The organism is Arthrobacter agilis (genome assembly GCF_030816075.1).
In the GTDB taxonomy this organism is placed as follows: Bacteria; Actinomycetota; Actinomycetes; order Actinomycetales; family Micrococcaceae; genus Arthrobacter_D; species Arthrobacter_D agilis_E.
The window spans coordinates 226,645-341,987 of record NZ_JAUSXO010000001.1 but is presented as its reverse complement, the minus strand read 5'-3'; the positions used below and the strand labels follow the sequence as shown (position 1 = coordinate 341,987).

95 protein-coding genes and 2 pseudogenes (2 of these 97 only partly in view) are annotated in these 115,343 nt (G+C 67.0%); 51 read left to right on the top strand and 46 right to left on the bottom strand.

Annotation, left to right across the window (positions count from 1 at the left end; genetic code table 11):
* Positions 1 to 600, bottom strand: the 5' end (the start) of a protein-coding gene (locus QFZ50_RS01555; RefSeq protein WP_307081241.1) for an ABC transporter substrate-binding protein. The gene continues 717 nt to the left of window position 1, outside the view; 600 of the gene's 1,317 nt are visible here — the first part of the coding sequence; it begins with the start codon at positions 598 to 600; its stop codon lies beyond the left edge, outside the window.
* A gap of 272 nt (positions 601 to 872) precedes the next feature.
* Between QFZ50_RS01555 and QFZ50_RS01550 the strand changes: the two genes are divergently transcribed.
* The 3 genes from QFZ50_RS01550 to QFZ50_RS01540 all read left to right on the top strand — a co-directional run bounded on the left by QFZ50_RS01550 (position 873) and on the right by QFZ50_RS01540 (position 3,980).
* Positions 873 to 1,868, top strand: a complete 996-nt coding sequence (locus QFZ50_RS01550) for an SIS domain-containing protein (RefSeq protein WP_307081239.1) — start codon at positions 873 to 875, stop codon at positions 1,866 to 1,868.
* Positions 1,869 to 1,949: 81 nt separating this feature from the next.
* Complete coding sequence (locus QFZ50_RS01545) at positions 1,950 to 2,879, top strand: PfkB family carbohydrate kinase (protein WP_307081237.1); 930 nt, start codon at positions 1,950 to 1,952, stop codon at positions 2,877 to 2,879.
* Positions 2,880 to 2,882: 3 nt separating this feature from the next.
* Positions 2,883 to 3,980: a LacI family DNA-binding transcriptional regulator gene (locus QFZ50_RS01540; RefSeq protein ID WP_307081235.1), complete on the top strand. Its 1,098-nt coding sequence runs from the start codon at positions 2,883 to 2,885 to the stop codon at positions 3,978 to 3,980.
* Between the two features lie 120 nt (positions 3,981 to 4,100).
* Here QFZ50_RS01540 and QFZ50_RS01535 read toward each other — a convergent pair whose 3' ends face one another.
* Positions 4,101 to 5,222 (bottom strand): NAD(P)/FAD-dependent oxidoreductase, encoded by a 1,122-nt coding sequence (locus QFZ50_RS01535; protein ID WP_307081234.1) that lies wholly within the window; start codon positions 5,220 to 5,222, stop codon positions 4,101 to 4,103.
* A gap of 149 nt (positions 5,223 to 5,371) precedes the next feature.
* Between QFZ50_RS01535 and QFZ50_RS01530 the strand changes: the two genes are divergently transcribed.
* From QFZ50_RS01530 to QFZ50_RS01490, 9 genes are all read left to right on the top strand, one after another.
* The gene (locus tag QFZ50_RS01530; RefSeq protein ID WP_307081232.1) at positions 5,372 to 6,217 is read left to right on the top strand and encodes an NAD(P)-dependent oxidoreductase; all 846 of its coding nucleotides are present in this window, start codon (positions 5,372 to 5,374) and stop codon (positions 6,215 to 6,217) included.
* A 64-nt stretch (positions 6,218 to 6,281) separates the two neighbouring features.
* Positions 6,282 to 6,731 carry a hypothetical protein gene (locus QFZ50_RS01525; RefSeq protein ID WP_307081229.1) on the top strand — a complete coding sequence of 150 codons (450 nt, stop codon included), beginning with the start codon at positions 6,282 to 6,284 and terminating at the stop codon, positions 6,729 to 6,731.
* Positions 6,732 to 6,897: 166 nt separating this feature from the next.
* Entirely contained in the window at positions 6,898 to 7,470 is a 573-nt protein-coding gene (locus tag QFZ50_RS01520) for a TetR/AcrR family transcriptional regulator (protein ID WP_307081227.1), read from the top strand.
* The gene (locus tag QFZ50_RS01515) at positions 7,467 to 8,759 is read left to right on the top strand and encodes an MFS transporter (protein ID WP_307081225.1); all 1,293 of its coding nucleotides are present in this window, start codon (positions 7,467 to 7,469) and stop codon (positions 8,757 to 8,759) included. Before QFZ50_RS01520 ends, QFZ50_RS01515 begins: the two co-directional genes overlap by 4 nt.
* Positions 8,760 to 8,839: 80 nt before the next feature.
* Entirely contained in the window at positions 8,840 to 9,838 is a 999-nt protein-coding gene (locus tag QFZ50_RS01510) for an acyl-CoA dehydrogenase family protein (RefSeq protein ID WP_307081222.1), read from the top strand.
* Positions 9,835 to 11,202, top strand: a complete 1,368-nt coding sequence (locus QFZ50_RS01505) for a bifunctional PIG-L family deacetylase/class I SAM-dependent methyltransferase (RefSeq protein WP_307081220.1) — start codon at positions 9,835 to 9,837, stop codon at positions 11,200 to 11,202. Before QFZ50_RS01510 ends, QFZ50_RS01505 begins: the two co-directional genes overlap by 4 nt.
* Complete coding sequence (locus QFZ50_RS01500) at positions 11,199 to 11,792, top strand: glycosyltransferase (RefSeq protein ID WP_307081218.1); 594 nt, start codon at positions 11,199 to 11,201, stop codon at positions 11,790 to 11,792. Before QFZ50_RS01505 ends, QFZ50_RS01500 begins: the two co-directional genes overlap by 4 nt.
* 182 nt (positions 11,793 to 11,974) lie before the next feature.
* Positions 11,975 to 13,231: a helix-turn-helix domain-containing protein gene (locus tag QFZ50_RS01495; protein ID WP_307081216.1), complete on the top strand. Its 1,257-nt coding sequence runs from the start codon at positions 11,975 to 11,977 to the stop codon at positions 13,229 to 13,231.
* 195 nt (positions 13,232 to 13,426) lie between these two features.
* Positions 13,427 to 14,590, top strand: coding sequence for a ScyD/ScyE family protein (locus tag QFZ50_RS01490; protein ID WP_307081214.1), 1,164 nt, complete (start codon positions 13,427 to 13,429; stop codon positions 14,588 to 14,590).
* An 85-nt stretch (positions 14,591 to 14,675) separates the two neighbouring features.
* Here the strand turns inward: QFZ50_RS01490 and QFZ50_RS01485 are convergent, their stop codons facing one another.
* The gene (locus tag QFZ50_RS01485; RefSeq protein ID WP_307081212.1) at positions 14,676 to 15,083 is read right to left on the bottom strand and encodes a four-helix bundle copper-binding protein; all 408 of its coding nucleotides are present in this window, start codon (positions 15,081 to 15,083) and stop codon (positions 14,676 to 14,678) included.
* A gap of 46 nt (positions 15,084 to 15,129) precedes the next feature.
* A complete protein-coding gene (locus QFZ50_RS01480) occupies positions 15,130 to 15,618 on the bottom strand; it encodes a PGPGW domain-containing protein (RefSeq protein WP_307081210.1) in 489 nt (162 codons plus the stop codon).
* A gap of 148 nt (positions 15,619 to 15,766) precedes the next feature.
* Here QFZ50_RS01480 and QFZ50_RS01475 point away from each other — a divergent pair, with 148 nt between their 5' ends.
* The 4 genes from QFZ50_RS01475 to QFZ50_RS01460 all read left to right on the top strand — a co-directional run bounded on the left by QFZ50_RS01475 (position 15,767) and on the right by QFZ50_RS01460 (position 19,232).
* Positions 15,767 to 16,027: a GlsB/YeaQ/YmgE family stress response membrane protein gene (locus tag QFZ50_RS01475; protein WP_307081208.1), complete on the top strand. Its 261-nt coding sequence runs from the start codon at positions 15,767 to 15,769 to the stop codon at positions 16,025 to 16,027.
* A 179-nt stretch (positions 16,028 to 16,206) separates the two neighbouring features.
* Entirely contained in the window at positions 16,207 to 17,415 is a 1,209-nt protein-coding gene (locus QFZ50_RS01470) for a LolA family protein (RefSeq protein ID WP_307081205.1), read from the top strand.
* 46 nt (positions 17,416 to 17,461) lie between these two features.
* Complete coding sequence (locus tag QFZ50_RS01465) at positions 17,462 to 18,409, top strand: ABC transporter ATP-binding protein (RefSeq protein ID WP_307081202.1); 948 nt, start codon at positions 17,462 to 17,464, stop codon at positions 18,407 to 18,409.
* Positions 18,396 to 19,232, top strand: coding sequence for an ABC transporter permease (locus QFZ50_RS01460; protein ID WP_307081200.1), 837 nt, complete (start codon positions 18,396 to 18,398; stop codon positions 19,230 to 19,232). The genes QFZ50_RS01465 and QFZ50_RS01460 overlap by 14 nt, the downstream gene beginning before the upstream one ends.
* A gap of 10 nt (positions 19,233 to 19,242) precedes the next feature.
* Here the strand turns inward: QFZ50_RS01460 and dgoD are convergent, their stop codons facing one another.
* The 5 genes from dgoD to QFZ50_RS01435 form a co-directional block, all read right to left on the bottom strand.
* The gene (gene dgoD / locus QFZ50_RS01455) at positions 19,243 to 20,388 is read right to left on the bottom strand and encodes a galactonate dehydratase (protein ID WP_307081198.1); all 1,146 of its coding nucleotides are present in this window, start codon (positions 20,386 to 20,388) and stop codon (positions 19,243 to 19,245) included.
* A complete protein-coding gene (locus QFZ50_RS01450) occupies positions 20,369 to 20,902 on the bottom strand; it encodes a gluconokinase (RefSeq protein ID WP_307081196.1) in 534 nt (177 codons plus the stop codon). The genes dgoD and QFZ50_RS01450 overlap by 20 nt, the downstream gene beginning before the upstream one ends.
* A 2-nt stretch (positions 20,903 to 20,904) precedes the next feature.
* The gene (locus QFZ50_RS01445; protein ID WP_307081194.1) at positions 20,905 to 21,801 is read right to left on the bottom strand and encodes a carbohydrate ABC transporter permease; all 897 of its coding nucleotides are present in this window, start codon (positions 21,799 to 21,801) and stop codon (positions 20,905 to 20,907) included.
* Complete coding sequence (locus tag QFZ50_RS01440) at positions 21,798 to 22,739, bottom strand: carbohydrate ABC transporter permease (RefSeq protein WP_307081192.1); 942 nt, start codon at positions 22,737 to 22,739, stop codon at positions 21,798 to 21,800. Before QFZ50_RS01440 ends, QFZ50_RS01445 begins: the two co-directional genes overlap by 4 nt.
* 103 nt (positions 22,740 to 22,842) lie before the next feature.
* Positions 22,843 to 24,150 carry an ABC transporter substrate-binding protein gene (locus QFZ50_RS01435; protein ID WP_307081190.1) on the bottom strand — a complete coding sequence of 436 codons (1,308 nt, stop codon included), beginning with the start codon at positions 24,148 to 24,150 and terminating at the stop codon, positions 22,843 to 22,845.
* 155 nt (positions 24,151 to 24,305) lie between these two features.
* Here QFZ50_RS01435 and QFZ50_RS01430 point away from each other — a divergent pair, with 155 nt between their 5' ends.
* A complete protein-coding gene (locus QFZ50_RS01430; protein WP_307081188.1) occupies positions 24,306 to 25,085 on the top strand; it encodes a FadR/GntR family transcriptional regulator in 780 nt (259 codons plus the stop codon).
* Here the strand turns inward: QFZ50_RS01430 and QFZ50_RS01425 are convergent.
* The 6 genes from QFZ50_RS01425 to QFZ50_RS01400 all read right to left on the bottom strand — a co-directional run bounded on the left by QFZ50_RS01425 (position 25,058) and on the right by QFZ50_RS01400 (position 30,983).
* Positions 25,058 to 25,666 (bottom strand): 3'-5' exonuclease, encoded by a 609-nt coding sequence (locus QFZ50_RS01425; protein WP_307081185.1) that lies wholly within the window; start codon positions 25,664 to 25,666, stop codon positions 25,058 to 25,060. The two genes, QFZ50_RS01430 and QFZ50_RS01425, sit on opposite strands and share 28 nt — an antisense overlap.
* A 93-nt stretch (positions 25,667 to 25,759) precedes the next feature.
* The gene (locus tag QFZ50_RS01420; RefSeq protein ID WP_307081182.1) at positions 25,760 to 26,953 is read right to left on the bottom strand and encodes a M20 family metallopeptidase; all 1,194 of its coding nucleotides are present in this window, start codon (positions 26,951 to 26,953) and stop codon (positions 25,760 to 25,762) included.
* 2 nt (positions 26,954 to 26,955) lie between these two features.
* Positions 26,956 to 27,972 carry a ketopantoate reductase family protein gene (locus QFZ50_RS01415; RefSeq protein WP_307081180.1) on the bottom strand — a complete coding sequence of 339 codons (1,017 nt, stop codon included), beginning with the start codon at positions 27,970 to 27,972 and terminating at the stop codon, positions 26,956 to 26,958.
* On the bottom strand, positions 27,965 to 28,759 hold the full coding sequence (locus tag QFZ50_RS01410; RefSeq protein ID WP_307081178.1) for an SDR family NAD(P)-dependent oxidoreductase: 795 nt from the start codon (positions 28,757 to 28,759) through the stop codon (positions 27,965 to 27,967). Before QFZ50_RS01410 ends, QFZ50_RS01415 begins: the two co-directional genes overlap by 8 nt.
* Positions 28,756 to 30,069 carry an MFS transporter gene (locus tag QFZ50_RS01405; protein ID WP_307081176.1) on the bottom strand — a complete coding sequence of 438 codons (1,314 nt, stop codon included), beginning with the start codon at positions 30,067 to 30,069 and terminating at the stop codon, positions 28,756 to 28,758. The genes QFZ50_RS01410 and QFZ50_RS01405 overlap by 4 nt, the downstream gene beginning before the upstream one ends.
* Positions 30,066 to 30,983 carry a polysaccharide deacetylase family protein gene (locus QFZ50_RS01400; protein WP_307081174.1) on the bottom strand — a complete coding sequence of 306 codons (918 nt, stop codon included), beginning with the start codon at positions 30,981 to 30,983 and terminating at the stop codon, positions 30,066 to 30,068. Before QFZ50_RS01400 ends, QFZ50_RS01405 begins: the two co-directional genes overlap by 4 nt.
* A 194-nt stretch (positions 30,984 to 31,177) precedes the next feature.
* Between QFZ50_RS01400 and QFZ50_RS01395 the strand changes: the two genes are divergently transcribed.
* On the top strand, positions 31,178 to 32,227 hold the full coding sequence (locus QFZ50_RS01395) for an Lrp/AsnC family transcriptional regulator (protein ID WP_307081172.1): 1,050 nt from the start codon (positions 31,178 to 31,180) through the stop codon (positions 32,225 to 32,227).
* An 8-nt stretch (positions 32,228 to 32,235) separates the two neighbouring features.
* Here QFZ50_RS01395 and QFZ50_RS01390 read toward each other — a convergent pair whose 3' ends face one another.
* From QFZ50_RS01390 to QFZ50_RS01370, 5 genes are read right to left on the bottom strand one after another with little or no spacing between them, the layout of a single operon-like run.
* Positions 32,236 to 33,645, bottom strand: a complete 1,410-nt coding sequence (locus QFZ50_RS01390) for an amidase (protein WP_307081170.1) — start codon at positions 33,643 to 33,645, stop codon at positions 32,236 to 32,238.
* Positions 33,642 to 34,877 (bottom strand): amidohydrolase, encoded by a 1,236-nt coding sequence (locus tag QFZ50_RS01385; protein ID WP_307081168.1) that lies wholly within the window; start codon positions 34,875 to 34,877, stop codon positions 33,642 to 33,644. Before QFZ50_RS01385 ends, QFZ50_RS01390 begins: the two co-directional genes overlap by 4 nt.
* Positions 34,878 to 34,908: 31 nt before the next feature.
* Positions 34,909 to 35,637 carry a hypothetical protein gene (locus QFZ50_RS01380; protein WP_307081166.1) on the bottom strand — a complete coding sequence of 243 codons (729 nt, stop codon included), beginning with the start codon at positions 35,635 to 35,637 and terminating at the stop codon, positions 34,909 to 34,911.
* 27 nt (positions 35,638 to 35,664) lie between these two features.
* Complete coding sequence (locus QFZ50_RS01375; RefSeq protein ID WP_307081164.1) at positions 35,665 to 36,420, bottom strand: DUF5058 family protein; 756 nt, start codon at positions 36,418 to 36,420, stop codon at positions 35,665 to 35,667.
* A 58-nt stretch (positions 36,421 to 36,478) separates the two neighbouring features.
* The gene (locus QFZ50_RS01370) at positions 36,479 to 37,777 is read right to left on the bottom strand and encodes a M20 family metallo-hydrolase (RefSeq protein ID WP_307081162.1); all 1,299 of its coding nucleotides are present in this window, start codon (positions 37,775 to 37,777) and stop codon (positions 36,479 to 36,481) included.
* 185 nt (positions 37,778 to 37,962) lie between these two features.
* Here QFZ50_RS01370 and QFZ50_RS01365 point away from each other — a divergent pair, with 185 nt between their 5' ends.
* Positions 37,963 to 38,997 carry a LacI family DNA-binding transcriptional regulator gene (locus QFZ50_RS01365; RefSeq protein ID WP_307081160.1) on the top strand — a complete coding sequence of 345 codons (1,035 nt, stop codon included), beginning with the start codon at positions 37,963 to 37,965 and terminating at the stop codon, positions 38,995 to 38,997.
* 52 nt (positions 38,998 to 39,049) lie between these two features.
* Here QFZ50_RS01365 and QFZ50_RS01360 read toward each other — a convergent pair whose 3' ends face one another.
* A complete protein-coding gene (locus QFZ50_RS01360; protein ID WP_307081158.1) occupies positions 39,050 to 40,252 on the bottom strand; it encodes a PucR family transcriptional regulator in 1,203 nt (400 codons plus the stop codon).
* Between the two features lie 113 nt (positions 40,253 to 40,365).
* On the opposite strand from QFZ50_RS01360, the gene QFZ50_RS01355 reads away from it, so the two are divergent.
* Genes QFZ50_RS01355 through QFZ50_RS01345 form a run of 3 tightly spaced genes read left to right on the top strand, consistent with a single transcriptional unit; the run spans position 40,366 to position 44,661 of the window.
* Positions 40,366 to 42,048, top strand: coding sequence for an amidohydrolase (locus QFZ50_RS01355; RefSeq protein ID WP_307081156.1), 1,683 nt, complete (start codon positions 40,366 to 40,368; stop codon positions 42,046 to 42,048).
* Between the two features lie 2 nt (positions 42,049 to 42,050).
* The gene (locus QFZ50_RS01350) at positions 42,051 to 43,376 is read left to right on the top strand and encodes an MFS transporter (protein ID WP_307081154.1); all 1,326 of its coding nucleotides are present in this window, start codon (positions 42,051 to 42,053) and stop codon (positions 43,374 to 43,376) included.
* A complete protein-coding gene (locus tag QFZ50_RS01345; protein ID WP_307081152.1) occupies positions 43,366 to 44,661 on the top strand; it encodes an ArgE/DapE family deacylase in 1,296 nt (431 codons plus the stop codon). Before QFZ50_RS01350 ends, QFZ50_RS01345 begins: the two co-directional genes overlap by 11 nt.
* 55 nt (positions 44,662 to 44,716) lie before the next feature.
* Here QFZ50_RS01345 and QFZ50_RS01340 read toward each other — a convergent pair whose 3' ends face one another.
* The 3 genes from QFZ50_RS01340 to QFZ50_RS01330 form a co-directional block, all read right to left on the bottom strand.
* The gene (locus tag QFZ50_RS01340; RefSeq protein WP_307081150.1) at positions 44,717 to 46,006 is read right to left on the bottom strand and encodes a M20 family metallo-hydrolase; all 1,290 of its coding nucleotides are present in this window, start codon (positions 46,004 to 46,006) and stop codon (positions 44,717 to 44,719) included.
* Positions 46,007 to 46,139: 133 nt separating this feature from the next.
* Positions 46,140 to 47,642, bottom strand: coding sequence for an amidohydrolase (locus tag QFZ50_RS01335; RefSeq protein ID WP_307081148.1), 1,503 nt, complete (start codon positions 47,640 to 47,642; stop codon positions 46,140 to 46,142).
* A gap of 8 nt (positions 47,643 to 47,650) precedes the next feature.
* The gene (locus tag QFZ50_RS01330; RefSeq protein ID WP_307081146.1) at positions 47,651 to 48,268 is read right to left on the bottom strand and encodes an FMN-binding negative transcriptional regulator; all 618 of its coding nucleotides are present in this window, start codon (positions 48,266 to 48,268) and stop codon (positions 47,651 to 47,653) included.
* A 79-nt stretch (positions 48,269 to 48,347) separates the two neighbouring features.
* Between QFZ50_RS01330 and QFZ50_RS01325 the strand changes: the two genes are divergently transcribed.
* The gene (locus QFZ50_RS01325) at positions 48,348 to 49,250 is read left to right on the top strand and encodes an aldo/keto reductase (protein WP_307081144.1); all 903 of its coding nucleotides are present in this window, start codon (positions 48,348 to 48,350) and stop codon (positions 49,248 to 49,250) included.
* Between the two features lie 77 nt (positions 49,251 to 49,327).
* Here the strand turns inward: QFZ50_RS01325 and QFZ50_RS01320 are convergent, their stop codons facing one another.
* On the bottom strand, positions 49,328 to 50,215 hold the full coding sequence (locus QFZ50_RS01320) for a GmrSD restriction endonuclease domain-containing protein (protein WP_307081141.1): 888 nt from the start codon (positions 50,213 to 50,215) through the stop codon (positions 49,328 to 49,330).
* 706 nt (positions 50,216 to 50,921) lie between these two features.
* On the opposite strand from QFZ50_RS01320, the gene QFZ50_RS01315 reads away from it, so the two are divergent.
* Positions 50,922 to 51,950: a thermonuclease family protein gene (locus tag QFZ50_RS01315; protein WP_307081139.1), complete on the top strand. Its 1,029-nt coding sequence runs from the start codon at positions 50,922 to 50,924 to the stop codon at positions 51,948 to 51,950.
* Positions 51,951 to 52,213: 263 nt separating this feature from the next.
* Positions 52,214 to 52,981, top strand: coding sequence for a hypothetical protein (locus tag QFZ50_RS01310; RefSeq protein ID WP_307081138.1), 768 nt, complete (start codon positions 52,214 to 52,216; stop codon positions 52,979 to 52,981).
* Between the two features lie 95 nt (positions 52,982 to 53,076).
* On the opposite strand, the gene QFZ50_RS01305 is transcribed toward QFZ50_RS01310, so the two are convergent.
* Positions 53,077 to 53,817 (bottom strand): hypothetical protein, encoded by a 741-nt coding sequence (locus QFZ50_RS01305; protein WP_307081136.1) that lies wholly within the window; start codon positions 53,815 to 53,817, stop codon positions 53,077 to 53,079.
* A gap of 211 nt (positions 53,818 to 54,028) precedes the next feature.
* Here QFZ50_RS01305 and QFZ50_RS01300 point away from each other — a divergent pair, with 211 nt between their 5' ends.
* Positions 54,029 to 54,754: a hemerythrin domain-containing protein gene (locus QFZ50_RS01300; protein WP_307081135.1), complete on the top strand. Its 726-nt coding sequence runs from the start codon at positions 54,029 to 54,031 to the stop codon at positions 54,752 to 54,754.
* 98 nt (positions 54,755 to 54,852) lie between these two features.
* Here the strand turns inward: QFZ50_RS01300 and dhaK are convergent, their stop codons facing one another.
* From dhaK to QFZ50_RS01280, 4 genes are read right to left on the bottom strand one after another with little or no spacing between them, the layout of a single operon-like run.
* Positions 54,853 to 55,848, bottom strand: a complete 996-nt coding sequence (gene dhaK / locus QFZ50_RS01295; RefSeq protein ID WP_307081133.1) for a dihydroxyacetone kinase subunit DhaK — start codon at positions 55,846 to 55,848, stop codon at positions 54,853 to 54,855.
* 44 nt (positions 55,849 to 55,892) lie between these two features.
* Positions 55,893 to 56,525, bottom strand: a complete 633-nt coding sequence (gene dhaL / locus QFZ50_RS01290; RefSeq protein WP_307081131.1) for a dihydroxyacetone kinase subunit DhaL — start codon at positions 56,523 to 56,525, stop codon at positions 55,893 to 55,895.
* Positions 56,522 to 57,340: an HAD-IA family hydrolase gene (locus QFZ50_RS01285; RefSeq protein WP_307081130.1), complete on the bottom strand. Its 819-nt coding sequence runs from the start codon at positions 57,338 to 57,340 to the stop codon at positions 56,522 to 56,524. Before QFZ50_RS01285 ends, dhaL begins: the two co-directional genes overlap by 4 nt.
* Positions 57,341 to 57,342: 2 nt before the next feature.
* Complete coding sequence (locus QFZ50_RS01280) at positions 57,343 to 58,206, bottom strand: class II fructose-bisphosphate aldolase (protein WP_307081128.1); 864 nt, start codon at positions 58,204 to 58,206, stop codon at positions 57,343 to 57,345.
* 172 nt (positions 58,207 to 58,378) lie between these two features.
* On the opposite strand from QFZ50_RS01280, the gene QFZ50_RS01275 reads away from it, so the two are divergent.
* Positions 58,379 to 58,816 carry a GlcG/HbpS family heme-binding protein gene (locus tag QFZ50_RS01275; RefSeq protein WP_307081126.1) on the top strand — a complete coding sequence of 146 codons (438 nt, stop codon included), beginning with the start codon at positions 58,379 to 58,381 and terminating at the stop codon, positions 58,814 to 58,816.
* Positions 58,817 to 58,839: 23 nt separating this feature from the next.
* Here QFZ50_RS01275 and QFZ50_RS01270 read toward each other — a convergent pair whose 3' ends face one another.
* Positions 58,840 to 59,340, bottom strand: coding sequence for an SRPBCC family protein (locus tag QFZ50_RS01270; protein WP_307081124.1), 501 nt, complete (start codon positions 59,338 to 59,340; stop codon positions 58,840 to 58,842).
* A 101-nt stretch (positions 59,341 to 59,441) separates the two neighbouring features.
* On the opposite strand from QFZ50_RS01270, the gene QFZ50_RS01265 reads away from it, so the two are divergent.
* Both QFZ50_RS01265 and QFZ50_RS01260 read left to right on the top strand, forming a co-directional pair.
* Positions 59,442 to 60,233: an alpha/beta fold hydrolase gene (locus QFZ50_RS01265; RefSeq protein ID WP_307081122.1), complete on the top strand. Its 792-nt coding sequence runs from the start codon at positions 59,442 to 59,444 to the stop codon at positions 60,231 to 60,233.
* A 1,081-nt stretch (positions 60,234 to 61,314) separates the two neighbouring features.
* A complete protein-coding gene (locus QFZ50_RS01260) occupies positions 61,315 to 63,129 on the top strand; it encodes a serine/threonine-protein kinase (RefSeq protein WP_307081120.1) in 1,815 nt (604 codons plus the stop codon).
* Between the two features lie 356 nt (positions 63,130 to 63,485).
* Here the strand turns inward: QFZ50_RS01260 and QFZ50_RS01255 are convergent, their stop codons facing one another.
* The 4 genes from QFZ50_RS01255 to QFZ50_RS01240 form a co-directional block, all read right to left on the bottom strand.
* Positions 63,486 to 65,318 carry a hybrid sensor histidine kinase/response regulator gene (locus QFZ50_RS01255; RefSeq protein WP_307081119.1) on the bottom strand — a complete coding sequence of 611 codons (1,833 nt, stop codon included), beginning with the start codon at positions 65,316 to 65,318 and terminating at the stop codon, positions 63,486 to 63,488.
* 161 nt (positions 65,319 to 65,479) lie between these two features.
* A complete protein-coding gene (locus tag QFZ50_RS01250; RefSeq protein WP_307081117.1) occupies positions 65,480 to 68,011 on the bottom strand; it encodes a DUF4268 domain-containing protein in 2,532 nt (843 codons plus the stop codon).
* A gap of 846 nt (positions 68,012 to 68,857) precedes the next feature.
* Positions 68,858 to 71,818, bottom strand: a complete 2,961-nt coding sequence (locus QFZ50_RS01245; protein WP_307086576.1) for a DUF3427 domain-containing protein — start codon at positions 71,816 to 71,818, stop codon at positions 68,858 to 68,860.
* 982 nt (positions 71,819 to 72,800) lie between these two features.
* Positions 72,801 to 73,901 (bottom strand): hypothetical protein, encoded by a 1,101-nt coding sequence (locus QFZ50_RS01240; protein WP_307081115.1) that lies wholly within the window; start codon positions 73,899 to 73,901, stop codon positions 72,801 to 72,803.
* Positions 73,902 to 75,122: 1,221 nt separating this feature from the next.
* On the opposite strand from QFZ50_RS01240, the gene QFZ50_RS01235 reads away from it, so the two are divergent.
* From QFZ50_RS01235 to QFZ50_RS01210, 6 genes and pseudogenes are all read left to right on the top strand, one after another.
* Positions 75,123 to 76,712, top strand: a complete 1,590-nt coding sequence (locus QFZ50_RS01235) for a hypothetical protein (protein ID WP_307081113.1) — start codon at positions 75,123 to 75,125, stop codon at positions 76,710 to 76,712.
* Positions 76,713 to 76,884: 172 nt separating this feature from the next.
* Positions 76,885 to 78,138: pseudogene (locus tag QFZ50_RS01230) on the top strand (ISL3 family transposase).
* Positions 78,139 to 78,536: 398 nt separating this feature from the next.
* Positions 78,537 to 80,117, top strand: coding sequence for a type I restriction-modification system subunit M (locus QFZ50_RS01225; RefSeq protein WP_307081111.1), 1,581 nt, complete (start codon positions 78,537 to 78,539; stop codon positions 80,115 to 80,117).
* Positions 80,104 to 80,919, top strand: a complete 816-nt coding sequence (locus QFZ50_RS01220; RefSeq protein WP_307081109.1) for a hypothetical protein — start codon at positions 80,104 to 80,106, stop codon at positions 80,917 to 80,919. The genes QFZ50_RS01225 and QFZ50_RS01220 overlap by 14 nt, the downstream gene beginning before the upstream one ends.
* Positions 80,916 to 82,145 (top strand): restriction endonuclease subunit S, encoded by a 1,230-nt coding sequence (locus QFZ50_RS01215; RefSeq protein ID WP_307081107.1) that lies wholly within the window; start codon positions 80,916 to 80,918, stop codon positions 82,143 to 82,145. Before QFZ50_RS01220 ends, QFZ50_RS01215 begins: the two co-directional genes overlap by 4 nt.
* Positions 82,142 to 85,240: a type I restriction endonuclease subunit R gene (locus QFZ50_RS01210; protein ID WP_307081105.1), complete on the top strand. Its 3,099-nt coding sequence runs from the start codon at positions 82,142 to 82,144 to the stop codon at positions 85,238 to 85,240. The genes QFZ50_RS01215 and QFZ50_RS01210 overlap by 4 nt, the downstream gene beginning before the upstream one ends.
* A gap of 231 nt (positions 85,241 to 85,471) precedes the next feature.
* On the opposite strand, the gene QFZ50_RS01205 is transcribed toward QFZ50_RS01210, so the two are convergent.
* Together QFZ50_RS01205 and QFZ50_RS01200 are read right to left on the bottom strand one after the other, a co-directional pair.
* The gene (locus QFZ50_RS01205; RefSeq protein WP_307081103.1) at positions 85,472 to 86,302 is read right to left on the bottom strand and encodes a glycosyltransferase family 8 protein; all 831 of its coding nucleotides are present in this window, start codon (positions 86,300 to 86,302) and stop codon (positions 85,472 to 85,474) included.
* A gap of 45 nt (positions 86,303 to 86,347) precedes the next feature.
* Positions 86,348 to 87,730, bottom strand: coding sequence for a D-arabinono-1,4-lactone oxidase (locus QFZ50_RS01200; protein ID WP_307081100.1), 1,383 nt, complete (start codon positions 87,728 to 87,730; stop codon positions 86,348 to 86,350).
* A 169-nt stretch (positions 87,731 to 87,899) separates the two neighbouring features.
* On the opposite strand from QFZ50_RS01200, the gene QFZ50_RS01195 reads away from it, so the two are divergent.
* Complete coding sequence (locus tag QFZ50_RS01195) at positions 87,900 to 88,814, top strand: 2-hydroxyacid dehydrogenase (RefSeq protein WP_307081098.1); 915 nt, start codon at positions 87,900 to 87,902, stop codon at positions 88,812 to 88,814.
* A gap of 4 nt (positions 88,815 to 88,818) precedes the next feature.
* Here QFZ50_RS01195 and QFZ50_RS01190 read toward each other — a convergent pair whose 3' ends face one another.
* Together QFZ50_RS01190 and QFZ50_RS01185 are read right to left on the bottom strand one after the other, a co-directional pair.
* Positions 88,819 to 89,844 (bottom strand): glycosyltransferase, encoded by a 1,026-nt coding sequence (locus QFZ50_RS01190; RefSeq protein ID WP_307081095.1) that lies wholly within the window; start codon positions 89,842 to 89,844, stop codon positions 88,819 to 88,821.
* Positions 89,838 to 90,650 (bottom strand): glycosyltransferase, encoded by an 813-nt coding sequence (locus QFZ50_RS01185; protein WP_307081093.1) that lies wholly within the window; start codon positions 90,648 to 90,650, stop codon positions 89,838 to 89,840. Before QFZ50_RS01185 ends, QFZ50_RS01190 begins: the two co-directional genes overlap by 7 nt.
* 260 nt (positions 90,651 to 90,910) lie before the next feature.
* Here QFZ50_RS01185 and QFZ50_RS01180 point away from each other — a divergent pair, with 260 nt between their 5' ends.
* The 6 genes from QFZ50_RS01180 to QFZ50_RS01155 all read left to right on the top strand — a co-directional run bounded on the left by QFZ50_RS01180 (position 90,911) and on the right by QFZ50_RS01155 (position 97,429).
* Entirely contained in the window at positions 90,911 to 91,996 is a 1,086-nt protein-coding gene (locus tag QFZ50_RS01180) for a 2-keto-3-deoxygluconate permease (protein ID WP_307081091.1), read from the top strand.
* Positions 91,993 to 93,288: a four-carbon acid sugar kinase family protein gene (locus QFZ50_RS01175; RefSeq protein ID WP_307081088.1), complete on the top strand. Its 1,296-nt coding sequence runs from the start codon at positions 91,993 to 91,995 to the stop codon at positions 93,286 to 93,288. Before QFZ50_RS01180 ends, QFZ50_RS01175 begins: the two co-directional genes overlap by 4 nt.
* Positions 93,285 to 94,310 carry a 4-hydroxythreonine-4-phosphate dehydrogenase PdxA gene (gene pdxA / locus QFZ50_RS01170; RefSeq protein WP_307081086.1) on the top strand — a complete coding sequence of 342 codons (1,026 nt, stop codon included), beginning with the start codon at positions 93,285 to 93,287 and terminating at the stop codon, positions 94,308 to 94,310. The genes QFZ50_RS01175 and pdxA overlap by 4 nt, the downstream gene beginning before the upstream one ends.
* A 26-nt stretch (positions 94,311 to 94,336) precedes the next feature.
* Positions 94,337 to 94,474: a hypothetical protein gene (locus QFZ50_RS01165; protein ID WP_307081084.1), complete on the top strand. Its 138-nt coding sequence runs from the start codon at positions 94,337 to 94,339 to the stop codon at positions 94,472 to 94,474.
* A 36-nt stretch (positions 94,475 to 94,510) separates the two neighbouring features.
* The gene (locus QFZ50_RS01160) at positions 94,511 to 95,401 is read left to right on the top strand and encodes a GntR family transcriptional regulator (protein ID WP_307081081.1); all 891 of its coding nucleotides are present in this window, start codon (positions 94,511 to 94,513) and stop codon (positions 95,399 to 95,401) included.
* Between the two features lie 318 nt (positions 95,402 to 95,719).
* On the top strand, positions 95,720 to 97,429 hold the full coding sequence (locus QFZ50_RS01155; protein WP_307081079.1) for an HNH endonuclease signature motif containing protein: 1,710 nt from the start codon (positions 95,720 to 95,722) through the stop codon (positions 97,427 to 97,429).
* Between the two features lie 400 nt (positions 97,430 to 97,829).
* Here QFZ50_RS01155 and QFZ50_RS01150 read toward each other — a convergent pair whose 3' ends face one another.
* The 3 genes and pseudogenes from QFZ50_RS01150 to QFZ50_RS18180 all read right to left on the bottom strand — a co-directional run.
* Positions 97,830 to 98,609, bottom strand: a complete 780-nt coding sequence (locus QFZ50_RS01150; protein ID WP_307081077.1) for an inositol monophosphatase family protein — start codon at positions 98,607 to 98,609, stop codon at positions 97,830 to 97,832.
* Positions 98,606 to 99,544 (bottom strand): amidase family protein, encoded by a 939-nt coding sequence (locus tag QFZ50_RS01145; protein ID WP_307081076.1) that lies wholly within the window; start codon positions 99,542 to 99,544, stop codon positions 98,606 to 98,608. Before QFZ50_RS01145 ends, QFZ50_RS01150 begins: the two co-directional genes overlap by 4 nt.
* Before the next feature lie 4 nt (positions 99,545 to 99,548).
* Positions 99,549 to 99,902: pseudogene (locus tag QFZ50_RS18180) on the bottom strand (amidase family protein); the annotation flags it as partial.
* 258 nt (positions 99,903 to 100,160) lie between these two features.
* On the opposite strand from QFZ50_RS18180, the gene QFZ50_RS01135 reads away from it, so the two are divergent.
* From QFZ50_RS01135 to QFZ50_RS01120, 4 genes are all read left to right on the top strand, one after another.
* Complete coding sequence (locus QFZ50_RS01135; protein WP_307081072.1) at positions 100,161 to 100,967, top strand: GntR family transcriptional regulator; 807 nt, start codon at positions 100,161 to 100,163, stop codon at positions 100,965 to 100,967.
* Between the two features lie 144 nt (positions 100,968 to 101,111).
* Positions 101,112 to 102,053 (top strand): hypothetical protein, encoded by a 942-nt coding sequence (locus QFZ50_RS01130; protein WP_307081070.1) that lies wholly within the window; start codon positions 101,112 to 101,114, stop codon positions 102,051 to 102,053.
* A complete protein-coding gene (locus QFZ50_RS01125; RefSeq protein ID WP_307081067.1) occupies positions 102,053 to 102,976 on the top strand; it encodes a choline/ethanolamine kinase family protein in 924 nt (307 codons plus the stop codon). Before QFZ50_RS01130 ends, QFZ50_RS01125 begins: the two co-directional genes overlap by 1 nt.
* Entirely contained in the window at positions 102,976 to 104,250 is a 1,275-nt protein-coding gene (locus tag QFZ50_RS01120) for a Zn-dependent hydrolase (RefSeq protein WP_307081066.1), read from the top strand. The genes QFZ50_RS01125 and QFZ50_RS01120 overlap by 1 nt, the downstream gene beginning before the upstream one ends.
* A 41-nt stretch (positions 104,251 to 104,291) precedes the next feature.
* Here the strand turns inward: QFZ50_RS01120 and QFZ50_RS01115 are convergent, their stop codons facing one another.
* Genes QFZ50_RS01115 through QFZ50_RS01100 form a run of 4 tightly spaced genes read right to left on the bottom strand, consistent with a single transcriptional unit; the run spans position 104,292 to position 107,686 of the window.
* A complete protein-coding gene (locus QFZ50_RS01115) occupies positions 104,292 to 104,912 on the bottom strand; it encodes a TetR/AcrR family transcriptional regulator (RefSeq protein ID WP_307081064.1) in 621 nt (206 codons plus the stop codon).
* A 52-nt stretch (positions 104,913 to 104,964) separates the two neighbouring features.
* The gene (locus tag QFZ50_RS01110; protein ID WP_307081061.1) at positions 104,965 to 106,062 is read right to left on the bottom strand and encodes a Zn-dependent alcohol dehydrogenase; all 1,098 of its coding nucleotides are present in this window, start codon (positions 106,060 to 106,062) and stop codon (positions 104,965 to 104,967) included.
* The gene (locus tag QFZ50_RS01105; protein WP_307081059.1) at positions 106,059 to 107,516 is read right to left on the bottom strand and encodes a purine-cytosine permease family protein; all 1,458 of its coding nucleotides are present in this window, start codon (positions 107,514 to 107,516) and stop codon (positions 106,059 to 106,061) included. The genes QFZ50_RS01110 and QFZ50_RS01105 overlap by 4 nt, the downstream gene beginning before the upstream one ends.
* A complete protein-coding gene (locus QFZ50_RS01100; protein ID WP_307081057.1) occupies positions 107,513 to 107,686 on the bottom strand; it encodes a hypothetical protein in 174 nt (57 codons plus the stop codon). The genes QFZ50_RS01105 and QFZ50_RS01100 overlap by 4 nt, the downstream gene beginning before the upstream one ends.
* A gap of 137 nt (positions 107,687 to 107,823) precedes the next feature.
* On the opposite strand from QFZ50_RS01100, the gene QFZ50_RS01095 reads away from it, so the two are divergent.
* From QFZ50_RS01095 to QFZ50_RS01075, 5 genes are all read left to right on the top strand, one after another.
* The gene (locus QFZ50_RS01095) at positions 107,824 to 108,621 is read left to right on the top strand and encodes a nitrilase-related carbon-nitrogen hydrolase (protein ID WP_307081055.1); all 798 of its coding nucleotides are present in this window, start codon (positions 107,824 to 107,826) and stop codon (positions 108,619 to 108,621) included.
* Positions 108,622 to 108,715: 94 nt separating this feature from the next.
* Positions 108,716 to 112,321 (top strand): TM0106 family RecB-like putative nuclease, encoded by a 3,606-nt coding sequence (locus QFZ50_RS01090; RefSeq protein ID WP_307081052.1) that lies wholly within the window; start codon positions 108,716 to 108,718, stop codon positions 112,319 to 112,321.
* 62 nt (positions 112,322 to 112,383) lie between these two features.
* Positions 112,384 to 112,707, top strand: a complete 324-nt coding sequence (locus QFZ50_RS01085) for an NIPSNAP family protein (protein ID WP_307081049.1) — start codon at positions 112,384 to 112,386, stop codon at positions 112,705 to 112,707.
* A 152-nt stretch (positions 112,708 to 112,859) separates the two neighbouring features.
* Complete coding sequence (locus QFZ50_RS01080) at positions 112,860 to 114,638, top strand: AfsR/SARP family transcriptional regulator (protein ID WP_307081047.1); 1,779 nt, start codon at positions 112,860 to 112,862, stop codon at positions 114,636 to 114,638.
* 117 nt (positions 114,639 to 114,755) lie between these two features.
* A protein-coding gene (locus QFZ50_RS01075) for a class I SAM-dependent methyltransferase (RefSeq protein WP_307081045.1) crosses the window boundary here: on the top strand, positions 114,756 to 115,343 show its 5' portion. Its footprint extends 249 nt past the window's final position; only the first 588 of its 837 coding nucleotides appear in the window; it begins with the start codon at positions 114,756 to 114,758; its stop codon lies beyond the right edge, outside the window.

Genomic DNA, 115,343 nt, shown 5'->3' with positions numbered 1-115,343 from the left:
CCCGAAGGCCAGCGGCTCCACGCCCTGCGCCTCGAGCTTCGGGCAGGCGGCGAGAAGCTCCTCGAACGTGGTGGGCACGGCCACGCCGGCCGCGTCGAAGACGGCCTTGTTGTAGCCCATGAACTTGCCGTTGTTGTAGAGGGGGACGGCGTAGTACTTGCCGTCCTTCGCGAACGCATCGAGCGACGCCGCGCCGAACGTGCCGCCCCACTCGGAGTCGGGGGCCAGCACGGAGGTGAGGTCCGTGGCCAGGCCGCCCTCGATGAACTTGTCCGCGTAGTCGCCGGTCCACGAGAAGTAGATGTCCGGCAGCGCCGACGAGGCGACGAGCGTCTTCGTCTTGTCCTTGATGCTCTGGTCGGTCTCCTGGATGATTTCGAAGTCGACGTCCGGGTGCAGGGACGTGTACTCGGCGGCCAGGTCCTCGAAATAGGGCGAGAGCGGCTCGCCGCCGAACTTCGTGAGGATCGAGAGGGTGCCCTCGTACTCGGGCTCGGCCGTGAGGTCGGCCGCCTCGACGTCGGTCCCACCTCCACAGGCCGTGAGGCCGATCAATACCGCGGCGGACACCGCACACACTCTCAGTCGGACGTTGTTCATGGCCGAGCCTCCTTCATGGACCGGGACTTCCCCGGAAGCTTCCCTGCGGATGGTCGGCGGGTGCCCGATGGGCCCGCTCTTTCCACGTGGTGCGGATCACAGTAGCGCAACTTTGATACCGGTACCAGAGGGGCTCGCAGAAAGTTTGCCGGGAGTCCACCCGGAACCGGTAGACGACTGCGAATGGTTGACGCTCGCGAATTTCCCGTGCAACGATGTGCCGGTGATACCGGTATCAACTGGTCACTATCGCCTCTTTCGAAGGGATCACCATGCTGAAGTTCGATGAGGACCAGTTCCTCACACGCGCCCAGAGTTTCCTCGCCCTCCAGCCGCAGATCGAAGACGTCGTGGCCGGCCTCGCCGGCGTCGAAGCGGTCTTCCTCGTCGGGTCGGGGGGAACCTACGCCGCCATGTGGCCCTACGAGCACCTGATGCGCCGCAGCACCACGGTCCCCGTCCGGTCCGCCATCGCCGCGGAACTGGTCCTCTCCGGCGACGCCCTCCTCAACGAGCGCGCGGTCGCCGTCTTCACCTCCGCGTCCGGCACCACCGAGGACGTCATCCGGTGCATCGAGTACTGCCGGGAGCGCGGGGTCCGCACCATCGGCTTCACCGGGATCGCGGACAGCCCGATCGCCCAGGGCGTGGACCACGCCTTCATCACCGAGCCGGATGCCTGGCCGTTCGATCTCGGTCTGCTGCTCCTCACCACGCGCTTCCTGTCGGAGCGCGGCGAGTTCGCCGGCTACGACAAGCTGGTCGACCAGCTGCAGGCCGTCCCCAAGGCACTCGTGGGCGTGGCCCGCCAGGCGGAACCGATGGCGGAAGCCTTCGCGGCACGGCACAAGGACACCGACTTCCACTTCGTGGTGGGCAGCGGGAACCTCTGGGGCCACGCCTACCTGTACTCCATGTGCATCCTCGAGGAGATGCAGTGGCTGCACACCACCCGGGTGCACGGCGCCGAGTTCTTCCACGGCTCCCTGGAACTGATCGAGGAGGACACCAGTGTCCTGCTCTTCGTGGGCGAGGACGAGACGCGCCCCCTCATGGAGCGCGTCGTCGCGTTCTCCGAGAAGTACTCGAAGGCCACCACGGTCCTCGACACGGCGGACTACCCGCTGGACGGCGTGGACGACGAGTTCCGGGGACTGCTCGGCCCGCTCGTCATGGACACGATCACGAGCCGCATCAGCAAGCACCTCGAGAAGCAGCGCGACCACTCGCTCGACCTGCGCCGCTACTACCGGGTGGTGGAGTACTGAGCCGACCCCCGGCATGATCCCGCCACCGGCCGGGTGCCTGGCACCCGGCCGGTGGTCCCTCCTTCGAGCAGCAAGGCACCCATGCGCGTTCTCGGCTTTGGCGACAATATCGTCGACCGCTTCATCGACCGCCGCACGTCCTATCCCGGCGGCAACAGCGTCAACTTCTCCGTCTTCGCACGCCGCCTCGGGGCCGGGTCCGCGTACCTCGGCGTCTTCGGCGCCGACCGGTTCGGCGATCTCCTGAAGGAGTCCCTGCTGGCCGAGTCCGTGGACATCTCGCACGCCGTCACCCGCGACGGGCCGAGCGGCTGGACCAACATCCGGCTCGAAGCGGGCGAGCGCCGCTTCCTGGACTGGAACGGTGGAGGGATCACCCTCGAGGAGCCCTTCCGGCCGTCCCGGGACCACCTGGACTACATGGGCGGGTTCGACGTCGTGCACTCGAGTGTCTACTCCGGCATCGAGGAGCACCTCCCGGCCGTACGGGCCGCCGTCCCCCGCGTGACCTTCGACTTCTCCGCCGACGACGACCGACGCTCCGACGCCTACCTCGCCGCCGTGTGCCCGTCCGTGGACCTCGGGCAGTTCTCCTGCGCCGACCTCAGCGACCGTGAGTCGCGGGACCTGCTCCGGGCAGCGGTGCGGCACGGTGCCGGCTCCGCACTCGCGACGCGGGGCACCGAGGGGGCCCTCTTCCTCGAGGGCGGCACCTTCCACGAGGGCGGCGCGGAGTACGTCCCGCCGTCGTCCATCGTCGACACCATGGGCTGCGGGGACGCCTATCTCACGGCCTTCGTCCTGGCGCTGGTGCGGGCGGGATGGGCGCGGGACCGGCGTGTGGACGCCGGGGGCGTCGCGGCCTCGATGCGGGCTGCCGCGCTCTACTCCGCGCAGCAGTGCACGGTGGAAGGGGCCTTCGGGCGCGGCTGGCCGTTCTCGGACGCGGACCCCGACGCCGCGCGCGCCGCGCTGACCGGTCCCGGCGCCCCGCTGCCTCGTTACCATTAGCCCATGGCGTCCGAGCATCTTCCCAGCAGCGCGCCCACCATCTCCGACGTCGCGGCGGAAGCGGGTGTCGGCCGGGCGACGGCTGCACGCACCCTGGGCGGCTACGGGTCGGTCAGCGCCGTCGCCCGCGAGCGTGTCCTCGCCGCGGCCGAGCGGCTCGGCTACCGGTCCAATATCCTCGCGCGGAGCATGACCACCGGCGTCACGAACTCCCTGGGGATCGTCGTCGCGGACATCGGCAACACCTTCTTCTCCGGCCTGATCCGCGGGGCCTCCGATGCGGCGAGCGCACGGAACCTCGACGTGATCGTCATCAGCACCTACGAGGACCTGGCCGCCGAGCGGCACGCCGTGGGTGTCCTCCTCGACAAGCAGGTGGACGGCATCGTGGTGTCCTCCGCGGCGGTCGGCGCCCCCGAGGCGGAGCACCTCACCGAGGCGACCCGGCGCGGCACGCCGGTGGTGCTGATCGACCGGCTGATCCCGGGGCTGCACCTCGACGCCGTCGTCGTCGACAACCGGGCGGAGGCCCGGCGGGTGACCCGCGCGCTCATCGAGGCCGGCCACCGCCGCATCGGTTTCCTGTGGGGTCCGACCACCGACGCCGGCATCGACACCCTGGACGAGCTCCTGACCGTGAACACGCGCAGCCTGTGGAGCGACGCCGAGCGGCTGCGCGGGTACCTGGACGCCCTCCAGGACGCGGGGATCCCCTATTCGCCGGCCCTGGTCACCACGGGGGCGAAGACGGAGGAATCGGCGGCGAAGGCCGCCCACGCGATGCTCCAGTCCGAGGACCCTCCCACCGCCGTCTTCGCGTCGGAGGCGGAGGCGCTCATCGGAGCCCTCCACGCCGTGCAGGGACTCGGCCTCTCCTACCCCGGGGACATCTCCCTCGTGGGCTTCGACGACACCAGCTGGGCGACGGTCATGCAGCCGCCGCTCACCATGGTCGCCCAGCCCGTGGACGAGATGGGACGGCTGGCGGTTGACCAGGTGGTGTCGCGCATCGGCTCCTCCGAGTACGAGCCGCGCCTGCACATGCTCCCGGCAGAACTCCGGACACGTTCGTCGATCGGTCCGCCTCCGCGCCTGCCGTGATCCCGGGCCGGGCCGGCGCAGACCGGAGGAGTCCTCCCCGCGGCGCCCGGGTCAGGCGATCCGAGTCAGACGAAGCGGGTCAGGCGCCCGGGTCAGGCGATCCGAGTCAGACGAAGCGGGTCAGGCGAAGCGGCCCGGCCGGAACGTCTCCAGCATCGGGTGCCTGCGGCCCGTCATGATCTCGCCCGCGAGCAGCTCGCCCACGATCAGCCCGAGTGTCGCACCGGAGTGCGTGAAGGCGACGAAGCAGCCGGGGACGGGTTCGAGCTCGCCGAGCACGGGCTCGCCGTCGCCGGGGATGGGCTTGCGCCCGATCTTCCAGGATGCCGCGATGAGCTGCGGGCGACCCTCCAGCAGGGCGGCCGCCTCGGCGGCCAGTTCGTGCACGACCTCCTCGGGGATCGAGTACGTGCCGTCGGCGTCCTGCGTGATGCTCTCCTCGTACCAGTCGTGGTCGAGCGCGAACGTGGCGCCGGGGTTCGGCCGGACGGCCGCCCGCGGCGTGTTCAGGACCGCCCGGGCGGGATGCTCCACGGGGGCGGTCGTCACGAGCATGGACACCGGCGAGGCGTCGGGGATGTCCACCCCGAGCCCGGCGACGACGGCGGGCGTCTGCGGTCCGCAGGCCACCACGACGGCGTCCGCCGGGAGAGTCCTGCCGTCGGGGGTGCCGATGCCGGTGGCACGCCCGTCCTCGACCAGGACGCGGGAGGTGCCGGCGTGCGTCACGAGGTCACCGCCCCGGGCGGTGAACTCCTCCAGCAGGAATCCGATGAGGTGCGGCAGGCTCACCCAGCCCTCGCCGGGGTTGAGGATCGCGGCCGCCCCGACGGCCTCCGCGCTGATGCCCGACGTGTGCTCGCCCACGGTCTCCGGCGACACGAGGACCGAATCGTAGGCGTGCGCGCGCTCGTGCTCGTGGCGCGCGATCGTGTCCTGCTCCGAGCCGGTGCCCGCCCAGTGCAGTCCGCCGTCGAAGCGGAGCCAGTCGCGGGTCGGGTCCGCGGCGAACAGCGTCCGGTACCGGTCGATCCCCGCGAGGCGCAGCTGGTGGTACGGCGTGGCCCGCTCGCCGGCGCTGTTGAGCCAGGACAGCGACCTGCCCGAGGCTCCGCTGGCGGGCTCCGCCTCCGTGACCAGGACGACGGACGCACCCTCGCGCAGGAGGTGCACCGCCGTCGAGACGCCGAGGATGCCGCCGCCGAGGACCGCGACGCGTCGTGTGTTCCCTGCCGTGCTCATGGGTCGATTCCTTCTGCCTTGGGTTCGCCCCTCGCTGGCGAGAGAGAGTGAGACCGGTCTCACAGGGCGATGATGAAAATCTATCGCGCGCTCCGATCCGGGACAATGGCGGGAAGGACAGCAACCAGCAACCAGCAACCGGAGGATTCATGAAGATCGCACTGCTCGGCGTCGGACGCATGGGATACGAACTCGGGGTGCACCTCCTCGGGGCCGGCCACGAGGTGACCGCCTGGAACCGGACACCCGCCGCCGTCGGGCCGCTGCGTGATGCCGGCGCCACGCAGGCGGACTCGGCCGAGGACGCCGTCCGGGACGCCGACGTGGTGATGACAGTCCTCTTCGGACCGGACACCGTGCGGGCCGTCGTGCTCTCCGGGCTGGAGATCCCTGCCGAGGCCGTCTGGCTGGACGTCACCACGGTCTCCCCCGAGGACGCCCGCGAGTTCGCGGACTACGCCGCCGCTGCCGGGGTCCGCTACGTGCACGGGCCCGTCATCGGCAGCCTCGCCCCGGCACGGGCCGGCCGGCTCGGCGTGCTGCTCGGCGGTGCGCCGGAGGACGTCGACGTCGTCGAACCGCTCGCCGCCCTGTGGGCCGACGCCCAGCGGCTCCGCCGCGTCGCCACGCCGTCGGACGCCGCCACCGGCAAGCTGCTCGCCAACCTCGCGCTCGGCGTCACCCTGCAGGGGCTCGTGGAGGCGCTGCGCCTCGGCCGCGCGAACGGCCTCGACGCCGCCGGCGTGCTGGACCTGCTGGAGGGCACCGGCCTCGGCGTCATCGCCGGCATGAAGGGGCCCGTCATCACCGGCGGCACGTTCGGCGACACGCAGTTCTCCGCCGATCTCCTCGCCAAGGACGCACGCCTCATGCTGCGCTCCACCCCCGATCCCCTGCCCGCGGTGACCGCGCTCCTGCAGTCCCTCACCGACGCGCAGCGTGCGGGCGCGGGCGACGACGACATCGCCGTGATCGCGAAGCCCGAGCTCGGGTAGCCCCTGGTTCCGGGAAGGAAAAGAACCTGTCTGACGGCAGGACGGTCCGGGTACGGTACGAAGTATGGCTACCCCTGACACACCCGGTCCCGACGCAACCCACCAGCGCCCCGAGGGCGTCACCGACACCACGGTCGAGGCCCTCGGCAAGCTCTCCGAGGCCCTCGAGGTCCTGGAGCACGCCCGCGGCTACCTCTACGGCTTCCACCGGCTCACCGGCAAGGCCGACCTCAACCTCTCCGAGGCCGAAGAACTGTTCCGCACGGCGGGACATCCGGAGATCGCCGACAGGCTCTCGAGCGAGATCATCGGCCGCAACGTGATCGAGGGGCGGTGGACGTTCCAGATCGTGGAGGACTACGACGACCACTACTACGCCGAGTTCAAGGCCTTCGAGAAGGAGGCCCGCGATGCGCTCGTCGGCGGCAAGCGCCATCTCTTCGAGGCGGAGATGAAGGAGGACCGCCGGACCAAGGGCAAGGAGCACCACGAGGCCCTGCCGCCCGAGGCCTGAGCCGCGCCCCTCGTCCCGGGGGACGCTCCGCCACATGTGTACAGGCGTACATATTATGCGTACGCTTGTACATGAACAGTGGCGGACGCGGGGAGTGGGCAGTGCACGGCGATGAACTGCAGGACGACGGATGGGGCATGCGGCAGCGCATGCCCCACGGTGCGCCGTGACAGCCCCGGGAACCCGGGATCCGGAGGCCCGGTCGCGCCGCCATGATCCCGGCCGACGCGACCGACTGGTCGACGTCGCCATCGGGGTGCTCGCGGAGCACGGGGTCGCCGGCACCACGCACCGCCGCATCGCGGCTGCCGCGAACGTGCCCCTCGGGTCCATGACGTACCACTTCGACAGCATGGACGACCTCCTGCACGCCGCCTTCACCCGGCTCGCGGAGCGCACGGCGGACGTGTTCGACCAGGCCCTGACGCAGGCCGGCACCACCGAGGAGGCGGCCGATGCCGTCGTCGGCCTGATCTCCGGGCCGACACTCAACGGCGCCGAGACCCTGCTCGCCAGCCTCGAGCTCTACGCCCTGGCGGCACGGCGGCCGGAGTTCCGGGCGATCACCGACGCCTGGATGGCGCGCAGCCGGAAGGCCCTCCACGCGCACTTCGATCCCGAGACGGCCTTCATGCTCGACGCGCTCATCGAGGGCACCACCCTGCACCGCGCGCTGTCACTCGACCCCATGCCCGTCCGCACGGTCCGCGCGGCCGTCGAGAGGATCGTCCGACCATGAGCCTTCCGGCGACCACGCAGCCCGCGGAGTACACCGCCCGGCGTCTCGGCCGTGCACGCTTCGCGGTCAGTGCGCTGTTCCTGACCAACGGGGCGATGTTCGCGAACATCCTCCCCCACTACCCCGCCATCAAGGACGGGCTGGAGCTGAGCAACGCGGCGTTCGGCATCTCGGTCGCGGCCTTCCCCCTCGGCGCGATCACCGCCGGGCTCGCCGCGGGCTCCCTCGTGCGCCGCTTCCGATCCTCCCGTGTGGCGACGGCGGGGACGTGGCTCATCGGCCTGTCGATCCTGCTGGCCGGCGTGGCCCCGTCGTGGGCGGTCCTGACGGCCACCCTCTTCCTCGCCGGCGCCATGGACGCGATCACGGACGTGGCACAGAACTCGCACGGCCTGCGGGTGCAGAAGCTCTACCGCCGCTCCATCCTCAACTCGTTCCACGCCGTGTGGAGCATCGGTGCGGTGCTGGGCGGGCTCATGGGCGCGGCAGCGGCCGGGCTCGAGATCCCGCGCGGGCTGCACCTGTCGGTGTCCTTCGTCCTCTTCAGCGCCCTCACCCTCGTGTGCTACCGGTTCCTCCTGCCCGGACCCGAGCCGACAGGGAACGAGCCGACAGGGAACGAACCGACAGGGAACGAGCAGACAGGGAACGAGCAGACAGGGGCCGACGGGCCGGCCGATGGCGCATCCCCGGCGTCGTCCGGCGGTACGTCGGGTCCGAGACGGCTCGTCACGGTCGGGATCCTCGGGGCCCTCGTGGTGATCGGCATCGCCGGAGCGCTCGTCGAGGACGCCGGCAGCACCTGGGCGGCGGTCTACCTCACGGGCCTCGACGCCACACCCACCATCGCGGGCCTCGGCTTCGTCGCCCTCGTCGGCTTCCAGTTCGTGGGCCGCCTCTTCGGGGACCGCCTCGTGGACCGCTTCGGCCAGCGCGCCGTGGCACAGGCGGGCGGCACCCTCGCGGCGATCGGCATGGGCGTGGCCCTGCTGTTCCCCTCGATCCCGCTGACCGTCCTCGGCTTCGGGCTGGCAGGCCTCGGGGTCGCCACCCTCGTGCCGGCGGCCATGCACTCCGCGGACGAGCTGCCCGGGCTCCGCGCCGGGACCGGGCTCACCGTGATCAGCTGGCTGCTGCGCCTCGGGTTCCTGGCCTCCCCGCCCGTCGTCGGCGCCATCGCCGACGCCTCCTCGCTGCGGATCGGGCTGATCGTGGTGCCCCTCGCCGGCCTCCTGACCCTGCTGGCCTCCCCGGTGCTCCCGAAACGGCTTCCCATGCGTCACCTCTGACGCGCAAGCACCATCGCGGATCGACAGTAGACTGCGGATATGTTGCACTCTCCGCGCCCGTCCCGCATCATCAGCCGGGCGTGACCCTCACGAGCGGGAGGGCCGCGGCCGGCCCGGTGCCCCGCGCGCTCGCCCTGGCCGCGGAACTCGGCGCCGAGGTGCCGTTGCCGGGCTCGGGCAGGACCGCGGAGACCTGGCAGCTCCTCACCGATCTCGCGGCCGCCGATCTCACAGTGGCGCGCGTCGTCGAGCCGCACCTCGACGCCCTGGCCATCCTCGACCAGGCCGGCCTGCACCGGGCGGCACCGGGAACCGGGACGTGGGGGGTCTTCGCCGCGGAGGCCCCGGGCATGCGCCTCGACGCCATGCCCGGTCCGGACGGCACCTGGACCCTCAGCGGAACCAAGCCGTGGTGCTCCCTGGCCGACTCCCTCGACCGGGCTCTCGTCACGGCCCGGGTGGGCGACGGCGGACGCCGCACCTTCGCCGTCGACCTGCGGGCAGCCGGTGTCACGGCCGACCCGGCGGACGCCTGGGTGAGCCGTGGCCTCCCCGCGGTCACCAGCTGCCCGGTCCGCTTCGACGCCGTCGACGCCACGCCGGTCGGAGCCACCGACTGGTACCTCACGCGTGACGGCTTCGCGTGGGGCGGCATCGGCGTCGCGGCCTGCTGGTTGGGCGGCGCACTCGGCGTCGCCCGGACCCTGCTCGCCGCCCTCGGACGACGGACCCCCGACCAGATCGCCCTGATGCACCTGGGCCGCGTCGATGCCGCTCTCCACGAGACCCGGACGCTCCTCGCGGACGCCGCCGACGCCGTCGACTCCGGCCGGGCCGGCGGGCAGGAGGGTGCCCTCCTCGCAGCCCGCGTGCGGGCCACGGCCTTCCGCTGCGCGGAACTGGTGCTCGAGGCGGCCGCGCACGGGCTCGGCCCCGCACCGCTGTCCTTCGACGAGGACCACGCCGCGCGCGTCGCCGACCTGCACCTCTACCTCCGGCAGCATCATGCGGAGCGCGACGACGCCTCGCTCGGCCGCCGTATTCTCGACCTCTCCGAACAGGCCGCGGCGGCGTGGTGAGCTTCACGCACGACGGCGAAGGCACACCGGAGGCGCACTGGCGCCTGTGGGAACAGGAGCGCCGCCCCGGGGACGATCTCCAGGTCGAGTCCCTCTTCGACGGGCGGCTGCCCACCCGCTTCCTCCTGCTCGCGGCCCACCCCGACGACGAGACGCTCGGGGCGGGCGCGCTGCTGGCACGCCTGACGCGCGACGGCGTCCGGTGCGACGTCGTCGTCCTCACCGACGGCGAGGCGTCCCACCCGTCCTCACCGACCCACTCGCCCGGCCGGCTCGCCGAGCTGCGGCGGCGCGAGGTGGCGGACGCGGTGCAGCTGCTCGCCCCGGCCGCGCGCCTGAGCTTCGAGGGCCTGCCCGACGGCCGGCTCCGCCCGGAGGATGTCGCCGCAGTGCTCCTGCGCGAGCTCGGCGACGGCGACGACACCCTCACCCTCGTGGCAGCGCCGTGGCGCCGGGACGGCCACGCCGATCATGACGCCGTTGGCCGGGCTGCGGCGGACGTCTGCGGCGGGCGGGACATCGCCCTGCTCGAATACCCCATCTGGCTCTGGCACTGGGGCACCGCGGAGGACCAGGCGGCGGACCTCGACGCCCTGTCCCTGCACCGGCTCGCGGCCGAGGACCAGGAGCGCAAGGCGGCGGCCCTCGCCACGCACGTCTCGCAGACCGTGCCGCTGTCCGATGCCGCGGGAGACGAGGTGCTGCTCGCACCGGCGGTCCTCGAGCACTTCAGCCGGAACTTCGAGTCCTTCTTCGTGACCGCCGGCTCATCCACGTTCGAGCGCCTGCACCGGGACACCGCCGACCCGTGGGAGGTCGCCGAGCGCTTCTACGAACAGCGCAAGCGTGCCCTCACCCTGGCCGTCCTGCCCCGGCGGCGCTTCCGCCGGACACTCGAGGTCGGCTGCTCCGTCGGCGCCCTGACACGGGAGCTCGCCGCCGTCTCGGACAGTCTGCTGGCCCTGGACACCAGCGAGACGGCCGTGCGCCGCACCAACGAGGCACTCATCACGAACCCGGCCGCCACGGCCCGGCTCGCGACCGTCCCCCGCGACTGGCCCCACGAGGACGGCCCCTTCGATCTCGTGGTCCTCTCCGAGACGGGCTATTTCCTCTCCTCCGACCAGCTCGACGACGTCGTCCGGCGCATCACCGGATCCCTCGACGAGGACGGGGTGCTCCTGCTGTGCCACTGGCGGCACCCGATCGAGGGCTGGGAGCTCGACGGCGACGCCGTCCATGACCGCGTGCGCCGGACCTCCGGTCTGGTCACCCTCGCCCTGCACACGGAGGAGGACTTCCTCCTGGAGGTCCTCGTCCCCGCGCCGGCGGCCTCCGTGGCGCGCCGGGAAGGCCTGCTGTGATCCCTGGCCAGGTGGCCGTCGTCGTACCTGCCCGTGACGAGGAGGACCTGCTCCCCTCGTGCCTCTCCGCCCTGGACGCGGCGCGACGCCACCTCCTGCGCACCATCCCCCGCGTCCTGGTGTCCCTGACCGTGGTCCTGGACCGCTGCACGGACCGCTCCGCGAGCATCGCCCGGGGTGTCCCCGCGATCTCCGTCCTCGCCGGCAACTACGGGTCCGTCGGCGCCGCCCGCGACGCCGGCATCCGCTTCGCCCTGGCGCGGTCCCGCAGCCTGCCCGTCCGCACCTGGGTCGCCACCACGGATGCCGACACGCTGGTGCCGCGCGACTGGCTGGTACGGCACCACCGGCTCGGCAGCGAGAACGACCTCGTGCTCGGGACCGTCCGTCCGACGATCACCGCGGACAACACGGAACGCCTCCAGCTGTGGGGGAACGCGTACGTGCCAGGCGACGGACACCACCACATCCATGGGGCGAACCTCGGGATCCGGGGAAGCACCTACCAGGCGCTCGGCGGCTTCCGGCCGCTGGCCCAGGACGAGGACGTCGACCTGGTGGCGCGGGCGAAGGCCGATGGCGTCGTGTAGACGGCCCCGGGTGCCCTCACGGTGACGACGTCCTCGCGGACGACCGGCCGTGTCCCGGCGGGATTCTCCACCTATCTGCGCGGGCTCGGCTGACCGGGATCCGGGCGTCGTTCCGCGATGTCGGGCGCGTCTGCTAGACAGGGAGGGTCACGAGCCGGACCCTGCAGAATGAGCGGGTCGCCGTGGCCGCATTTCTGGGGGACGGGGAACACATGCGATTCGGGGAGATGCTGCGCCATGCGCGCACCGCCAAGGGACTCACACAGGCCGAGCTGGGTGCGGGGGTGCACTCCACCCATTTCATCTCGCTGCTCGAGCGCGGACTGCGCCAGCCGACACCGGACATGGTGCAGCATTTCGCCACGCGACTGGGCATGGACGTGCAGACGCTCACGTGGTGGGTGGAGCCGCCGGGCGCCGAGGACCGGCCGTCGCTCACCGCGGCGATGTTCGCCGCCAACTCCGCCCGCGAGCTGCAGGACAACGCCCTGGCGGCGTCGGAGGCGGAGCACGCGGCCATCATCGCCTACGAGCAGCGCAATGCCCCCGTGTGGTGGGACATGTCCATGCTCCGGGCGCAGTCGCTGATCGCCCTGCGGCGGCCCGAGGAGGCGGAAGCCGTCCTGCTGCAGATGGAGACGTCGCCGCTGATGATCGCCTCGGCCGAGCTGCAGTCCGTCGTGCAGGGACGGCTCTCGATGATCGCGCGCACCACCGGCCGCCTGCACGAGGCGGTCGACCTCGCGCACCGGTCCGTGGCATCCGCGGCCGAACTGCCGGAACTGTCGCCGGTCCGCCTCCAGGCCGCCTTCATCCTCATCGCCGCACTGGCGGTCAAGGGGGATCTCGACGAGGCCTGGGAGGTGGCGATGGGCCTCGACATCACCGGCGGCGCCCCCTCCGTGCCGTCCCTCCTGGTGGCGCGGGGGGCATGGGCCGTCGGCAACATCGCCTTCCGCCGCGGCGAGGTGGAGATCGGACGCGAACAGCACGCCCTGGCCGCCCGGCTGCTGGTACCGCAGGCGGACCTCGAGACGTGGGCCGAGTTCCATAAGGCGAGCGCCACCTTCAAGCTGCAGGCCGGCATCGTGGACGAGTCCGTCCATGCCTCCCTCCGAGACGCCGCACGGGGTCTCGCGCTCGTCGGCACGCAGCTCCAGCGGCTCGAGCTGGACCTCGTGCAGGCCCGCCTCGCCCTGCTGACCTCGGATCTGCCCAGGGGGAAGGAACTGCTCGACGTCGTCGACGCGCACCGCACCGTCCTCGACTTCGAGACGGCCGCCGAACTGGAGGACTGCCTCGGCCAGTACCATGCAGCGAACGGCGAGCCCGCGCCGGCGGTCCACCACCTCACCGAGGCCGCACGCCTCTACTCGGACGCCGGCGCGGAGGAGAAGGCCCGGGAACTGAGGGAGCTGATCCGGTCCCTGACGGACTGAGGGGACCTGTTCGCCCCGGATGCGGTCAATTCCGCGCCGGGACCGTGGACACCCCCGAGGGGCGGTCCTACGCTTTAAGCCGATGACCCCGGGGGGCATTCGAGGGCCATCCGGGTAGTACGGCGGCGCTGCCGCTGCTCGGTGCTGGGCCGGTCTGAGCGTCTCGACAATTCCTCGCACCCAAGGACAAGCACCATGAAGGGTACACGCACGTCTTTCGTGGCGGCGGCACTCGCCGTCGCCCTCATCTCCACCGCCGGGCCGGCCACGGCAGGAGGCTCGGCGCCCACCTCGGGATCCGGCGATCGGACGGTCTCCGCGGGAGACTCGACCGATCTGGCCACAGGCCTGCTCTCACCGCTCCGGCTCGCCGTCGGCCGCGACGACACCACCTACGTCGCACAGAACTTCGCCGGGCAGCTCACCCGCGTGGACGGCGACGGCGGGACCACCACGATCGTCGACCGCCCCGGCATCGAGGTGGGCGGCGTCTCCACCCGGCACGGCGACGTCTACTACACCGAGAGCGCGGGCGGGCCCGGCAGCCCCGACCCGTTCGTCGCCACTGTCAGCGTCCTCGAGGACGGGGACGGGGACGCGCGCGTGCTCGCCGACTTCGCCGCGCTCGAGACCGAGAACAACTACGACGGCGACAACGAGTACGGGTTCCAGGACCTGCCCGAGGAGTGCACCGCCCAACTCCCCGCGGACCTGGCCCAGTTCCTGCTGCCGCACGGTGGCGAGGTCTACTCGCACCCCTATGCGACGGCGGTGTCCGGCTCGGGACGCTACGTGTATGTGGCGGATGCCGGAGCCAACGTCGTCTGGACCGTGGACGTGTGGGACGACGAGGTCGACGCGACCGTCCTGGATCCCGTGCCCACCCTGGCCACGGCGGAACTCCGGGCCTCCCTCGCAGCCGACGGCATCAACCTGCCCGAGTGCGTCCTCGGATACACCTTCAACTCCGAGCCCGTCCCCACGGACATCGAGTTCGGGCCGGACGGCCTGCTGTACCTGACATCGCTGCCGGGGGTCCCGGAGGATCCGACGCTCGGTTCGGTGCGCAGCTTCGACCCGGAGTCGGGTGACATCGACGTCGTCGTCACCGGCCTGACGTCGCCCACCGGGCTGGCGTTCGACCGCGACGGCAACCTGTTCGTCGCCGAGCTGTTCGCCAACAGGATCTCGATCATCCCTGCGGGCACCGACGACGCGGAGGTCTTCACGGACGCCACCCTGCCGGCGGACGTGGAGGTGGACGGCAAGTACCTGTACTCCACCAGGAATGCGGTGCCGGGCGACACCGCGCCGGCCGGCACCCTGGTGCGCACCCGCCTCGAGTACGACCGGCACTGACGGGGACTGGCCGAAGCGGACGACGCCGCGTCCCGGGGGAGGGACGCGGCGTCGCCGTGCGCGGACCGGAGAGCGGCCGGTGCGCCTAGCCCATCGATGCGAGCAGCGCGTCGCAGGCCTGCTCGCAGCGGCGGCACGCCTCGGCGCACACTCGGCAGTGCTCGTGCATCCCGGCGTGCTGCGAGCATTCGTCACCGCAGATCCTGCACGCGGTCCGGCAGGCCTCGAGGACCGAGCGCGTCAGGTCGGCGTCGTAGCCCGTGTGGCGGGACAAGACCTTCCCCGTCGTCGCGCAGATGTCCGCGCAGTCGAGGTCGGTGCGGATGCAGGTCCGCAGCTCGGCCACCATGTCCTCCGCCAGGCACGCATCCGCGCAGGCGGTGCAGGTCTGGGCGCAGTCGAAGCAGGCCTCGATGCAGGCGGCGAGCAGGTCGCTGTCGAAGCCGTGGCGGTCCTGCGGATAGGTGTCGAGCATGGCGCGGGCGTCGGACATGGTGTGCTCCTTCGGTGGGTTCTGGGTGGGTTCTGGGTAGGGCGGATCAGGCCTGGGGCCGGAAGCGCCGGATGCTGTAGACGATGAAGGCGGCCGCGAGGAGGCCGGAGAGGATGAGGCCCGAGCCGACGCTCCAGCCACCGGGCAGCCACCAGCGCTCCTCCAGCGGCCACCACGACGGCACCGGCGGGTGCACGCCCCAGAGCACGCCCAGCAGCACCAGGAGGAGGGCGCCGGTGAAGCTGAGCGCGATGTTCCGTCTGCTCTTGACACCCTGTGCGGCTGCGGCGAAGGCCTTCCGCTTGACGGGCTGGAGCCAGCGCCGCGCCCACTCGTACTGCTGGGCCAGAACGGCCAGGCCGGCGACGAGCGCCAGCAGGCCGGGGCCGGGGAGCACGAGGGCCGCCAGTCCGATCAGGACCAGGAGCCAGCCCACCACCAGCCCGACGACGCGGCTGGCACCGCGTGGCCGGGTCCGGCCCGCGAGCACCGACCCGCGGCGCCGGGTGCGGCCCTGCCGTGGAGTCCGGGGCATCAACAATTCCTCAGTAGGCTTCGCATTCCTCTATCGTTGAACCGATAGATGGTGGTGGCAACACCGCCGCTCAGGCAGGCGGCACGCTTGCCACCACGAGGACCACAGGCTTCCCGCGCAGAGCGGGCCCGAACCAAGGAGATTCATCATGATCGGTTTCATCATCGCGGGGCTCATCATCGGCGCCCTCGCACGCCTCATCAAGCCCGGCAAGCAGAACCTCGGGCTGCTCGCCACACTGCTGCTCGGGCTCGTCGGTTCCGTCATCGGCGGCTCCATCGCGAGCCTCCTCGGGACGGGCGACATCTTCGAGCTGAACGTCTTCGGATTCATCGTGTCCGTCGTCGTCGCCGTGCTGCTCATCGGCGTCGCCGAGACGGTGGCCGGCCGCCGCCGCGTCAGGCGCTGAGGCTTCCCGCACGACGGTTTCCTGCAGGACGGAAGGGGCGGCTCCGGCCGCCCCTTCCGCGTGTCGGCGGCACGCCTCGCCGTCCCCGCTCGTTCTCCGAAGTACACGTGCCCAACGTCCAGCTTGCAGGTGTAGCGTTGACGCCAGATGGGGCACAGATCCGTTCGGAAGGCTCAATCATGAACAAGAACTGGCGCTGGCTCCCGGCCGGCATCGTCCCGGTCGTCATCGTCGCAGCTGCCGTGAGCGGTTCCGCCGTCGCCGAAGCCCAACCGCAGCTGCCCGCGAAGACCGCGCAGGAACTGCTCGAGTTCGTCGCGACCAGCTCCGACGACGCCTACTCGGGCACCGTCGAGCAGTCGTCCGACCTCGGCCTCCCCGATCTCAGCATGGCCACTCCCCCGGGCCGCACCTCCAGCTCCGACCCCACCTCCACCGCCCTCGAACTCATGACCGGCGAGCACACCGCCCGGGTGTACGTCGACGGCACCGAGAAGATGCGCGTCCAGGTGCTCGACCAGCTGGCGCAGCGCGACGTCGTGGTCAACGGGAGCGACGCCTGGTACTACGACTCCGAGTCCAACGAGGCCACGCACGCGGCCCTGCCCGACAAGGACGCCCTCAAGGCGGACCTCGAGGCGAAGCTGCAGGAGAAGATCGCCGAGCACCCCGAGCTGAAGGACCTCCCCCGGACGCCCGCGGAGGTCGCCGAGATGTTCCTCGCACAGATCGACCCGACCACCGAGGTGACGGTCGAGGGCACGAGCCGCGTCGCGGGCCGCAGCGCCTACGAACTCGTCCTCACCCCCGAGGACGACGCCACCCTGATCGGCTCCATCTCCGTCAGCGTCGATTCCGAGACCGGCGTCCCCCTGAACGTCACAGTCCTGGCCAAGGGCCAGGAGGAGGCCGCGTTCTCCGCGGGCTTCAGCTCGGTGGACTTCAGCGCCCCTGCCGCCGACGTCTTCGCCTTCACACCCCCGGCCGGTGCCACCGTCACGGAGGCCCCCACCGCCGACGAGGTGAAGGCCGAACTCGAGGCCAGGAAGGAGCTCACCCAGGCTCCCGCCGAGGCCCCGCAGCAGTCGACCGTCATCGGCGACGGCTGGAGCACCATCGTGAAACTCCCCGCCGGAAGCGCAGCAGGGCTCGGGATGAGCCCCGCCACCAGTGACGCCGCCGGGATGGGCGAGATCATGGAGATCAAGCCGGGCATGGACCCCGAGGAGGTCGCCGGCGCGCAGGCCCTCCTGGAGCAGGCACTCACCGAGGTCGACGGCGGACAGGCGCTCCAGACGTCGCTCGTCTCGGTGCTGATCACCGACGACGGCCGGATCCTCGCAGGAGCCGTCGGCGTCGACCAGCTCGTCGCTGCCTCCCGGCAGTGACCGCAGGAATACCCGGCGGGCCCGCACGAGCAGTGCGGGCCCGCCGGTGAGCGCCCGTGGATTCGCGATCGAGACGCGCGGACTGACCAAGGTCTTCGGCAGGCAGCGGGCCGTCGACGGCGTCGACCTCGCCGTCCCCCGCGGCACCGTGTTCGGCTTCCTCGGGCCCAACGGCTCGGGCAAGACCACCACCATCCGCATGCTCCTCGGCCTCGCCGCGGCCACCAGCGGCGACATCCGGCTGCTCGACGGCGCCATGCCGAAGGAGGCCCGCGCGGTCCTGCCGCGGGTGGGAGCACTCGTGGAGGGGCCGGCCATCTACCCGTTCCTCTCGGGGCGCGCGAACCTCCAGCGGTTCGACGCCGCCGACCGCCACACCTCCCCGGCCACCCGGAACGCACGTGTGGACGCCGCCCTCGAACGCGTGGGCCTCGGCCACGCGGCGAAGAAGCGGGCGCACGCCTACTCGCTCGGCATGAAGCAGCGCCTCGGCATCGCCAACGCACTGCTCGCGCCACGCGATCTGCTCATCCTCGACGAACCCACCAACGGGCTCGACCCGCAGGGCACGCGCGAGGTCCGCAACCTCATCCGGTCCCTGTCCGACGACGGCACCACCATCTTCGTCTCCAGCCATCTCCTCGCCGAGGTGGAGCAGATGTGCACGATGATCGCGGTGATGAGCGCGGGCCGGCTCGTGGCGCAGGGCACGCTCGACGAACTCCGCTCCGCGGGCACCGCGCGGGTCCGCATCACCACGCCCGACCACGCCGACGCCCACCGCGTGCTCACCGGGCTCGGGCTCGTCCCCGAGATCCACGGGCGCGACGACGTGCTCACCGCCGAGCTCTCGGTGCCCGGGCTGCAGCCGGAGACGGTGAATGCCGCCCTGGTCCGGGCGGACGTGCGCGTGCGGGGTTTCGAGGCGAGCGGCGCGTCCCTCGAGGACCGGTTCGTCGCCCTCACGGGAGAGGGATTCGATGTTGCAGGCTGAACGGTCGCTCGGACTGACCCTCGTGGTCTCGGAGATCACGGTGCTGTTCCGGCGGCTCCGCACCTGGGCGATGATCGGCGCTCTGGCGCTGATCCCCATCCTCATCGCCGTCGTCGTGCGCGTCTCCTCCGACGGCTCGGCGAGCGGCCGCGGCCCGGCGTTCCTCAACAGCATCACGCAGAACGGGCTGTTCGTCTCGCTGACGGCGCTCACCGTCGCCATCCCGCTGTTCCTGCCGCTGACCATCGGCGTGGTGGCCGGCGACACGATCGCCGGCGAGGCGAATCTCGGGACCCTGCGGTATCTGCTCGTGGCCCCGGCCGGGCGTGTGCGGCTGCTGCTCGTGAAGTACGCGGGGGCAGCCCTGTTCTGCTTCGTGGCGACCCTCACCGTCGTGGTCACGGGAGCGATCATCGGGGCGCTGCTGTTCCCGGTCGGTCCCGTGACGCTGCTGTCCGGCGACACCGTGGGCATCCCCGGCTACTTCGGTCGGCTGCTGCTGCTCGCGCTGTACGTGACGGTGTCCCTGATGGGCCTCAGCGCCATCGGCCTGTTCATCTCGACGCTGACCACCATTCCGGTGGGCGCGATGGCCGCGACCGCCGCGCTGGCCGCCGTGTCGCAGATCCTCGGGGCCCTGCCCCAGCTCGAGTGGCTGCACCCGTGGCTGTTCACCAACTACTGGCTCGGGTTCGGTGACCTCCTGCGGCAGCCGATCGTGTGGGACTCGTTCGCGGACAACGCGCTGCTGCAGCTCGGGTACATCGCCCTGTTCGGGGCACTGGCCTACGGGCGGTTCAGCACGAAGGACATCCTGAGCTAGGCGTCCGCGCCTACCACTCGGCGTAGGCGCCGTCGGCGTGCCGCCACACCGGTGAGCGCCAGGCGTGGCCGCTCCGGTCGGCGCGGCGCACGGCGTCCTCGTCGATCTCGATGCCCAGGCCGGGTGCCGTGAGCCGTTCCACGAAACCGTCGACGAACTTCAGCGGTGTCTTGTCGAGCACGTAGTCGAGGACCTCCGCGCCCTGGTTGTAGTGGATGCCGATGCTCTGCTCCTGGATCAGGAAGTTGGGGGTGGCGAACCCCACCTGCAGGCAGGCTGCGAGCGCCAGCGGGCCGAGGGGGCAGTGCGGTGCCAGCTGGACGTCGTAGATCTCGGCGAGCGAGGCGATCTTCCGTACCTCGGTGATCCCGCCGGCGTGCGAGAGGTCCGGTTGCGCGACCGCGATGCCGGCCTGGAGGACCGGCAGGAACTCCTGCCGGTTGTACAGCCGCTCGCCCGTAGCCACGGGGATCGACGTCGAGCCGGTCAGCCCGCCGATCAGGTGCGAGTTCTCGGGGACCGTGGGCTCCTCCAGGAACAGCGGGTGGAACTGTTCCAGCAGCGGGGCGACGCGGCGGGTGTTGGCGAGCGTGAAGCGGCCGTGGAAGTCGACGGCGACGTCGCGGTGCGGGCCGAGGACCTCCCGGGCGGCCGCCACGCGCTGCACGACCTCGTCGATCTCGGCGACGCTGGCGATGGGGCTCATCCGCCCGCTGGCATTCATCTTGACGGCGGTGAGTCCTACGGACAGCTGGGCGGCGACCGCGTCGGCGATCGCGGCGGGCTCGTCGCCGCCGATCCACCCGTACATCCGGATGCGGTCCCGAACGTGGCCGCCGAGCAGCTGGTGCACGGGCACCCCCAGCGACTTGCCGTGGATGTCCCAGAGCGCCTGGTCGAGCCCGGCGACCGCACTGGCCAGGATGGCCCCGCCCCGGTAGAAGGAGCCCTTCGTCATGACCTGCCAGGAGTCCTCGATGCGGAGCGGGTCGGTGCCGATGAGCAGTTCGGACAGCTGCTCGACGGCGGTCCGGACGGTCTCCGAGCGTCCCTCGACCACGGGCTCACCCCAGCCGATGATCCCGCTGTCGGTCTCCACCCGCACGAACAGCCAGCGGGGCGGGACGAGGAAGGTCTCAATCCTGCTGATACGCACGGATCCTGCTTTCGTCGACGAACGTCACCGCGGAGGAGACGAGTTCCAGCGGCGGGCCCCCGAGGTCGAGGGTGGTTCCTTCTTCTGCCCCGTCGAGGTGCTCGAGGGCGGCGTACTGCGAGTCGAGCAGCGACGGCGGCATGTACTCGTGTTCCCGCAGGGAGATCCGGGCGGCCACGAGCTCCTTCGGTCCGTACGGGTGCACGAAGAGGACGGTCGGGGCGTACTCCCTCAGCAGGTCGCGGTAGGCCTGCCGGAGGGCCGAGCAGGCCACCACGATCCCGTCGGCGCCGCCGTCGGCCAGCCGTCGCCCGACGGCGTGGAGCCAGGGCTGCCGGTCGTCGTCGGACAGGGGTGTGCCCGACGCCATGAGGGTGCGGTTCCGCTCGGGGTGCAGGTCGTCACCGTCCACGAACGGGACGCCGAGCTCGCCGGCGAGGAGCGACCCGAGGGTGCTCTTGCCGCAGCCCTGCACGCCCATCACCACGACGACGGGCGCCGGTTCGAGGCCCATGCCTAACCCTTCGTGGCGCCGGCGGTCAGCCCGGACACGATGTACTTCTGGGTGAACAGGGCGATCACCATGATGGGGATGGTCACGACGACGGAGGCCGCCATGAGTCCTCCCCAGTCGATGCTCGCGTAGGCCACGAAGTTGAAGATGGCCACGGGGAGGGTCTTCGTGTCGGCGCCGGAGAGGACGAGCGCGAACATGAAGTTGTTCCAGGAGAAGATGAACGCCAGGATGCTCGCCGTCGCGATGCCGCCCACGGACAGCGGGAGCGTGACCTTGAGGAACGCCCCGATGTGGGTGAGGCCGTCCACCCGGGCGGCTTCCTCCAGTTCGAGGGGCATGGAGTCGTAGTAGGACATGAGGATGTAGACGATCAGCGGAAGAGCCACGAACATGTGCGAGAGGATCAGCACGCTGTAGCCGCCGACCATCGAGAGGTTCGAGAACACGTAGTACCAGGGCACGAGCAGGCTGACGCCGGGGATGATGCGGGCCATCAGGACCACGAGGGCCGAGCGCCGCATCGCGAAGCGGCTCATCGAGTAGGCGGCGGGGATGCCGATGATGAGGGACAGGACGGTGGAGGCGAAGGCCACCCAGAAGCTGTTGAACACGAAGGAGAGGTAGTTGTTCCGCCCGAGCACGGTCTCGTAGTTGGCCGTCGTCGGCGAGAACACGAGCGTCTTGGACGCGTCGTAGATGTCCACGTTCGTCTTGAGCGAGGCGAGGAACATCCACACCAGCGGCGCGATGAAGGCGGCGACGACGACGATGAGGGCCACCGCGCGGAACACCTTGTAGGCGCGCGTGCGGAACGGCTTCCTGCGCCGGGTGGTCGCACCGGAGAGGGCTGCCCGGTCCGATCCCGCCCTGATCAGTCGAGGTTCGGCGAGGCTCATTTCTGCACTTCCTTCCGGCGGCGGGTCAGGACGAACATCACGGCGACGATGATGAGGAAGAAGATGATCAGCACGGTCGAGGACACCCCGTAGTCGTTGTAGTCGAAGCTGAGCCCGTAGGCGTAGACGTTCAGCGTCTCCACTTCGTGGAAGGATCCGCCGCCACGGCCCTTGGTGGCGTAGAGGAGGTCGAAGGTCTTCAGGGCATCGATGCTGCGCAGCAGGATCGCGACGATGATCGTGGGCATGAGCAGCGGGACCGTGATGAACCGGAAGCGCTGCCAGGCGGTGGCGCCGTCGATCCTCGCCGCCTCGTCCGGCTCGTCGGAGAGCGACGTCAGCCCGGCGAGCAGGATGATGACCACCATGGGGGTCCACTGCCAGATGTCGATGAAGATGACGGTCGGCAGGGCCGAGTACTGTCCGGACAGCCAGGGCTGGGGTCCGATCCCCACGAAGCCGAGCAGCTGGTTGGCGAAGCCGATGTTCGGATCGAAGATGAGCCGCCACATCATGCCGACGGCCACCGGGGTGGCGACGAGGGGCAGGAGGATGGCCACGCGCACCCACTTCTCGCCCTTGAACGGCCGCCAGAGCAGCAGGGCGATCGCCATGCCGAGCACCAGCTGGACGGTCAGGGCCACCGCGGTGAAGACGAACGTCCGCAGGACCGCCGGCCAGAACCGGTCGGTGTCGGTGAGGACGTCCGCGTAGTTCTCGAGGCCGATGAACTCCGACTTCGCACGCACCGATCCGGAGGCGTCGGTCAGGCTGAGGTAGAGCGTCCAGCCCAGCGGGAACGCGATGAGGACCGCGACGAAGATCATGGCCGGGGCGGCGAACAGCCATTTGCGGTGCTCGTTGGCCCAGTCGGAGTAGGCCTTCCACGCGTTCTGCTTCTGCGGGGCTCTCTTGGGGGGAAGTGCGGCGACTGCCATGATCCACGTCCTCGGGGATAGCGACTTCGGGAGGTTCTGTCGGGCTGTGCGCGGCTGTCGCCGTCGCCTGGGTCAGGACGACGGCGACAGCCGGCAGGGTGCGCTATTCGCGCTCGTCGTCGAGGAACTGCTGGAACGCCTCGTCCGCAGCATCGGCGGCGGCGTCGACGTCGCCGTCCGTGATGCCGACGACGATCGGGTCGCCGACGATCTCGCGTGCCTCGCCCACGTTGATCACGAGCGGACGGTCATGGCCCACGCCGTTCTCGGCGCTGACCTCGATCGCCGCTGCCAGGTCCTCCGGGTAGGTCTCCGTCCCGGCGGGGTCCTGCCAGACCGAGGTGCGGGGTCCCGGGACGCCCTCCTTCTGGATCTGCATGACCATGTCCTTGCTGGTGGCCCATTCGATGAACTTCCATGCGTTGTCCTGGTTGGCGGACGCCTCGTTGATGCCGAGGCCCCACGACGGCACGTTGTAGGGCTTGGAGCCGTCGGGCCCGGCAGGCATCGGCGCGAAGCCGACGGTCTCTGCCACCTGCGAGTTCGCGGGGTCGGTGGCGTTCTGGTAGAGGCTGTCCGCCTCGGTGTAGAACGCCGAGCCGCCCTGGGTGAAGATGGCCATCGCCTCGGGCCAGCTCATGTCGGTGCTCACGTTGGCGGGGCCGTAGTCGTTGATCATCCGGCCGTAGTAGGCGTAGGCCTCCTTGGCCTCGGGCGAGTCCAGGGAGGAGTTGCCCTCGTCGTCGATGAAGTCGCCGCCGAACCCGTACAGGAAGCTGGAGAACTGCGTGACCGCGGGCGACTTGCCGGTGCGGGCCACGAAACCGGCGATGTCCGGGTTCTGTTCCTTGATCTGCTTCGCGGCCGCCTCCAGTTCCTCGAGGGTCTGGGGCACTTCGAGCCCGGCCTTCTCGAGGAGGTCCTTGCGGTAGTAGAGGACCTCGCGCTCGGTGATGGTGGGAACACCCACCACCTGGTCCTCGAAGGTGGTGGAATCCACCGGACCCTGCTGGAAGTCGTCCCACTGCCAGTCGGCGTTCGAGCTGACGCGCTCGGTGAGGTCCGCGAGGTATCCGTTCTGGGCGAAGAGCTTGCCCTCCTGCAGGGGGCGGTACATCATGACGTCGATCTCGTCGGTGCCGGCGTTGAGCTGCACGTTGTACTGGGCCGAGAGCTGGTCCTCGCCGAGCTGGGTGACCTCGACGGTCAGTCCGGTCTCCTCCTCGAACTGCGGGATGGCCTCGACGATGGCGTCCGTCCACACATGGTTGGCGAGGGTGACGCGGACCGTACCGGATTCGGCGTCGCCCTCCCCGCCTCCGCCTCCGCCGCTGCAGGCCGCGAGCGATCCTCCGGCCAGGACGGTCGTCAGCACTGTCATTGCGAGGACGCGCGATTTCCTGCGTTCCACGATTTCTCCACTTCTCTTCATTGAGGAGCACCGGCAGTGAGCGGCGCTGGGAGTAGATGAGCGTTACATCTGCTGTAAGCCCTCACCCTAATGTCAAAGATCATACTTTTGAACCCCTCAAATCCGACTCGTGTGCTTTTGTTAGGCTCACCCCCATGTCCCAGACCCACCTCCTCCCGGCGTCGGACCTCCATGCCACCACCGTGGACCGATTGGGCCTCGCCGTGTGCCGGGGAGAGATGGCGAGCGGCTCCGTGGTGCGGATCGACGAGCTCGAGGAACGCTTCGGGGTGTCGCGCTCCGTGGTGCGCGAGGCGCTGCGGGTCCTGGCGTCCATGGGTATGGTGGCCTCGCGCCGCCGCGTGGGCGTGCAGGTGCGGCCGGCGACCGAGTGGAATCTCTACGACCCCCAGGTCATCCGGTGGCGCCTGGCCTCGCACGGGCGTGTGGCCCAGCTGCGCTCACTGTCCGAACTCCGGACCGCCGTTGAACCCCAGGCCGCTGCGCTCGCTGCGCTGCGGGCACCCCTGGCCAGCGCGAGTGAGCTGATGGGCCTGTCGGGGAAACTGTGGGAGGCCGGACGCAGTGGCGACACCGAGCTGTTCCTGCGGCTCGACATCCAGTTCCACCGCCTCGTGCTGTCCAGTTCGGGCAACGAGATGTTTGGGATGCTGGACTCGCTCGTCGCGGAGGTGCTCACGGGCCGTACGCACTACGGGCTGATGCCGCAGCACCCCCACGAGGAGGCCCTGCAGATGCACGTGGACGTGGCCAGCGCCATCCAGCGTGCCAACTCCTCCGACGCGCACGCGGCGATGCTGGCCATCATGACGCGGGCGATGAACGAGATGAGCACGCTGTGGAACGAGGAGGCGCACAAGAACGGGGTGCCGGAGTCCCCCCTGCCTCACGCGGCGCCGGAGGTCCTCGCGTAGCGGTGGGAGCCGGTCGACGCCGGGCGGGCTGCCGGCCTCACCGCCGGCCACAGCGCGTCCAGCGACGGCAATCCGTGCAGCCGTGCGATCTCGACGACGGCCGCTGCGCAGATCCCGGCGTCACTGCCGGCGTCGTGGTGCCGGAACCCTCCCAGCCCGAGGGCCGCCGCGACGTCCGGCAGCCGGTTCGAGGCGAGCCCGAGGACGCGCCGCGCGAGCGCGACGGAGCAATGGAAGGGAGTCTCCGGGACCGCGAGCCCCGACTCCGTGCACGCGCCGCGCAGCACGGACCGGTCGAAGGAGGCGTTGTGAGCCACGAACGGATCGTTCCCGGCGAAGGCCTGGATGCGCTGCAGGCTCTCAGGCCACCGCGGAGCCGACCGGACATCGGCGGGGCGGATGCCGTGGACGTCGATGTTCCGCGGGGCGAAGTCGCTCACGGAGTGCGGGGGCCTGATCAGCCAGGACGCCGTATCGACGACGACGCCGTGCCGTACCTTCGCGAGGCCGACGGCGCAGACGGAGCCGCGCTTGCTGTTCGCGGTCTCGAAGTCGATCGCGGTGAAATTGAGACCCTGCACTGTTCTCCCTGTAGCCGGCGCCGCCCGTTCTGCGGCCCTGACCAGCGTAGCCGCCGGGATCGGCGCCGGCCTTCAGGATCCCTTGCGACGCGTCTAGACCCCCACCCGGTCGTCCTCGCTTGGCACGGCCGCGTCACGGGCGACGGACTCCAGCAGGCCCGCCGCCAGGCAGGCACGCTCGACGAGCCCGTCGAGGCTGACCCACTCGTTGCGCGCGTGGGCGCCGGCTCCCACCGCACCGAGACCGTCCAGCACCGGATGGCCCAGGGCGGCAGCGAAGTTGCCGTCGCTGGCCCCGCCCACCGACGTCTCCGTCAGCGTGAGACCGAGACTCCCGGCTACCTCGACCGCCCGCGCGAAGAGATCCGCAGTGCCCGCCGAGCGGGTCATCACGGGGCGGTTCCAGCCCCCGCTCACCGTCAGGGACGCCCGCGGGTCCTTCGGCGCCAGATCGGCCAGAAGCGCATCGACGCGCGCAGCTTCGGCGGCCGACGACACCCGGACGTCGACGTCCGCGATCGCGACGCCGGCCGTGACATTGGTCCGGGTGCCGCCCGCCAGGAGCCCGACGTTGATGGACGTCCCCGCCGTGAGATCGGCCGCGTCATGCAACTGGGCGACGACGCGCGCGATCTCGTCGATGGCACTGGCCCCCACCTCGGGATCGAGCCCCGCGTGGGCCTCGATGCCCCGCGCCTCGACGCGGAAGATCCCGACGCCCTTCCGTGCCGTCTTGATGGCACCGTCCGCGCTCGCCTCGAACACGAAGACGGCGCCGCCGCGGGAGACCGCTTCCTCGATGACCGGTCGGGACACGGGACTGCCGATCTCCTCGTCGCCGTTGAGCACCAGCCGGACATGCGGGCGCGGGAGGTCGAGTGCTGCAGCGGCCTTCAGCGCCCAGACCAGCTGCACCAGCCCGGCCTTCATGTCGAAGACCCCGGGCCCTGTCAGCCGGTCTCCCTCGATGCTCGGCGGCCAGTCGTCCACCGTCCCCTTCGACCACACCGTGTCGTAGTGGCACAACGCCGTCAGCCACTCGCCGTCATGACTCCCCGCGGTATAGTCGGCGATCGCCATGTCCCCGTACTGCCCGCCGTCGATCACACGGCGGGAGGCCGGTGCGCCGAGCCGTTCGTGCAGCCATCCTTCGAGCCAGGCGAGGCCGCTGTCGAGGAGTTCCTTGTCATCGGAGGGTGTCTCGACGGAGGCGTAGTCCCTGAGGTCCTGCACCATCTCGTCGCGGTGCGACTCCATCCAGGAGCGGAGCTGGGATGTCGGAGCCATGATCAGGATGCCGCCTTCCGGTCGAGGGCCGCGAGATGGTCCTCGCTCATGTCGATGGTGTCCGCCTCACGCTGCCGGATCAGCGTCAGCAGGTCCTGGAGCAGGGGCGTCGCGATGCCGTGGCGTTCGGCCAGGGCGAGCACCGGGAGGTACTGCGTCGGGACCTCGGTGGGCCGTTTGCGCACCACGATGTCACGCCAGATACCGGAGCGGGTCTTGCTCTGTGTCGCCAGCCACGCGACGAGGGCGTCGGTGGCCGCCGTGGTCCGATCAGGGTCGGCTCCCCGGCGGTAGCACGCCGGGTCGAAGGCATCGAAGGGTTCGAGCTCCACGGACTCGGCCGCGGCGACGTCGAAGACCTCTGCTGCGAGGCCGTTCATGGCGGGACGGTGGCGGTCGATCAACTCGCTCATGTCGCGATCCGCGAGGGCGGTCGCCGTGAGCATCGCGCCGAACCCGAGCTTCGACCAGAGATAGCCCTGCACGTTGCCCGTCACCTTCGGCGTACCCCAGTGCCGCAGATCCTCCGCCAGCCGGCGGGTCCGTGCGCTGGTGCCGCCGGCGAATTCGCCGATCGCCATGCCGCCGGATCCGCCGTCCTTGATGACGCCGGGTCCGACGACGTCCGCGAACAGGTCGACGAACGCGGCGACGGTCCTCTCGGTCCCGACATGCCGGGCGATCGTCGCCTCGTTGAGGCCGTTCTGCAGGGAGGCCACGTAGCCGTCGGTGGCGAGGCGCGGAGCGATCCACGCTGCCGCGCTCTCGGTGGCCTGGGCCTTCACCGCGAGCAGCACCCGGTCGAGTTCCTGCGGGGCGTCGTCGAGCGTGAATGCGGGGAGGTCTGCGGTGATCGTGCCCTGGGGGCTGTCGACCCGCAGCCCTCCTGCCCGGATCGCCGCGATGTGGTCATGGTCCGCGTCGATCAGCTGGACGGGGACGCCCTGGGCGTGGAGATGCACGGCCAGCGTGCCGCCGATGGCGCCCGCGCCGACGATCGTGTACGGGTGGTCAGTCATGCTGCTCCTTCTTGGTGAGGTCGGTGGGCCAGTGCAGGGGTAGGTTCAGGGCGCCGGCGGAGGATCCACCGTCGACCCGCAGGATCTCCCCCGTGATCCATTCCGCCTCGTCGCCCGCGAGCCAGACGACCGCCCGCGCGATGTCGTCCGGCACTCCCCTGCGTCCGAGCGGATTCCCGGACACTGCGGCGGCGTAGTCCTCGGTCACCGGGTTGGCGGTGCTGTCGACGGTCACGAATCCCGGTGCGACGGCATTGACCCGGATGCCCAGCGGTCCGAGTTCCAGTGCGGAGGCCCGCGTCGCCATCTCGAGGGCTGCCTTCGACGTCGCGTAGGGTGCGGCACCCGGACGTGCGCGGAGGGCGGCGCCCGAGGAGATGTTGACGACGTTCGCCCGCCGTCCGGCGTCGACCGCCTTGTTGGCCAGCGCCACGGTCGCCAGGAGCGGCGCCCTGGTGTTCAGGTCCAGGACGGCATCCCAGGTGTCCGCGTCGAGGCTGCGGAAGGGGGTGGCCGGGTAGACGCCCGCAGAGTTCACGAGGACGTCGACGGGCGCGATGTCCCAGGCTTCCTCGATCATGGTCCGCGGGGCGGTGCCCGACCGGAGGTCCAGCACCGCGGTGCGGACATCGTCCGCGCCTGCGGTCCCGCATTCGGTTGCGACGGCGTCGAGGCGGTCCTGCTGGACGTCGACCAGGGTGAGCCGGTCCCCGAGCGCCGCGAAGCGCAGTGCTGTCTGCCGGCCGATCCCGCTGGCCGCTCCTGTCACGACGATGTGGCGTATCAATCGAGCGCCTTCCCCTTCGTCTCGGGCATCGTCAGGTACACGACCAGGCCGATCGCTGCAGCGATGGCGCAGTAGACCCACACGAGTCCGCCGTATCCGTTCGTGTTCATCCAGGTGGTGATGTAGGGCGCCGTGCCACCGAAGATCGCGACGGCGAGGGCGTACGGCAGGCCGATACCGGTGGCCCGGACCTCCGGTGGGAACTGCTCTGCCATGATGACCGCGCAGTTCGCGGAGTAGCCGAGCAGCAGGATGACGCCGATCAGCTCGATGAGGAGCAGCATCCAGAAGTTGCCGTTCAGCAGGGCGAAGGCCGGCCAGGAGAACAGGAGGAACCCGCCGGCGAAGGCTGCCATGGTGGGCTTGCGGCCGATCCTGTCGGACAGGATCCCGGCGAACGGCAGGAGGACCAGGAACACCCCGACGGCGATGAAGTTGGCCGTGAGTGCCTGGCTGAGTGGCATACCCGTGGCGACGGCGGCGTACGTGGGCATGTAGGAGACCCACATGTAGTACAGGAGCGTTCCGGCGATGGTGATACCGAAGACCCTCATCGCTGCCTTCGGGTGCTGGGTGAACATCGTGAAGAGCGAATTGCGCCGTGTCTCGGTCGATGCCTCGGCCTGGGCCTTGGCCGTCGCGAAGGAGTCCGTCTCCTCGACCGAGGAGCGCAGCCACAACCCCACCAGCCCCAGCAGGGCGGCGACGATGAAGGCCAGGCGCCAACCCCAGCTGTCCAGCGCCTCGGGAGACAGGGTGGAGGTGATGATCGCGCCCATGCCGGAAGCGATGAGCACACCCGCGCCGACCGAGACCTGCTGCCAGGAGCCGGCGAAGGCACGGCGCTTGGGCGCTGCGGATTCGACCAGGAACGCGGAGGAGGAGCCGAATTCGCCACCGGCCGAGAAGCCCTGGAGCATCCGGGCGATCACCAGGATGATCGGGGCGAGGATGCCGACCGCATCGTAGGTCGGAGCGAATCCGATGATGGCGGTGGCCCCCGCCATCATGCCGATGGTGAGCACCAGGCCCTTCTTGCGCCCGTGGCGGTCGGCGTAGGTCCCCATGACCGCCGCACCGACGGGACGCATGACGAACCCGACGGCGAAGATGGCCAGGGTGGCGAGCAGTGCCGCCACCGGGTCGCCCGGTGGGAAGAAGTGGTGGGCGAAGATCGACGAGAACGTCGTGTAGACGGCCCAGTCGACCCATTCGACGGCGTTGCCGATACCGCCGGCGATGATGGCCTTCCGCCCGCGGGCGCTGAGTTTCGTGTCGTGAACCGCCGTGGCGGTGGTTTCTGCGCTCATTGGCTTTCCTCGGAGGTGAGTGCGGGACGGAGGTGGTGGGCGAGCTCGGCGTGCGTGGTCACCCAGACATCGTCGTGGGTGCGGATGTGCTTCAGGAGTTCCTCGAGGACCACGAGGCGTGATCGGTGCCCGATGATGTGGGGGTGCAGCGTCAGCTGGAAGACACCTCCCGCGGCATAGGCGGCGTCGAACTCGTCCTTCCAGATCTGGACGAGGTGGCGCGGCGCCATGTACGGCCGCAGTGACGCGAAACGGTCCATCATGAGATACGGCGCATCGTCGCGGATCCACTCCACCGGGATCTCGATGATGCCGGTGGCCTCCCCGTCTGCCAGGAGCTCGTAGGGTTCGTCATCCGCCATCAGGGAGGAGTCGTAGGCGAATCCGAGCTCGCGGATGACCCGCAGCGTCGAGTCCGAGAAGTCCCAGGACGGTGTGCGGATGCCGACCGGCCGCTGACCGGACTGTTCCTCGAGGACGCCGAGTGCCCGGCCCAGCAGGTCCAGTTCCTGCTCGTACGTGAGCTGCGTGTTCCGTTCGTGGATCCAGCCGTGGACGGCCACCTCGTGACCGGCGGCGACATAGGCCGGTACCTCGTCCGGCCGCAGCAGTGCGCAGACTGCCGGGATGTAGAACGACGACGGCACCTCGTACCGCCCGAGCAGATCGAGGATGCGGGGCACGGCCACCCGTGCACCGTACTCTCCCTGCGCCATCCGCCCGGGCGAGGTCTCACCGTCGCGCAGTGAGGGCGTCTCGTGGTCGGAGTCGAAGGAGATCAGGACGGCTGCTCTCGCCCCGTCCTTCCAGCGTCGCGCCTGATCGGCATCGACGAGCGATCGTCCTGCTCGAACCCGTTCGACGTGGCTCCTCCACGTCTCCTCGGGCCAGCGCCAGGGTTCTGCAACAGTCATGGTGATCTCTTCTCCTGGAAGGGTGGAGGCTCCGCGCAACGGTCCGGTGTGGTGCGCGTCTCACCATCAACGTAAGCTGATTCGTTCGGCCAGGCAACCCTTTACGGTTAATTCGTTCAGGAATCTCTCCTCATATGAGAAAAACCAGCGACAACCCAGTACAGAGTGAACAACCCACCTGTAGTCTCGACAGCATGACCGCAGTACCGACCCTGCAGCCCCCGAGCCGGCCCGCCGCCATGGATGAGACAGATCTCGATATCGTCGCCGCCCTGCAGCACGCACCCCGGGTGCCGGCGAATGCCCTCGCCGAGATCCTGGACGAGCCCACGAGTACCATCACCCGACGGCTGAACCGCCTCCAGCGCGAGCGGCTGGTGAGGGTCATCGGGCGCTTCGCCTGGCCGCTCGTCACGTCGGGGAATCCCCGGCAGCTGTGGTTCCGGTGTACGCCCGGCAGGGCGCCCGACGTCGCCGAGGCGTTGAAGGCGATCCCGGAGATCCAGTTCCTCCTGCTCACGACGGGGAGTGCAGACATCTATGCGGACCTCTTCCCCCTGCACGGGACCGACATCGACGAGCTCCTCACGCGGACCATCCCATCGATTCCCGGGGTGGCCTCCACGGAGAGCCAGTTGGTGCTCGAATCCCAGCGGGTGGGCCAGTCATGGCGCCTCCAGCGTCTGTCCGACGAGCAGCAGGCCGCGCTCCAGACCTACGTCATCCCCGTCAACAGGCCACCGATCGGCGGGCTCGAGGACCTGAGCGACGTCGAAGTGAGAATCATGGCGGAGCTCGGGGCCAACGCCCGGATCTCCGCGGCCGAGGCGGCCCGACAGCTCGGCATCAGCAGTTCATCGGCCTATCGGGGGATGCAGCTCCTGCTGGGCAGCGGCGCGGTGTCCCCGCGTGTCGAGGTCGAACCCGCGGCCGCCGGATTCCCCCTCAACGCCATCATCTCCCTCCAGCTCAAGCCCAGGTCCATCGCCGGCGTGCTGGAGGAGCTGAGCGGGCAGAAGTCGGCCCGCATGGTGTCGATGGTCACCGGAAAGGCATCGGTCATCTACAACGGGGTGTTCTCCGGGCCGGCAGAGCTGGCCCACTTCATCACCGAGGAGATCGGGGCGCTGCCCGGCGTCCAGTCCATGGATACCTGCGTGGGCCTGAGTGTGCTGCGGCGTTACTGGATGGACCGGGACGGGGTACTGATCGGGAACCAGGTCGAGGGTCTCCTCCGGCGCTAGCGGAAGCCCTACAGCTCCGGCGCCCGCTTCGCCCACCCGGTCGCCTGCTCGAACGCATACGCCACCTGCAGCAGCTCCACGTCGCTGCCGTGCGGCATCACCAGCTGCAGCCCCACGGGCAGGCCGCCCTCGCTGAAACCCGCCGGGACCGACACCGCGGGCAGCCCGGTCGCCGAGACCAGGCAGGCCGAGCGCATCCAGTCCAGGTACGTCTCGAACTCCACCCCGTTCACCGACGTCGGATACCGCTCCGCGGCGTCGAACGGCAGCACCTGCGCCGCCGGACTCGCGAATACGTCGTACCGCCCGAAGTAGCGCCGCACACTCGTATCGAGCCGGGTCCGTGCGACGGCGGCGTCGACCATGTCCTGCGCCGTGAGCTGCAGCCCCTGGTCCACGTTCCACCGGATCTCGGGTTTGATCGCCTCGCCGTGCTTCTGCACGAGCTCGCCGAGGCCCAGCACGAAGTCGAAGGCGCGGGTCGTGCCGAACACCTGATCGGCGTCCCGCAGATCCGGCGCGGCCTCCTCGACGATGGCGCCCAGGTCGGCGAAGACCTGCAGCTGTCCCTCGAGGACCCGCAGCACCTCCCGGTCCACGGGCACGCCGACCCCGAAGTCGGGCGACCAGCCGACGCGCAGCCCGGTCAGGTCCCGCTGCAGCGGGGCTGCGAAGGAGCCCTCCACGGGGTAGGCGTACGGGATGGCCGGATCGGCACCGGCGATCGCCGTCATCCCGAGGGCGATGTCCTCGACGTCGCGCGCCATCAGTCCGTTGCGTGCCAGCCATGCCCAGGCGTTGCGCGTCGGTACGGACGGGACGACCCCGATCGAGGGCCGGTACCCGACCACGTTGCAGAACGACGCGGGGATGCGCAGCGAGCCGCCCATGTCGCTGCCGTCGCCGAGCGGCTGGATGCGCGCGGCGATCGAGGCCGCCACTCCCCCGCTGCTGCCGCCGGCGCTGCGGGTGGCGTCGTACGGGTTCACCGTCGTACCGAACACCTCGTTGAAGGTGTGCGAACCGGCGGCGAACTCCGGCACGTTCGTCTTGCCGGTCGTCACCGCGCCCGCGTTCTTCAACCGAGCGATGATCAGGTCGTCGACCGTCGGCACGAAGTCCCGGAAGACCGCCGATCCCTGTGTCGTGCGCAGCCCCTTGGTGTTGTGCGTGTCCTTGTGGGTCATCGGCAGCCCGTGCAGCGGCGGGAGGTCGGCGCCCGATGCCGTCAGCTCGTCGGCGGCGGCCGCGAGCGCCGCAGCGCCCTCGCGGTCCTCCGTGACGACGGCGTTGATCGATCCGTTAACCGCATCGATCCGCGCGAAGTGCGCGTCCAGCGCCTCCCGGGCGGACACGTCACGGCTGCGGATGGCTCCCGTCAGTTCGACGGCGGACAGGTCGGAGAGCGCACTGGTCACGCGGTGGTCCCGACCTTGGACAGCAGAGCCGTCATCGCCGCCCGCACTCCCGTGGAGAGCGTCGGCTCGATCGCCGGCGCGAAGTACGGCGAGTGGTTGCCCGGGACGGGGTCGTCGCCGTCGAGCAGCTCCTGCGGGTGCCCGCCAAAGAACCAGTAGACGCTGGGCACGCCGATGGCCTCGGCCAGGAGGCCGAAGTCCTCGCTGCCCATCACGGGCGGGGACTCGATGACGGCGTCCTCGCCCAGCACCTCGCCGAGCACGGCCATCAGATCCTCCGTCGAAGCAGGGTCGTTGTAGCACTGGGGGAAGTTCGTGATCTCCTCGATGACCGGTTCCGGTGCACCCGACGCAGCAGCCTCGGCGCTGATGATGCGCCGCAGCGAGCCGAGGACGCGCTCGCGCACGTCGACGTCGAAGGTGCGTACATTGAGCGTGAATTCGGCCGACGCCGGGATGATGTTCTCCTTCAGCCCGCCGTGGAACGTGCCGATGGTGACCACGGCGGACTTCATCGGATGCACCTCGCGGGACACGATGGTCTGGATCCGCACGATCATGTGCGCACCGAGCACGATCGGGTCGATCGACTGCTCCGGCTGCGACCCGTGGGCCTGCTTGCCGTGCACGGTCACCTTCCAGGAGTCCGCCATCGCCATGGCCGTGCCCTTGCTGATGTTCACGGTGCCGGCGAGTCCCGGCCAGACGTGCTGTCCGTAGATGATCTCGGGTTTCGGCGCCTTGTCCCACAGTCCGTCCTCCACCATGGCCTCGGCGCCCTCGCCGGTCTCCTCGCCGGGCTGGAAGATGAACACCACGGTGCCGGACCACGCCTCGCGGCTCTCGGCCAGCAGCTGGGCGGCGGTCAGGCCCACGGTCATGTGGGTGTCGTGGCCGCAGCCGTGCATCACCGGGACATCGGTGCCGTCGGCGAGGTTGCCGGCCGCCGTGCTCGCGTAGTCGAGGCCGGTGTCCTCCGCGATGGGCAGTCCGTCCGTGTCGGCCCGGTAGCCGACCACCGGGCCGTCGCCGTTGCGCAGGATCCCGACGACGCCGGTCCCCCCGCACAGGAAGGTCTCCATCCCGAGGTGGTTCAGCTTCTCGAGGATGAACGCGGCGGTGTGCGTCTCCTGCATGGAGAGCTCCGGGTGGGCGTGGAGGTGCCGGTACAGCTCGTGCATCGCGGTGGTGTCGGCGTCGGAGAGGTTGAAGACGGCGGTGTCGATGGTCATGGTGTCCTTTCGGGCGGGTCTGTCTGGGAGCCTAGTTGACGAGCGTGGTGGGTGTGGCGGTCGCCTTGCGCGAGCGCAGGAACCAGGCCAGGACGGCGGTGATCAGGACGACGACGCCGGTGGCCGGCTTGGCGAGTGCGGGCACTGCCGGCACCAGGACGAAGAGCACCACGACGGCGACGACGACGGCGATCACTGTGACGCGGGGCTGCTTCATGGTGACGATGAGCTGGACGAGCACCCCGCCGATGATGGCCGGGAAGATGTAGAGCCGGGCCACGTCGACGATGTCGGTGGGGATGATGCTGACCAGCCAGGTCCCGAGGATCCCGACGAACAGGAGCATCGAGACGACGTGGACCATCGCCGCGCCGCAGATGGCCATGAGGGCCGCGAACTCGCCGCGCTTGGTACCGGCCTTTGCTCCGATGGCGGCCTGTGCCACGAGGGCCGAGGGCAGGAGCTTGTTGGCGATGTTGCCGATCATGAACGCCTGGTACATCGCGGCCGGGCCGAGCACCGGGTAGTAGGTGATGGGCTCCACGAACCAGAGCACGAAGAACGCGGCGGCGACGGCGAGATAGGCCGTCCAGATCATCCCGCCGGTGATACCCAGGTCGGTGGACAGCACGAGGTAGAGCGGGGCGGCGAGGGAGAACAGGAGCGCGGCGCCCATGGTGAGCTGGCCCCAGCGGGAGGTGGTGCGGTCGAACTCGGCGAGTGAGGCGGAGGGGGTGACGGCAGTATCTGCAGCAGACATGGTGGTTCCTTTCGGGTGAGGTACTGCCTAGGCGGTGGGAGCCATGCCGGAGGTGTGGGCGATGTAGGCGGCGAACAGTCCGACGATGATCGAGATGCCGAGGCCCCACTCCCTCAGCCAGGTCGCGGAGGTCCTGTTCGCGAGGAGGATGCACACGCCCATCGTCACGGCCGAGACGATGACGGAGAGGATGTGGACGGGTGTCTTGCCGAGTTCGGCGATGCCGAGGCTCGCGAAGGCCCCGATCAGGGCGGCGGCAGGCACGATGGCCATCAGGGCGGGGTTGACGCGGCGGAGCTTGGTATCCCCCCTGCGCAGCACCGGCGTCAGCACGAGCGTCGCGAGCATCCAACCGGCGCCGGAGAGGCTCATGGCCATGAAGGCGACCACGAACACCGCCTGCGTGTAGTCGGCGCCGCCGAGGGTGGCACCCATGGTGCCCGCGGCGAGGCTCGCGGACGCCGACTCGGTGGCTGCGGAGCCGACGAGGCCGATCCGCACGAGGACGGCCGGCGTGCCGAACAGTGTGAGGAGGGCGATGCTGACGAGCACCACGGCCAGCGATGGGCCGATCGCCGCGATGGCTCCCGCCCGGAAGGACGTCCGCAGTTCCTCCGCGGAGATGTCCGCCGCGGGGCCCGCTTTCCTGGCGGCCTTCATGTAGATGAGGGACTGCACGATGATGGCGCCGAAGACGCCGATGGCGAGGATCCAGAGGACGGGCAGGTTGGCGATCGCAAGGATGTCCGTGGACAGTCCCTCGGGAGTCGGTGCGGTTTCCATGGGAGCTCCAGTCGGCAGGGCGGGCGGAAGTCGGGCGGGCAGATGGTCAGGCGGGTGGTCAGGCGGACGTGTGTGTGTCGGCACCGTCGAGGTGTCGGAGGGTCGCCACGAGCGCGTGCACGCCCACGGCGATGTCGTCGGTACTGCTGAACTCCTCGGGGCAATGGCTCTTGCCGTTCTTCGATGGGATGAAGATCATGCCCATGGGTGCGAGGGAGGCCATGTGCACGGCGTCGTGCGTGGCCCCGCTGGGGATCGGCATCCACGGGAGTCCGAGGGCGTCGGCGGCCGCGCCCGCCACGTCCTGCACACCCCGGTCCGCCTGCACCACCGTGTTGTCCGTGGACCACTCGAAGCCGACGTCGACGCCGAGATCGGCCGCCTTCGCGGCGATGTCCGCGGTGAGCCGGCCCTTGACCCCGGACAGCCAGGAGGAGTCGACACTGCGCACCTCGCTGTACATGCGGACGAGGGAGGGCACCACGTTCGGTGACCGAGATTCCGACTCCACGCGGGTCGATGTCGCGACGCCGTGGGTGGGCGCGCCGCACCCCTCGGCGCGCACTGCCAGGACGGCTTCGGCGGCGGCGACCATGGCGTCGCGGCGGTCCTCCATCGAGGTGGTTCCCGCATGGCCGGCGGACCCGGCGAAGGTGGCGATGAAGCGCTCGATCCCGGTGATGGCGGTGACGATGCCCAGGGGCAGCCCCCGCTTCTCGAGGGTGGGGCCCTGCTCGATGTGCAGTTCGACGAAGGCGTGCAGGGGGTCCTTCGCCCACGGCACGTCCGAGAGCCGGGAGGGGTCGAGACCGAAGTCCGTGTAGGCCTGGCCGAGGCTCACGCCGCGGTAGTCGCGCCGTTCGAGATCCTCGCGCGTCATCTCCTGCGCCGCGGACCGGCTCCCGAGGCAACTGAGGCCGAAGACGTTCGATTCCTCCCCGAGGAAGTCGACCACCAGCAGGTCCCGCTCGAGCTGCCTCCCGGAGTCCTGCAGCAGCCGGGCGGCCTCGATCGACCCGAGGACGCCGACGATGCCGTCGAATCGCCCGCCGCCGTCCACCGTGTCGGTGTGCGATCCGGTGACGAGCGCCGGAGCGGACGGCACGCGGCCCGCCAGCCGCCCCACGATGTTGCCGGCGGCGTCCACGTGGACCTCGAGCCCTGCTTCGCGCATGCGGGCCGCGGTCCAGTCCCGCGACGCCCGGTACGGCTCGCTGAACACCTCCCGGGTCCAGCCCGGCCGGTCATCGGCGCGGAAGGCGGAGAGCTCGGCGACTCCGGAACCGAGCCGATCGGAGGTCTCGAGAGAGATCGTCTGGGACAGAAGAATCAGTCCTTCGTGCAATCGTTTGCGCATCCCGCTACAGAGGGGTCTGCAGGGAAAGTGTGGTGCTCATCACACTACAGGCGGCGGGTTTCGTCAATGTTTCCGTGAGGTGAACCCTTCACCCCACCCTTTCCGCCTCCCGCCCGGCGCAAACCTTTGCGAAACGGGCGGCGACGCGCGGTACGCGACGCCGCAGGAGCCCTAGACTCAGGGCGATGAAGGAAGATCCCAGCGGGCAGCCGGCGCGGGCACGCCCCGTGACCCTCGCGACCGTCGCACGCCATGCGCAGGTGCATGTCTCCACGGCATCGCGGGCCCTGAGCGAGAACCCCGCCGGCATCGGCGCCGACACCGTGCGGCGCGTGCGCGAGCTCGCGGCCGTCCTCGGGTACCGGCGCGATGTCGGTGCGGCGGGCCTCAGGACGGGGTCGTCCCGCCTGATCGGCGTCCTCGTGCCACGCCTCACCGACCTCGTGCTCGCCTCGATCTACGAGAGCATCGACGCTGAGGCCAGCGCCGCCGGCTACGGAACCGTCGTCGCCAACACCCTGGACGACCCCGAGCACCGCCGGATGCGCCTGGACGCGATGCTCTCGCGGCGGATCGACGGCGTCATCATCGGTGATTCACACAGCGGGGACACCGCCGCGCACGAACTCCGGGCCCGCGGCGTCCCCTACGTGCTCGTCATGCGCAAGCTCGAGGGGCACCTGTCCGTCACCACGGACGACTACCGTGGCGGGCAGCTCGCCGCCGAGCACCTCCTCGCCCTCGGGCACCGCCGGGTCGGCGTGATCGCGGGAGACCAGCTGGCGAGTACGGGCCGCGAGCGCACGCTCGGTTTCCGCAGGGTCTTCGAAGCCGCCGGCTACCCCCTGCCCGATTCCTCCGTCGTGCAGTCGACGTTCAGCACGCCCTCAGGGCTGGAAGCGGGACACCAGCTCCTGCGGCTGCCGGACCCACCCACCGCCATCTTCGCCGTCCACGACCTCCTCGCCCTCGGGGCGATGGGGGCCATCCGCGACGCCGGGAAGCGGGTCGGCGAGGATGTGGCGCTCATCGGCTACAACGATCTCGACCTGGCTGCCACGCTTCCCGTTCCCCTCACGTCCGTGCGGAGCGATCTCGTGGCGATGGGGACCCTGAGTGTGCAGACCCTGCTGAGGACCCTCCGGGGCGAAGCCACGCAGGACATTCTGCTGCCGCCGGAACTCGTGGTGCGGGCAACCACTCCCGCCCTGCGGGCCTGACCCATCGTCGACGCCACGGCCAGCCGCGGGAGGAACGACGCCGGCGAAGCTGTCACCGGCCGAACAGCTCACCCGGCTGCCGGCGCGAGCGGCAGTTCAGGGCCGCCAGCAGGGTGGCGGCATCGGTGGGGACGGCCGGGTCGTACCCGGTGAGCTGGTGCACGCGTGCCAGCCGGTTGAGCACCGTGTTGCGGTGGCAGTACAGCTGCTGCGCCGCCCGCGACACCGATCCGGTCTGCACGTAGGCGAGGACCGTCTCGACGAGGCGGTCCGACTCCGCGACCGGGATGCCGGCCAGGGGTGCAAGCACCGCGTCCCCGAGCACCTCGCCGAACTCTCCCAGCCGCTCCGCCGCCACGGGACCCCAGGCCTGGCGGATGGTCTGGTGCCCGGGCGCGGCCAGGTCGAGGACGGCCACCGCCTCGAGCGCCACACGGACCATCTTCGGGACCTCCGCCAGGGACTCCGCCACGGGTGCCACGAAGCACCTGAGCCTGGTCAGCCAGACCGGCACCTCCGTGCCCGTCCTGCCGGAGGCCGGGCGCCGGTCCTCGAGGATGAGGATCAGGGCACCGTCACGCTCGTGCAGGTACTCCTCCGCCTGCGCGCGGGCGACGCCTGCCCGGAATTCCTTCCGTGCGCTCTCTACGCCGACGGCCACGACGAAGGCCCCCGAGGACGCCACCCCCAGCGCCCGCGCCGCCTGGCCGAGAAGCTGTGCGTCCCGCCCGTCCGAGGACAGCAGCCGTGACAGGAGGAACGCCCGCTGCTGCTCCTTCTCGTGGGCCATCGAGGCCAGTTCGTCCATGTAGCCGGCGTGGACGCGGGTGGTGTGGAACTCCACGGCCTCCCAGACACGCACGGCGTCCTGCGTGAAATCGGACAGCGATGCCGCCGGGACCCGGGCGAGCATGTCCGTCCAGAGGATCCGGAAGTCCATCCGTACGGCCTGCAGCAGGGATTCCAGGGGGACCCCCTGATGTGCGCGGCGATGACCGAGGGCATCGGAGATCCCGGCGAGGCGGTCGGGGACGGGCAGGCCGCCCACGATCCGCAGGAGCAGCTCCATCGAGGCGACGGCCGTCTCGCGCAGATCCTTGTCCTGCACCGGCGAGCCCGCATAGCCCTCGATGTCCTGCACATCGATGAGGAACCGCTCGGCGATGCCGTCGATGTCCGCGAGGCAGCGGGTGACGACGTCGGAGAGCACCGATCTGGACGGTTCGCGGAGCGGCGGTTCGATCTCCTTGGGCATACGCCCATTTTACGGCGGGAGGCGGTGCCATCCCTCCATTGTGGGCGCAGGTGACGGGGACCACACTGGTAGGAATCGGCATCACCACCGCCTCTCCACCTCCCAGGACAGCCATGCTCGATCTCACGATCACGAACGCCAGACTCTTCACGCTGAACGAGGACAGGCCCACCGCCCACTCGATGGGCATCCTCCACGGCACCATCGTCGGATTCGACGACGACATCGCCGACCTCCCGGCACGCCGGACGATCGACGCCGACCAGGCCGTCGTCGTGCCCGGTTTTGGAGATTCTCACAATCACATGGCCTGGTTCGGCCAGTCGCTCGGCGAGTTGGACCTCAGCGGCTGCCGCACCTCCGACGAGCTGTATGCAGCGGTGGAGGGCTTCGCCGCGACGCTCGACGACGGCCAGTGGCTCGTGGGTTCCGGCTACGACGACACAGTGCTCGGCGAGCACCCGCACCGCGCCCAGCTGGACGCCGCCGCCCCGGGCCGCCCGGTATGGCTCAAGCACCGGTCCGGCCACATGTGCACCGTGAACTCGGCCGTCCTCGATCTTGCCGGCGTCCTCGACGGATCGGTGGAGACACCGGAGGGCGGGAAGATCGTGGAGGACGCCGACGGACCCACCGGACTGCTGGAGGAGCAGGCCCAGAAGCTCGTGACCGCCCTCGTGGTGCCCTACCCCGTGGCGGATCTGGCCGCCGCGATCGGCGCGGCCAGCGAGGTCTACGCCTCGGAGGGCCTGACGCACGTCGTGGAGGCCGGCATCGGCGGCGGGTGGATCGGGCGCAGCCCCGTCGAACTCACCGCCTACACGCTCGCCCGCCGGCAGGGTGGCCTCAGGACGCGCGTGCAGCTCATGGTGGCCAGCGACGCCCTGCATCCGGTCACCTCGCACGACGACGACGGCATCGACTTCGGCCTGGACCTCGGGATCTCCACGGGCTTCGGCGACGACGCCGTCCGGGTCGGCGCGATGAAGATCTTCGTGGACGGATCGCTGATCGGGCGCACCGCGGCCGTGACCGAGCCGTTCTGCGACCACGCCCATGGCACGGGTGCGTTCCAGCTCTCGATCGAGGAGCTGACCCGCCGGATCATCGCGGCGCACCGCTCGGGCTGGACCGTCGCGGCGCACGCCATCGGGGACTCCGCCGTCGACGTCGCCCTCGACGCGTTCGCGGCGGCGCAGCAGGAACTGCCCCGGCCCGAGGCCCGCCACCGGATCGAGCACGCCGGCATGGTGCGCCCCGACCAGCTGGCCCGGTTCGCGGAGCTCGGTGTCACCCCCGTCCCGCAGCCGCACTTCCTGTACGAGGTGGGCGACACCCTGGCCGCGGCCATCGGCGCCGAGCGCGAACCCTGGCTGTACCGCCACCGCTCGTTCCTCGCCTCCGGCGTACGGGTACCCGGCAGCTCGGACCGCCCCGTCGCCAGCGGCGCTCCCCTGCTCGGCATGCAGTCCATGGTCCAGCGCCTCACCTCCGCGGGCGCCGTCCTCGGCCCCGACGAACGTGTCGACGCAGAGGCGGCCCTCCGTGCCTACACCGTCGACGCGGCATGGGCCGCCGGTGACGAACAGCGCCGCGGCACCCTCGAACCCGGCAAGCTCGCCGACTTCGTCGTCCTCTCCGACCACCCCGCCTCCGTAGCACCGGAGCGCATCGGCGCCATCGAGGTCCTCGCCACCGTCATCGGCGGCGAGTGCGTCTTCGGCGGTGCGTTCCTCGACTCCCGGACGGCCGTCCCCGTCCCTGCCACCCCGTACCCCTCCGACCAGGAAGCCTGACCATGCAACCCTCCGAGGCAACACCCACCACCCCGCCCGACATCCCGAAGGTGAGCGGTGCCGACGCCGGCAGGATCGCCCGCGCCGCGTTCGTCGGCACCGCGCTCGAGTGGTACGACTACTTCCTCTTCGGCACGGCCGCGGCCATCGTCTTCAACCGCCTGTTCTTCACCACCCTCGATCCGACAGCTGCGACGCTGGCCGCATTCGCGACCTTCGGCGTCGGTTTCGCCGCACGTCCCCTCGGCGCCGTGCTGTTCGGCTTCATCGGAGACCGCGTCGGCCGCCGTCCGGCCCTGCTCATCACCATCGTCATGATCGGCTGCGCCACCGGGCTCATCGGCGTCCTGCCGGACTTCGGCACCATCGGCCTCGCGGCGCCCATCATGCTCGCCGTCCTGCGCCTCCTGCAGGGACTGGCGGTCGGCGGTGAGTGGGGCGGCGCGATGACCATCGCCGTCGAGCACGCACCGATCGAGAGGCGCGGCCGGTTCGCCGCGCTCGTCCAGGTCGGATCGCCCGTCGGCACGCTCATGTCCTCCGGCGCCTTCGCCCTGGTGCTGCTGCTGCCCTCGGAGGCCTTCGACTCCTGGGGCTGGCGCCTGCCGTTCCTGGCCGCCTTCCCGCTGCTGCTCATCGCCCTCTACATCCGCCTCAAGGTCGAGGAGTCGCCGATCTTCCGCGAGCTCGTCAAGCTCGAGGAACGCGCGAAGATCCCCGCCCTGGAGGTCTTCCGGAACGCCTGGGGCCGCCTGATCGTCGCCGTGGCCGCCGCGTTCCTCGGGGTCGGTGGCTTCTACGTCATGACGACGTTCGTCATCAGCTACGGGACCGGGACGCTCGGCCTCGAGCGCGGACTCATGGTCAACGCGACGCTCGTCGCAGCGGTCTTCCAGATCGCCGTCGTCCTCGTCATGGGACGCATCAGCGAGCGCGTGGGCCCCGGCCGCATGACGTTCATCGGCGGCATCGTCACCGCCGTCGCCGCCTTCCCGCTGTTCTGGCTCATCGACACGAAAAACCCCGCCGCGATCATCCTCGCCGTGACGCTCGGCATCGCGTTCCTCTCCATCGCCTACTCCGTGACCGGCGCCCTGCTCACCGAGCTGTTCCCGCCCCGCCTGCGCTACAGCGGTGTGTCCCTCGGCTACAACCTGGCCGGTGCGCTGAGCGGGTTCCTCCCGCTGATCGCCGTCGCACTGCAGGGTGCCTCCGGTGGCGGATCGTGGACCGCAGCCCTGCTGCTCATGGTCGTCTCGCTGATCACCGCCGCCGGCGGGTTCTTCGGCGAGCGCCTCCGCGTGAAGGACAAAGCCATTGTCCAGTAACCCGGCAGCGGACGCGCCCCTCGATGACGGGCAGCGCCGCAGGATCCTCGACGCCGTCGACGCCGCTTTCGACCGGCAGCTCGCCTTCACGGCCGACCTCGTCCGCCATCCCTCGGTCCGCGCCCAGGAGGCCAGTGCCCAGGACCTCCTCTTCGAGGCCCTGCAGGAGCGGGGCCTGGCGATGGACCGGTGGCAGCTCGAGGAGGAGTCCCTGTCCGGCCATGTCGGGTACGGCCCCACCACCGTGGCGTTCGAGGACCTCACCAATGTCGTCGGCACCTACACGCCGGAGGGGCCCGCGGAGGGCCACTCGCTGATCCTCAACGGCCACGTGGACGTCGTCCCCACCGGCCCGGAGGAGACGTGGTCGCGCAGCCCCTGGGACGCGCCCGTCATCGACGGGTGGATGTACGGGCGCGGTGTGGCGGACATGAAGGCCGGGCTCGCCGCGAACCTGTTCGCCTTCGACGCCGTGCGTGCCGCGGGCCTGTCGCCGCAGGGACGGATCCACCTGCAGTCCGTGGTCGAGGAGGAGTGCACCGGCAACGGGTCCCTCGCGGCCCTGCAGCGCGGGTACACGGCGGACGCCGTCGTCATCCCCGAACCGGAGGAGGACATGCTGGTCCGCGCGAACGTGGGCGTGATCTGGTTCCGGGTCCGCGTCTCCGGCCAGCCCACGCACGTGCGGGAGATGGCCTCGGGCTTCAACGCGATCGACGCCGCCTACCCCGTGATGCAGGAGCTCCGGACGGTGCAGGACCGCTGGAACGCGGACAAGGGCAACCACCGGCACTTCGAGGACCTCGAGCATCCGATCAACTTCAACATCGGCACCATCGCCGGGGGTGACTGGCCGTCGAGTGTCCCCTCCTGGTGCGAGTTCGACGTCCGCGCAGCCCTCTACCCCGGAATCTCTGCGGCGGACGCCTGGCAGGAGATCGAGGACTGCCTGCAGTCGATCGAGAGCGAGGCGGACATCTCCGCCGTCCGCACGGGCTTCTTCTCCGAGGGCTACGTCCTCGAGGAGGGGTCAGCGGCCGAGGAGGCCCTGGCAACGGCACACCGGGAGGTCACCGGCACGGAGCTGCAGAGCTTCACGACGCCGGGCTACCTCGACGGCCGCGTGTTCTCGCTGTACGCCGGGATCCCCGCCCTGGTGTACGGGCCGACGTCGGAGTCCATCCACGGCTTCGACGAACGGGTCTCCGTGGAATCCGTCCGGAACGTGACCAAGACGATCGCCCTGTTCATCGCGACCTGGTGCGGGGTGTCCGAGACCGCCTGAGCGTGCAGAGAGAGAAGGAGCCCGGCCATCGGCCGGGCTCCTTCTCGTTGGGGGGTCAGGTTGCGGGCTGGTCGAGTTCCCCGGCGCACAGCGCGCGGACGACGTCGGTCAGTACGTGCAGTCCGTCCACGATGTCCGCGTCGGTGGTGTACTCGTGTTCGTTGTGCGAGATGCCGTCCACCGAGGGGACGAACAGCATGACGGTCGGGACGATGTCCTTCATGTTGGTGGAGTCGTGGCCCGCGAGCGTCTTGACCCGGGCGTGCTTGAGGCCCCGGTTCGCCGTGAGTTTCTCCGCCAGCTCGACGCCCTCGAGCTGGTAGGGCGTGACGCCCCAGCAGTGCGAGCCGGTCTTCTCGATGCGTACCCGTGCGCGATCCTCGATGACCCGGAGCTGCTCGTGCAGGGCCCTGTCGGCGGCGGCGAGGAGTTCCTCGTCGGCCGAGCGGAGGTCCAGCAGCAGCGTCACCCGGGACGCGACGACGACGGGCGAGTTCGGGTAGACGTCGAGCTGCCCGACGGAGGTGTGGAGGACACCGTCCGGGAACTGGTCCGCGACGTCCCGGGCGGCGACCACCAGGAGGGACGCGCCCAGGAGTGCGTCCTGTCGGTCCGCCATGACCGTCGAGCCGGTGTGGGACTGCTCGCCGTGCACCACGAACTCGTACTTGTTGGCTGCCCAGTTCGATTCGACGGCGCCGATCGTGACGCCGTCGCGCTCCATCCCGCGGCCCTGTTCGATATGGATCTCGGCGTAGTAGGCCGGCTCGGGCCCGTCGAGCGTGCCCTGGCTCGCCGTGGCCGCCAGGGCGTCGCGGACGGCGATGCCGGAGGGGTCCTCGGTGGCGAGTGCGTCCTCGAGGGGCAGCTTGCCGGTGAAGACGGAGCTGCCCATCATGGACGGCTTGAAGCGGGCGCCCTCCTCGTTGAACCAGTTCACCACCGCCAGGTTGTAGCGCGGGGTGTCACCGGCGGCACGCCACTCCTCCGCGAGCGCGAAGGCCGCGTGGGCGGCAGCGAGGACGCCGTACGCGCCGTCGTACCGGCCGGCCGAGGGCTGGGAGTCGAGGTGCGAGCCGACGAGGACGTAGGGTGCGCCGGGGACGAGCTCCAGGAGCCCGAACTGGTTGCCGATCCGATCGAAGCGGACCGTGAAGCCCTGGTCGGTGAGCAGTCCGGTGAGCCAGGCACGCTGCTCCCCGTCTGCCGGGGAGCCCGCCTGCCGCTCCACTCCCCCGCCGGGCGTGGCACCGAAGGTGCAGAGCGTGGTGAAGTCCTGAAGGAAGACGGCGTCCCTCCCCTCGAAGGTCGACGGGTCCGGGGTGGCTACGGCTTCGTTGCCCATGGCTGTCCATTCTGACGCGGGATTGGGTGTCCCTTCCATCGTCCCAGTGCCTCCGCCCTGCCGGGATGGCGTTTCCCCACGGCCTGGAGCAGCCGCAGTGTGCTTTCACACAGCATCGCCCCGGGCTCGGGTATCAGCGCTGAACAGTTCCTGCGTCGCCGTCGAGGGTGGAGTGCGTCCACCGGCCCCCGAGCATGGTCGCCGACACAGCGAGGTTCCGCAGCTGGTGGTCGTCTGCCTGGAGCGGGTCCCGTTCGGTGACCACGAGATCCGCGACGGACCCCGGCCGAAGCATCGTGCGCCCGTCGGTGGACGCCGCGAGTGCCACCGACGACAGCATGCGCTGCTCGGGATGCCAGGGTGACCGCCCGTCCCGTGCACGGGATACGGCGGCGGCCATCGAGACCCATGGGTCGAGCGGCGCGACCGGTGCGTCCGAGCCGAGCCTGACCTCCGCGCCCGCTGCCACCAGGCTCCCGAAGGCGAAGGCCCGGTGGGTCCTCCCCGGCCAGTAACGATCCGCGACATCGCGGTCATCCATCGCGTGCTCGGGCTGGACGCTGGCAATGATGCCGAGGCGCGCGAAGCGTCCGAAGTCGGCCTCGCCGACGAGCTGGGCATGCTCGATGCTGCCGCCGCAGCCCACCTCCTCGAACGCGTCGAGGGCGAGGGAGTTCGCCGCGTCCCCGATCGCGTGGACCGCGGGCACGAGGCCTCCCGACGACGCGCGGCGGAGGTGGTCGACGAGCCGGCCGCGGTCGACCGTGCAGATCCCCCGGCCTTCACGGGCACCGTCGAGGCCTGGATACGGTGCATGGCAGAACGCGGTCCGGGTGTTCAGCGAACCGTCGGTGATGATCTTGAACGGGCCCATCGTCACCAGGCCGTCCGTACCTTCGATGACGTCCCCGGTGCGCAAGCCCCTCGCGATGACGGCGTCGAGATCGTGCGGGTACACGCCGGCCCGGACCCGCATGCCCCGGATGCCGCGGGCGACACGGTGAGCCCACCGGTCGAGGGAGAAGGTCATCTCGAGGTCGACGACGCCGACGACGCCCCGGGCGGCCGCGGCGTCGACCGCCTCCGCCACCCAGCCGTCGAGGTCCTCGTCGGGGACCGAGCTGATGCGGGCGTTGACATCGAAGGCGGCCTGTTCGCGCAGCACACCCGTGGGGTGCTCGGCGTGCCCGTGGAGGGCGAGGGCCCTGGTGTTCAGCCACGCCGCGTGCAGGTCCTTGCTGACCAGCACGATGGGCACGTCGGGCCCGACGGCGTCGAGCAGTTGCCGCGTCGGGGCATCCGGCCACAGCCCGTCCTGGAAGCCGTAGCCGATCAGGGGCTGTCCGGCCGCCGGTGGCTGCGAGTGCAGGCGTCCGGCGACCAGTGCTGCAGCCCCGGCGGCGGAGGTCGCCGAGGACAGGTCGAGGCGCTGGCGCACGAGCGCCCACTGGTCCATGTGCACGTGCGAATCCCAGAGACCCGGTGATACCCACCGTCCGGCGAGATCCACCGTCCCGGCGTCACCGGGGTCCAGGCCAGCGCCCGCGGCGGCGATGATCCCGTTCTCGACGAGGAGGTCCAGTGGCTCACCGGCGGCACCGACCAGGCGCGCGGAGCGGAGAAGGACGCCACCCACCTGGCTGTTCATCCTCGCCGTGCACGCCGCATCTCGTGGGCGAGGGCCGGGTTCGCGTAGGGCCCGTCGTGCTCGAGCTCGTCGATGATCCGCCCGACCACCGCGGCGTCCTTGTTCTGGCTGAGCTTCAGCCGCGCGTCGAAGCGGGTCACCACGAGGCGGATCCCCACTGTCCCCCGGGCGACGCGGCGCGATCCGTCGAGGTCCAGGGTCAGTGAGGAGGGTTCGGGCATGACGCCCTCGAAGGTGTCGACCAGCTTGCCGAGCATCCTGAAGTTCTCCTCGTCGGAGAGGATCTCCGGCTTCCCGTACAGGTGTGCGGTGACGTGGTTCCACGTCGGGACGATCTGCTCCTCGGGGTACCAGCCCGGCGAGATGTAGCCGTGCGGGCCCTGGATGATCACCAGCACCTCGTGGTCACCGAGTTCGTGCAGCTGCTCGTCGGGGCGCCCCACATGACTGATGATGCTGATGCTGTCCTCGGACGTCTCTTCGAGCATCACCGGGTAGTGGGACGCCACGAGTCCGCCGGCCGGTGAGGACACGATCGTCGCCCAGGGATTCTCCCGGACGAATCTCTTGACCTCGCCGACGTCGGACAGGACGAAGTGTGGCGTGTGGCGCATGCCTGCCACTCTGTCACACCGGCAGCTCGCCGACCCGTCGCACCCGGGGCGGCATTTCCTGCTCCGGTAGCCTGAGGCAATGAAACTCCTGGCAGACCTCCCCCCGTACATCTACGGCACCACGCGGCTCGGGCACGACGACGTCCCCCGCGAGCAGCAGGCCGCCATGGCGCGCACGGCGATCGACGCCGGCCTCTGGCTCCACACATCCCGTCAGTACGACCACGCCCTCGAGGTCCTCGGCGCCGCCATCGCCGAGGAGCCCAGCAAGATCCCGCCGGTCATCGTGAAGCTCGGCGGCGGGACGGCCGACGACGTGCGAGCCACGGTCGCCGAGAACATCGAACCCCTGGGGATCAGTTCCATCGACATCGGCCAGCTGACCGGGGCCGGGGCGTTCGCGGACGACATGGTCACCGGCGGGCCCACCCTGGCCGAGCTGCAGCGCATCAAGGACGAGGGCCTCGTGCGGCGCTTCGTCCTCGAGATCTTCCCCTGGACCTCGGAGGCCCCGCTCAAGGCGCTCCGGGCCGGGTACCTCGACAGGCTGATCGACGGCTACATCTTCTACCTCAACCCGCTGCAGCGCTTCGCGTCCAACGAGCTGTGGGACGAGCTGCTGGCACAGGACAAGGCCATCATCTCGATGCGTACCGTGGCCGGAGCGCCCGTCCACACCCTGCGCGACGTCCCCGGCGCTGCGTGGAAGCCCTACCTGCAGGAGCGCGCGGTCGAGGTGGCGCCGATCTTCGAGCGGTCGGGTGTCGAGAGCTGGGCGGAGTTCTGCATCCGCTTCGCCCACAGCACCCCGCAGGTGGTGTCCACCGTCGGCTCGACGAGCCGCGAGGAGAACCTGAAGGAACTGCTCGCCTTCAGTCAGGCCATCGAGCCGCTGCCGCAGGACATCGTTGAGGAGCTGTTCGCCCTGCAGCGTCGCTGGTCCGACGAGACGGACATCCACGCGGAGCCCTGGTCAATGTAGGGCCTCATGCTGAACGACGACGGCGGGGCAGTCACCTCAGGTGACTGCCCCGCCGTCGTTCGGTCTGGTGCGAGCTGCTAGCTGTCGCAGCCCCACCCGTCCTTATCGCGGTCGAACTTCGGCTGGAAACCAGGCGAACCGGCCGCAATCGGGGCTGCACCCGCCGCGCGGACCGCATCGCAGTTCGCGTAGTAGGGCGCTGCTGGAGCCGGCGCTGCCGGAGCGGGAGCGACAACCGGCGGTGCTGCCGGTTCCGGCACGACGGGCGCCGGGGCAGGAGCAGCGGGCTCCACGACGGGCGCAGCCTCTTCGACCGGTTCCACCGGTGCTGCGACGGACGGTGCCATCTGGTTGGTCGGTGCAAGGATGTCCGCGCAGTCGGCCAGTATGCCCGCCATGGCGTCGTGCTCGGCCTGCGTGACCCACAGGGTGTACGTCGCCTTGACCGAGATCTGCCGCGCCACGTACTCGCAGCGGTAGCCCTTGTTCGGCGGCAGCCAGGTGGCGGCGTCGCCGTCGCTCTTCTGCTGGTTGGTGGGGCCGTCGGTGGACTGGAGGTTCAGCGGGTCGTTGGCGAACGCGAGGCGCTGGTCGGGCGTGAGCTGCTGCGCGCCCTTCTGCCAGGCGTCCGACAGCGCGACGATGTGATCGATCTGCACCTTGGTGCTGGTCAACTGGCCTCGCTGGAACGGGATCTCGGTCCCGGTGTACGGGTCGTCCAGCAGACCTGACTGCACCTTGCAGGGCACGGAGTTAGCGTGCACGATGTCCGTCAGGTCGCGGTTGAGCATGTCGTTTCGGGTGTCGCATCCATTGCGGTCGACGTCGGCCCAGGCCTGACCGAACTGATCGCGGTCGTAGCCGGTCTTCGGCGCCCGGCCCTTGATGGGCAGCGTCTCCAGCAGGGCCAGCGCCGTGGTGTTCGCCGCCGGCTGGTCGGACGGAGCACGGGGCGTGCCAGTCACGTCCGCGACCGTGTCGGTATCCAGCGGTGCCACGTCCGACAGCGTCGGGCTCGCGGTGGGAGATGGCGTCGGCGTGACGGAGGGCTTTGCGGTGCTGGCTTCGCTGGCCTGTTCGCTCACTGGGGCGACAGGCGTCGATGCAGATTCTGCAGCCGGCCCGGCCCCGCAACCGGCGAGCAGGGCGACGACGGCTGCTCCCACGGCAATCACCCCAGAGAGCCGCAGGTGCGGCCCTTCTGGCAATGTCTTTTGGGCAGGCGGAAGGAACGGTGAATTGATGGAATGCCCCCAGGTAGATGCGATGTGTTGTTTGCAGCGTACTTGCGTGTCTGTCCAATCAACCAACCGGGCTCGAGGGCCCCTGCCCAGTGCCTCTCCGCGTCCCACTCGCTCAGCTTTCGCTCAGGATTGGCATTCGTCGCCGCTTCCGTCGATACGCTGCATGAGTCCACTTGAGTGGCTAGCTAACCCTGCAGTGATGGCTGACCATCGCCCTCCATCAGCAGAGAGTTCGACGTGCTGGGCCCCTCACCACTCCCGTATTCGCACCCGCAGAAGTAGATCCATGAATCATGCTCCTTTCCGTCGTCTAGCACCGGCGACCCTCCTGACCGCGGCAGTTCTCGCCACAACCCTGACTGCCTGCACCGGCTCCACTCCGTCCGGCGATGCGACAGCCGACTTCGAAGCGGGCACCGTGGTGCGGGTGATCGACGGCGACACTCTTGTCATCAACTTCGACGACGAAGACCAGACGGTGCGCCTGCTCAACGTCGACACTCCGGAAACGAAGGACCCGAACAAGCCCGTCGAGTGCCTCGGCCCGGAGGCGACCGAGAAGCTCGAGTCGTTGACCCCTCCCGGGACCAAGGTCGCGCTGGACTTCGATGTCGAGCGCACGGACAAGTACGACCGCGTCCTGGCGGCTGTGTTCATCGAGGACCAGACCCTGGTCAACGCGGAACTCGCCCGCGTGGGCCTGGGCGTCCCCGTCCTCATCGAGCCGAACAAGAAGTACTACGACGAGGTGCAAGCGGCGTACAACGAGGCGACTGCGCAAGGCGTCGGGTTGCTGGACGTCGCTACCGGCTGCACCCTCCCGGCCGAAGTGACCGATGCCGTGGAAGCACTGACTGAAGCAACCGACGCTCAGGCCGGTGAGACGGCAACAGCCGTGGCCGCAACCGCCGCGGGTATCCTCGCCGCCCTGACGACGGCGAAGGCCGCCCGAGAGGCGCTCGAAGCAGGAAAGGACACCGTCCGCGTGCTTGCTCTCGGAGCCGATCGCACGGCGGCCTTGGCGCGCGAGCTCGACACCCAGATCACGAAGGGTGAGCAATCACTGGCTTCCGCCAACACCAAAGCCACGGCTCTGCAGGAAGCAGAGAAGGCAGCCGAAGCTGCTGCCGACGAAGCAGAGGCCGCCAGGGTGGCAGAGGCAGCGCGGGTGGAGGCTGAACGCATCCAGGCAGAGGCCGCGGAGGCTGCGCGCGTCGAAGCCGAACGGGTTCAGGCAGAAGCCAATGCTCGTGCCGAAGCTGACCGTCTGGCCGCCGAAGCGGCAGCTGCCGCAGAGCAGGAGCGGATCCGCAATCTTCCGCCCGTCCCCGCGCCCTACATCCCACCTGCGCAGCAGTACATTCCTCCCGCTCCCCCTGCAGCTCAGAACCCCTACCCCGGCTACAACGGTCCTCGCTGCTACGCACCGGGTGGCAAGAGCTGGCGGCCCTGCTGACCTTGCATGGTCACGGCGCCATCAGATCGATGACGCGGCGACCGCTTCGTTCCCCTCGAGATCCTGCTCCGAGGGGAACTACTGATGCCTGCCGTCAATTAACTTCCTGAGCAGTAGGTCGCTCCGCACCTGGAAGTACGTGGCATCACAACAGGAGGACCCAGCATGGCGAGCAGGTTCGCGGCGTTAGCCGCCTGCGGATGTGCACTGACCAGGAGAACCTCATGCCTTGTCCCCCGTTCGTCCGCTGAGGTGGCCCGCCCATGACCGGCAGCGTCCCGCGCGACCGTCAGCGCCGCCCGCTCCAGGTGCTCGTGACCGTACTGATCCTCGCTGTGCTCGGCTCAGCGTTGGTGTTCTTAGGACCGAACGTCCTCGGCAGTCTGTCAACCGGAGGTGGGTCCCTTCTCGCTGGCCCGGAGTGCGTGGTTCGTACTTCCGACGACGAGGTCGAGCTCAGCCGAGAAGAGGCGAAACGTGCCACGACGGAGGTAGCACTTCGAGCCCGTGGCGTAGAGCCCACAGAATCGTCCAGCCTTGACGAAGCTGCACTTCAAGCCCTGGCTGATGGTCGATCCGGCAAGGCTGGGCCTGTCCTGAGCTGCCGTGGTTCAGCGGCCAGTGACTTGCAGGAGGAGCGGCTGACAGCGACCGGCCTGACTCCCCGTGCAGAGCAGGTGCGAACGGCGATGACCGACGTGTTCGGCGAGCAGAACCTGGGCGGTTTCGAGCCCGGCGGTGTGGGCTCCGGGCATGGCGGTGACTCCACGCATTACGACGGGCGGGCGATCGATGTCTTTTTCCGACCCGTGACCGAGGAGAACCGGCGGGAGGGGTGGGTACTCGCGCAGTGGCTGGTTGCCCATGCCGACGATCTGAACATTCAGTACGTCATTTTCGACGACCAGTTCTGGAGCTCCCGAATCGCGCGCGGTGAGTGGCACGACTACGAAGCCCCCGCGCCGGCGAATGAGATCTTGCGCCACCTGGATCATGTGCACGTGGATGTACTTGGCGGAGCGACACCTTAAGCTGCTGAGCAAGTGTCCCCGGACGGAGCGCACGTACGTTCACCGGAGTTACGAAGGTAAATCTATCCGGTGTCGAAGCCGGATTCGCACCGGCACTAGGAGTGCCACTCGACGGCATTGATCAACTGTTGTCCAATGCGCTGAATAGTCGCGCCGGTGCTAGGGTCCCCGCAGGAAAACGACGCAAGCTGCGCTTCGACCGCTGCCACCACTCCGCCCCAGGGAATCCAGCACACGACATCGTCAATCCTGGTCATCAACTCGTCGTCCGAAATGCCGATGTCTCCTGCCCGCTCGAGGACCGTAGGAAGATACAGCCGTATTGCGTCGTGCACCGCCATCCTCCCCAGTCCCTTGACTGACACGGGCGGTTCGACGCCCAGGAGGAACAACAGTGGCAACCGCTCACCCATGTTGGTCATCACGGCTACGTACTCCCGAGCAAGTTGTTCCGGTTGAAAGGCGCTCGTCCTGATCCGCTTAGCCTCGACGAAAGCGAAGACATTCGGTGTGGCAATCACTGCATCCGGCTGCACGATGAACTTCTTCGCTGCCACTCCGAGCGGATTCACCGACATATCCCCGGGCAGAAGGGACATTTCCGCCATCTCAGCCTGTTCGACCAATTGATCCCGGGCGTGGGCGGCTCCCGAGCATGAGTTGACGACGGCAGCAAAGAAGTGACTCCTTGGTAGGAGGTCCAGCGCGATGAGCACTTCGGCAGTCAGGACGTTCTCCATCCCGCGGCCACCGTTTCGGTACTTCACGGCCCTCTCCCAGGAAATCTCCTCCAGGAGTCGCGCGATCATCGACGGTGACGGGGCTTCCAGTTCCATGAGCCGATCATTCCTCACTCGGGCAGGTTCAGTTTTCGTTGACTGATGGATACGACCTCGCACCCCAAAACCAGCTGACCTGTTCGCGTCGGCTCGATGCCGCTGAACCGCCGATACGGGCGTTGCCCAGCCATTGTGGGAGGCGGTGGCGAAGCCTATGATCCTGCCGGGGAAGGACTTGGTCTCGACCAATTTCGTGAGGGGCAATCCCATGACCGACTTCTTCACCATGAGACCCGGCGAGACTGCTGCGCCATTGCCAGCAGGACCCGTTATCTGTACAGGCTCGGCGAGCATGCGTCGGATCCACCGCTTCTTCCTGTGGGCGTACGGCGAGGCCCCGGGTCTGGTGAGATCCGTCGAGCCCGGCGACACCGCCCGCGCCGCCTATGTCGGAGAGGTACTGGGGAACTTCGACAAAGTGCTCCATGTGCATCATGAAGGCGAGGACCTCCTCATGTACCCGCGGCTGGCGGAGAGAGCACCGGGGTGTGCGCTGCACATCGAGCAGATGCTCGAGCAGCACCGGCAGGTGACACAACGGCTCGAGAGCATCGAGCCGGTCCGCCTGGGCTGGATGGAGACAGCCGAGGCGAGCGTGCGGGTGGACCTCGCTGATCGTTACGAGGAGCTATCCACCGTCCTTCAGGTGCACCTGCGCCGCGAGGTCACCGAGGTGATGCCCGCTGTGGACAGGGTGATGACCGAGAAGGAGGGGAAGGAGATCGGGAAGCACGGCGTGGAGACGTTCGACAAGAAGTTCCTGGTCGGTTACCTCGGGATGGTGCTGGCCACGAATCCGCGCGGCGAGCGCGAGGAGTTCTTCAAGGAGATCCCGCCGCCGGTGCGACTCGCCTACCGTCTTGTCGGGCGCCGGCTGTATCGGAAGCAGTACGCCACGCTTTTCCCTGGACGACCCATTCCCGACACCCTCTAGTTCCTACTGGCGACCGGGAACGCGGTAGGCACCCTGACAGCAAGAAGCGGCGGGCCGGCCACCGAAAGGTGACCGGCCCGCCGTCGTACGCGGTGGACCTAGAAGACCCGGATGGGGATCTCCGCGGGATCCATGAGCAGCGACTCGATCTCGTCGTCGAGCCGGACCAGCGTGATGGACGCGCCGGCCATGTCCAGGGACGTGCAGTACTCCCCCACATAGCTGCGGCCCACGCTGATGCCCTGCTCGGCGAGGCGCTTGTGCGCCTGCCCGTACAGCAGGTACAGCTCGCTGATCGGGGTGCCGCCGAGTCCGTTGATCATGAGCGCCACGCGGTCGCCCTCCTTGAAGGGCAGGTCCCGCACCACCGGGCCGAGCATCTCCTCGACGATCTCGTTGGCCGGCATCATCTTCGCCCGACGTCGGCCGGGCTCACCGTGGATACCCACGCCCATCTCGATCTCGTCCTCACCGAGTTCGAACAGCGGGCTGCCCTTGGCCGGGGGCGTACACGCCGTCAGCGCGACACCCATGGTCCGGGTCACCGAGTTCACCTTCTCGCCGATGCGGATGATCTCATTGAGGTCCGCGCCCCGCTCGGACGCGGCCGCGACGGCCTTGATGACGAAGAAGTTGCCCGCCACCCCGCGCCGGCCGATTGTGTAGGTGGAGTCCTCCACGGAGACGTCGTCGTTGATGAAGAGCGTCTTCACCTCGATGCCGTCCGCCGAGGACATCTCCTCCGCCATCTCGAACACCATCTTGTCGCCCGTGTAGTTGTTCACCAGCAGGAGCACGCCCTTGGGTGACGCCATGAGCTTGGTGGTCTCGTACACGTAGTCGAAGGGCGGGGCCGCGAACACGTCGCCGGGGCAGGCGGCGTCGAGCATGCCCTTGCCCACGATCATCACGTGCGCCGGCTCGTGCCCGGAACCGGAGCCCTGGATGATGGACACCTTGCTCTCGTCCGGGCCGTCGGCGCGCATGATCAGGTTGTACTCGGGCACGTACTTCAGGGTGTCGGGGTTGGCGAGCGCCAGGCCCTCGAGCATCTCCGGGACGAACTGCTGCGGATCATTGACGAACTTCTTCATGGGTACTCCACATCATTGTGAGTTGGGACGGTTGGGAGGAAGAGTCAGGGCCAGTCGGCCACGATGCGTTCGATGATGACGGCCACGGCCACTGCGCCGGCGTCGGGCGAGCCGATGCTGCGTTCCCCGCTGTAGCTGGCGCGGCCACGCTTCGCCTGCATGCTCGACGTCGCATCCGCGCACTCGCGGACCTTCGCGGCGAATGCACTCCGGCAGTCCTCCGGCGAGGCGCCTGCGGCGAGCTGGCGTTCGAGTTCGTCAGTGGCGGGGATGAGGGCGTCCAGCAGGGTCTTGTCGCCGAGGTCGGCGTTGCCGCGCTTCTTGATGCCGTCGGTGGCTCCACGGAGCATGGCGACGACGGCGGCCCCGTCGATCGTCTCGGTGGTCTTCGCGGCGGCGGATGCGCGCAGGAACGCCGTCCCCCACAGCGGACCTGAGGTACCGCCGATCCTGCTGGAGATGGCGAGCGCGATCTGCTGCAGGAACGTGGCGGCGTCATCGCGTTTGAACGAGTCCCAGTCCGCCAGCACCTTCTCGAAGCCGCGGGCGAGGGAGTAGCCGAGGTCGCCGTCGCCCACCACGGCATCGAGGTCACCGAATTCCTTCTCCTTCTCGACGGCGGTCTGCGCCAGGGAATGAACGACGTACTCGATGTCGTCGATCGTGGTGGTGCTCATGGGATCTCCGTTCCGGTCGACGATGCGTGGGAGGCAGACGGCGCCCTGGAAGCGTCGAGCAGGGCTTGCAGCGTGGCGAGGTTGACGACACCGCGGACCCCGACGCCGTACGGGCTATCGAGCACCTCGGCCTGTTCCCCGTTCGAATCACCGAGCGAGCTGACGACGAGTGCCGCGCCCGTAAAGTCCTCCTCACGGGTGAAGCCGCTGACAGTGACCACCGTGGCGAGGCCGGCGTCGACGGCGGCGCGCAGCCCGTTGCCGCTGTCCTCGACGACGATCGCGTCCTGCGCCGGCACTCCGAGTTCCCGGAGCGCGAGCAGGTAGATGTCCGGCGCCGGTTTCTTGGCGGGCACCACGTCACCGGCGAACACCGCGAAGTGGGAAGCGAGGTCGTCCCCGACGGCGTGCGCCAGGACGGCACGGACCGCGGGTTCCGCGGAGGTGGACGCGACGGCGAGGGTCCACCCGGCGTCGTGCGCTTCCCGCACGATCCGGGCGATGCCGGGCCGTGCGGGCATGACACCGCTTTCCACGAGCCCCTTGTAGATCTCGGTCTTCCGCTTGTGCCAGGCGAGGATCGCGGCGTCCGTGGAGGAGTCATCGTTCAGGCTGAGCTCGGCGACCAGCGCGGGGGTGAGAATGCTGCGCATGCGCTCCTTGCCGCCGCCGATCTTCACCTTCTCGGCGTACTCGTTGACGCTCCACTGCACGGGCACGCCGAACTCGGCGAAGGTCCGGTTGAAGGCGGGCAGGTGGCCGTACTGCTCGGTGTCGGCGAGCACGCCGTCGCAGTCGAAGATGAGGGCGGGCATAGTCAGCGTCCGCCCTTCCCGGCGCTGCCGAACTGCTTGCAGAGGTCGGTGACCATCGCGACGACGTCGGCCCGGGTGTGCTTGAAGAGCGACGGCGGGTCCCACTTGCTGTTCTGCTCGGCCTGCTTGAGGAACACCAGGCTGGACTGCATGTACGTCTCCTTGAGGGCCGTGGAGATGTTGACCTTCGCGCAGCCGCGGGCGATGAGGTCGGCGAACTGCTCCGCGCTCAGGCCACTGCCGCCGTGCAGGGCGATGGGCACGTTGCGTGCCTCGACGATCTGCGTGACGCGGTCGGCGTCGATCACGGGTGCGGCCTTGTAGCTGCCGTGGGCGTTGCCGATCGAGGGGGCGAAGACGTCGATCCCGGTGGCGTCGATGAACGCGAGCGCCACCTCGAGGCTCTGCTGCTTGGAGACGTCGTCGGACCCGTGGTCGTCCTCGACGCCGGTGATCGCCTCGATCTCGCCCTCCACCTGGGCGCCGTAGCTGCGGGCCTCGGCGACGACCTCGACGGTCTGGCGCTGGTTCTCCTCGACGGGGAGGTTTGAGGCGTCGAAGAGCACGGAGTTCCAGCCGGCCTTGAGGCATTCGGTGACGACGTCACGGTCTGGGCAGTGGTCCAGGTGCAGGGTGACGGGCACCTCGATGCCGCGCGTCATCGACTGCCACATGTCGAAGAGCACCCGCGAGCCGATGCTGCGCACGGTCTTCACCGAGGTCTGCAGGATCACCGGGGAGTTGGCCTCCACGGCACCGGCGAGCACGCCCTCCATGGTCAGGTCGTTGAAGATGTTGATGGCGGGCACCCCGTAGCGTGCCTCGAATGCCGGGTCGACGATGTCCTTCAGCGGTACAACGGCCATGGTGATTCCTCCTGGTCAGGCTGACCCCCACGCTAGGTGGGCGAAGCCGCGCTGGATATGGGGGTTCTCCCGCCCTCCCCCTGGGGGTAATCACCACCTCGTCAGCGATGGATGCGCGTGGTTGAGTGGGCCGCGGCCGCCCGGCCACCCACTTCGACGACGAAGGACCCCCATGACTCCCGGATCAGTACTCGAAACCATCACGTCCAAAGAGGCCCGCCTCGTCATCGACGCCGCGGCGGCGAAAGCCGAGGAGATCGGCCAGCCCATGGACATCGCCGTGGTCGATGCCGGCGGGAACCTGAAGGCGCACGTGCGGATGGACGGCGCGAACATCGGCAGCATCACCATCGCCATCAACAAGGCCTACACGTCCATCGCGTTCCAGTGCGAGACCGGCGACCTGCAGGGCGTCACCCGGCAGGACGGCCCCATCTACGGACTGAGTGACGCCCACGGCGGCCGGCTCGCGGTGTTCCCCGGCGGCATCCCGCTGGTGCGCGACGGCAGCATCGTCGGCGCCATCGGCGTTTCCACCGGCACCATCGAGCAGGACCAGGAAGTCGCCTCCGCCGGCGCCGCCGCGTACCTGGAGTTGGCGATCGCCTGACCTCGTGCGGGGTCAGCTTCCCGCTAGGACCGGCCATCCTCACGGAACGTGCCGGACTCGGCGATGCGCTTGATGGCGGCGAGCGTCTTCGGGATGCCGTCGAGCGCCTGCCGGGTCCGGTCGATGATCTGCGCGGGAGCATCCTCCCCGAACTTTTCGTCGAAGAAGGCGATGCCGCCCGGCAGGAAATCCCAGGATTCTGTCAGGGTGGTCCCGGTGCCAGCCGGGGTCAGCGTGTAGCCCCAGCGCACCCTGTCGCCGCCGACCACCCACGCGAACTCACGGCCGCGCTCTGCCGCCACGAGCTGCGACCGGGTCTCCCAGGTGCGGTGTGGAAGCTCGTTGCGCCCTGTGAACCACGCACCGACCTCGCCTGCAGCGGCGTCGTCCTCCCACCAGCACCGCGTGCACACCGGGCTCCACTCGCCGGTGCGGGTGATGTCGGAGACCAGATCGTAGATGCTGTCCGCCGACGCCTGGATCGTGACGGACTCCTGGTGGTGGCGGATCTCGGTCTGGCTCATGCGCCCATTCTCACAGAAGAGTCCCCTCGTCCTGCGGGGATCGGCTGCAGCAATCCGTGCCCGCATAGACTGGGTGCTCGCTCCGGCTACGGAAGGCCCCCATGTTGAAGACCGAACGAACCGGCACCGGAAAGCCACTCGTCCTCGTGCATGGGCTCGGCTCGAGCGTCCGTACCTGGGACCCCGTCCTCCCCCTGCTGCAGGAACAACGCGAGGTCATCGCCATTGACCTCCCCGGGTTCGGCGGCAGCGCGCCGCTCGCGGGTGAGGTGACCATCGCTGCCCTCACGGACGCCGTCGAGCAGTTCCTCGAGCAGGAGAACCTGCGCGACGTGGATATCGTCGGAAGCTCGATGGGTGCGCGGATCGTGGTCGAGTTGGCGCGACGGGGTCACGCCGGCAACGTCGTCGCCCTCGATCCCGGAGGATTCTGGAACGACACCCAGGTGCGCATCTTCAACGGCAGCATCACCGCGTCCATTGCGCTGGTACGGCGCCTCCAGCCCGTCCTGCCGTCACTCGTCCAGCAGGCCGCGGGCCGGACAACGCTGCTCGCCCAATTCTCCGCGGCCCCCTGGAAGCTCGACCCGGACCTCGTCCTGACGGAGCTCCGCGGGTTCGCCACCTCGCCCAGTCTCGACGAAGCGCGGAAGTCGCTCGCGCACGGACCGCGCCAAGCGGGCGCGCCCCAGGGGACGATCAAGGGCACGCTGGCGTTCGGCTGGGGCCGGTCGGACAGGGTCACCCCGCTCAGTGAGGCCGCCGTCGCCATGTCTCTCTATCCGGACGCCACCCTGCACGTCTTCGAGGACTGCGGGCACTTCCCGCACTGGGACCAGCCGCAGGAGACAGCCCGGTTCATACTTGACGCCACCGCCGCTGGGTCGTCGTAACTGCCCTCGGAGCTTGCTCCGCTGAGAAATCCATCTGTGTCTCGCACGGCGACCTGTGCCGGGCGGGGTGTCACGCAAGCGGTATGACGCTTCGCGTCTGGACTGACCCTCACGGCTACGCCGTTCCGTTTCGGCTAGTGAATGTACTGTCCGCCCTTCTCTCGGCGAGACTTCCAAGGCCGGCTTTCGCGGCATATCCTCGCTCCGCTTGCGGTATTCCACGGTCCGACCTATCCGCCGTGCCCATTCATTCCGCGTCCAAGTGATGGCGGCGTTGCCCAAAGGAACGCAGGGCAACGATGAAGGAGGGACTTATGGTGGGCACGATGATAACACCGCAGGACGTGGCCGAGTTATACGGCGTGACAAGCCAAGAGCCAGCGCAGTGGCGCCGAGCAAACATCGGACAGCCCTACTTCATGCTGTGACGAAACACAGCCCGGTACTACTCCGGCAATATCGAAGACTGGTTCAACAACCCTGCGAACGAGTACCTGACCATGTTTGCTTGTCCTTGGCCGAACCTGATGTCGTGACCACCGACCGAAGCAATCACACCAAGATCCTTGACACTTCAATGGGCGGTCGCTCTGCTGCGTTCCTGTCCGACCATTTGCGCAGCGCGTCCGCTGTGTCGGTGAGTGTGTCGACGGCGCGACCGGCCGATCGTCAAACGGAAGACGTCGCCCCAGACGCCCGCAGTGTGCTCGCAACGGATTCCTCCCATGCGGCAGTCCGGCGACGAGTGCCCTGCCGCCGGTGATCGCGCTGTCCTTCCGCCGACTCGTGCGGCCTAGTTGCGACGCCAGCCCCGGTCAAGGCACTGCAAACAGGCCAAGTTTGTGATCAGTTGCGAACCTCTCCAAGCTGCTCGAGCGCTTCGGTATCCGAGTAGCTGGTACCGACAACGCTTGGAGTTTGTCCAACGATGAGTTGATGACGCCAGCATCCGCGCCGTGTCGATTTCGCCTTCGCGTTAGTGCGTTGGATCGCGTAGTAGGTTTTGGTGATTCCGCCCGCGTTGCTACTAGACGCTCGTCTTGGATTTTTTTGGCCTTCTAGTATTCTAATAATTATGAAAGTGGGGAATGTTCTCGATGTCAATGGCGTATCTTACACCGTCAAGTCACCGCTCGGAGAAGGAGGTGCAGCCAAGGTCTTCAGGGTGCGCTCTTCAGCAGACGGTAAGGACTATGCCCTCAAGAAGATCGCAAAGTCCGGTTCAGAGAGACGTGATAAGCGATTTCGTGAAGAGATAAAATTTGGCAAAGTAGCGAGCAATGATCACGTCGTGAAAATTCATGACGAATCTGAGGATGCGGATTACTTCTACTACACCATGGACCTGTATGCGAAGAGCCTACGCGATATCATCAGAGAAGAATCCGATCACCAAGTGCTCCTCGATTACCTCTCCCAGCTCTGTGAAGGTATTGCGTACGTGCATGGCGAAGGAGCGGTGCACCGGGATATCAAGCCAGAGAACATTCTTGTAGACAGTGGCAACCGACGGCTCGTCTTAGCAGATTTTGGAATTGCTCACTTTAAAGATTCGTCTCTAACCCGAAAAGGTGACCTCTTAGCCAATCGCAACTACTTGGCGCCGGAGCAAATGGTAAAAAACAACGCTAAAGACGTTGGAAAACCTGCGGATATTTTCGCACTCGGTCTTATCATCACAGAAGTCTTCACAAAGCAGAACTCCCGCGGTGCTCGACATCGGCGGGTAGGTGATGTTTATCCTTTTCTTTCAGATGTTGACCTACTCGTCGAGAGCACGATGCTCCAGGACGAGACACAACGCATCAAAATCCAAGCCGTCTCGGACGCACTCCACCTCACTCGCAAGCGGGTTGACTCCAGCATAGAAGGCATTATGGAGGAACTCCGGTGGCACGACGAGTCAACCACCGAGCATACCGAGTGGTACGACGCGTCGACCATCGAGCATACCCAGGAGAAGGATCTGGTTTTTCGGCAAGCTGGTACTGATGTTCTGTCTGCTAAGTACATCTTTGAGCGGACCACCGACGAGGAACTCTCGCGTTACAACCTAAATTATCATTGCGAAATTAGCTATCGTGTGAGCGATGAGCTGTACAACGCTTGCGTTCAATCACAAATCTATTCAATTTGTAAGGCAAAGTTCGAATACGAAGCTAGCGGAACTTGGAAAGAATCTGACCTAGATCTGGTAGTCTCCCCGAGCAAGGCATCGCTTTTGAGCCAGCTAGGAGAGATTCAGCATCGATACCCACTAGCGCGGAATTCAATGTGGGAAGCGCTGCCACGCATGGCTGCTCACTATTTTCGGTTTTGTAAGGATTACCACTGTAAAGAGATAATCCGAAGCATTTGTCGCCTTCCCTTAGTCTCACCACCACACCCAGGTATCGGATTAGGGCAGCAGAATCTTGTGAACGCCCCCATCATTTGGATCGTAAGCAGCGTGAGGAGCTATCTCAAATCCGACTTTTTCGAAATGTCTCCGCAAGACCTTCAACAGGTCGAGCTCGAACGCCACGTGAGTATCGATTGGGAGGAAACATCTTTAGACAATACTGGCCGGAAAGCCGTCGGTGCTGATCTCTTCGCCGAGCCTCTCGATGCACAACCTGTCGCGCGCGCACTGAAAGAACTCGAAGAGAATTGGAATGTCTCGATTTGGGAACGGGGCGATGGAAGCTATTCGATTCACTTTCAATCGCGCGAAGAGTACATGCGCTTTAGTAAGCAGGCACGCGCCCGTGCCGCCTCTGACTACGTGTTCGAGGGCGATGTAATAGATTTGCTACGCGTTAACGACGAAGATGACGATCTTGTCGAGCTTGTCTGGACGTCTACCTTTGACATCCCAAGTACGCTAGCCAAGGTGCTAAACCCTCTTGAAATATAGCAACCTCAGTGACTACCGAGCCCACTCTGTCGTCTTCGAAACTCTTTCAGTGCTGAGCTGGCATAGGGCCCGCGTTGGATCGTGCAGATTCAAGTCTTGCGTCCCTTGGATGCGACACTGTCCGTCGAGACACCACCGATCCCCCGCCATCGCTGCTCCCCTCCTGTCTTACATACCTAGCAAGCAAGCAGAGGTGCGGAATCGTGACAGAGCAGTTGGTTCTGAGATGGTTTCTAGCCTACCGACGCAGAGGAGCACGTAGCGTTCGTTATCCGCTCCCTGCCGTTCCAGTCCACAAGGGCAACAACTCACTGATGTGGTGCCTCAGTACGTGCGCTGAGGACGGGCGCCGCCGCCTACCTGGAGTTCGCGATTGCCTGGCCCTGGTGCTGCAAGCCCACCAGCATGGTGCGGTTACGTGCCCCGGTCTTCCGCAGCATGGCGCTCACGTGCTTCTCGACCGTCTTCACCGAGATGGCGAGCCGCGTTGCGATCTGCTTGTCCGCCAGTCCCTCGGCCAGGAGGTCTCGTACCTCGAGTTCACGGGCCGTCAGTGATATCGCCTCGCCTGTGTCCGCCGCGCGATTCTCCGTGAGCCGCGTGAACATCGCCCCGTCCAGCAGGGCGTCACCGCGGGCGGCGGCGACGACGACGCGCGCCACCTCCGCGGGCGTCGACGACAGCGAGAGGAAACCCCGCACGCCCGACGACGCGGCAGCCGCCAGCAGTTCGTCCGCGAAATGGTCGACGACGGCGACCACCGGCCGCTCGACGGTGTCCGCGTCCGTCACCCGGGCGCCGGCATACCGGGACAGCAGGTGCTCGTCGAGGACGATCATGTCCGGCTGCAGGAGGGACACCGACTCGGTGAGGTCCTCGAGCGTCCCGAACTCGCCGAGGACCTGCACCGACGGCTCGGATGTCTCGAGCAGCCGGACGAGCCCGGCCCGGAGAAGGGGCTGGGTGCAGGCGACGAGGACCTTCCAGCGTTCGCGGGAGGCGTCGCCGTTCGAGGAGTACGGCACCTGCGCTCGGACGCTCGTCCCCCAGCCCAGTGTCGACTCCACATGAAGTTCTCCCCGCAGGTAGTGGGCCCGGGCTGCCATGCCGTGCAGGCCGAGCCGACTGCCCTTCAGGTCTGTGCTCTCCCGGCCCTCGAACCCGCGGCCGTTGTCCTCGACGACGGCCGTGATGCCGGTGGTGTCGTAGAAGATGCCCACCCGGCACGCGGTGGCGCAGGCATGGGCGACCGCGTTGGCCACGGCCTCCTGGATGATCATGAAGAGCTGATGGGCGACGACGGGCGCCAGCTCGTGACGATTGCCGGTTACGAGGAGCGTCACGTCCATCGGATCGTTCGCGCTCACCCGGTCGAGTTCCTGGCGGACCGCTTCCTCTAAGGAGCGGTCGGCCAAACTGGAGGGTCCGAGTCCCAGCACGGTGCGGCGGGTCTCGAAGAGCGCCTCGTGGGCGAGCACCCGGGCGGAGTCGATGTGCTGGGTGGAGGGTGATCCGCCCGGCGTCGCCTTGTCCGCGCGGTCGAGGTGCAACAGGAGCGAGCCCAGGGACCGGCCGATGGTCTCGTGGACCTCCTGCACGGCACGCTCGCGTTCGCCAGCGACGGCAGCCTCGCGTTCCTTCGCAGCGGCGGCCTGGTGGAGCCGTGAGTTCATGATGGCAATGGCGGCGTGGTTGGCGAAGAGTTCCACGAGGGATGCGTCGCCGGGGCTGAAGACCCGGCCGGGACCGTCACTGAAGATGGCGAACGTGCCGATGATCGTGCCGGCCCAGGTGATGGGGACGCCGATGACGGCGCTTCCCCACCGAGGGTCCGCCGGGTCAATATGGCCCGAGGGTACGGAAGCGTAGCGATCGAGGATGACCGTGCCGCGGGTGCTCGCGATCTGCCCGGTAAGGCCTTCGGTCAGGGGGAAGGTCTGGCCCTCGCGGCAGCCGACGCCCTGGTCCACTTCCTTGCGGTAGTATCCCTCGGTCTCGTGGACGATCGAGATGGAGCCGCTCTCACACCCGAGGAGGGCGGCGGCGTGCCCAAGGACGCGTTCGAGGAGCGGGACCAGCTCGAACTGGCCGGCAAGGTCCCCGGCGAGTTCGGTGATTCGGTCGAGCTGGGAGGGCTGGGTGTGGTTGCGCTGGTTCTGGGTGTTGCTGGGCGTGGGAAGCTGCTGCATGTACGGCACCTGTCTCCTGCGACCGGGCGCGGCGCTGCGCACGGGCCTCCAGGATAGCGGCACATACGCCCGTCTCCATTGCTAGGCGTCAACCAACCCCACCATCTCAGGATTGATTGCGTACTAACCGGAAGGAGCACTGAGCTCAGTAACGACGCGTCTTATAAGTACTTCGGGAGGACCCGCGCAAATGCGTCTCCTGTAGTCACGAGCCACTTGACGAGGTCTTCCGACTGAGCTTCGTCCAAGAAGTCGCCAGGACGACTGATGACCAGCTTCGACGCTTTGCGGTGAGGTTTAGCGTCCCACTCAAGGACAAAACCCAAGTCTGCTTCAATGGCGTCTCGCTGGCTCACCAACTGCAGATAGAGATCCTTGTCGTTATCTATCCAGAAGTGGGTAACGGCGAGGTTCTTCTGAGAGTTAACCAGTAGTGTGACCCTCCCGCGCGAATCTCCGATAGGTATGTCGTACCAACCCCGTCGCAGAGGTTGTCGCCAAATTTTAACGTGAGCCGCATTTGTAAGTCCGTACTCACGCACTTTCTCAAAGAAGGCAAGCTGGGCGTCCTTCATGAGAGCCTTACCCCCCGCCCAGGTGTTCGGCTTGTTGTTCTTGCGACGCGCAGCGAGTACTTCCCCATCCAGATCGAGGCCAGCGGCCACCGCTAATTCTTCTGCCCCAATAAAGTGCTCTGGAGCCGCGCGCCCTTCTGCGTCGAATCGAACCCCTTCTTCTTCAAGAACCGCCCGGGGATCATCGGCGCGACTGAGGTCAATCCAACGAAACCCAGGCGAGATTGTTCCGCCGCTCTGCAGGACCCGCCACGCGTTAGCCATCGGGAATTTAGCGATGACTGCAGCTAAGGGTTGCGTCCAGGTGCCGGCCACGATCGCCGCGTCGCCGTAAGAAGTCCAGCGCCCAGCCGGAATCTGAGCAAGAATTGCAGCGATTTGGCTCCGAAAGGCCGTCGGTTCGTCGCCTGCCGCGCTAACCGTCTCGTCCGGGCCCGGCCAGAGCTCAATGATCTTCTTAGCAAGCTCATCGCTACGATTGTTGATTTCGGCAGCGCCCCATATGGCCCTATCAGCGATATGCTGATTCATTGCCAGACCACTTTTTGCCAGCATTTCCCGCTTCTCAGCGAATGGCCTATTGCTGAGCTCGCTGTTATAGCCGCTCAGGGTAAGGTTGCCGAGTGTGTGGATTACCCGCTCGTGCTCGTAGTCGATGTCCGCATCAGCGTCGAAACCCGCTGCGAACTCATCTCTCACCTCATCGGTCATTGTCTGTGGCAACACGTGCTCGATTGTTAGGTGCCTTGGGTCCAAGTCGACAACTTCCTTCGGACGATATGCTTCCTCCAGCCACTGCAGAATAAGCTTCTTCTGGGGTCCTCGCCCCTGCCAATAGAACGCAACATTTCTCGCCGCGTCCAGCACTTGCTGATCGCTGGCAAAATACTTTCGTCCACGCGATAGGTAGTCTCGCAGCGCAGAATCGATGTGGTCCGCTTCACTGATCGAACCAACAGCTTGCAGTAAAGTCCGATTCAGGTTTGCTGTAGCACGCCCAATCACTACGCGTCGCACGAAGTACGACTCCAAGTACGTCAGTGCCCGCACGACCTCATCTTCAGTGGCGGTGCTGTCAGCGCGTCGCGCAAGTATCTGCATCACCACTGGATAGGCGGTCGTCGAACCCCACGCTTTGATCCTCGTAAGACGTCGGCTTATTTCGCTGTGCTTCTCGCTCGAAGGCTGGAGGATCGTCGCAAGTACGTCACCGGGCTCTGCGATACGAGCTACCTCGGCCTCCACCTCGTCGATGCTCTTGAGTCTCTCAAGTCGAACTTGCTGCCCGACATAAGTATCTGATTGCTTCGCCCGTTCATCACGTTGAGCGAGGTCGAGCCAGAACAGCAGCTCGAGGTTGTCAGAGTCAAGCTTTCTCTCCAGCGGGAGCCAGACGTTGCCGTACACTTCTTCTGCACGACTACCGAGCCGCATGAATAGGTAGTTCTTGAGCAGGTCGCTCTGCGTCAATCGGAGCCCGGTGTTGTTGAGCGACTCGAAGATGCGATGCGCGTTGTCAGACGGTTCCGCGGTGACGACGACGAGCGCAAGGCCGCGCACAACGGCCGCTTCGAGAAGCTCGAGATCGTGCGGGTCGTCCGGGTGGTCTGCAGCGGCTATCTTCGATCGGAAGAACCGATAGGCATCGCCGACCGTGTCCTCGCCGCCGGCCTGCCGCGCACGATTCAGCACTGCCATGTAGGACGCTCTGTCTGCCTGAGTCGGCATGACCTTGATGGGTTTCCCGCTGTCGAAGACGTTAATCAGGTATTGCGCGTCTATGCCGCTTGCTCGATCGGCGTAACCTGTCGCATCGAGATGATCGCGCAGCGCAGCCAAAAGGAGCGTCAACGTGGTCAAGCGCTGTTGGCCGTCGACAACTAGGAATTTGTTAACGCCGATGGCACCGAAGTCAGGGCTGCTCGCTAGTACGAGGGAACCGATAAAGTGTGTGGCCTTCGGGTCGTCGGCAAGAGAATGCTCGAGCTCGGTGATGTCCGACCAGAGCTGCTCGAGCTGCTTTTTTCCCCACGAGTACACCCGTTGATAGAGCGGAACCTGGTACTGCTTCTTGCCTTCCAAGACACCTGCGAGCGTCCCGTTTTCTGCTCTAACCACACATGCCTCCTGAGAGTGTCATCAAACGGTTGGCAACTGCACGGGGTGGACTAAGTCCGTCGTGTCATCTTCGACCAGATTGCATGATCCACAGACCACGGGGAGATTTGAAGCTCCTTCGCGACTGCACTCAAAAGGGAGCGGGCTTCGGTGACTGAGACTTGACGACCGAGAACGCCGCCGAGCCACTTGAGAACGTGTCGATCAGGCTTCACGTGGTTATCATCACCTGCGAGCATCCAAAGGTAGCTTGTCCGGATGCCTCGAGATCCGCCTCCAGCAATGCGTCTCAGGTCCTCCTCCACTCGCACGGTGCGAGCAGCATCAGCTAGTAGTACGGCAACATCACTCAGACTTTCGACCTCCGCCGCGACGAGCACTTCTGCAATCTGCCGCGAGGCGCTGGCTTTCAAAATCCCGCCACGGGACGAAGTCCTATTCTTGCTGCCGAGCTGAGTAGCAAGGTCGTCGTCAGAAATTGTCCCGATAGACGAAAGAAATTGAGAGAGCGACTGCTCGTTCTCTCGCGGACTCACTTTCTCCAGCAGTCCCGGCCCCTCGATTAGTACAGGCGCGAGGCTCTGCGATCGCGCGTACCTACGCACGACCGGAACAACTACCGCGTTGTACCGCAAGCCAATAGAAAACGTCGCGTCAAGAACACACAACGATAGATGCGCCCAGCGAGCATGCCGCGGATTAGGCGACAGAGCATCGACGCTGGTCGAGAGCTTGGCTATTTCAGTATCCTTGAGACCTGTAGGCACGTGCATCCCCAATATTTAGACAGACCATGTAGTAGCAAACGATAACTTGGAGTGCCGACTGCTGTGAACCGGACGGTCATCACTGCGCTACAGCGGCCGCCTCCACAAAGACGTCGGCCGGCATTGGCCTCTGCAGCTTCCACGTGATGGCAATCGGCTTCTCACCCGAGTGCTGAACGTAGTCCACCGCACCGAGGCAGGTGTACGGCACAGCGAGCCCGGTCTCGTCCTCCGCGGTGGGCCGCGTGAAGATCAGCACGTGAGAATCGTGGCTCTTCCGATCGAGGTACCGGCGTCCAGTCGGGCTTGAGGGCGAAGTCGCGTTCTGAGATTCCCAGTGGAACAGCTCCGGACTGATTGCGTAGTCCTTGTACATCGTCGACGCTGAATGATTCTTGTCGTCCTTGTTGAGCGTAATGAAGAAGGCGTCCGTAGAGGTTTGAGGACACCAGGCAACGCCCTCGCGGTGCTGCACGTTCTTGCCTGATTCCAGCGAGCCATAACCGAGAGCTGCAAGTATCTCCTCCCGGCGGTATGTCGCGTGCGACAGGAGTGGAATGTGTTGCAAGCCCAAGCCAAGGCTCTTACCCGCGTGACGCGACGCTGCCACCCCAAGCTCAATCAACTGCTGAATCTCGCTGCACACGAAGCGGTATTGGCGAAGGTGGCTGAGTCCCGCGTCGTAAGTGCTGAATCCTCCGCCGTCGTTCCACAGCGTGTAGAACAGCATCCGCGCGTAGGTCTGCTCGCGCGGACCGAGTTCGGCGTAGGGCGGGCACGCCGGATCAACAAGTTTTGTATAGGCCTCTCCGCGCTCGGGATCGTCGACGTGCAGGAAGCGCACCATTCGACCGAGAAGCTTCTGCTCGTCTGGACCGGACAGTGCGAGGATCTGCTGCCCTTTGCCGGCTTCCGCGAGAGAGTCGATCAAGCCGGCCTGACGCAGGTAGCCGGTCCAGGAGTTCTTGGTGTTCCGATACAGCTGCTTAAGGTCATTGCCGGACTTCTCGAGATACGAAGCCAAGTTCGTCTCACCGTAGGAGGCGATGTCCCGAACGAGTTGCGACCGATTGAACCGCAGCTGAGACCTGATGTTGTCGAGGACGACCTTCTGAGCAACACGATCGAGGATGATCTGCGATCCCGACGGAAGGTATGGGAACTCGTCCTCCACCGCTTTTTCAAGTTGCTTCCGCCCGTAACCGGTGAGCCCTCGGTACCGGAGGTCGAACCGGAACTCACGACGTTGTTGGCCGATGAAGTCCAATACGGTGAGTACAGACTTCGCTTCAGCTCTCCTAAGTCCACGGCCGAGTTGCTGGAGGAAGACCGTAGAGCTCTGGGTGGGACGCAGGAGGAGCACCGTGTCTACCTGCGGTAGGTCGAGGCCTTCGTTGAAGAGATCAACGGTGAAGAGACAGTTGATTGTTGAGTCTCGCAGCTGCGCGAGGGCGAAGGCTCGGGCAGCGTCGTCGGTACCGCCGTCGACGGCGAGCGATTGGATACCCGCGCGGTTGAAGACCTCTGCCATGTAGTGCGCGTGCTGAACGGATACGCAGAACCCGAGCGCGCGCATATCGTCCGTATTGGTGACTTTGTCACGCAACTCTCGGATTACCTTCGCTGCGCGGGCGTCATTACCCGTATAGAGGCGGTCCAGTTGTGCAACGTCGTAGTTGCCGCGCTTCCACTCCAGCTGGCTGAGGTCGACGTCGTCTGACACTCCAAAGTAGTGAAACGGCACCAGGAGGTCAGCGTCCAGAGCATCCCAGAGGCGAAGTTCGCTCGCAGTCCGACCATCAAAGAACTGTTGCGCCACATTCACCCCGTCACCCCGCTCAGGAGTGGCCGTCAGCCCGAGTAACTGCTGAGGGCGGAGATGGTCGATGATGCGGCGATAGCTCGGCGCCATCGCGTGGTGGAACTCGTCAATAACGACGACCTCGAAGGAATCTGGTTCCAGCGCTTCCACTCCGCGCGAGGCGAGCGATTGCACCGATGCGAAGACGTGGTTCCACTGCGTTGGCTTGTTGTCTCCCACGTAGAGCTCGCCAAACGCGCCGTCTTGCATCACGGTGCGATATGTACTCAGCGCTTGCTTCAGAATCTCTTGTCGGTGCGCCACGAAGAGCAGCTTGAGGCGCCGGCCCGCTGCTTCGCAGAGACGCTGATAATCAAGAGCGGCGATGACGGTCTTGCCGGTGCCGGTTGCCGCGACCATGAGGTTCCGCGTATGGCCCTTGAGTCGTTCAGATTCGAGATCCTCGAGCATCTCGACTTGGTGCAGGTACGGCTCTACCTCAAGCCCGGTTTCGGCCTTCGGTGCACCGGTGCGGCGTCCACCGTTGCGTTCGAGCGCTGCATCAAGTTTGTCGCCGTCCCGCTCAGGGTCGTAGGCCTGGAAGGTGCGCTGTGCCCAGTAACTATCGAAGGTCACCTCGAACTTCTTAAGGAGGTCTGCCGTGGCGACGGAGCTGAGGCGCACGTTCCATTCCAACCCGTCGACTAAAGCTGCCTTGCTCAAATTCGAGCTGCCCACATACGCCGTATCGAAACCGGTGTTGCGGCGGAACAGCCACGCCTTCGCGTGCAACCGTGTCGCTTGCGATTCATAGCTGATCTTGACCTCGGCGCCGTATCGATTCACCAACTCGTCGATGGCTCGGCGTTCAGTAGCACCCGTATAGGTGGTCGTTATGACGCGAAGCTTCACCCCACGCTCGGTCAATCGCTCGAGAGCCGGGTGGAGAAGCCTGAGCCCGGTCCATCGAACAAAGGCACAGAGAAGGTCGACGGTGTTGGCGGACTCCATCTCAGCCCGCAGCTCCGCCGCCAAGTTCGGTTCATCTCTGCCGTTCGTCAGGAGCGCTGAGTCGGAGAGCGCCGTCGCGGGCCGCCGCAGGTCGCGCCGCTTCACTGACTCGGGCTTGTGTAGCGACAAAAGCTGCGACGGGCCCTGGTCAATTGCATCGCTGGATGAAAGTACCTCTAGAAGTTGATTGGCTAGCGCAAGTCGAGCTTCGGGCTCTGCTCTCGACATCGCAACACTCAACTCCCTGGTTACGTACTGAGATACGGCTACAAGCGCATCGCTTTCGCTAAGCGGCTCAACTGTTGCTTCGAGTTCAGGCAAACCAGCTAGGCGCTCTGAGAGCGAGCGAGTAACGAGCGTCTCGTAGAGCCCTTCGGCTAATTCCTGCCGGGCTACTCCCCCATCGATTTTCTCCACCGTCACAGAGTAAGTCGGTGTTGCGACAAATACCGGCAGCTAGCTATGCCGAAGCACACGCGGCGATCCCATCAGGGCAATCCGCGCGCTTCATGATCCAACGATCGTCACAGCCAACCCATCAACGTAGATTACGGCGAGGTGACTGATACCCGATATTCGCGCCTTCTGACCTGACACTCATGGCCCGCCGACACGGTGCACCCGAAATGGGTCACCTACCTCTGCCAACCCAGCCTGTACCTGCGCGATAGCTTGCGCTGGCACTACAGCGGCTCGGAAAGACAGCGGCGATTTGCCTTCAGGACGATAAGAGCCTTTCCTGCCCTGCCACGCCGTGTTCGTCGGAGTGCGAGCTCTCGCCTACTTGACACTCTTCGCCTCAGCTTTCCATTGATCTCATCAAAGGCTGTATCTTGCTCTGTCGAGAGGGACCGAGGTGAGACACATTGCTGAGACCACGGTCAGAGGCCAGAGCCCGTGCAGATGCTGCATCAGCGTCGTCCTTGCCGAGCATCCGGTCCGTCCTAGGAAAGGATCCGTCGATCAGGTGGGCTATGGGGGTTTGTATTCGGTCAGTGAGAGTCGGTTTAGTGTGATGGTCCGTTGGTAGCGGGGGTCGTCGAGCTTGTTGCTCGGGGTGGCAGTCGTAGTTGTCATGATCGTGGTCTCGCGGGGGTGGGAGGTGGGCGTGAGGGACGTGTGGCCGCCGACTGGCAAGGGCCGGGCATGAGAAAAGGTGCGACCGGATCTGAGATCAAGCCGCACCTTTCGAGGTGTCGAACGGTTGGGACTAGGGGCTGACCCAGCGGAAGGCACAGCCTTCGATAGTCAGTCCCGCGGCGTCCGCCGGCACGCTGATGGTAAACGGCGGAGCAACGTTGATGAAGTTGTTCGCGAGGATGTTCCCTTGGGCGTCAGAGACCTCCCAGTAGCAGTCGGTCACCTTCTCGCCCTGGGACTGCCAGGTGCCGGGCACTGCTTCGGTGCCTATCAGGTAGGAGCCCGACGCGAGGAGCTTGCCGTTCTTCCTGTCCTCCGCCATGGCGGCTTCGATCCCGTCCTGCGCCATGCCCTTTGTAATTCCCGCTTTGATGGCGTCGATTTTCGGGTGGTCCGGACACAGCAGAACGGCGCCGGAGGTCTCCCTGGCCTGCGGGCCGGTGCCCACCGCGTCGATGGGATAGCCGCTGGTTGTGGCGCACATCCCGTAAAGCGTCTCGATGCTGGTGGGCTCGGCCTCGTCACCGTACGCGGTGGTGAGGGCCTTCTGCTCGATGGTAGTCAGCTCACCCTCCTCGGGAGCCGGGAACCTTTCCACCTCGCAGCGGCCCACATCCTCATTAGCGGCCCACACCTCGTGGAAGTCGTAGAAGACCTGCGGACGGTCCTTGTAGCAGGAGTACACGAGTTCCGCGGTCTCCATAGTCGGAGTCGGACTGGGGGTGGGGCTGGGAATGGGTGTTCGTGTTGGGGTAGGCGTGGATGTCTCCGTCGGCTCCGCGGAAGCAGTCACAGTCTTCTCCGTGTCCGGGATTGACCCGGCGGAGCTCTCGCCCTCTGAGGCACACCCCGACAGCGCCAGAACGGCGATTATCGCGAGTAGGAATGGTTTACGCATGAGTCCCCCAGATGAGTGATTGTGAGTATGGATGCCCGGGCAGTCGCCGGGACATGTGGGTGCTTGGATATTGGGAAGATCCTTCAGGGGCGCCATCAGGGACCGGATCTCCGCATCGAAGAGGGTGTGAAGGCGCGGGCTGTCGATCGTCTTATCGAGGACGGAATCGTCCTCGCCGAGCAACAGCCACACGTCCTGATCGGGGTCGATCGCCAGGAGGGCGGTGGTTTTCGATCCGTCGCTGTTGGAGACGAGGAGGTCGTCGCCGGCCATGACCTCCAGGCCGAGATCCCTGATCTAGACGGCGAGCATGACATCGGTCTGCAGGGCGCCGATACTGGAACCGGCCGCTGCCGCGAGGAGACGTGCCGTGACACCGGCCATACGCCATGCGCGGGAAATCTTGGGTGCGTGGTTCTCAGTCGTGCTGCTACAACCCAAGAACCAGCGATCACCACCGGAATGAGCAGGAAAGGGATCGTCGCGACGGCGAGCAGTCCCAGTCCGACAAACAGCACGCCCGTCGCGCGGTTTCCACCACGTGTCACTGCAATCCCCCAACTTCAACGTTCAAACGACTCTACCTGCGTCATCTTCACTCAGCCAAAGACCGCGCACACTGTCCGTACTAGAATCCGCCTAAGCGTTTCGGTCGTCCATAAAGAGTGCGGAAGCCACACCGTTGGGCACGGCAGTCGGTCCGGGCAAAGGATCCTTCGCCGAGACAGGATCAACAAAGGAAGCAGCAGCACGTCCCGCCAATGGGCCGTAATCGAGCAGTAGTTCGGGCAGGTCGGACGAGAAAGGTCCCGTTAGGTTGCGAGAAGGACAAAGCGCCTTCCTCGAACTGAACGTTCGCAGTCCCGGTCAACGGGGGGCCGCATTACGGGCAGTCGTCAATTAGCCTCGGGCTTCATTCGAAGACCCAATAGCAGCAGGGCGAGCAGGGCCTGTCCTGCAGCTCGTATCGCGGGCGCAGGCTAAAGGTCGTTCTCTACCGTGGATGCGGTGGGACACTCGGCGCATACTCTTAGCCATGACTTATGACAGCTGGGACGGTCGGTCGGTAGTCAATGCGACTTCCGCGGAGACGGATTCCCGCGTACACAACGACCGCATCGTAACGCCAACTTTGAGAAACACGCTTCCGTGTTCGAGGGGGCGGCCGTGTAGTTGGCATCGAGACAGGCGAGACGGACTACCGACTTCGAGGCTGATCACCCGTACTAGGTAACTCGTCAGGCATTGTCTCTGAAAGTTACACGAACCGCCTGGACGACTCGCTCGTGATCAGTACGTGGTGGATCAACCACGCTGACCACATGTGCGGATGCTGATGACTCCCAATAGGTGCTTCAAGAAGAGCATCTACGACCACACCGAGCGCACGAGACCAGAGCATTTGAGCTTTCCCACATTGGACCTGAGAAAGACTTGTACACAGAGTATCAAGCGGGAAGCCAAGGTCGTATATTCACTAGAAAAGGAGCTTCCATGTCACTTCAGTACCGAATGATTGCCAAAGACTCACGGTCTAACTCGATTGAGGCTGCCACGAAAGCGTTTGACTATTGGCTGACGCAACGGAAAGGTCTAAGTGTCGATCTTTCGATCGACGGACGCCGCACAGAAGGCCAAGACGTCGAAGTCAGCGTGTTGAATGTTGCAGCAGATGATGTAGTGGTTCGGCGAATGGCTTTATACGAAGAAACTTCGTCCCACGAACGATGGGCAACAATACTTACCATAATAAAGACCGAGAACGAGTCTTGGGTCTGGGTCGACCTTGAATGGGTAAGCGACGACCCCTGGGGCCACCCTCCAACTGTTAAGCCGCCAGCATTAGTACAGTATTTACTTGTCGAAGATTCAATGACGGTGGGGCCAGTCGGTTTGCCGCCTACATATCATCATATTATATCTGAAAATCAAGCGGCTGGAGTCATTCAAGTTCTGCTGAACCCAGATCGATCGTCTCCCGTAATAATTCTGAGTGCAGATTTGCATTCGCCTCTTTCCGACCAGCAAGATAGGGCCAAGCGCCTTGCGCGCGAAGTTCTCGGTTTGGCGCCGGTGTATCTTCTGTCGGAAGCCGCCACAAATGCTTTGAACAGTGCTCTAAATAATGGCCTTATGGTATATGGCGGGGCTGTCAGGACGTACCTTCCAGCACTCGACCACGCAGGACCGGCGACGAAGCGTCATCGGGTACTTGGCGCGAAGTGGTTCCAGCAGGACAGTTGGAGGGCCGTAGCAATGATTGCCTCCCCCGTCCGCACCCGCGCCCTCAGTGCACGTCCTCCAGCTGTATACCGGAAGCAAGGCCGAGAACTCCTCCAGTCCATCAATTCAGGCGCTGACGCTGAAATATTTTTGTCGTTTGCGACCGAGGCTCAGGAAGCGGCGGACCGCGCAGAGAGAGCACTCGTTGAACTACGCGATGATCTCGATTTTGCCTCAGCAGAGCACGATGAAACATTGGCGGAGCTGGGGAGCGCACAAGCCCGGATAAAATTCCTCGAATCAGAGCTGTCCGACGCCGGTAAGTACCTCGCCGGAGTCGAAACGCCGGAGCAATTTTCCGAAATATCAATTTCGTCGTTTGATGATGTACTTGAAGAAGGAAGTTATCAACTTACCAATCTCATAATCGGTGATACGGATGAAGGAGTCGCCGCTCTGGATGAATACCCCCAAGCAAGCGCATGGGCGAAAAAGGCTTGGCGTTCCCTCCTGTCTCTGGACGCATATGCCGAGGCAAAGACTCGTGGTTGGAACGGAGATTTCCAAACGTGGTGCATTGAACCCGAAACGCCCAGTTCCCCCTCTGTGCCCAGCAATTGGGTGGCTCTAGCCGAGAGTTCTTCTGTCGATAATAATTCCAAGTACAGAAATGCTCGAATCTTTCCTGTGCCAACCGGAGTGGACAAGGAGGGCAAGGTGTATATGTCAGCGCACATAAAAATTGTTGAAGGTGGGCGCCCTGCCCCGAGAGTTCATTTTTATGACGACACGTCCGGGGTAACAGGGAAAATCTACATAGGTCATATTGGACCACACCTCCCCAACGGTCAAACGAACTAATTCGAACGCTAAGCGTTCACTCACCCCGGGAAGATTTAAGTTGACTGATATCGGGCTTTTCGTAATTGAGGGTGTGGTCGGCCCGAGTGGGTTTGGCGCGTTGAAGGCGGGATAGTGGTCGAGGCCTTCCGATGATGAAAGTTCCTATGCTCGCTATCCGAAAGACCTCGACGTGCTCAACGCTACCTTTGCTACGTCTGACCTCACTACGTTCTGCCGGCTCGACGAGCACGGCCTCGAAGCTGTCGGAGAGCACCTTGAGCCCGATCGGGCGGTGATCGAGTGCCGTGTTGTCGAGGCGGACCCGTGGTGCCGGTCGTGCGGGGCGGAAGGAAGGCGCTGCTGGTGCGGGTGCGCCGCTACCGGTGCACCGGGTGCAGACGCACCTGGAGGCAGGACACCTCGAGGGCGGCTGAGCGACGGGCGAAGATCTCCCGTCGCGGGCTTCGTCGGGCGCTGGAAGGCCTGGTTATTACTCACCTCACCGTGTTCCGTGTTGCGGCAGGTCTCGGGGTGTCCTGGCATGCGGCGAACAGTGCGGTCCTGACCGAGGGCAAGCGTCGGTTGATCGACGACCCGGACAGGTTCGACGGGGTGTCCGTGATCGGGGTGGATGAGCATACATGGCGGCATGCCCGCCGCGGCGACAGATACGTGATGTTCATCATTGACCTGACTCCGATCTGCGATAAGACGGGCCCGGCGCGTTTGCTGGACATGGTCGAGGGACGCTCCAAGCAGGTCTTCAAGGACTGGCTCCAACGTCGCCCGCAGGCGTGGCGGGACGGGGTGGAGGTCGTCGCGATGGATGGGGTTCACCGGCTTCGAGACCGCGACCTCCGAGGAGCTCCCCGACGCGGTCCCCGTCATGGTCCCTTTCCACGTGGTCCGGCTCGCCGGGGACGGGTTGGACCGGTGCCGGCAACGCATCCAACAGGCGACGCTCGGGCATCGGGGTCGTGCCGGTGACCCGCTCTATCGCGCCCGACGAATTCTCCATACCGGTGCTGACCTGCTGACCGAGAAGCAGAGAGCGCGTCTGGCCGCGGTGTTCGCGGTCGAGGATCACCTTGAGGTCGAAGCGACGTGGGCATCTATCAACGAATCGTCGCCGCCTACAGGGAACCCGACAAGAGGAAGGGGAAGGAAATGATGAAGTCGGTGATCAGCTCGGTCACTAGCGGCGTTCCCGCCGTGCTGACCGAGATCCGCCGACTCGGCCGGACTCTGAAGCAGCGGGCGGTCGACGTGCTCGCATTCTTTGACCGCCCCCCGTACCTCGAATGGCCCCACGGAGGCCATCAATGGACGCCTCGAACACCTCCGCGGGTCAGCCCTTGGATTCCGAAACCCCACCAACTACATCGCCCGATCACTCCTGGAATCAGGCGGCTTTCGAAGCCTGCTACACCGTCAATTACGTTGAGCCTGATATCGCCACGGCTCGAGGAAAGCAGCCGCACTCGTCGCTTCGGCGTTCGGCCTGTCCTGAGTTGGTCGATAGCCGTGGCGGTACACGCGAGCACCGGCCCGCTCGAACAGAACACCAAACGCGTCCCCGTCTCCTAATATGCTCCGCGACAACAAGTAGCGGTCTCGCACGCGGGGCAAGGCGCTACTGCGATGCAAGCCCTGGGCACGACCCGAGCGACCGGACTGCCGAGCGACGGCAGAGCCTGCGCGACCAGATAGATTATGTCTTGTACCGACCTGCGCGACGCGCAGCATCCGACGCCCTCAGACGGGGTGCCGCGGTAACCGATGGCGAGCTACCTGAAGTATCTACGAAAATGCGCCTAGCAGCGCGAGGGGACATGAACGTCGATGACACCGGCCACGAAGGAAGCTCAGCGTGCTGAGTTACACAGGACAATTTGGCGAATCGCAAACGATCTGCGAGGTTCAGTCGACGGCTGGGATTTCAAGAGCTACGTGCTCGGAATGCTCTTTTACCGGTTTGTCTCAGAGAATCTCGCCGCGTACATCAACAAGGGCGAAGCGGAGGCTGGCGAGACAGGCTTCGATTACGCGCGACTTTCCGACGAGCAGGCTGAGTTTGGTCGACGAGAGACGGTCGCCGAGAAGGGCTTCTATATCCTCCCGAGCGAGCTCTTCGCCAACGTCCGTGAAGGCGCCGCCGATGACGAGAACCTCAACGAGACGCTCGATCGAATCTTCGGCAACATCGAGGGTTCGGCGATAGGGACGGACTCCGAGGACGATTTCAAGGGTCTATTCGACGACCTCGACGTCAACAGCGCCAAGCTCGGCAACACTGTTGCTCGGCGCAACGAGAAGCTGGTCAAGCTGCTCAACGCCATCGGCGACCTCAATCTCGGCGGCTTCGACGATCATGCCATCGACACCTTCGGTGACGCTTACGAGTACCTGATGCAGATGTACGCAGCCAACGCCGGCAAGTCCGGTGGCGAGTACTACACGCCCCAGGAGGTCTCCGAGCTGCTCGCGCGCATCACGGTCGTGGGCAAGAAGTCGGTCAATAAGGTTTACGACCCCGCCGTCGGCTCAGGCTCGCTCCTGCTGAAGTTCGCCAAGGTCCTGGGTAAGGAGAACGTCCGCCAGGGCTTCTACGGCCAGGAGATCAACCTGACCACCTACAACCTCGCCCGCATCAACATGTTCCTGCACGACGTGAACTACGAGAAGATCAACCTCGCGCACGGTGATACCCTCGTCGACCCGGCGCACTGGGACGACGAGCCGTTTGAGGCGATCGTCTCGAACCCGCCGTATTCAATCAACTGGGAGGGCGACGCCGATCCGCTCCTCATCAACGACCCGCGCTTCGCGCCCGCTGGTGTCCTAGCGCCAAAGAGCAAGGCAGATCTTGCCTTCACCATGCACATCCTCAGTTGGCTCGCCGTCAATGGGACGGCCGCCATCGTTGAGTTCCCCGGCGTCATGTACCGCGGAGGCGCAGAGCAGAAGATCCGCAAATATCTCATAGAAAACAACTACGTCGATGCAGTGATCCAGCTGCCGCCGGACCTCTTCTTCGGCACCACGATCGCGACTTGCATCCTCGTGCTCAAAAAGTCGAAGAAGGACAACTCCGTCCTGTTCATCAATGCGACCGACGAGGTCGTGCGCCCCGGCAATAAGAACAAGCTCAGCACGGACAACCAGAACGCCATCCTCGATGCGTTCGTCAACCGTGAGGACGTAGATCACTTCGCCAAAATCGTCTCGAACGCCGATCTCGCAACCAACAGCTACAACATCGCCGTGACTTCGTACGTCGAGGCCAAACACACCCGCGAGATAGTCGATATCCAGGAGCTGGACGCCGAAATCACTCAGATTGTGGCGCGACAAGCTGAACTCCGAGCCGCTATCGGCAAGATCGTCGCAGGTCTGAAAGGGGAGGGACATGCTCTTGTCTGAACTGCTCTCCAAAGCGCCTGCGCGTCCGGAGTCGCGGGTAGAGCGCTTCCTCTTCGGTGACCGTCGACTTGGCTGGGGGCGAACCACGACAATTCGTGTTGGTCAGGTCGCGCTCAACTTCCGCTGTCGTACGTGCGACGTAACCCGCACATTCCTCTCAGGTGCCAAGCTGTCTTGCTTGGTAGTCGGCGACGGCTTACTCAGCATCGACGTCACTCTCAAGTGCTCGAGCTGTGCCAGCACCGTGGAGGCATGGTTTCTCGTCGCCGCCGAAGATGACTTCTACTCCTCTGCACCACTCGTTCGCGTTGAGCGCTACACCGAGAACCTGCGAGACCGTGCAGATCGCGCAGATTCCGACTCTGGACCATTTGCCGAACTGCTTACACGAGCTCAGCAGGCGTACGAGCTTGGCCTCGGTGCAGGTTCCATGATCTATCTGCGCAAAATCTTCGAGTTAGTGACTCATCAGGTCGCCGTCCTCGCCGATGTCCCCCTCCAGACGTCCAGAGGAAAGCGTCGGCCGTTCAAGGACGTGCTGCAGGAGGTCAACGAAAAACGCAACATCATCCCGCTCCGGTTCTCCGGTAGCGGCTACAAGCTCTTCGGTGAACTGAGCGACGTCATCCACGGGCACTCCGACGAAGACATTGCCCTCGCCAAGTACGCGCCATGTCGCCAGCTGGTGCTGGGTGTCGTCGATCAGGTCGCAAAGGACAACGAGTACGCGAATGCAATCGAGGAGCTCGGATGGGCCGTAGATGACATCGGGCAGATCGCATCCGAGGGAGTGGCGCCATGAGCCGGGCCGAGAACCTGATTCATCAGCTCGCAGCGAGTGCTGTGCCGTTCAGAGCTGTGGGCGAGATCACCGCAACGGCGTCGAAGATCAAGTGGGCCAATACCAACGACGAGTTCAAGTACATTGACCTAGCTTCTGTCGACCGCGCAACGCACGCGATCGGTGACACCGTTGTCATCACCGCGAAGGACGCTCCCAGTCGTGCGCAGCAGGTCGTACGAACAGGGGACGTGATCTTCGCGACCACACGACCCGCGCAGATGCGTTGGGCGGTGATTCCAGCAGAGTATGACGGGCAGATCGCGAGCACTGGGTACTGCGTACTCAGACCCGACACGTCAGTCGTGCTCACAAACTTCCTCGCGCACATACTCGGTACTGAGACCTTTCGCCAATACATCGAGGCCAACCAGGTCCCCGGAAACTATCCATCGATTTCCGACCGAGCTGTCCGCGCATATCGAATTCCCGTGCCTCCTCTCGAACTGCAGCGCGAGCTTGTGCGCGTGTTGGACCAACTCAACGCACTCACTTCGGCACTCGCTGAGGAGCTTGAAAACGAAGAGCTGGCTCGGCGAAACCAGTACAACCACCACGCCGGTCTCTTGCTCGAGAATGCGGACCACGTCGCTCGCGTCAGATTTGGCGACGTAGCCACCATCGTTCGCGGTGCATCGCCGAGACCAATCCAGTCCTTCATCACAACCGCCGAAGACGGGATCCCATGGATCAAGATCGGCGACGTTCCTGCGGGCGACAAGTTCATAACTCGCACCGCGCAGCGAGTGACGCCCGCTGGGGCAGCCAAGTCGCGTCGTGTGGTTCCCGGAGACTTCGTGCTCTCCAACTCAATGAGTTTCGGGCGCCCCTACATCTCGAAAATCGAGGGCTGCATCCACGACGGTTGGCTCGCGATCAGCAACTTCAGCGAGTCGTTCATCCCCGACTACCTCTACTATCTCCTCCGTTCGGCACCCGTCCAGGCCGAGTTCGCCCAGCGCGCCGGCTCCGGCACCGTCAGGAACCTCAACGCGGACATAGTGAAGTCCGTGATGGTTCCGGTTCCGCCCAAGAGCGAGCAGGAGCGCATCGTCAAAATTCTCGACAAATTCGACGCATTGGTCAGCGAGTTGAGCGCGAATCTCCCCGCCGAGCTGAAGGCCCGACGCACTCAGTATGAGTACTACCGGGACCGCCTTCTCACCTTCGAGGAGCTTGCATCATGAGCGATTCCCGCCCTCGTCAGTACGCCCCAATTGCCGTCAGCTCCGAGAGCACGGTTGTTGCTGAGTACGTCGCCGATGCGGGCGATGCGACGGCCTACCAGTCCGAGGCTGAGCTTGAGAAGGAGTTCATCAAGCTCCTGGAGTCGCAGGCGTACGAATACCTTCCGATCACCAGTGAACAGCAGCTGATCGCGAACCTTCGTGTTCAGCTAGAGGCGCTGAACCGCACCACCTTCAGCGATCCGGAGTGGGAGCAGTTTTTCACGACGAAGATCGCTGCAGCGAACGATGGCATCGCCGAAAAGACCGTCCGCCTCCAGGATGATCACATCCAGACGCTTAAGCGCGACGACGGTACGACGAAGAACATCAGCCTCATCGACAAGAAGAACGTCCACAATAATCGCCTACAGGTGATCAACCAATACGAACTCGCTGCAGGTGAGGGTGGCGCCAATCATGCCAACCGTTACGACGTCACCGTCCTCATCAATGGGCTCCCGATGGTGCATATCGAACTCAAGCGCCGCGGCGTCGACATCCGCGAAGCCTTCAATCAGATTGATCGCTATCAGCGCGACAGCCTGTGGGCCGGCTCAGGCCTGTTCGAGTACGTCCAACTCTTCGTTATCAGTAACGGCACACTGACCAAGTACTACAGCAACACCACGCGGCGTCAGCATGTCGAGGATCTGAAGGGCAAGAAGCGGACACGCAAGACCAGCAACTCATTCGAGTTCACCTCTTGGTGGGCCGACGCCCAGAACAAGCCGATACAAGACCTCTCGGCCTTCGCCAAGACGTTCTTCGCTCGCCACACCCTGCTCAACGTCCTCACTAAGTACTGCGTGCTCACCGCCGATCGCATGCTGCTTGTGATGCGCCCGTATCAAATCGTCTCCGCAGAGCGGATCCTAAACCGCATCGAGGTCTCTGCCAACTACAAGCAGCTCGGCACGCTCAAAGCCGGTGGCTACGTCTGGCACACCACCGGTTCGGGTAAGACGCTCACGAGCTTCAAGGCGGCCCAGCTTGCCAGCCGGATGCCGAGCGTCGAGAAGGTGCTCTTCGTCGTCGATCGTAAGGATCTCGACTACCAAACGATGCGCGAGTACGACCGCTTCGAGAAGGGTGCTGCCAACTCCAACACTTCAACAGCGGTTCTCAAGAAGCAGCTGGAGGACCCGAGCGCGCGGATCATCATCACGACGATTCAGAAGCTCGCGACATTCATCAATGCGCCGGCAAACAAGGGCCACGAGATCTTCGACGGGCATGTCGTACTCATCTTCGATGAGTGCCATCGCTCCCAGTTTGGAGACATGCATACGGCGATCACCAAAGCGTTCAAGCGCTATAACCTCTTCGGCTTCACCGGGACGCCGATCTTCGCCAGCAACGCCGGCACCAGTGGTAACGCGAACTTGCGCACTACGGCCCAGGCTTTCGGTTGCTTCCTGCACGGAGACCCGAAGAAGTGCCCGCCCGAGAGCCACCAGATGGCGATCCACACCTACACGATTGTCGATGCCATCAGCGACAAGAACGTCCTGCCGTTCCGCATTGACTACGTGAACACGGTTAAGGTGGGCTCGGTCGTCGATGCGCAGGTACCCGCGATCGACACTGAGAAGGCGCTCCTCGCGCCTGAGCGCCTCCGCAAAGTCGTCGACTACACGCTGGAGCATTTCGACCAGAAGACCCGCCGCGCAGAGCACTACTCGCTGGGTGAGCGTCGAGTACATGGCTTCAATGCACTATTCGCGACCGCCTCGATCGAGGCAGCTAAGCGCTACTACACTCGCTTCCAAGTGCAGCAGGCACACCTGACGCCGGATCGCAAGCTCAAGATCGGCATCATCTACTCCTACGCGGCAAATGAAGAGGTCGGCGACGACTCCCTCGACGACGAGGGCTTCGATACAGCCAACCTCGACCAGTCCTCGCGTGACTTCCTAGAAGCCGCGATCAAGGACTACAACTTGATGTTCAACACGAGTTTCGACACCTCGTCCGAGAAATTTCAGAACTACTACAAGGATCTGTCGCTACGCCTGAAAAACCGCGAACTTGACCTTGTCATCGTGGTCAACATGTTCTTGACCGGCTTCGACGCCACCACGCTCAACACACTCTTTGTCGACAAACGGCTTGTGAACCACGGTCTTATCCAGGCGTTCTCCCGGACCAACCGCATCCTCAACTCGGTCAAAACCTACGGTAACATTGTCAGTTTCCGTGACCTCGAAGAGGAAACCAACGAGGCCATCGCACTCTTCGGTAATAAGGATGCAAAGAGCGTCGTACTTCTCAAGCCGTACGCCGAGTACTACGACACGTATTCAGAGCTCGTGCGGGAACTTGTGGCCCAGTTCCCGCTGGGGCAGCCGATCATCGGCGAATCGGCGCCGAAAACCTTCATCGCGCTGTTCGGTCAGATCCTGCGCCTGCAGAACATCTTGAGCTCGTTCGACGATTTCATTGGAAATGAGATCCTGACCGACCGCCAAGGCCAGGACTACCGCAGCGTCTACCTCGACCTGTACGCCGAGTTCCGCAAGCGCAAGGACACCGATAAGGAGTCGATTGTCGATGACGTCGTCTTCGAGATCGAGCTGATCAAACAGGTCGAGATCAACGTCGATTACATCCTGATGCTCGTTCAGAAGTTCCGCGAGGCTACCGGCGACGGCGAAGACCGCGACATCCGGGTGACGATCTCGCACGCGATCGACGCGAGCCCGAGCCTGCGCAATAAGAAGGACTTGGTCGAGGATTTCGTAGACTCCATCTCTGCCAGCGGAGATATCGACGAGCAGTGGGCGGCCTACGTCGCCGCCCGCCGGGCCGCAGAGCTCAATGCGATTGTCGAGCAAGAGAACCTTAAAGCGGATGAGACGCGTTCGTTCATCGAAACGGCCTTCCGAGACGGTGAAATCAGAAAGAGCGGCACTGCCATCACCAAGGTGTTGCCGCCGGTTTCGAGATTCGGGTCGGACGGAGGCCATGGAGAGAAGAAAGACCGTGTTCTTGGGAAGCTCGGCACGTTCTTCGAAAGGTTTTTCGGGCTAGGCAACCACCAATCGGCTGGCTAACCAGGCGGGCGCAGGTGAGGTTCAAGTTTAGATCTCGCCCCCGGGCACGGGCACCCGAAGGACTCAGCGATCTTGCCATACCACCAAAAACTGTCATATGCGCTGTTGGCGGCGACAACTCGAAGAGGACCGGATACCGCCATGCGGACGCACATCCTGGTGACGCGAAATCCAGCGGGTGCGAACTCCTATAGGGGTAGCGGGGTCGGGACTGAGCACTTCGTCGCGGGGTCAGAAGCCGACGGGTGCGCCCAGAGTCTCTGCCATTTCCCACCAGAGCCGGTTCACCTCGACGTACCGATCGGTGGAGTCGAGCGGCTTCGCCCACGGCTTGTCGATGATGTAGTGGATGTTCTTCACCGACGCCGGATCCCAGACCGCGGGGTGCTGGTGCTGCAGGGTCTTCAGCGCGTTGTACACGTAGGGCAGCGGACGCCAGCGGTCGCGGTAGTACTCGTTGAGGAAGTCCTGTTCCGCGAACGGATAGTGCGACAGATCGTCCACGCCTGCCAGCTGCCCCACCATGTCGGTGAACACGGCCTCGTCGGGCGCCAGCACGAGGAAGCCGCCGTTCAGGTAGTTGTCCGTCGCGCCCGGTTCGGTGACGTGGTCTCCGCCCCGGCAGTGCGTGTAGAAGCAGGTCTCGGGTGTCCAGCTCGGCGGATAGCTCGCGATCCGGTTCGGGTTGCACCGGCAGGCGTGGCAGGCGGCGATGACGCCGTCGGGCAGGTCCAGTGAGAATAGCTCGTCCATGTTCCGGGTGACCAGCATGTCGGCGTCCAGGAAGACGACGCGCTCGAACTCCGTGAGGCCCCACACGGCCAGCTTGGTCCACACCTCCGCGAACCGGGCGTTGGCGTAGCTGTCGGCCGATCCCCCGGCGGGACGCAGCGGTGTCACGTCGCGCAGGAGGCACCCGTCGTCCAACAGGAGGCGCCGGGCCTGCTCGTCGATCCCCTCGGTCACCATGACCACGAGGGGGGCGGTGCTGCCGGAGGCCGCGAGCGACGCCCGCAGCGTCCGAACCCCGATCAGGTAGTCGGGTTGAGTCAGCAAGGTCACCCAGGCATTCATCGGTGGTGCTCCTGTCCTAGTGGGCGGGTCGGGTCAGTCGAGGAGCGCATCGGTGAAGGCGTTCGCGAACCTGTGCTCCGGGTCCAGCGTCTCGCGCACCCGGAGGAACGCTTCCCACTGGGGGTAGAGCGCCGGCCAGTCGTAGAGAGACTCGTCGAAGTACTTGCCCCAGTGCGGACGGCCGCCCTCCTCGGCGAGGGCCCGCTCCACGGCCCGGAGGAAGCTGTCGCCCTCCTCGGACAGCGAACCGTCGGCCGCGTAGTAGACCACGAAGCCGAAGTAGCAGGTGTCCTGGCCGTTGGACGGGCTCAGCCATCCCTCGGACGCGCCGGTGCAGCGCAGGATCACCGGGTAGTGCATGCGGGGGCGGGTCTCCGCATGCCAGTCCTTGATCTTCCTGATCACCGCTCCGGCCCGGGCGAGCGGGATGCCGATCTCCACGTTGATCTGGGGAGTCGCGATCCCCTTGCAGAACACCTGGTAGATGTCACCCGTGACATCGGTGAAGTCCCGGAAACGCGACACCGTGCGGAGCGACTTGCCGTTGTCGGCGACACCCTTGCTGTCGTCGCGGAGGTGCTGCAGCGTTGCCTCGATCGTGCTGTTCATGGACGTATCGGTCGTCGCGTACTCCACGAGCTGACTGCCGCCGGCCCGGTACCGCGACACCTCGTCGTCGGACGCCTCGTTGGCGGTCCACACCTGGACCTGGTTCTCCTGGGGGAACCACCACGCCTTGACCAGGATGTTCTCCCGATTCCAGGCTTCCAGGTCCGTCTCGAGCGTGCCCGCATCGATGGCCTTCTTCACGCAGGTGTAGATCATCGACTCCCGTGCACGCAATGTCACGGCGGTGATCACGCCCAGGGAGCCGAGGCCGAGCTGGACGGCGGGGAAGTCCGGGTGGTTCTGGTCGAACTCCGCGACCGTGCCGTCGGCCAGCACCATGCGGATGGCCAGCGCGGCGCCGGCGATCGAGCTCTGCTGCAGGCCTTGACCATGGGTTCCGGTGGACAGGGCGCCGGCCAGCGTCTGCTCGGCGATCACCCCGGGTGAGGCGTCCAGCATCTGCCCTCGCGCGGTGAGGAACGCGTACACCTCGGCCAGGGAGGTCGAGCCGGCGAAGGTCGCGGTGTCATCGGTGCTGGAGATCAGGCCGCTCAGCCTGCTGAGGTCCAGGAGCGTGCCGGCCCCGTCCGCGACCTCGATCATCCTGCCGGGCGACATCCGGCTCCCGATCATCCGGACCCGGCCGTCACTGGTGGACAGGAAGTCGCACAGCTCCGCCTCGGTGGCCGGAGCGACAACGGAGCCGGGCGGGCCCAGTCGGGAGTTCCTGGCCCAGTTGCGGAGCCGGGTGTCCTCGCCGGTGAACTCCGGCTCCTGGTGGGGATAGGTGAGTTGCTTGATGGCCATGACGAGTCTCCTGTAGAAGTTCGGTTCTGCCTTCGAAACCGCACTGACGTGCACGGCTGATCCACCGGCAGGGGGTGTTTCCCGCCGCCGTGGATGAATTTCTCAGTTCTGTAGAAGTCCTGTTTTCACCATAGCCCTGCCTCGTCAAGGGAATGTTTACACTGACAAAATGACTGTCGTATGCGTACCCGACCCGAATGCCCGGAATCTCCTCGGAGCCCTTCCCGATGAGGTCGAGGTGATCGTCTGGGACGGCGAGGGCGACAAGCCCGAGCGCCTGGCAGAGACCGTCTTCTGGGTGCCGCAGGTCGAGGACTCCACCAACCTCGCCGGGAAGTTCGCGGCCATGCCGAAGCTCGAGGTCACCCAGCTGACGAGTGCCGGCGTGGAGGACATCCTCGAGCACGTCCCGGACGGCGTGACCCTGTGCAGCGCGCGTGGGGTGCACGGCTCGGCCGTCGCCGAACTGGTCCTGGCCGTCGTCCTGGCCACGCTGCGTCGGCTGCCCCACTTCGGTGAAGCGCAGCGACAGGGCCGGTGGGACCCGATGGAGGCCGACGACCTGCGCGACAAGCGCGTCCTGATCATCGGCGCCGGTGACCTCGGCGAGCAGACCGCGCGCCGCCTGCGGAGCTTCGACGCCGTTCCCGTGCTCGTGGCGCACACGGCACGGGACGGCATCCACGCGACGTCGGAGCTGCCGGGCCTGCTGCCCGAGGCCGACGTGGTGGTGCTGACCGTTCCGCTCACGTCGGACACGACCGGGCTCGTCGACGCAGAGTTCCTCTCCCGGATGCCCGACGGCGCCCTGCTGGTCAACGTGGCGCGCGGCAAGGTCGTCGACACCTCGGCACTGCTCGCGGAACTGACGTCCGGGCGGCTGCGCGCCGCCCTGGACGTGATGGAGCCGGAGCCCCTGCCTGCCGATCACCCGCTGTGGAACGCGCCGAACCTGATCATCACCCCGCACGCCGCCGGCTCGATCGCGCAGTCCGGCCCACGAGCCTTCGCGCTGGTCAACGCACAGGTGCGCCGCTACGTGGCCGGCGAGGACCTCGTCAACGTGGTGAAGGACGCCCACTGAATCCTCACGCATACGCTGTGAAGTGCGGGCCGAGGGTGTCGAGCCAGGCGACCGGATGCACGGCCACGGCGTCAGCGCCGGGCCGGGCCCGTGCGGCCGCGACCGCCTCCTGCAGCGCCGCTCCGGTCCGGGCGAACGGATAGCGGTCGAGCACCCAGCGGCGGTTCGCCGCACGGACCGGTGCCAGGGCGTCGAGGTCCTGGATCAGGTCCGCCACCTGGTCGCGGATCAGCAGCGGTCGCTGGTCCGGGACCCGCCACGCGCCGGGTGCCTCGAACAGCTCGTGCCCGCCACCGCCGTCGTACCCGACCACGAGACAGCCCGAGGCCAGCGCCTCGGCGACCGGCAGGCCGTAGCTCTCGGTGTGCCCGAGGGCGACGAAGACGGCCGAGCCCGCCAGGGTGGCGGCCACCTCCGCCCGCGGGGCCTGGACCAGTTCCACCAGCTCCACCCCCGAGAGCCGTGGCTCGTCGGCCAGCAGCCGCTTCAGCAGTGAGGCCTCCCGCGGCCGCTTCTTGGGAAACCAGCTCACCCGGAGCTGTCCGGCGGGGCCTGGGGCGAACAGCTCGCCGTCGACCGGGTTGGGCACCACGCTCACCGGCAGGCCGGGCAGCGCGGCGGACAGCACGCCGCGGCTCTCCTCGGACACCACCCAGAGCGCGGGCGCCGGCGTCCACCCGGGGAAATCCTCGCCGGGGTCGCCGGCCGCGAAGGTGTAGAAGTGGTTCTGGTTGAAGATGACCTTGCGCGCTCCGGGTGCCGGATCGCGGCCGTGAACGGTCGGTGTCTCCGGCAACACCAGGAGGTCGTCGGCGCCAATAGCAGAGGTGGCGCCGAACACCATCGGCACGTCGTCGGCGATCCAGTCGGTGCGGTCGTCCGCGTCGGGCAGCCACAACCAGGCCTCGTGGCCGAGCTCACGCAGCAGCCGGACGTGCTGGGTCATCACATGCACGCCGCCGCTGTGGTGGCGGGTGGCGAAACCCGCGTAGACGATCCGCCCCGGGGACCGTCCGGGACGGCTCACCATGCCGGAGCCGTCAGGTACCACGACGCCCCGCTCCCGGTGTTGTGGGCGGGGAACGAGTCCGGGCCGAGCCCGACGTCCGCCCGCCACCCGTCGCCCCACTTAGCGTCCAGTCCGTGGAGGATCTCCGCCCGGTTGCCCTCGGAGCTCTGACCGGTCCGGTTCATCGTCTGCCGCCGCAGGTGCGAGACGTAGGCGCCCTCCGTGACGACGCACCGCAGGCCGGCCGCCCGCACGCGCATCGCGAGGTCGATGTCCGCGCCGTAGCCGTGCCGCGGGAAGGTGATCTCGTCCAGACCTCCCAGGTCGACGACGGGGGGCACCGCGAACGCTAGGGCGGTGCCGTCGCAGAAGTCGACGTCGCGCAGCACGTCGCGCGGGACGTACTCCGCAGCGGTACCCGGGATCGCAGAGGCCCGCTGGTGGAGCCAGAAATCGTCGTAACAGGCCGCCGCGAGCGCGATGTCGTCCGCTGTCGAGAAGGGTGCGAGCAATCCGTTGAGGAATCCGGGCGACAGCCGGATGTCGTTGTTCAGTACCACGCAGACCGCATGGCCATCGCGCGACGCCGTCTGCAGAGCCCAGTTGGCGGCGCCGATCCACCGCAGGTTGCGCCCCGGCCGGTGGACCTCGATGTGCCCCTCGGGCAGCACGTAGTCACCGGCGTTGTCGACCACCACGATGCGCAGGGCCGGGTCGAGGTCGCTCCCGTCGCGGCACAGGTCACGCACCACCGCATCGGTCAGCTCCGGCGAACCGAACGCGGGGATGACCACCAGTGCCGACGCGGCGGTCGTCGACGGGGTCACTGCTCGGCGCGGGCGACGCGGCACCCGCGGTCGCCGTTCAAGGTGGTGCTCATCATCGGTTCCCGTCAGATCAGGTGGACGTGTGCCACGGCAGCGAAGACTACAAAGTCTTCTGCACTGCCGAGCGAACGGATGACTCCTCGCGGCCGCTTCTTGTGTGACGTGCCCCACGCGGCCTACAGTAGGTACATCGTGTCCGTACTAGTTGTACGCACTCCTCCGTCCGCACAGAGACCTCCCGTACAGAGAGAAGATTCGCCATGGCAGCCGAATCGCTTCCGAAGTCCCGCATCCCCCTGTTCGACGGCATGAACCGCATCCCCGGCGGACTCATGCTGATCCCCCTGATCCTCGGCTCGATCGTCGGGACGTTCGCCCCCGGCTTCCTCGAACTCGGCAGCTTCACCACCGCCCTCTTCGCCGACTCGGCCCTGCCGCTGATCGCCGTCCTGATCTTCGCCACCGGCATGCAGATCACCGCGAAGGCTTCGGGCCCCGTCCTCGCGACCACCGGCGTCGTCCTGCTGTTCAAGACGATCATCCCCGCCGCCCTCGTGGCCACCCTCGGCCTGGTCGTCGGCGTCGAGGGCATCCTCGGGATCTCGATCCTCGCCCTGCTGGCCAGCTTCGACAACAGCAACGGCGGCCTCTGGCTCGCCTTCACCGGCCGCTACGGCGACTACCGCGACCGCGGCGCCTACATGGCCTCGGCCATCAACGACGGCCCCTTCTTCACCCTGCTCTTCCTCGGCATCTCGGGCCTCGGCAACATCCCGTTCCTTACCCTCCTCGCCGCCGTCATCCCTCTGATCCTTGGCTTCATCGTCGGTAACCTCGACGCCAAATGGACCGAGGTCATGCGGCCGGTTCCGAACATCGTCATCCCGTTCTTCGCGTTCGCCCTCGGCACCGGCATCGACCTCCGCAACGTCATCACCGGCGGCATCAGCGGCATCTTCGTCGGCCTCGCCGCTACCCTTATCACCGGCACCCTCGTCTACATCGGCTACCGGTTCGTCCTCCGCCGCGGCATCAAGTCCGGTATCGGCATCGCCTCGGCGACGACGGCGGGCAACTCGATCGCCACGCCGGCCATCGTCGCCGCGGCTGACCCGACCTTCTCCCCGTTCGTGGAAGTCGCGACGGCGCAGGTCGCCTCGGCGGTCCTGGTCACGGCGATCTTCGCCCCGCTCCTCGCCACCTGGGTGCTCAAACGCCAGGGCGGGCTGGACACGGACGACGCCGTTGCAGTGACCCCGACGTCCGCCTCCGAGCTCCCACCCGCGGGCGACCCGTCGGCCCCGACCGACCGTCCCCGTCGAACGCAGGGCGACGACCGGCCGTGACACCTTCCGCACCCATCGTCGGCATCGCGGCCGACGACGTCACCGGCGCCACCGACTCCGTGGTCCAGTTCTCCCGCACCGGCTGGCCCTCCCGGCTGCTGCTGGGCGAACTGCTCCCGGACTCGGTGGAGCCCGGCAGCGCCCTGGCCGTCAACACCGACGCCCGCGCTATGGATCCTGCAGCTGCCCGTCAGGCCACGGCGAGCGCCATCAGGAACCTGATCGCCGCGGGGGCGAACAGCCTGTACCTGAAGATCGACTCCACCATGCGCGGCAGCGTCCCGGCACAGATCGCCGGTTCCATGGACGCCTGGCAGGAGCAACACCCCGGCTGCTTCGCCGTCGTGTGCCCGGCCTACCCGGCGATGGGCCGGACCATCGAGAACGGCCTGCTGCGCGTCAACGGCGGACCCGTGGAGGACTCCCCCGCGGGCCGGGATCCGGTAACCCCGGTCCCGACAAGCGAGTTCTCGCAGCTCATGCCGGGCACGACGACGATCAGCCTCAGTGGCTCACCCGAGGCAGACGCCCAGGCGCTGCGCGAAGCGGCGGGTGACGGTGTCGTCATCGTCAACGCGGCGTCCGATAGCGACCTCCTCACCCTCGCGGCCGCGCTCGTCGTCGCCGGCCCGACGGCGATCCCCGCCGGGTCGGCCGGCCTCGCCGCCGCACTGGCAACGGCGTGGGCCGATGATGCCACCGTGCTGACTCCACCCGAACCGGCACCCGCCGCGCAGGGGCAGCGCATCGTCGTCGTCGTCAGTTCGCTGCACGACGTCGCCCGCGCCCAGACCGATCACCTGCGCGACCACGTGGACCCGTCCGACCTCCGCATCCTGCAGCCCGACGAGTCACTGCTCGACCAGCCGAACCGGCTCGCGCAGTGGGCCTCAGCAGAACTCGACCTCCCGGAGTCCCTCCCGCGGGTCGTCGTCATCACCTCCCCCGAGGCGGTCGGCGGGTCCGTGACCCTCAGCGGTGCCGCCATCGCCCGCAGTCTCGCCTCGGTGGTGCAGCAGACCCTGGCCCGCACGTCCGTCGGAGCCCTGGTACTCGTCGGCGGCGACGGAGCCCGCGCGGTCCTCGACGCCACACGCGCCCAGGCGCTGCGTATCACCGGTGCCATCCAGGAGGGTATCCCGGTCGGCGTCGTCGAAGGCGGCACCGCGGCTGGGAAGATTGTCGTCACGAAGGCCGGCGGCTTCGGGCCGGTCACCGCCCTGCTCGACACCGTCACCGAACTCACCCGAACCCTCACCATCCTCGCCCAGTCAACGGAGGCATCCTCATGAGCATCCCCACCCTCGCCGTCACCCTCGGCGACGTCGCCGGCATCGGGCCGGAGATCACCGCGAAATCACTGCTCGGGCACGACGACATCCGGCAGGAATGCGTGCCGGTCGTTATCGGCGACGAGGCCGCCATGCGCCAGGGCGTGTCCAACGTGGGCGGCGACCCGGACAAGGTCCGCGTGCTGTCCTCCATCGAGGACGCGACGAACGAGCCCGGCATCATCGAGCTCCTGCAGACCGGGCCGTCGCTGGCCGACGTGAAGCTGGGCGAGCTCAGCCCCGCCGCAGGCGACGGCTCCTACCGCTTCGTCGTCGAGGCCTGCCGCCTGGCCCGTGAAGGCAAGGTCCAGGGCATCGTCACCGCGCCGCTGAACAAGGCCGCGATGCACGCCGGCGGTCACAAGTGGCCCGGCCACACGGAGCTTCTCGCTCACGAGTTCGGGGTGGAGAACTTCAGCCTCGTCCTGTCCGCGGGCGACCTCTACTTCTTCCACCTCACCACCCACGTCTCCCTGCGGCAGGCGATCGAGGACGTCACGCCGGAGCGCACCGGCAACGTCATCGAGCTCGTCAGTGCGTTCACGAAGGCCCTCGGCAACCCGGACGAGCCGATCGGCCTCGCCGGGCTCAACCCACACGCAGGCGAGAACCGTCTGTTCGGCGACGAGGACGCGGACATCCTGGCCCCCGCCGTCGCTGCAGCCCGCGAGAAGGGCATCAACGTGCACGGGCCCGTCCCGGCGGACGCGCTCATCCCCGCCGCGGTCAAGGGCAAGTGGAACATGGTCATCGCCTGCTATCACGACCAGGGCCACGCACCCTTCAAGGCGGTCTACGGCGACGACGGCGTGAACATCACCGTCGGCCTGCCCGTCGTTCGCGTCTCCGTGGACCACGGCACGGCGTTCGATATCGCCGGCCAGGGCATCGCCCGCGAGGCAAGCCTCGTGCTGTCGATGCGTCGGGCCGCGCAGCTGGCACCGGGCTGGGATGTCGTCTGGCGGACTGCGCAGAAGAACTAGGGGCTCGGCCACCTAGGATCGGAATCATGACAAGCGACGAAGACCTCGACCCTCCTGTGCCCAGCTACCTCGAGGGCATCGAGCTCAAGCGGGTCCATGACGGCAAGGTCCTCGAGGAGAACGACGACGACCGCTCGTCGCCCTCCGACGGCGCTTATACGTAGTCCCCCGACCAGCATCGTGAACCGGAGCAGCTCATCATGACCGGACCAGACACCCCTGATGCCTCGGAGCGGCCGCTGGATGCCGGGAGCAGCGAACCGCTGCACCTGCAGCTACGCGGGCATCTGCGGGCGCAGATCCTGAACCATTCGCTACCGCCGGGCACCTCGCTGCCCAGCGAGGCACAGCTGCAGGTGCGGTACGGGGTGTCCCGGTCCGTGGTGCGTCAGGCCCTGGGCGCGCTGACCGATGAAGGGCTGATCGAGCGGGGCCGCGGGCGCGGCAGTACCGTGGCCCCACGCCGTGAGCACCACCGGCTGGTGCACCGCACGTCCGGGTTGTCGGCGCAGCTAGGCAGCACCGGGGCGACCGTCGGTACGGAGGTGCTCTCGCTGACGCTGCAGGATGCCGATGCGTCGACGGCCGTCCTCGGCAGCGATCAGGTCCTGGCGCTCGAGCGGCTGCGCACGGCCGACGGCGTGCCTATCGCCGTCATCCATACCTGGCTCCCGGCGCCTACCTTCTCCGACCTGACGGCGGAGGAGCTCCGGGACGCGTCGCTGCACGCGACCCTCGGCGAGAAGTTCGGGGTGCGGATCACGTCCGGCAGGCGGCAGATCCGGGCCGTCCCGGGCGACGAGGACCTGTTGCGGCTGCTGCAGCTGGAGGCGTCGTCGCCCGTGCTCCTGCTGGAGGGCACGAGCTTCGACCAGGACGGGCGGCCCGTGGAGGTCTTCTCGACCTGGCACCATCCGGACCATGTGGTGTTCGACATCGACATCCAGCAGGAGCCGTCGGCGCCCCGCGGGCTGGCCGGCCCGACGTCGTCTCTCGCGTCCGACAACCCTGACACGATTGCGGACCGGGCCCGCCAACTGGGCGCAGAGCTCCTGCGCTTCGCGGACGGTCTCTCGAGCGCTGACCGCTGATCGTCGGCCCGGCTTTGCCTACTGCAGAGCCGTCGGCCATGCACCCGCACGTCCGCGTGCCGGGGGTGTGTCCCCTCGCGAATGGTCGGTCAGCGCATACCAGCGGTCGCTGACCAGCAGTTGTGTAGCGCGCTCATCCCGGACTGTACGAGCCCGATCTGTCTGATGGCGCCACGGCTGGGCGATTGTCTCCGGTACAACGAGTCGATGGCGCGATCGGCGACGACAGCCGACGGCTGTGGAGGAACAGTGCTCGACTTCTCCTCCACAATGAGTCCGCGCCCTCAGTAATAGTACGGGTGTTCGATAAAATGAGGCATGGACATCGCACCGCTCGCGCACCCCCAGGGAACGGGTAGCCCCCTGGAATCGATGCGGTCGGAACTGCTCGCTTTCGCGCAGGAGCTGACCGAGCGTCACCTTCTCCTCAGCAAGCATGACGTGGTGCGAGCGCTCGAGGACATCGAGGACCTCTCGAAGATCATCGATCATCTCCAGATCGTTGCCGCTCGAGCTGTTCAGGACCACGGCGTCGCCGGCACCGGGGAGCAGGAGGCTTCCGACTCCCTCCTCGTGCGGGCGCAGCAAAGCCTGTCGACAGTGCAGGACGACGTCTCCGGGGGTGCCTGCGGGAGTAGGTCAGCAGGTGCCGAACAGCGGAACAATGACAGGTTCCTCCCGGAGTTCAAGACATGTGCTGACTTTCTGCGAGGCAGACTCGGCATCAGCCACAGCGAAGCGAATCGCCGGCTGAGGCTCGCGGCAAGCCTTCTGCCCGAGACCACCGCATTCGGTTCTGCCACTCCGGCGCCGATGAGCGCCCTCGGTGCTGCAGCGAGCGCAGGCGTGGTCAGCGGACGCGCTGTATCGATCATTCATGATGCAGTGCAACGAGTGCGGTCCTTTGCAACGCCGGTGCAACTCGATTCGATGGAGCACCACCTCACGCGGCAGGCAGTCGAATCGGACGAGGATCTCCTGCGCGTCCTGGCACGACGGTGGGAGGGCGTGCTCAACCAGGACGGGCAGGAACCCACCGAGAAGGTCCTCAAGGCACGACAGGGTGTCTTCCTCAGGGGCAGGCGCAACGGTCTGCATTTCCTGGAGATCGGCGCCACCGACGAGCAGTTCGAGCATCTGGTCACCGTCATGAACACTGCGACGAACCCGAGGGCAAAAGCGGCCACCCTTCAGAACAACGAGGATCCGGCCGGCGATCGAGACCGAGCCGACGGGATGAATGGCGAGAACGAAACGGGTGATGCCGGTGGATGCTCCACGGGCGGGCGCCAGAGCGAGAGGGACGACGCCGATGTGGCTGACGTCAGCGCGGGTGATACAGACCGGCCGACACGACCACAGAGCCTCCTCGACGGACTGGTTGCCGCCTGCAGGATCGCTTTGTCGACCGACAGGCTTCCCGCAGCAGGCGGACATCGGCCCCAGGTCATGGTGACAATCAGCTATTCCGACCTCGTGGGCGAGATGGGACGTGCCGGGCACGCTGTGTTCGGGCAGCAGATGAGCGCACGATGCATCCGCAGGCTGGCCTGTGATGCAGACATCATTCCGATGGTCCTCGGCGGACAGGGTCAGATCCTCGACCTCGGGCGGGCACAACGCCTCTTCCCCGCGCATCTGCGCCGCGGACTCGTTGCGAGGGACAAGGGCTGCGCCTTCCCCGACTGCTCGATTCCGGCACCCTGGTGCGAGGCCCACCACATAACGCCCTGGGCCAAAGGTGGAACAACGAGTATCAGCCAGGGCGTCCTCCTGTGCTCGCGTCATCATCACGTGATCCACGAGGGGGACTGGAACGTCGAATCGAAGCACGGCATCCCCTGGTTCAGCCCGCCGGGATACCTCGACCCGGACCGGAGTCCCCGAAGAAATACGTACTGGCAGGTGGAGGAAGCCGTCCACGAGCAGCTTCGTAACGCCGAACGTGGACGATCTGCTGCGAGCGCCCCACTGCTGTACTCACCGACGGCCGCCCCAGCCACACCAGCCGCCGTCGTCGTCCTCTAAAACACGATGACGCTCCGGGCACGCCCGCCCCGGCGCATCGCGTCGAACGCCTCGTTCACCTCGTCGAGGCCCATCCGGTGCGAGATGAGCCGGTCCACGGGCAGCCGCCCCGCGAGGTACAGCGCAGCCAGACGCAGGACATCCGGTCAGGGCACGGTCGAGCCGTAGTTCGAGCCGATGAGCGACTTGCCACTCTCCGCGCGGCGTGAGTGCAGATCACCTCCGGTAAGCGACAGATCCGGGCGGTGCCGGGCGATGGAGAGCTGCTTCGACTGTTGAAGCTTGAGCCGTCGCCGATCGTGCCCGCCAGCTGGGTGCCGACCTGCTCCGCCTCGCCGATGATCTGTCGCAGAGCAGCTCGTGATGGCGGTGCACAGCAGGCGTGTTAATCCCTGACGTCCTACGCTGGTGAACCGACAGACTCCGCGATACCCCGCAGCAGGGCATCATGCAGCTCGCGCGTGGCTGAGGCCAGACCTACTCCGGAGTAGATCGAATCGAGGCCGTCGAAGTCGGTGAAGATCCCCCCGGCCTCTTTCATGATGACCGGCATCGGAGCCACGTCGAAGGGCGAGACCGTGAAGTCGAGCAACGCATCCGCTTGTCCGGCAGCAACGAGCGCGTAGCCGAATCCATCACCCCAGGTACGGATGATGCCGTCCTGAGTCTGGATCCGGGCTACGAGGTCCAGCGGCCAGTCCTCGAGCCACGTCGAGAGCACGTAGGCTTCTCGCACTTCTCGGCGGCTCGAGGTGTTCACTTGCCGGCCCTGCCCATCGAAGCATCCGCGGCCCGACTGCGCGTAGACCAGACGATTCAGGCTGGGCAGGGCAATGGCGCCGAATTCGACTCCCTGCGCCGATTCGTACGCCAGGAGTGTGGAGTACAGCGGCACACCGTGGATGAAGGACTTGGTGCCGTCGATCGGGTCCATGATCCAGCGGCCGCCGGACGTCCCCTCGACCTCCGGGAATTCCTCACCCAGCAGGCCGTCATCGGGAAAGTGACGTGAGAGCTCGTCGCGGAGGTGTTGCTCCACGCTGCGGTCGGCCTCCGTGACGGGCGTTCCATCGTCTTTCTGTTCGACCCGGAAATGTGCTTCGTCGAACCAGGAACGAGCCATGTCCGCACCCGCCTCGAGGATACTGAGGGCATTCTGGAACCGTGCATCGATGGTCATGTCGCGTCCCTCGTCGGAGTTCGTTGATTCTGGCTTGGCCCCGGCCACTCCCGTTCGACCGAGAGCAGGTCTTCCAGGCTCTGACCGACGTCCAAGAGCCACCCGTCTGTCCGGCGTCGCCCGACCACCTGGACACCGATGGGCATCCCGCCGGGCGAGAACCCCATGCAGAGGCTCAGCGCGGGCTGACCGGTCTGATTGAACCAGGCGGTGTAGTTGGCGTGGTACAGCAGCGGCATGGTCGTGTCGGGGCCGAAGTGATCGGCTGGAAACTGATGGACACCCATCACCGGGGATACGAGCAGATCGAAGCGGGAGCCGGCTGCCAGGAGGTGCACGGCCCGCGCGGAAAGGCGCTCCAGGCTGTCGTAGTGGTCAGCGGCGCTACGGGGCGGGGAGGAGGCCGCCCACCGAGCTACGGCCGGGAGCAACTGCGAGCGGCGGTCCGGAGGCGCCGAACGCACCTCGGCTTCACACCGTGTCGTGAGGCACAGGTCCAGGTCCTCGAAGTCGGCGTCGGTGATGCCCGGCTTGTGCTCGGACAGACGTGCACCGGCGTGGGACAGTGACTCGAGGAGCCGTTCGAACAGGGCGCGGGTCTCGGCATCCATCCGCGGCCCGTAACCCGGCCAGTCGATGACACCGACGCTGAGTCCCTTCACGTCGGCCGGTGCGTACCGGGACGGCCGTTCTGCCAGGTCGTAGGGGAAGGACCACTGGTCGGATTCGTCATGGCGGGAGACGACGTCGAAGATCTCGCGTACGTCGGCGACGGTCGTGCCCATCGGACCGGCCGAACGCCAGTTGCTGGCAGGGGCATAGGGGACGGTGCCCTGCGTCGGTTTGAAGCCGACGATGCCACACTGTGCAGCCGGGCAGGCGCACGCTGCCCGCGATGTCCGTGCCCAGGCCGACAGGAGTGACTCCGTACGCAATGGCGGCAGCGGTTCCCGAACTGGAGCCTCCGGGTGACATCGCGGTGTTCCACGGATTGAGCGTGTCCCCGAACTGGGAGCTGTTGCCCGACGCGATCAGGCCGAGTTCGGACATCGCAGTCTTTCCGACGATCACCGCTCCCGCCTCGCGCAACCGGGCGACCGGCGCCGAGTCGAAGCGGGACAAAGAACCCGAATGAATAGCGCTGCCGTGCCATCGCGGCAGACCGACGACGTGGAAACTGTCCTTCACGACGACCGGGACACCGTGCAATGGTCCATGGAATTGATCCGTAAGAGCGGGCTCCGCATCAGCCTCTTCCTCCGAGGCACCCAGGCCCTCCACCACACAGGTCATGGCGCGTAGATCCCGCATCGCATCGCGTGCGATCTCCACGGATGCGGATACCGGGGAGAGACGAGTCCCGGATCCAGCGCCAGAATTCTCACGCACTTCGGCCAGCGAACGTGGCGGCACTACGGCCATTGCGGCTCCTCGTGCTGCGGGTCGAGATGAAGAGCGTATAGACAGCGGGTGTGATCCAGATCATATACTGGGCGACAATTCCGCGAAACTCGCCGCCGAGGGAATTCAATGGTCCATTTAGATGCACCAATGAGGATCGATGTCGTCGTCGATCGTCTCCTGATGCTGATGGCTGAACTGAATGACCGCGGGGAATCAAGGCTCCCGGCTGAGAGAGCCCTGGCGTTGCAACTCGGCGTGGCCCGCGGGACCCTCCGCAAGGCCCTCGAGTGGCTGCAGAGCGAGGGCGTCGTGGAACGTCGTGTGGGCCGCAACGGCGGGACTCTTGTCCGGCAGGAGCATCCCGTGATGCTCCTGGAAGGGCTGGACCCTCATGCTCCCTTCAAGGTGCATCGCCAGTTGCACCGGATCCAGGGCATCCCGGCGCTGCTAAACGAGCAGGGAATTCTTTCGACCACCCGCGTGCTCAGAACCGAGGAACGCGGTGCCAACAGCACGGAGACCGCACGTCTCGGCCTTCCTCCCGGCGCACGGGTCCTCGTCATCCTGCGCCTGCGCCTGGCGAATTCCGAGCCGCTCTCGCTGGAGCAGATGACCTTGCCGGCCGGACGGTTCCCGAACCTGCTGGATCGCTCGTTGAACTCGCTGTACGAGCTGTTCGAGCGGGACTACGGCGTGACCTTGGCGGCCGTGGACGAAACCATCAACATCTCCCGGGCGAGCGCGAGCGTCGCCCAACTCTTGAAGGTCACCATCGGGACTCCCCTGTTCGACATCGATCGGATCTCCCGGGACGGATCCGGTGTACCCGTCGAGCTGTCCCATGACCTGTTCAACGCCACCGTCACCACCCTCACCCACACGGCGAACCGATACGCCGATGGCACCGGGCTCAACGATGACGGGGAGCACCATGTATCCGCTCAGTTCCACTAGAGATCCCTGGACTCGCCGTGGTGATCATCGGAACCTCCCTGGCAGCGCAGGGAATGTCGCGCGTGCACGTCGTCGCCCCCGCGGACTACACCACCGCAGAACAACAGCTTCGGAACCGTACCCAACCATCAGAGGAGAACGTCTATGCCTGTTCAGGAACGACTGTCGGAATTCACCCGGATGCATGACCTCAAGGACATCCAGTGGTCCGACCCCATCCCCCAATTGCCCTCCCCCAGCTGGTGGGCCTCGGATAACACGCTCATCCGCGGCGACAGCGAGGAACACGGCCGGGTCATCGCCAAGGTGATGAGTCGCCATGCGTGGTCCTGGCGCAACCGCCACGGCATGATGCAGGCAGCAGTGGCGGCCGGTGAGCACGGGATCGGCCCAAAGGTTTACGCCTCCGACCAGGAGACCGGCATCCTCCTCGTGGAGGATCTGGCGAACGACTGGCGCGTGGTCCGCCTGGACTACTACGCGGACCCTCAGTTCCGCGTGAACCTCCTCAGCAAGCGTCGGGCCTTCGCTGCACTCGATCTGAACCTCGCCCCGCGCAGTCCCATCGCGGAGCTCACCCAGCTCGAGGAGGAGTGCCGCGATCGGGGCGTAGCTCTCGATCCGCGGGTCACGACCGCGATCGAGCACCTGCTGCGTTTCAGGGAGGTACTGCTCGAGTACCGCAAAGGCGTCGAATTCCGACCCTCGCAGGGCGAGGCGACCTCATCCAACCTCATGGTCCATCGGGACGGCGAGGTCAGGATCGTCGGCTGGGGCTCGGCCGCACAGCTGTCCCAGGTCCATGACACGGCCCTCCTGGTCTCCGAGGCATGCCCCACGGTGCTCAGCTCGGAGGCACTGATCCGGGAGGTGATTCCCGAGGCCACGGCGAAGGACATCGCGGTGGTCCAGCTCATCGCGCTCATCGAGCACCTGCGGTGGTCCCTGCTCGCCTCCCTGCGTGCGGCCACCGACCCCGACGAGAACCTCGACTCCATCAAGTACGGACTCTGGCACATGACCCTCGCCGAAGTCGCCCTTGCCGACCGTCGCTTCATGACCGAACTAGAGAAGGAACTGTCCTGATGACTACCCAGACCGACGTCGAAACACTCTCGGACAGCTCCGGCCGCAACCCGGACTGGGCAGGGTCCGCGCCGACCGTGAACCCGGTGCCGGGGGGCCTGACGAACCACAACTTCCGGCTGTCGATCGCCGGGGTCGAGCACGAGATCTTCGCCAAGATCCCCGGCCCGGGCACGGAGGCGTTCATCGACCGATCGGTGGCCAACGCGGCCGCCCGCCAGGCGGCGGAGGCCGGTATCAGCCCTCGTGTCCTGTTCTTCGACGCCACGACGGGGATCGAGTATTCCGAGTTCCTCGGGGAGGGTTTCCGGACCGCGACGACCCTCGACTTCCAGAGCATGGAACTGCTGGAGAAGATCATCGACATCTACCAGGCGTGGCACAAGACGCCGCCATTGCCCCAGACCAAGACCATGCTCGACATGGTGGACGAGCACCTGGACCAGGTCCGCGGTTCGTCGATCGCCCTGCCCTCCTGGGCAGACGACGTCGTCGGGTCCTATGAGCGCGCGGCTGAGCGCTTCCGCGCCTCCGGGCTGACCCTTGTCCCCGCGCACAATGACCCGATGCCGGGCAATTTCCTGCTCGGAAAGGACGGATCGGTGAAGCTGGTCGATTTCGACTACGCAGCCAACAACGAAGTGACGTATGAGCTCGCCCTTCTCTTCACCGAGATGTTCACCAGCGTGGACGACACCCGGGTTCTCGTGCGTCGCTACCGGGGCGAGGACGACGAACCGTTCTTCGCCCGCGTCATGGTGTGCCGGATGATCGCGGACACCAAGTGGGGGCTGTGGGGCCTGATCAACAATGCAGTCCGCGATGAGGAATTCGACTACTACAAGTACGGCACGTGGAAGCTCTACCGGAGCTTCCTGGTGTCGAAGCACCCCCAGTTCGAAGAGTGGCTGGATCTGATCTGATGGGCGCTGACGACCGGGACGGGTTCCTGCGTACCTTCAGTGCCTTCTCGGAGATCGGAGCGAAGAACGGTGGCCTCCATCGCCTGACCGGGACACCGGAGGATGGTGCAGCCCGGAGCCTGCTGATCTCGAGCTTCCGGGAACGGGGCTACACGGTGGCGCGTGACGCCATCGGGAACTTGTTCGGGTTCGTCCTCCCACCGGGTGAACGGCCAACGATCCTTCTCGGCTCACACCTGGACTCCCAGCCGGACGGCGGACGGTTCGATGGACAGACCGGTGTAGTGATCGCCCTGTGGGCTGCACGCGTTCTCGAGCCGAAGATCCGATCGGGCGAACTGCCCTTCAACCTGGGCGTGGTGAACTGGACGAACGAGGAAGGCGCCCGGTTCCAGCCGAGCGTGCTCGGTAGCAGCGTCTTCACCGGCCGCGTACCGATCCAGGCCGCCCTGGGCGCGACGGATTCCCGCGGGGCCACGCTAGGAGACTGCCTGGCCGCAATCGACGCGTTGGGGACCGACGAGGTTCCCCTCCCCTCGGCCTACCTCGAGGTCCACGTGGAACAGGGGTCCATCCTGGAACGCGAGGGTGTGGACATCGGTGTCGTGGAGGGTGCGTGGGGCGCCCTGAAGCTGGACGTCCAGGTCTCCGGCGTGCAGACACACACCGGTCCGCCCCCCATGGAGGAGCGCGTCGACGCGCTGTACGCGACAGCGCTGCTGGTCACTGCGGTGCGCGAAATGGGCCTCGACCAGCCCGGAGGTCGACTCCACACGACGGTCGGTTCGCTCCGGATCACTCCCGATTCCCCGAACTGCACCCCGTCCGAGGTCCGCTCGAAGGTCGAGCTGCGGTCCGACGACCCCGCGATCCTCATCGCTGCGCGGGCCGAGCTCGAGAAGACCCTGGCGGAGATCGGCCGGATGACAGGAGCGAGCCTGGTGGTCACTGCCGAGTCGCTGCGTGAGACCACGCGCATGTGGCCGAAGGGTCCCGAGATCCTGGAACGGGCAGCGGCCGGCTGTCAGTTGTCGAGCCGTCGCATGAAGACCGTCGCGGGCCACGATGCCCTCGTCATGAACTCCGCGGTACCGAGCCTGCTCTTCTTTCTTCCCAGCGTGGGCGGACACACCCACAATCGCCACGAGCTGACGGAGGACAGGGATCTGGTGAATGGGCTCAGCCTCATGGTCGAGGCGGTGGAGAGTCTGGGGAAGGAGTACGCGACGAGCCCCACGGACGAGCGGGACACCGCTTCGCGTGACAGCGCCTGATCTGCGTGCTGTCGCCGCCCGCATCAAGGGCCGATGAGTCGTCAGGTCTGCGCGACCAGCGCCTCGAGGTGGGCGATGATCGCCGCCACTCCCACCTCGAAGCTGAGGTCGGAGCGCGGCCCGCCCAGCGACGCGCCCGCGAACGCCCCGTACAGCGCGGGCTGGGCATCCGGATCGGCGAGCCAGGCGGTCTCCGGCGACGCCAGGTCGAGGGCGGATCCCAGCATGAAGCTGTCGAGGACCGTCACGGCCACCACCACGTCGTTTGCCGCGAAGCCCTGCTCCACGAACACCGCGGCGAGATGCTCGTAGATCTCGAGCGTCGCGGTGTCCGTCACCGCCTCCCCCACGAGCAGCGGGATGGCCTTGGCATGGCGACCCAGCGCGGTGCGGTAGCTCCGGGCCCATGCAGCGGCCCGGTCCTGCCATGCCGGGCCGGCGGTGAAGAAGTCCCCCGACGCCAGGGCGTCGGAGCCGATGACGGACCGGATCCCGTTGATGATCTCCGGGCGCCCCTGCACGTGGTGGTAGATGGACGACGGGCTGACGGAGAGTCGTTTCGCCAGCCCCGGCAGCGTGAAGTCCCCGAACTCGTCCACCAGCTCCAGCGCCGCCCGGTAGATCTTCTCCGGCGACAGAATCGCCTGGCGTGGCCGCCCCATGCTCCCCCTGACACACGCGGCCAGGCCGCTTCCCGTAGTTCCGGCGTCGTCCTCAGAACACGATCACGCTCCGGGCGCGCTCGCCCCGGCGCATCGCGTCGAACGCCTCGTTCACCTCATCAAGGCTAATGCGGTCCGAGATGAGCCGGTCCACGGGCAGCCTGCCCGCCAGGTACAGCGCCGCGAGGCGGGGGAAGTCCCGTCCGGGCACTGTCGAGCCGTAGTTGGAGCCGATGAGCGACTTGCCGCTCTCGGCCAGCAGCAGCGCGTCGATGGAGACCGGGCTGTCCTCCGGCGGCAGGCCCACGATGACGGCCTTGCCACCCGCCGCGATCAGGGAAGGAAGGGACTCGATGGTCTGGACCCGCCCGATCGCCTCGAAGGCGTAGTCGGCGCCTCCCCCGGTGATCGCGGCGATCTCCTCCGCCAGGTCCTCCGACGGCACGAGCATGTGCGTGGCACCGAACTCCTGCGCGGCCGCGAGCTTCTCCTCGCTGAGGTCGACGGCGATGATCGGGTTCGCGCCCACCAGCCGCAGCGCCATGATGATCGAGAGGCCCACACCTCCGGTACCCACGACGACGGCGGAGGTGCCGGCGTCGACCTCGGCGTCGTTCACCACGGCGCCGAACCCCGTGGCCACCGAGCAGCCGATGAGGCTCGCGACGTCGAACGGGACCTCGCGGGGGATGCGGATGGCGCCGGCCTCGGGCACGACGGCGTACTCGCTCATGGACCCGACGGTCAGATACGGGAACACGCGGTCGCCGTCGAGCGTGAGCGGGGTGCTGCCGTCGGGCAGCAGGCACTCCTCGGACCGGCTGCCCGTGCAGACATACGACTTCCCGGAGAGGCAGGCCGTGCACCGCCGGCACGGGTAGAACCAGGAGAGGATCACGTGGTCGCCCACCTCGACGTCGGTGACGCCGTCGCCGATCGCCTCGACCGTGCCGGCGCCCTCGTGGCCCATCACGGTGGGCGAGGGCAGTGTCCAGTCGCCGTCGAGCACATGGCGGTCGGAGCCGCAGACACCGGAGGCGCCCAGGCGGACGAGGACGGTGCCCGGCCCGGGATCGGCCACCTCGACCGTCGTCAGGTCGAGGTCCTGCGACCCGCTGCGGTGGACGGCGGCACGGGATGAGCGGCTCATGCGCGCCCCTCGACCTTCTCGGCAGCGGCCGCATAGCCGCCGACACCGCTCCGGACGTAGAGGACCTTGGCGAGCACGTAGTAGACCACCGCGCCGACGATCGCCGACGGGAACGAGGCCGTGATGTAGCCGAAGACCGGCTGGGTGGTGAGGGTGACCGGGTTGTAGATCATCAGGTAGAAGATGGCGCCTGCCGCGACGGCGCCGAGCCCCGCCCAGTTGATCCCGCCGGAGAAGTGGTAGTGGCTCTCACCCCGGTGCCGGTACAGGTGCTCGAGGGCGACGCGCTGGCGGCGCAGCACGAAGTAGTCGGCGATGATCGCCCCGCACATCGGGGCCAGGAACGCGCCGCTGAGGGTCACGAACGTCATGAACCGCAGGTACATGAACCCGGGGAAGAAGGCGAGGATGGCCGGGAGGACGAAGAACCCGGCGCACAGCCACGCCCACCGGACGCGGGCGAGCAGGTTACCGCTGGCCTGCCGGATGGCGAGCACCGTCGAGTAGACGATGGACGAAGTGCTCGTGATGTTCGCGAAGGCGATGAACAGCAGGATGAACGCACCGAGGATGGGTCCGCCGAAGGGCAGCATCCAGACGGTCGGATCGGAGTCCCCGAGCGTCAGGGCGGCGGCCATGCCGACGATCTGCGCGATCAGGGTGGCCCCGAGCAGGCCCGTGTACGAGGGCCAGAGGGCGGCCTTCGGGGTCTTCGTCAGGCGGGCGAGGGAGCCCATGACCGGGTACCAGGAGACGCCCACCCCGGCATTGAACTCGACGGCGAGCGCGAAGTTGAGGCGGTCGTCCTCGAACGGGGCGAGCGGTGCTGCGCTGAAGAGCGTGTCCCAGGACGTGTTGATGACGAGGAAGACCATGAGGGCCACGGTCACGACGATCAGGCCCGGCGCGATGAACTTGTTGAACCGGCCGATGGTGACGGGCCCGCGGGACAGGATCCACCAGGAGATGGCGATCGCCACGAGGGCGAAGAACGTGACCATGAGGCTCTCGGGCCCGAAGTCGGTGCCGAAGGTGGAGTTGGAGACCTGCGTGACGGCGCGGCCCACCATGATCGCGAGCAGCGACGACCAGCCCATCTCGGTGATCAGGATGACGGTGAACACGAGGATGCCCACGCCCACCAGGCCGAAGACCGGCCGGAGGATGGTGTACTGCTCGACGCCGTAGCGCTGGCTCGCGACGACGCTGGCCAGGATCATGAACCCGAGGCCGATGGCGTTGCCGATGACCATCGCTGCGATGCCCTGCTGGAAGCCGACGAGCAGCGCCGTCGACCCGCCGACGAGGAAAGCCCAGGTGGCGATCGCGAGGCTGATGTTCACGCCGGTGAAATCGGCGCCGTTCCAGATCCGTTCTCCCCGGAGGAGCGGCAGCGAGCCGAGGGATCCCCCGTTCTCGCCGGTAGCTTCGCCCTGGCCCTGGTCCGTGCTCACAGCGCCAGCACCAGGAACCCGAGCAGGGTGATCCCGAGGGTCACGATGACGAACAGGGCGAGGTCACGCTTCGAGAGTGCTGCACGCGACGGATCGCCCTGCTCGTGGGCCGAGATCTCGGCGAGCCGACGCTGTACATCGGCGGCGATTGTGACATCTGCAGCGTCCATCGTTCCCATCTCCAATAATCGAAAGTCATTCGGTTCGGGTCCATCGTTGTGCCTATCATGGGGACTGTCAATGGATCGGCGCAGGGAAAATCTGTATGGGGATTTCTGCACTCACGGTCGGTCCGGAGGGAGTAAAAGTGCCCGGTCTAGCCGTCCTGCAGGCTGCAGGGGTTATCAACGCGGTCGATGAGAACCTCCGCCGCCTCGACGCCTACGCCGCCCGCGCAGCCGGGCAGGGTGCCGTCATCCTGGTGAGCCCCGAACTGTTCGCCACCGGGTATGCGCCCGCGCTCGTGGCAGGGTCGGACGGAGAGGGCATCCGCGGCGAACTCGCGGGCATCGCACGGCGGCACGGCATCGCGCTCGTCGGATCGAGCGTCGACGCCACGTCCTCCGCGCGGCACATCAGCGCCTCCCTGTTCGATCGGCAGGGCGCGGAACTGACCCGCTACCGCAAGTCGCACCTGTTCGGCCCGGAGGAGCAGTCGGTCTTCTCCCCCGGCGACGACCTCCCGGAACTGGTGCCCCTCCACGGACTGACCGTCGCACTCGGCATCTGCTACGACATCGAGTTCCCGGAATTCGCCCGCAGTGCGGCGCAGCGGGGTGCGGATGCGCTCCTCATCCCGACGGCGGTGCCCGCCACGGGCGACGTCGGGGGCCTCCCGCCGGAGCTCACCTATAACGCGGACCGCATCTCGACCCTGCTGGTGCCGGCCCGGGCCCTCGAGAACGGCGTCTACATCGCCTACGCCAACCACACCACGCCCGACTTCACGGGGCTGAGCTGCATCGCCGGCCCCTACGGGACGTTCCTCGGGCTCGCGGGGCACGAGGAGGAACTCCTGTTTGCCGACGTGCACCAAACGGACGTGGTGCGCGCCCGGGAGCTGAACACCTACATGACCTGCCGGCGGCCGGAGCTCTTCACCTGAGCCTCCCGGCGCCTGCACCATGATGTCCGCGGCCCTTGCTACATTCTGACCAGCGCGGGATCCCTTCCCGTGCACCACTGATGCCGGGGGCACCATGTTTCTGCTCGACCCGACCGCGCCGGCCCTGCAGCCGGACCTGGTCTTCTCCGCGACCGACCTCGTCGCGGCGAGCGAGTGCGAGTACCGGACCCTGCGCATCCTCGACGAGAAGCTCGGCCGCGCGCCGAAAGCAGAGTTCGCCGTCGACGAGCTGCAGCAGCTCGCCGGCGCCCTGGGTGACGTCCACGAACGCAGGGTGCTGGACGACCTGACCGCGCAATACGGGCCGTGGGACGCGGAGCGGAAGGCCGGGGTGTACGGGGTGGAGCGGGGTACAACCCTCGACCGCGCCACGCTGCTCGCCAAGCACCAGGAGACCGCCGGCGTCCTCACCGCGGGTGCCGACGTCGTCTTCCAGGCCACCTTCTTCGACGGCGAGTTCCTCGGCTACGCGGACTTCCTGGTCCGGCAGCCCGCCGGCGACGAGCATGCCGGCCGCTACGCGGTGTGGGACACGAAGCTCGCCCGCCATGCCAAGGTCGGGGCGCTGCTGCAGCTTGCCGCCTACGGGGACCAGCTGATCCGCCTTGGTCTCGAGCCTGCCCCGCAGGTCACCCTCGTGCTGGGGAACCTCGAGCGCAGCGTCCACTCCCTCACCGACCTGCTGCCCGTCTACCGCGAACGGCGCGACCGGTTCCGCGCCCTCACCACGGCCCACCGCGCGGCGGATACGACGGTGGACTGGGGGCAGCACGGCGTCGTCCACTGCGGTCGCTGCGACTACTGCTCCGAGCAGGTGACCGAGCACCGGGACCTGCTGATGGTGGCCGGCATGACGGCGTCCCGGCGGAAGGACCTGCTCACCCGGGGCATCACCACGATCGACGCGCTCGCCGAGCTTCCCGATGCCGAGACCCGGGGTCCCCTGGTGCGGCTGCGGGACCAGGCCCGCCTGCAGACCGGCACCGCCGTCGTGGACGGATTCCGGACGTTCGTCAAGGACGGCGTCGAGCGCACGATCGGCTATCGGGTGCTTCCCGAGCACACGCTGGCGATGCTGCCCGCACCGAGCACGGGCGACATCTTCTTCGACTTCGAGGGAGACCCGCTCTGGCAGGATCCGGACACCGGGAGCTGGGGGCTGGAGTACCTCTTCGGCGTGATGGAGCCCGCCGACACCGGTGACACCCCGATCTTCAGGCCCTTCTGGGCGCACTCCCGCCAGGAGGAGCGGCAGGCGTTCCTCGCCTTCCTCGAATACGTCGAGAAGCGCCGCACCACTCACCCGGACCTGCACATCTACCACTACGCGCCCTACGAGAAGACGGCGCTGCGCACCCTCTCGCTCCGGCACGGCGCCGGCGAGGACATCGTCGACGACTGGCTCCGCAGCGGCCTGCTCGTGGACCTGTACGCGACGGTGCGGCACTCGCTGCGGGTCTCCGCCGCCTCCTACTCCATCAAGGAACTCGAACCCCTCTACATGGGCGACCACCTGCGCACCGGGGACGTCGCGGACGCCGGCGCCTCCGTCGTCGCCTACGCGAAGTACTGTGCGACACGGGACGACGGCGACGAGGCGGCCGCCGCGACGATCCTCACGTCCATCACCGACTACAACGAGTACGACTGCCTCTCCACGCTGCGCCTGCGCGACTGGCTGCTGCAACTGGCCCCTGATGCGCCGGGAACGACCGGGCCCGACAGCGGTCAGGAGACGGCACCCTCTCCCGAGCTGAGGCCCGCAGACGAGCCCACGCCGGACGAGCTCCGGCTACGTGACTACCTCGCCCAACGCCCTGCGGACCAGACGCCGACGCCGGCGGACCAGGCCATCGCGATGGTCGCTGCCGCCACCGGCTATCACCGCCGAGAGCGCAAGCAGTTCTGGTGGGAGCACTTCGACCGGCTCGAGAACGATCGGGACAGCTGGTCGGACCAGCGGGACGTCTTCCTCGTGGAGTCCGCGACCGTGGTCGAGGACTGGGCGAAGCCGACGTCGAGGGCCAGGACGGAGTCCCGGACGGTCCGGCTGCGCGGCGTGTTGGCCGACGGTTCGGACTTCCGTCCGGGATCGAAGTGGTTCCGCATGTTCGACGCTCCGGTACCCGACGGGGTGGAGACTTCGACGGGTGACCCGCTGGGCCGGGGCGGGTGCTGGGAGACGGTCGTCGAGCGCGTCGAGGCGGACCCCGACGACCCCGGCAGGACGCTGATCACCGTCACGGAGAAGTCGACGCTGAAGGTTGCGCCCTATCGCCACCTGCCCGTCGCCCTGACACCCGACAAACCGCTGGCCACGGCGAGCCAGGAAGCATCCCTCGCCGAGCTCGCGAATACGGTCGGTGCGGCACTGCCCACCCTTCCCCCGCACCCCGGTCTCGACATCCTGCAGCGTGCCGCCCCGCGCCTGGCGACACGCGACGGGCTACCCGTCGTCGTCCACGACGGGTTCGGGCAGGCCGACTACGTCACCGCCGTCACGGACGCCGTACTGGACCTCGATTCCTCCTATCTCGCCGTGCAGGGTCCACCCGGCACGGGCAAGACGTATGTGGGCTCGCGTGTCATCGCCCGCCTCGTCGCAGAGGGCTGGAAGGTGGGCGTCGTGGCGCAGTCCCATGCCGTCGTCGAGCACTTCCTCACGACCGCCGTCGGTGCGGGCGTGGACCCGGAGAGCATCGGCAAGAAGCTGCAGAAGGAGCATCCCGTCCCCTGGGCGCACACCTCGGACAGTGCCATCGGCACCCTCCTCGGCCGGGACGACGGGTGCCTGATCGGCGGGACGGCGTGGACCATGACCGGCAAGGTCGTGCCGCCCGGGTCGCTGGACCTGCTCGTGATCGACGAGGCCGGGCAGTTCTCGCTCGCCAACACGCTGGCCGTGTCCAGGGCGTCCTCGCGCCTGATGCTGCTGGGTGACCCGCAGCAGCTGCCGCAGGTCACGCAGGGCTCGCACCCGGAACCGGTCGACGAATCGGCCCTGGGCTGGCTGTCCGCAGGGCATGCGACGCTTCCCGCGCGCCTCGGCTACTTCCTCGCCGATTCTTGGCGCATGCATCCGCACCTGTGCGAGGCCGTGTCCCGGCTGAGTTACGACGGCAGGCTCGACGCCGCCCCGGCCACCGTGGAACGTCGGCTGGAGGGGCTGCCGGCCGGGGTCGACGTCGTGCTGGTCGACCACACCGGCAACACCGTCGCCTCCACGGAGGAGGCCGCGGAGGTCGTCGAGCAGGCGCGCCGGCATCTCGGCCTGACCTGGCATCCCGGCGGGACCGAGCTCCCCCGGCCACTGGAGCAGGGCGACGTGCTGGTGGTCGCCGCATACAACGCGCAGGTGCAGCGCGTCCGTGCAGCGCTCGACGCTGCGGACCTGCCGGGCATCCGAGTGGGGACTGTCGACAAGTTCCAGGGGCAGGAGGCGGCAGTGGTGTTCGTCAGCATGGCGTGCTCCTCCGTGGCAGAGGCACCCCGCGGCGTGGAGTTCCTGCTGAACCGCAACCGCATCAACGTCGCCATCTCGCGGGGCCAGTGGCGTGCAGTCGTCATCCGTTCGCGCGAACTGACGAACTTCATGCCCGGCCGCCCATCGGGCCTCGAGGAGCTCGGCGCGTTCATCGGGCTGGGCGCCGGCACGGCATCCCGACCGTCGCATACCTGACGGACGGAGGGCGCCCCGCATAGGCTGACTCCGACCGACAGCCCGTCAGCACGAGGAGAGCCATGACCTACGAACTCCGCACCTACACCGCCACGCCGGGCAAGATGGATGCCCTGGTCGCCCGGTTCCGTGACTCCACCATCAACCTGTTCATCGAGCACAACATGAAGAGCCTGGGTTACTGGACGCCCGTCGACTCCCCCGAGGTGCTCATCTATCTCCTCGAACACGACGGCGACCCGAAGGCGAACTGGAAGGCGTTCGGCGCGGACCAGCGATGGATCGACGCGAAGTCCGCATCGGAGACGGATGGACCGCTCGCCGCGAACATCCAGTCCGTGATGCTGGAAGCGACCGACCTCTACCCCGTCGCCGTCGCGCGGTAGCCGCCAACCGGTTGACACTTCCCGCGCCGGGGGTGCCAGCCAGGCGCTCCGGCCGCAATTGCTCGCCGCCGCACGCGCCCCACGGGTGCCACGGACGCGTCACGTGCGCCGCCGGCCGTTCCGTCCAACCGCCCGCGGATCTACAGTGGGGCATGGCCGGGATCGTCATCCAGCTTCTCGGGCCTCCCTCCATCACGCACCCCGATGGGGAGGGCCACCAGCCGCGCGGCCGGAAGTCCTGGGGACTGCTCACGCACCTGCTCCTGCACACCACCCCACCCGCTCGCAGCCAGCTCGCGGCGCTGCTCTTCGCCGGTGCCGACGATCCCCTCGGCGCCCTGCGCTGGCACCTCGCCGACCTGCGGCGCGTGCTCGGCCCGGAGGCAGTGCTCGGCGGGAATCCCGTCACCCTGCGGCTGCCGCCGGGGTTCCGCCTCGACACCGATCTGGGAGCCGCATCGCTCGGCGAGATCCGCGCCGAGCTGCTCGACGGGCTCGACTTCACGGATCACCCGCCCTTCGACGCCTGGTTGACCATGGAGCGGCACCGGCTGCGGCATGCGGTGGAGACGCTCGTGTACGAGGGCGGACTGGCGGCCCTGGCCGACGGCGACACCGCGACGGCGATCCGGCTCAGTGCCCGCGCGGTGGAGCTCGATCCGCTCAACGCCGACTTCCACGCCCTGCTGGTCCGCTCGCTCGTGGCGGCAGGCGATCGTGCTGCAGCCCGGACCGCGGCCGCGCACTGCGGCGACGTCTTCGAGGACCAGTTGGGCACGGGTCTACCCGCCGAGGTGCAGCATGCCCTGGCCGCCCCGGACACGAGCACGGCCGGTCTCCCCGCCACACGCACCGCCGTCGCGTCCTATCTCGAGGCGGCACAGGCCTGCCTCTCCGCGGGTGCGATCGCGACCGCCCTCAATCACCTGCGGGTGGCCGGAGGCCTGGCGGAGCGCCTCGGCGATCGGACCCTGCAGGCGGAGGCCCTGCTGGACCTGGCCGGCGCGCTCATCCACGGTGCGGGTGGCCGGGGCGCGGAGGTCGCCGACCTCCTGCACCGGGTCCTGTCCCTGACCCGGGACGGTCCTGCAGCCCTCCAGTCGGCGGCATACCGCGAACTCGGCTTCCTCGCCGTGCAGCGCGGCTTCCCCGACAGCGGAGCCCGGTGGCTGGCCCGGGCGACGGCGGCCGCCGACGGGCTTCCCGACGAACGCGCGCGGGCACTCGGTGTGACCGGGATGCTCGCCACCGACACCGCCGACTACCCGGGCGCCGTCGTCGCCCTCGAGGAATCGGTGCGCCTCAGCGCGGGTCTCGGGCGGACGCGGCAGGAGGCATTCGCCCGGGCGATGCTCGGCCGGGTCCACCTGCTGACCGGGCACCGTGAGCGCGCCGCCGTCGAACTCGACATCGTGCTGGCGCTCGTCGCCGGCGAACACTGGACCGCGTTCACGCCGTTCGTCGAGGCCCTCCGCAGCGAGATGCAGCTGGCCACGGGCGACGACACCGGGGCCGAGGACATGGCGGACCACGCGATGGCCCTGGCGGCGTCGTTCGGCGACCGCTGCTACCTCGACGCCGCGGCCCACGCGAAGGCGGAGGTGCTCCTCGCCCGGGGAGACACCGGGGCGGCGAGCACGTGGATCCGCCGCGGCGTGCAGCCCAACCCCTGGTACCGCTGGTTCCGTGGCCGGAACCTCGACCTCGCCAGCACCGCGGCACTCACATCGCACCCGCACCAGGCGCTGGAGTTCGCCCGGGAGCTCGGGGAGCGGTCCAGCCGCTACGGGCACCGCGAACTCGCGGTCCGTGCCTACTCCGCCCGGGCAGCGCTCGGCGACGAGGCGGTGCTGCCGGCGATGACGCTCCTGGCGAGCAGCATCGAGAACCCCCTGCTGAGCCAGGACCTCGCGGCACGCCATCACCTGTAGGAGGGCTGCCCGGCGCCATCACACGCCCGTGCACACGGCCGGTGGCAACACTGGTGACGTCAGAGACACACCGGGCGACGCTGCCCGGACCCAGCACAGGACGGGATACCACCCATCATGACCGACACGACCACCACCACCGACGCGGACAGGGCCCTGAAGGCCAAGCACCGCGCCATGTGGGCGCAGGGCGACTACGCCGCCATCGCGTCCGACATCATCCCGAGCCTCGGCGTGGCCCTCGTCGATGCCCTGGACATCACCCGCGGGCAGTATGTCCTCGATATCGCGGCCGGCACCGGCAACGCCGCCATCCCCGCAGCGGAACGCGGGGCGACCGTCACGGCGTCGGACCTGACGCCCGAACTCCTCGACATCGGGCAGCACCTCGCGCAGCAGCGTGGTGTGACCCTCGACTGGCGCGTCGCCGACGCCGAGGCACTCCCCTTCGACTCGGGCTCCTTCGACACCGTGATGTCGTGTCTGGGCGTCATGTTCGCGCCGCACCACCAGCTGACGGCCAACGAGCTGGCACGGGTCTGCCGGTCGGGTGGTTCGATCGGCCTGATCGACTGGACGCCCGAGGGATTCATCGGCCAGATGTTCGCCACGATGAAGCCCTACGCACCGCCGCCGCCTCCCGGGGCGCAGCCTCCGCCGCTGTGGGGGAACGAGGACCATGTCCGTTCGCTCCTCGAGGGCCAG

Excerpts from the sequence above, each read along its gene's own strand:
- QFZ50_RS01450 (WP_307081196.1), bottom strand. The coding sequence starts at position 20,902 with ATGGGCCTCGAACCGGCGCCCGTCGTCGTGGTGATGGGCGTGCAGGGC.
- QFZ50_RS01340 (WP_307081150.1), bottom strand. The coding sequence starts at position 46,006 with ATGGGCAACGAAGCCGTAGCCACCCCGGACCCGTCGACCTTCGAGGGG.
- QFZ50_RS01240 (WP_307081115.1), bottom strand. The coding sequence starts at position 73,901 with ATGGCCGGCGACGACCTCCTCGTCTCCAACAGCGACGGATCGAAAACC.
- QFZ50_RS01540 (WP_307081235.1), top strand. The coding sequence starts at position 2,883 with ATGGCGTCCGAGCATCTTCCCAGCAGCGCGCCCACCATCTCCGACGTC.
- QFZ50_RS01480 (WP_307081210.1), bottom strand. The coding sequence starts at position 15,618 with ATGCCCCGGACTCCACGGCAGGGCCGCACCCGGCGCCGCGGGTCGGTG.
- QFZ50_RS01325 (WP_307081144.1), top strand. The coding sequence starts at position 48,348 with ATGAAACTCCTGGCAGACCTCCCCCCGTACATCTACGGCACCACGCGG.
- QFZ50_RS01385 (WP_307081168.1), bottom strand. The coding sequence starts at position 34,877 with ATGACCATCGACACCGCCGTCTTCAACCTCTCCGACGCCGACACCACC.
- QFZ50_RS01130 (WP_307081070.1), top strand. The coding sequence starts at position 101,112 with ATGCCTGTTCAGGAACGACTGTCGGAATTCACCCGGATGCATGACCTC.
- QFZ50_RS01195 (WP_307081098.1), top strand. The coding sequence starts at position 87,900 with ATGACTGTCGTATGCGTACCCGACCCGAATGCCCGGAATCTCCTCGGA.
- QFZ50_RS01245 (WP_307086576.1), bottom strand. The coding sequence starts at position 71,818 with ATGTCGAGAGCAGAGCCCGAAGCTCGACTTGCGCTAGCCAATCAACTT.
- dhaL (WP_307081131.1), bottom strand. The coding sequence starts at position 56,525 with ATGAGCACCACCACGATCGACGACATCGAGTACGTCGTTCATTCCCTG.
- QFZ50_RS01235 (WP_307081113.1), top strand. The coding sequence starts at position 75,123 with ATGTCACTTCAGTACCGAATGATTGCCAAAGACTCACGGTCTAACTCG.
- QFZ50_RS01355 (WP_307081156.1), top strand. The coding sequence starts at position 40,366 with ATGCTCGATCTCACGATCACGAACGCCAGACTCTTCACGCTGAACGAG.
- QFZ50_RS01475 (WP_307081208.1), top strand. The coding sequence starts at position 15,767 with ATGATCGGTTTCATCATCGCGGGGCTCATCATCGGCGCCCTCGCACGC.
- QFZ50_RS01460 (WP_307081200.1), top strand. The coding sequence starts at position 18,396 with ATGTTGCAGGCTGAACGGTCGCTCGGACTGACCCTCGTGGTCTCGGAG.
- QFZ50_RS01550 (WP_307081239.1), top strand. The coding sequence starts at position 873 with ATGCTGAAGTTCGATGAGGACCAGTTCCTCACACGCGCCCAGAGTTTC.
- QFZ50_RS01115 (WP_307081064.1), bottom strand. The coding sequence starts at position 104,912 with ATGGGGCGGCCACGCCAGGCGATTCTGTCGCCGGAGAAGATCTACCGG.
- QFZ50_RS01365 (WP_307081160.1), top strand. The coding sequence starts at position 37,963 with ATGAAGGAAGATCCCAGCGGGCAGCCGGCGCGGGCACGCCCCGTGACC.
- QFZ50_RS01100 (WP_307081057.1), bottom strand. The coding sequence starts at position 107,686 with ATGGACGCTGCAGATGTCACAATCGCCGCCGATGTACAGCGTCGGCTC.
- QFZ50_RS01330 (WP_307081146.1), bottom strand. The coding sequence starts at position 48,268 with ATGCGCCACACGCCACACTTCGTCCTGTCCGACGTCGGCGAGGTCAAG.
- QFZ50_RS01155 (WP_307081079.1), top strand. The coding sequence starts at position 95,720 with ATGGACATCGCACCGCTCGCGCACCCCCAGGGAACGGGTAGCCCCCTG.
- QFZ50_RS01380 (WP_307081166.1), bottom strand. The coding sequence starts at position 35,637 with ATGTCTGCTGCAGATACTGCCGTCACCCCCTCCGCCTCACTCGCCGAG.
- QFZ50_RS01280 (WP_307081128.1), bottom strand. The coding sequence starts at position 58,206 with ATGGCCGTTGTACCGCTGAAGGACATCGTCGACCCGGCATTCGAGGCA.
- QFZ50_RS01310 (WP_307081138.1), top strand. The coding sequence starts at position 52,214 with ATGACCGGCAGCGTCCCGCGCGACCGTCAGCGCCGCCCGCTCCAGGTG.
- QFZ50_RS01180 (WP_307081091.1), top strand. The coding sequence starts at position 90,911 with ATGGCAGCCGAATCGCTTCCGAAGTCCCGCATCCCCCTGTTCGACGGC.
- QFZ50_RS01470 (WP_307081205.1), top strand. The coding sequence starts at position 16,207 with ATGAACAAGAACTGGCGCTGGCTCCCGGCCGGCATCGTCCCGGTCGTC.
- QFZ50_RS01445 (WP_307081194.1), bottom strand. The coding sequence starts at position 21,801 with ATGAGCCTCGCCGAACCTCGACTGATCAGGGCGGGATCGGACCGGGCA.
- QFZ50_RS01420 (WP_307081182.1), bottom strand. The coding sequence starts at position 26,953 with ATGGCTCCGACATCCCAGCTCCGCTCCTGGATGGAGTCGCACCGCGAC.
- QFZ50_RS01305 (WP_307081136.1), bottom strand. The coding sequence starts at position 53,817 with ATGGAACTGGAAGCCCCGTCACCGTCGATGATCGCGCGACTCCTGGAG.
- QFZ50_RS01285 (WP_307081130.1), bottom strand. The coding sequence starts at position 57,340 with ATGCCCGCCCTCATCTTCGACTGCGACGGCGTGCTCGCCGACACCGAG.
- QFZ50_RS01110 (WP_307081061.1), bottom strand. The coding sequence starts at position 106,062 with ATGAGCCGCTCATCCCGTGCCGCCGTCCACCGCAGCGGGTCGCAGGAC.
- QFZ50_RS01360 (WP_307081158.1), bottom strand. The coding sequence starts at position 40,252 with ATGCCCAAGGAGATCGAACCGCCGCTCCGCGAACCGTCCAGATCGGTG.
- QFZ50_RS01210 (WP_307081105.1), top strand. The coding sequence starts at position 82,142 with ATGAGCGATTCCCGCCCTCGTCAGTACGCCCCAATTGCCGTCAGCTCC.
- QFZ50_RS01485 (WP_307081212.1), bottom strand. The coding sequence starts at position 15,083 with ATGTCCGACGCCCGCGCCATGCTCGACACCTATCCGCAGGACCGCCAC.
- QFZ50_RS01215 (WP_307081107.1), top strand. The coding sequence starts at position 80,916 with ATGAGCCGGGCCGAGAACCTGATTCATCAGCTCGCAGCGAGTGCTGTG.
- QFZ50_RS01090 (WP_307081052.1), top strand. The coding sequence starts at position 108,716 with ATGTTTCTGCTCGACCCGACCGCGCCGGCCCTGCAGCCGGACCTGGTC.
- QFZ50_RS01490 (WP_307081214.1), top strand. The coding sequence starts at position 13,427 with ATGAAGGGTACACGCACGTCTTTCGTGGCGGCGGCACTCGCCGTCGCC.
- QFZ50_RS01265 (WP_307081122.1), top strand. The coding sequence starts at position 59,442 with ATGTTGAAGACCGAACGAACCGGCACCGGAAAGCCACTCGTCCTCGTG.
- QFZ50_RS01530 (WP_307081232.1), top strand. The coding sequence starts at position 5,372 with ATGAAGATCGCACTGCTCGGCGTCGGACGCATGGGATACGAACTCGGG.
- pdxA (WP_307081086.1), top strand. The coding sequence starts at position 93,285 with ATGAGCATCCCCACCCTCGCCGTCACCCTCGGCGACGTCGCCGGCATC.
- QFZ50_RS01375 (WP_307081164.1), bottom strand. The coding sequence starts at position 36,420 with ATGGAAACCGCACCGACTCCCGAGGGACTGTCCACGGACATCCTTGCG.
- QFZ50_RS01415 (WP_307081180.1), bottom strand. The coding sequence starts at position 27,972 with ATGACTGACCACCCGTACACGATCGTCGGCGCGGGCGCCATCGGCGGC.
- QFZ50_RS01225 (WP_307081111.1), top strand. The coding sequence starts at position 78,537 with ATGACACCGGCCACGAAGGAAGCTCAGCGTGCTGAGTTACACAGGACA.
- QFZ50_RS01200 (WP_307081100.1), bottom strand. The coding sequence starts at position 87,730 with ATGGCCATCAAGCAACTCACCTATCCCCACCAGGAGCCGGAGTTCACC.
- QFZ50_RS01300 (WP_307081135.1), top strand. The coding sequence starts at position 54,029 with ATGACCGACTTCTTCACCATGAGACCCGGCGAGACTGCTGCGCCATTG.
- QFZ50_RS01440 (WP_307081192.1), bottom strand. The coding sequence starts at position 22,739 with ATGGCAGTCGCCGCACTTCCCCCCAAGAGAGCCCCGCAGAAGCAGAAC.
- QFZ50_RS01255 (WP_307081119.1), bottom strand. The coding sequence starts at position 65,318 with ATGCAGCAGCTTCCCACGCCCAGCAACACCCAGAACCAGCGCAACCAC.
- QFZ50_RS01220 (WP_307081109.1), top strand. The coding sequence starts at position 80,104 with ATGCTCTTGTCTGAACTGCTCTCCAAAGCGCCTGCGCGTCCGGAGTCG.
- dhaK (WP_307081133.1), bottom strand. The coding sequence starts at position 55,848 with ATGAAGAAGTTCGTCAATGATCCGCAGCAGTTCGTCCCGGAGATGCTC.
- QFZ50_RS01085 (WP_307081049.1), top strand. The coding sequence starts at position 112,384 with ATGACCTACGAACTCCGCACCTACACCGCCACGCCGGGCAAGATGGAT.
- QFZ50_RS01275 (WP_307081126.1), top strand. The coding sequence starts at position 58,379 with ATGACTCCCGGATCAGTACTCGAAACCATCACGTCCAAAGAGGCCCGC.
- QFZ50_RS01405 (WP_307081176.1), bottom strand. The coding sequence starts at position 30,069 with ATGAGCGCAGAAACCACCGCCACGGCGGTTCACGACACGAAACTCAGC.
- QFZ50_RS01395 (WP_307081172.1), top strand. The coding sequence starts at position 31,178 with ATGACCGCAGTACCGACCCTGCAGCCCCCGAGCCGGCCCGCCGCCATG.
- QFZ50_RS01080 (WP_307081047.1), top strand. The coding sequence starts at position 112,860 with ATGGCCGGGATCGTCATCCAGCTTCTCGGGCCTCCCTCCATCACGCAC.
- QFZ50_RS01190 (WP_307081095.1), bottom strand. The coding sequence starts at position 89,844 with ATGGTGAGCCGTCCCGGACGGTCCCCGGGGCGGATCGTCTACGCGGGT.
- QFZ50_RS01370 (WP_307081162.1), bottom strand. The coding sequence starts at position 37,777 with ATGCGCAAACGATTGCACGAAGGACTGATTCTTCTGTCCCAGACGATC.
- QFZ50_RS01535 (WP_307081234.1), bottom strand. The coding sequence starts at position 5,222 with ATGAGCACGGCAGGGAACACACGACGCGTCGCGGTCCTCGGCGGCGGC.
- QFZ50_RS01350 (WP_307081154.1), top strand. The coding sequence starts at position 42,051 with ATGCAACCCTCCGAGGCAACACCCACCACCCCGCCCGACATCCCGAAG.
- QFZ50_RS01430 (WP_307081188.1), top strand. The coding sequence starts at position 24,306 with ATGTCCCAGACCCACCTCCTCCCGGCGTCGGACCTCCATGCCACCACC.
- QFZ50_RS01525 (WP_307081229.1), top strand. The coding sequence starts at position 6,282 with ATGGCTACCCCTGACACACCCGGTCCCGACGCAACCCACCAGCGCCCC.
- QFZ50_RS01400 (WP_307081174.1), bottom strand. The coding sequence starts at position 30,983 with ATGACTGTTGCAGAACCCTGGCGCTGGCCCGAGGAGACGTGGAGGAGC.
- QFZ50_RS01125 (WP_307081067.1), top strand. The coding sequence starts at position 102,053 with ATGACTACCCAGACCGACGTCGAAACACTCTCGGACAGCTCCGGCCGC.
- QFZ50_RS01135 (WP_307081072.1), top strand. The coding sequence starts at position 100,161 with ATGAGGATCGATGTCGTCGTCGATCGTCTCCTGATGCTGATGGCTGAA.
- QFZ50_RS01165 (WP_307081084.1), top strand. The coding sequence starts at position 94,337 with ATGACAAGCGACGAAGACCTCGACCCTCCTGTGCCCAGCTACCTCGAG.
- QFZ50_RS01160 (WP_307081081.1), top strand. The coding sequence starts at position 94,511 with ATGACCGGACCAGACACCCCTGATGCCTCGGAGCGGCCGCTGGATGCC.
- QFZ50_RS01150 (WP_307081077.1), bottom strand. The coding sequence starts at position 98,609 with ATGACCATCGATGCACGGTTCCAGAATGCCCTCAGTATCCTCGAGGCG.
- QFZ50_RS01545 (WP_307081237.1), top strand. The coding sequence starts at position 1,950 with ATGCGCGTTCTCGGCTTTGGCGACAATATCGTCGACCGCTTCATCGAC.
- QFZ50_RS01515 (WP_307081225.1), top strand. The coding sequence starts at position 7,467 with ATGAGCCTTCCGGCGACCACGCAGCCCGCGGAGTACACCGCCCGGCGT.
- QFZ50_RS01270 (WP_307081124.1), bottom strand. The coding sequence starts at position 59,340 with ATGAGCCAGACCGAGATCCGCCACCACCAGGAGTCCGTCACGATCCAG.
- QFZ50_RS01120 (WP_307081066.1), top strand. The coding sequence starts at position 102,976 with ATGGGCGCTGACGACCGGGACGGGTTCCTGCGTACCTTCAGTGCCTTC.